The organism is Mesorhizobium sp. CNPSo 4684, from assembly GCF_057784315.1.
The window spans coordinates 1-115,343 of the sequence record NZ_JBWLUX010000019.1 but is presented as its reverse complement, the minus strand read 5'-3'; the positions used below and the strand labels follow the sequence as shown (position 1 = coordinate 115,343).

Sequence of the window (115,343 nt, the reverse complement as noted above, 5' to 3'; positions counted from 1 at the left end):
TTCAACGCGCGCAAGTCGCCTGGAACTGCAACCAGGACGCTGTCGAGGACCCCAACGGCGTCATCAAGGCGTTTCTGCGCCACCAAAACCTTCGTAAGACGGATTGCCATATCAACATTGCCTGGATGTTGCCTCAGCTCATCTCGCAAAGCTCGCTCTTGAGAATCCTGACCGACTTCGCGCAAAATGCGTTCGCGCATAGCCGGATCGATGTGATTGGCGCCGAGCAAGTCCGAGGGCGACGTCTCCTTTACTGAAAGAGCTGGCTTATTCCAACTAGCGCAACCGGCAAGAGGCAGGACGGCGAATGCTGCGAAGAGAACAGGTTTCAGATGAAACGAAAGTAACGGTGAAGCGACATGCTCATGTGAACTCATAGTTGGTTATCACCTATCTTAGATGGCAAAGCGGATATTGCGCGGTTCTCCTGGCGTCCCACTTTTGGTTCCAGGCGGATCCTGACCGATCCGGCGGGCTGAATCGTGAAGTCTGAGGCGAGGTCCTGATAGGACAGTACAGCAAGATCGATCCCATTTCGGGTGAGAAAGCCGCGGACGAAGCGTCGAACATCCATCGAAGTCAATACGACAGGACGGGCTTGATCCGGCGTTGCGCCGGAAATGATCTGACGCATCTGTGATAGCAGAGCTTCGCTTTGCTGATCCTCAAGCAAGAGGGAGGGACCAGCGGCCGAATCCCGAGCCGCGTTGCGTACCACATCCTCGGTCTCACGATCTATGATTAAGGCGGGCAGGACACCGTGTCCGTTGGCATAGCGATGGCAGATCTGCCGCTTCATGGCAGAACGGACGTACTCCGTGAGAAGGGCGACGTTTTGCTCACGTTCGCTCCATTCGGCCAATGCCTCCAAAATGAGGCGAGTATTGCGGATCGGGATACCTTCATTCAGCAGGCGGCGCAGCACATCTGCAATCCGTGGGATCGGTGTCGTGCGCAGCACCTCCTTCACCAGATCGGCATATTCTTGCTCCATCCGGCCCAGCAACTGGCTCGTCTCTTGGATGCCGACCAAGCGAGGTGCGTAGCGAGTCAACATAGCCTGGACACGCAACGCGAGGAGTTCGCTAGGCGAGTAATGCGCGATACCGGCAGCTTTGAGACCCGCCAAATGGCTTTTTTCGATCCAGATTGTGTCCGTTTCTGAATCATGCCGAAACGGGATGTTGCTCGATTCTATTTTCGCCACATCATCTTTGAGCTTCAGCTGTGTGGGATCAATCAAACCTTGTTCGACTGGGACGCCCTCGATATCTGTTCTGAATTGGGACTCGGGCAGCTGTTGATCGATCGAGGCAGGAATGCTGGGAACAACGATGCCGAGATCGACTGAAACCAGTTGCGACACACCTGCAATGTGCTGTTGCAATTCGGCTTGGTCGATCGCATGCATAAGGTTCGGCGAAAGGAATAAGGCGATCGGACCGGCTTGGGCAGGCGGGGTTTGGTTTGCGGACTCCCCTGACGCTGCCGTTGTACCATCGGCGCTGCTGGCGCCCAGCACATCACCCTTGACCATGCTTGCCGCGGCGAAGATTGCGGCCAAGGCGAGAAAGACCGGCAGGGGGAAGCCAGGAACGAACCCCATTGCAATCAAGACAGAGGCCGCCAACCGCAATGCTCGCCTACTGGCCGTGAGTTGATCGACGATGTCGGTCCCAAGGTTGAGGCTCTCAGCTCCGGTTACGCGAGTGACGATGGTGGCCGCGGTAATTGAGAGCAGCAGGGCCGGAATCTGCGAGATGAGCGCATCACCGATGGTCAGCAGAGTATAGTGACGCAACACCTCGGCGAAGGGCATTCCCTTCGAAAGCACGCCGATCGAAATCCCACCCAGCATGTTGATGAAGATAACGACCAACCCGGCGATGGCGTCGCCCTTCACGAACTTCATCGCACCATCCATCGCGCCGTAAAGTCGGCTCTCCTTCTCCAATGCGGCGCGACGCTTGCGAGATTCGTTGCCATCGATGTGGCCGTTCCGCAACTCCGCGTCGACCGCCATTTGCTTGCCCGGCAGCGCATCAAGCGTGAAGCGCGCCGCCACTTCTGCTACGCGTTCGGCGCCCTTCGCAAGGACCATGAATTGCACCATGGTCACGACCAGAAATATGACAATACCTACGACGATATTACCCGCGATCACGAAATCGCCGAACGTGTGGATGATGCTGCCTGCCTCCCCCTCGGCCAGGATCAGTCGGGTTGTTGCGATGGTGAGCGCCAGACGGAACACCGTGGAAATCAAAATGACGCCGGGCAAGGAGGAAAAATCAAGCGGCGTGCTGATATGCAGGGCGACCATCAGCAGCAGGATGGCTAAACCCATATTGAATCCGATCAGCGCGTCAATTACAGCGATCGGTACTGGCATGACCATCATAGCTATGGCCAGAAGCAGCATCAACGCGACCATTAAGTCCGGGTTGGCCGGCGCGCGCTCGATGAAGTTACGCAGGATGTTGGCCATGGAGGCCCCTTTGTGATGGTTTGAGAGTTGCTCTGCTGCTACGCAGATTTCGAAGACCCACCAGCGCATGGCTAAGTTTGAGGCCGGGAGACAGGCGCGAAAATGGATGGCGGCAGGGTGGATCCGGTCTGTTCAGGGCCGCCAGTGCTTGACCGAAAGCTTGCCAGTTAAGCGGATAAGCGCGGAGCCGCCGTAGGCAGATATCCCGAAAACTAGCGTGGTCAACGAGACACAGCAGGGGCAAGTCTCGTGCGCTCTGCTCGTATTCAAACTCCTTGTCGGACGGGGTGGGGAATTTGCGCTCTTGCTTGTGGCTCGGCACGACATCACCGGCTTTGGGAGACGCTCGTTGGTTGCAATGCAGCGTCGCGGTTGACGCAGGTTCGCCATGGGCAAGCCTTTGAGAAGGCTGGTTGCGGCTCTGCCGCAACATGACCATCCGCCGCAACTCGTTCCGCAGGACGCCACCTTCACGCAACTTATGAAATCGAGCGCAACAGGATAGGTGGGGCTGCTTGACCATGGGAGTTCTCGTGAACGTGGCCTGCCGCCGGGAGCCTTTAATACGGGAGAGAAGCAAGGCGGCCATTTCGGCTCAGCAGCACGCGGCCGTCCTCGATCCGATCGACCGTCCATCCATTGTCCAAAAGGGCGCCGACGAAATACTTCTCGCCACCAATGACAACATACGGCGAAGACCCACGCCAAACCGCTTCAACCGCGATTGCGGACGGCCCTTTGTCCTCGTTGATGACAACTCCATTGACCAGAGTCAGTGCGCCCTTCGTGCGATGATCAAACCACTGCTGAACCTTCTGCCAACTGGTGGCCGATGCAGACGTGACGGTACCTTCAGCAGTCACAACACCGTTTTCGGAGCCGATCTTGATGTTGAGCAGGCCCGCTCTGGCAACTTCGTTTTGCAAATCTTTGGCCGCGGCCTCGGTGTTCTGATTATCAGCACGGTCGTTGGTCAGCTTGGATTCAAGTTTGGCACTAGACAAATTGGTGCCCGATCCACCGGCGCTGTCGTAGTAGGAGAAAATGGCTGAGAGCGCGCCAATCCCGACGGAACCGAGTAGCACGAAGGCTAGCACTGGGATCGATAGCCGTGGTGGAGCGTTCGACACAGCTGGCGCTGCACCCTTTGCCGACCAGAGAATGGACATGGCGCCTATTTGAACAACGACAGGAAGAGCAACCACAACACGCTGGCCTGCGGCCACATTCCCGTTGCCCTCCACGCTAACTCCGTCTGCCAGGGCATCGAGCTCGATCGAATCTTCAACAACATTGATACGAAGATGATGCGGCGCGAGTCCTTGCTCGACGAAGATTATATCGGCATCGAGGCCGCTGCCGATTAAGCTGGCTTCTGGAGCCAGCTCGCCGGTCAGTCCGCAATAGAGACCTGACAGAACTTCGAAATGAAGGGAAACGGCGTCATTCAATGATGATCTTCCCAAAAAGGAGAGAAGCCGCACGGCAATTGCCGTGCGGCTCATTTCGATTCCACATCGCGCCACCTGGACGCGATCGAGGCTACCTGAGCCGCGCTTCAGACATTAGTTAACGCGTTCGTCGGCCGCCTTCTTGACTGTCTGGAGCTGCATCGAAACAGTGCGCAGCTCCATACTCCTAGCCGTAGCCTCTGCGCTAACCGCCGCTAGATCCGCAATCTGGGCCTGGAAGGCAACAGCTCCAGCGCCTCTGGCAGCAGTCGTTCCAAGCGTCGCAGCGGCTGTACCAAAGGTGTTGGTAAAGGCTTGAATAGGATTAGCCATATAGTTTCCCTTTCAGTTCGAATTGTGCCTTCATTGACGGCACACCACATCCTGACGAGGACCATCCAACGTCAGGCATCCTCTTCTTCCGTTTCTGCCATAGCGTCCTCGGAATCAGCCATGACATCCATCATGATGGTTTGCGCAACGGCACAGAGAACCTGCTCGAAGGCTTCTTGTTCAGCCACAGATTGCAAGCCGCCGCTAGAATTGTTCGGGATATCCGCCCGATCGCGACCGTTAACAGGCCTGTTGTACGCAGGCGGCCTGCTTTGATCCGGCCTGCTATGATCAGAAGGTCCGCCGGGCGCGTGGGGCGTTTGTCCACTCGAATGTCCATGCCCCCCCGTACGGGCCAAGGAAAAACCCATGCTGCCAGATCCACTTCCAATTGCTGCGACCATCAGGTACTCCGGCTTTAATCATCAATTTCGTTGGCGGACGGCGAGGGCCGCGTTGCTATCCATGTCCTCAACCTATAGCCGCCACCTTTCGACAAGCTGACGAGCTTCCGTAAAAACGGCGCTGCCGCAAATCACGGTTGCGGCGATCTGACCTCTGCTATTGTGGCAGATTTCTTCCAGCACGATTTGGCCGCGAGGTATGGGTCAACTGCTTTGCGGTGCCGTCTACTACTTCCCCGGTTTCCACTTAATGTCAGCTGTGCTGTTGTACTGACGGTACTTTTCTGGGAGCAATGGGTATGCTGACGGACGCCGCCCTTTGAAAACCAAAAGAGAAAATCTACAAAGTCGTGGACCGTGACGGTATGTATGTCACAGCGCGATGCCGTCTCGGCTGGACTACAGGCTCAATGGGCACCGGGAGACGGTGCATCTGGGCAGATATGGACGTGACGGAATCTCGCTAGCGCTTTTGGCGAATTCGGCGAGAATTGGCTCACGGCCGCGCCAATGGCCGACAGCACGCGGGCCACGCGGCGCGCCATCTTTGAGCGAGAGCTTCTTCCGGTCTGGCGCAATCGGCTCCTGCCGGAAATTACGCCGGACGACCTAAGGGCCCTATGCGCCAGCATCGTTAAACGTGGTGCTCCGGTGACAGCAATTCACGTACGAGATATCGTGAAGCAGATTTACGGCTTCATCACGGAAATTCACGAAAAAGCAGCCCGGTTCCCTCGGTTCTATTTCACCCATCCGCGAATGCGGCGCACAATCTCGGACGTCGAGATCCCGTAGCGATCATGAAGTGTCGGCAACGCGCCGGCATCGAGGAATTTGTCGGGCAGCGCGATCTGGCGAAACGTGGGAGTCACACCGTCTCGCAAAAGGAGGGTGGCAACGCCTTCACCCAGCCCGCCTATGATCGTGTGGTTCTCGGCCACGACCACCAACCTGCCGGGCTGGCGCGCAGCGGCAAGTATTGCCTCTGTGTCGAGCGGCTTGATCGTCGGCACGTGCAGCACCGCGCAGCCGATACGGTCAGCTTCGAGAGCCTTTGCCGCCTCCAGCACACGCATGGTCATTAGGCCGCTGGAAATGAACAGCACGTCAGCCCCATCGCGCAACAGCCGCGCCTTGCCGATCTCGAACGTGTAGTCGTACTCGTCGAGCACTACGGGAACCTTGCCGCGCAGCAGCCGCATGTAGACCGGGCCCTTGTAGTCCGCGATCGCCTCGGTGGCCTGTTCGATGTCGAGCGCGTCGCAAGGATCGATGATCGTCAGGTTAGGCATGCCGCGGAAGATCGCGATGTCTTCCGTCGCCTGGTGGCTGGGGCCGTAGCCGGTGGTAAGCCCCGGCAGGGCGCAGACGATCTTGACGTCGAGCTTCTCCTCGGCAATCGCCATGCAGATGAAATCGTAGGCACGTCGGGAGGCAAATACGGCATAGGTCGTGGCGAAGGGCGTGAATCCCTCCCGCGCCAGGCCGGCGGCAGCGCTCATCAGCGCCTGCTCCGCCATGCCCATTTGATAGAAGCGGTCCGGATGCTCCTGCGCGAAGACATGAAGGTCGGTGTATTTGGCAAGATCCGCCGTCAGCCCGACGATCCCGGGCCGCTGATGGGCCAGCCTTGCAAGTGTGTGTCCGAACGGTGCGTTGCGCGTCGGAGCGCCATCGGGCGCGATCGAGGCGATCATCGCCGAGGTGGTCTTGCGTTCACCCGCGTTGACGGCGTGGCGCGGCGCGAATTTTGACAGCCTCACTGCGGACGTCCCTTTTCCAGAGCCTCGAGCGCCAGAGCCCACTCATAGGGCTCGACGCGGATGAAATGCGTGATGTCGCGAGCCTCCAGGAACGGCACACCCTTCGCCATGCGGGTGTCGCAGACGATGATACGCGGACGCGGATCCTTGAGACCCCGGGCGTTGTCGAACGCAACGCGGAGAGCCTCGATGTCGTTACCGTCAACGCGCTGCGCGTGCCAGCCGAAGGCCTCGAACTTGTCGGTCACCGGCTCGGAGGACAGCATGGCAGTGGACGGGCCATCGGCCTGCTGGTTGTTGAAGTCGACGATGGCGATGAGATTGTCGAGCTTGTGGTGGGCCGCCGACATCGCGGCTTCCCAGGTCGAGCCCTCACCGAGTTCGCCGTCGGACAAGAGATTGTAGACGAAACTGTCGCTCCGCTTACGCCTCAGCCCCATGCACATGCCAACGGCAATGCCAAGGCCGTGACCGAGCGAGCCGCCGGTGATCTCCATGCCGGGCGTATATGTCGCCATGCCGGACATCGGCATGCGGCTATCGTCGCTGCCATAGGTCTCGAGTTCTTCCTCCGGCAGCACGCCCGCTTCGATCAGCGCTGCGTAGAGTGCTATCGCATAGTGTCCGATCGACAGCAGGAAGCGGTCGCGTCCCTCCCACAACGTGTCCTCCGGGCGGTAACGAAGCGCATGGAAATAGGCGACGGCAAGCACGTCGGCGACACCCAGCGCCTGTCCGACGTAGCCTTGGCCCTGGACTTGACCCATTCGTACGGCATGTCGCCGGATACGAAAGGCTCGTTCGGCAAGGCTGACGTTGCTGCCGGCGCGAGGCATCTCGAGTTCCGTTGTCCCCTCAGCCATGGATCAGCATCCCACCATTGACGTCGATCACGGCGCCGGTGATGTAGCTGGCCAGATCCGACGCCAGGAAGAGATATGCGCCAGCGACGTCGCGCGCGTCGCCTAGCCGGCTGAGCGGGATGCCCTTGATGATGTCGGAGCGCATGGTGTCGGTCAGCCTATCGCCGGTGATGTCGGTTTGGATCAGGCCCGGTGTGACACAGTTGACGCGTATGCCTTCGGGACCGAATTCGCGCGCCATGGCTTTGGCAAGCCCGAGAACGCCCGCCTTGGCTGCTGAGTAATGCGGGCCACCGAAGATGCCGCCGCCGCGTTGCGCTGAAACCGACGACATGCAGATGATCGAGCCGCCGCCATTTTCACGCATATGCGGGATGAAGGCCTGGCTGAGATAGAGCACGCCGCGCAGATTGACATCGAGGATGCGGTCCCAGTCCGCCGGGCCGATGTCCAGTGTCTTTACGGACTGCGTGATCCCGGCAATGTTGCACAACACCTCGACCCTTCCGAACGCTTCGGTCACTTCTGCCGCCGCTCTCTTGCAGGCATCGAGGTCGGCGACATTGCAGGCGAGGCCGATATGCTCGGGTCCAAGCGACGCGGCGGCGTCTCGGGCTTGTTCCTTATCGAGGTCAAGAATAGCAATGCGCGCGCCTTGCTCCGCCATCAGCGTTGCCGTGGAGCGGCCAATTCCCCGGGGGCTCGCGGCACCCGAAATCACCACGGCCTTGCCCTTCAGCAACATGTCAAAGTCTCCTGCTGTTTCAATTGTCTCGGCGGATGGTCTAGAGCCGGTAGTAGCGAGCGGCGTTGTCATGGAACAATGCAAGCCGCTCCTCGTGTGTGTAGCCTTGCGTGATCTCCTTGAAGGCGTTCACGATGGCGTCGAAGCTCGAGAACAGCTTGTCGACGGGGAAGTTCGTCGCGAACATTGAGCGGCCGACACCAAAGGCCGCGATCGCCTCCTCGACATAGGGGCGGATCGACGCCGTGGTCCAGGACCAGTCGCCCATGCCGAGACCGGAGATTTTGCAGGCGACGTTCGGCGCTTGCGCCAATCGGTGCATGCCTTTTTTCCAGGCCTCGAAACGCTCAGGGCCATCGACCTGCATGCCGGTGTGATTGAGAATGATCTGGACGTCGGGAAAGTCGCGCGCGAGCTGGAGAAACTCTTCCATCTGCGGATAATAGAGCTGCAGGTCGAAGCTTAGCCGGCGCGTTGCCAGTTCCCGGAAGCCGCGCCGCCATTCAGGCGTCCGGCTGACCTCTGGCCGCGCCTGATAGGTCTTGGCGGGGTCTGCATGATAATTCATCGACTGCCGGATACCCCTGAAGTTCGGATACTCCATGTGCCGGTCGAGGAGGTCGCCGACATCGGGTTTGGACAGGTCGGCATAGCCGACGATGCCATGCGGAAAGCCTCGCTTGTTGGCGATCTCCTGCAGCCAGCGCGTCTCCCCGACCGGATCGCTGGGATCGAACCCAACGTCCAGGTGCACCGATTTCACGAGGTTCTGGTTCCTGGCGTCCTCAAGATAGTCGTCGAGACGATAGCTCTTGCGGATCGCTTCGTAGTCGCCGAAGGCCGACGGCTTAACCCCGTCGGTCAGCCACGGATAGTAGTTAACTTCCAGGTCCCAGAGATGATGGTGCGGATCGATGAACGGCAGCTCGGCCACGGTCAGGATTCCTCGCTCGGGATCTGGACCCGCCGGCCTCTCCCGGCGGGTCCATTGAGTGGCGGTCAGTTGCTCGGGGGAAAGACGCGGGCGATGACCTTCTTGGCCTCGGGACTGTCAACCTTGTCGGCCGTAACAAGAGGCATGACCAAGGCCAGGTCCTGGGTCACCGGCGCGCCCGTCAGTGCGTTGTAGACCTGTTGGGTTCCATCGATGCCTTGGCCCACCGCCTCCTGGAAGAAGATACCCTGGATCGCTCCCTTCTTGAGCAGCGCAATCGTGGTCGGCGAGCCGTCGGCCACGGTGATGCCGATCTTGCCGGTGAGGCCGCGGGTCTCGACCACCTTTGCGGCGCCGGTACCGGCTTCGTCATACATGCCGTAGATGGCCTTGATGTCAGGATGGGCGGTTAAGAGGTCGTTCGCCTGGGTGACGGCCTCGTTGATCGTCAGACCGCGCGTTTCCAGCATCTGGGCGAGCTCGCAGCCGTCGGCGGCAAACGCCTCCTTGGCGCCCTTGAGGTATTTCTGTGCATTCTCCCGGTCCTGCGGCAGCGACAGCATGCCAACCTTGTTGCCACCACGCTCCTTAGCGAGCTCGCAGGTGAATTTCCCCTGCGCCTTGCCCGTCTCATAGTTGTTCGCGGTGACCGAGGACGTATAGTTTGTGAGGCCCGGTTGCGGCCCGATGCCGGCGAACGCGATCGGCACTTTCTGCTTTGCCAGATAGTCGAGCAGCGGCGGTGTCGAGGTCGAGCTGACGGGGCCGATCACGATGGCCGCGACGCCTTTGGTCACGGCAGTCCGCGCATTGTCCATCTGCTTGGCGGGTGAGTTTTCCGAGGTGTACTCGACATAGTCCATGCCGAGCTCCTTGGCCTTCTCCTTTACGCCGTACCCGACCCATTGCCAGTAGGAGATGTCCAGCGACGGGGCGATGTAGGCGACGGTCTTCTTGTCTTCAGCGTATGACGCGCTGGACACGGCGGCCGCCGCCAACGCTGCAAGTAGTATGGTCTTCAACTTCATCTTGGTTCCTCCCGTTGATGATCTAGATGCGGTTCTTGTTGCTGAAGCGGTCGATCAGTACCGCGAGCAGGATTGCGGCGCCGGTGACCGAGCCTTGCCAGAAGCTGTTCACGCCAATCAGGTTCACGCCGTTCTGGATGCAGGTGATCATCAGCGCGCCAAGCACGGCGCCGATCGCGCTCCCGGTTCCGCCAAAGAGGCTGGCCCCGCCAATGACGACGGCGGCGATTGCCTGCAGCATCAGGCTGGCGCCGGCCGTGGCTTCGGCGTTGAGGATGTAGCTTACCGTCAACAGCCCGGCAAAAGAGGCAAGCAGGCCCGAAGCGACATAGGCCGCAAACTTGATGCGCAGAACCGGAATGCCGAGCAGCCGGGCAGCAATTGCCGACGAGCCGACGGCATAGAACCAGCGTCCGAGCACGACCTTGCGCAGTACGTATTCCAGCGCGACCATCAATATGATGCAGAACAGAAGATGGTTGGGTATGCCGGGAACGATCTCGCCCGAATTCAGGAGCCAGAAGTCCGGCGCGCCGATAGGCATCGAACGTCCGTTGGTGACGATGAAGGCCAGACTGCCCGCCACCGCGTAGGTGATGAGCGTGACGACGAAAGGCGCGAGCCCGACCACGGTGACCAGAAGACCATTGATCGAGCCGAAGACAAGGCCGACGGCCAAGCCGCCAGCGCTGGCGGTCAGTCCGTCAGCGCCACTGGCCATCGCCAGCGCGGTCACCATTCCGGTGAGGGAAAAGACTGAACCGACCGAAAGATCGATGCCGCCGGTGACCACGACCAGCAAAACACCGAGTGACATGATGATGAGAGGCGCGGCCGCCTGGATGATGTTTTGCAAATTGCCCATGCTGAGTGCAGCGGGCACGAACATGCCGACGGCCAGCAGCAGGACGACGATTGCGGCGGCAATCGCGGCTTCCGTGCGGTAGGACACAAGAACTGCTGGGACGCGCGAGTTTGCGGTCCGGAGTTTGTCTGTGGTCGTGGTGCCGTTGGTCGCGTCGGTCATGCCGCCATCCCCGTCAGTTCGGCGAGCCCGTCTTCGGTGTAGTGCTCTTCAGGCAGGAATCCCCTTGGTCGCCCATCAGTGTCGAAGGCAAAAATGGCGTCGCAAAGCTCAAGCAGTTCGACATTCTCGGTCGACCACCAGATGATGATCGCGCCGGCGTCGGCCATCTCCCGGATCAGGGCGTAGATGTCATGTTTGGTGCCGATGTCGACGCCTCGCGTCGGCTCTTCCATCACCACCATCTTGAGCGGCAGTCCAAGCCAGCGTGCGACGAGAAGCTTCTGCTGGTTGCCGCCGGACAGCGAAGCCGGCAGGTCCCAGATCGAGCCGGCTTTCAACTTCAGCGCCGAAACGAGATCACGACATTCCTGCCGCTCGGACGCGGAAACGATCCGCCGCCTCTCGCGAACCCTGCGTGCTGCAAGCACATTATCGACGATGGGAAGCTGCGAAAGGATGCCCTTGGTTGCGCGGTCCCCCGAGACGAAGCCAATGCCGGCGCGCGCCGCTGCCGCTGGAGACGAGGAGCGGTCCGCAAAACCCTCGCCGGAAAGGCGCCAGCCAGCTCCAGGCCCGGCGCCCACAAGGGGAGTTATGAGACCGGTCGGACCCGCGGGTGCGCCGGCTAGTCCCAGGATGGTGCCAGACGAAATCGCGATCCTGACGTCATCGGGGCCGAGGAGTTCGACTGCTGCACCCTGTCGGAGGTGCTTTTGCGGGTTGCGGTGCATTGCCGGACGCTGCGCGGGTTGTCCCATCTGCTGGACGATTTCGGCGTCGCTGAGCAATGCAAGCGGCGTGGCATTCGCGATCGTGACGCCATCGCGCAAGATCGTGCAGACATCGCAAAGCGCGCGGATTTCCCGCATACGGTGAGAAACAAAGACGATGCCGATGCCTTCCTCGTGCACCAACCGCTTCAGCACCGAAAAGAGTTTGGCCGTCTCGCCGGCGGTGAGGTTGGCTGTGGGCTCGTCGAGAAGCAGCACTTCGGCTCCGGTGGAAAGGGCACGAGCGATCTCGACGATCTGGCCTTCGTGAAGGGACAATTTGCGTGCCGGCAGATCGATGATCTCTTCGCCGATCGCTGGGTCGATCAGGCGGAGCGCACCGAGCGCGGTTTCGCGCATGCGGCGACGGCTGATTTGCGACCAGCCCGACCTTGCATGCACGATGCCGATGTTTTCCGCGACCGACAGCTCGGGCAGCAGTGCCAGCTCCTGATGCACCACCGCAATGATCGGGCTGGTGCGGTCGGCCTTGGACGAGGCGAAGCCAATGTCGCCGGCATCGCGTGAGGTCAGCCCCGTGATGATGCGGATGAGAGTGCTTTTGCCGGCACCGTTGCCGCCCAGGAGCGCGTGGATTTCGCCGGCCCGGACCTGAAAACTCACCCCGCGCAGGACCCGTGTTGCGCCGTAGCTCTTCTCGACATTGGAAGCTTCGATCAGAAGCTTTCTGGTCGGTGCCTGTCCAAATCCTGGCACATTGCCGTCACCACCCAAGCTTTGGGCTAAACCCGGTTCCATCCCTGTATCTCCTCCCGAGACCACAGGATCATGGGACCGATTGACATTCGGCTCAATTCTCGTTTCTTAACATTCTGTGTAGCTGAGCTTAACTGACTGACCTGAACGATGTCGGATTTCAAGTTCAATTCGATGACCCATTTCGAGGCGGTTGCGCGCCTCGGCGGCGTGGCAAAGGCTGCGCAGGAATTGCGGGTGACACCTTCGGCGGTCAGCCAGCAGCTGCGGCTTCTCGAACACCAGCTCGGGGTGCGGCTTTTTCAACGCGAAAAGCGCCATCTCTCGCTGACCATCGACGGCGAACGGCTTTTCCAGACCACCACACAGGCCTTCGAATCCATACGCGAGGTGCGAAACGCCATCGTGCGGCAGCGCGAAAGCTTTCAGCTCAGCATCCGCGTCAGTCCTTCTTTCGGCGAGAAGTGGCTGGCACCTCGATTGGCCGAATTCAGCAAGGACTATCCGAGCTGGAATTTGCGGGTCGACGCGACGCCCAATTTCTCGGATTTCGAAACGGAGGTCATCGATCTCGATCTTCGTTATGGCGATGGCGGCTGGGCCGGTCTCTACTCGGATTGTGTTGTCAACGACCTCATCCTGCCGATGTGCTCGCCTTCCTATCTTGCCGAACTGCGCGCGATCTCACCGGATCCTCGCGAGCAGCTTCGCCATGCGCGGTTGATCGACAGTGTGAAGGCCTACTTCCGGTGGGATTATTGGCTGCCGCGCAATGGTATCCAGGGCGCCCGCATGACGTATCCCTATCGTTTCGACCGTTCGTCGATGTCGGTTCAACTGGCGAAGGACGGAGCAGGCGTGGTCCTGGAAAGCACATCCATAGCGTTCGAGGACCTTGTGTCGGGCGCCTTGGTGCCTGTCTCGACCGAGTTCGAGGTCATCGAGTTTCCGGGATACTGGTTGGTCTGCCCATCACGGCACATGAACCGGCGCGCAGTTCGCCTGTTTTCGGAATGGGTATCACGGGTCGGCAAGCGCGATACCGATCTGGCTCGCCAATTTCTGGCGGATAAGGAACTTCGCATATCGTTCGAACGCCGGCCTCATTTCGGCACGCAGGATGACAGAACGGCGCCGATGGCGTGACCTGGAAATGTTGCTAGACGCCGCGCATCACTCGACCTTAAAGCTTGGCCGAGCCGACAGCACCTGGGTGCTAATAGCTTAAATACTGGCTGTTATGTTCAGGGCGCCCAGAAATAGCTTATATTCTAGCCGTTTTGTGTTGCCGGTTCGTCCGGAACCTCTATCAAGTGGATCGTCTTTCCTTCGCAAAGCGAGCCCACTCCGGCTTGCCATTCCCTGAGCATCCTTTCACCGACCCAAGGGAAGCGGGACTCTTCAAAATAGGCCTTCGCCCGTCTCGAAACGTCTGAGATCGTGTCGCAGGTCTGCTCTACGATCTCCGCTACGCGCCCCGGTCGCAGGTTCGCCCGGGTAACGCCAAGCCGATCGAGCCTCTTTCGGTCGGGCCAGGCAGTGGAGCCGTCGAGGGTAAGCGCCATGGCATCGTTCTTAATGTAGGCCCTGGTCGTGATGAGGTCATACACGGGAGCCAGCCTTACCGGACTTTCCGCGTCTTTGTAGACGATGCCAAAATTCTTCAGGTGGGCATCGCCATTGCGGATGGCGCAGTTAATCACAAACAGGCGGAAGGCCACTTCCAATGACCCGACGGCATTTTCGGGAGAGACGAACTCCTTGATCCGCTTGAAGAGCTTTGTTTCGTATCCTCCGTTGTACTTGTCCTTGCTGGTTACGCCGTTCAGCACGCAGAAGTCCTCATATCCGAGGTACAAGCCGTCGGTTAGGTCGAATCTCTCGACCACGAGGGCGAGACCATCCTCGGATAGCCGGAAGTCCGGCACGTCGAGACCGACTTCCTGGGCTGCCATAAGGCAGAAGAATTCGTTTGCCGCCAATTCGGGATACTCGTCGGGGTCCCACATTTTGACGATGTGGGTAGCTCCGCGGACGCTGAGGGACTCACGTCCGTCTGACTGCTCATCCTCCCTGGCTCGCACCAGCACCTTCGGCTGCACTCCGGCCACCCCTGAATGGACTGCGTATGTTTCCAGGAGCTCGTTATAGAGATCGCCCGCCCGACGGGCGCGCAGCAGGTCGTCAATGCTTCGGAAAGGGACATCCTCCACCAGTTCCTCTTCCATGCCAGTGAAGCGGATGCGGCCGATTTGCGACCGACCGACGACGGCCAGCAGGTCGATGTCGTCGAAGCGGCCCAATGCCTTGGCGAAGGCCGTCCGGATCTTCCCTTCAAGGGCTCCCTCCGGCAGGTTCATGTCGAAAATGGGAAGGAGGCCGAACTCCGAATTCCACGATTCGGTCCGTTTGGGCATCGTGAGCGACACGGCGTCACGGTCGTCGGCCTTTACGTCGTACACGAAAGTCGAACCACGCTTGCCGGACCTGTCCAACACGCCGACTGGCTTGCTACCTACCCATACGCGGAGCATCGTCTTCCTCCATGATGTCTTCGAGCGTGGGCCGCTTGTTGTTGAAGGTCGTCAGCCGGAAATCCAGCCCTACGATGTTCATGAGCGTGAGCACGCCTTTGAAACCCATGTCGGATACCCTGCCGTTCTCAAGCGCCTCGATCCTCGCCCGACTCACCCCAGAAAGTTCGGCGAGCTTTTCCCGTGTCAGCTTGCGCTGCTTTCTGGCATTCTTGATCTCGTTGCCAAGGTCGATCAGATCGATCATTTTCGCCTCACAAAATAGCTGTTTTGCGGATTTTGCGAGAGAATAGCTTACATACTGGCTGTTTTCAAGATTGCATCAGCCTAAAACTCGGGCTGCGGCATCACACCGATCATGATCAGCATGTCGAACATTCTCATCCCATCATCGGCATGCCGCTCAAGGATGCGTGGCTCGATGGTAAGGACGTTCCAGTGCAGGTCGTGCCATCTATGCCGTTCGTATGCAGCGCTATCCAAGGTCTTTGACGGGACGGGGTCGGCGCTACTTCACGTCAGGATTTGGTGCGCGAAGCATGGGTTTCGAGCGGTTGCCAACAGCCATGCCTGAACCTTCGATGTCGCAAACCACACATCTTGGGGTCAAGGCGAAGCGCGGCGGAAATTCGCCCCGTCGAGCACCGGTCGCACAAGGGGCTTAACAACCGGGCGGAAAACTCCCACGTGCCGCTGCGAAAATGTGAGCGGACGATGCAGGCTTCCGATCACCGGGAAGCCTTCAACGCTTCGTCTCGATGTTCTCCACCATCCGCAATCTCTTCGTCCCACCCCGTTCAAAGCGCTGCGCTCTCGCCACACATATTCATCGTCTGCTTGCCATGGCGGAATGGAATGCCGTGACCGCCGGCGTCTGAGGTCGACGGCATTGGCATCATCGCGGCCGTTATCAGACAACGTGACATCGCCCCAGCAGCATTTCCTCGACCAAGCGCAGGCTCAGGGGGAACCGATAGTAGAGCCAGACCGCATGAGCGAGGATCTGGGATGGGAAACGGTGGCGCTTGTAGCTGATGACGGGCGTATTCATGCCAGCGCGCTTATGCCACAAATCGCTCACAGCGAGTTAAGTTGATAAGGCCCGTCGAGGTCCTCTTCGACCACCCCCGCCGCATACAACTGGTCCAGCAGATCGGCGACTGCAAGGGCGCTCGCTCCGTCCGTTGCGACCCGCATAATAAGCTCCGAGGCTGTGCAGTTGCCGTACGCGATCAGATCGCCAACGGAAATCGGAACGATCTCGTCGAGCACCCGGTGTTCCATGTTGCGTGAGCGGAGATGGAAGTACCCGTTCCCTGCCTCGTATTGCAGATCTCCGCGGAAGCGGATCGGCCGGTTGGGAGGTGGGCTTTCGAACATATGCTCGTCGATGATGCACTGCAGCCCTTCCCGGAACTCGTCGGGCGTGCTGAAGAAACGTTCGTCCACGATACGGTACCCGAGAGGCCAGCGTTCACTACCCGGTACCGGCGTTACCAGTTGTATACGTCCTTGCCGCATATTTACGAGGAAGCCGGAGACGCAGGCGATCGTCGTGGGATAGTCCCCCGACAAGGCGAGTGCATCATCTCTGTTGGCTGCCTGGAGTTTCTCCTGCCGCTTGCGTGCGCGCCCGGCAAAAGCCTTTGTGGTCGGCCCCTCTTTGCCCTGCAGGACGAGTTCGACCCCCATCAGGTCCTCGGGCGAAAACGCCGCGTGAATCTGATTGAGATGGTTCGTGCTCAGCACTGAGAAACGATTCGTTACGCTACCGTAACGTTTGAACAGTTCAAGCACGCGCGTGGTGAGCGCCTGATCCTTAAGCGGGGCGGCCGTCGTCGTTTGTGGCAATGCGCCCGTGATTTGATAGTGGTCGAACAGAAAGCGGTCGTAGTCCGGGTTATCGATCGGATCTGTGGCCCAGTAGCAGAAGCCAGTGCGGGCTGCCGAACCAAACATCTCGCTCGCGACTCCGACCACACCGCGCCAAACCTCGGCATGCTCCTCGCTGTACTCATAATAGCCCTTGAAGCGGTCGGCCGACAAGCCGCAGAACCAGCAACCGACGGAACAGCCTTCACTCAGCTCGAAAGCGATGATGGGGTGCGTGATCGACGGCGCCAATTCGCCCAGTTCGTCGTTACAGCGCCGGATTTGGCGCTCGCGCCAAGCGTGGAAGCGAGGGTTGACTGTCAACATTTCGCCCTCGGCGCGCAGGAGGTGGCGATGGCGCAACATCTCGCCCATGTACTCGTCCCACATCATAACCAGCGGCCACCTGGCAGCCTCCGGCTCGAAGCGGTGCTCCACGTAGTCCCCGCACCAGAGCGGCAGCATCTCCATTGGGTCAACTTCGATGCCGTAGCGCTCTGTTACCGATCGAGGGGCCTCGATGTTCTCCGAAAGGGCCGTGCGGAACTTCCTGTCGCCGGCCAGCCGCTCCATGAAGCGCTTGACGTGTGGCAACATTCGGCGGTCCTCCAGCGTTCGCTGGGCAAAGATTTGTTGCCAGTCTTCGCGGGGCTTCGGGTCAACCCTTGAAGTGGCCTGTTGTACGCCCGATGGCATGATCGCATCCCTCGACGCGGGTTGCTTTGATGTTACTTTAGGCCGGCTCGACCGAGCCAATGCGGTTAGGTTGCGACCAAAACAGCAATTACGACAACTAATACGACCGCAGCGACTCCAGCTCTTCCGTCGATTTGCGCAGGGCTAGCGGAATTAGCCAACGCAGTGGTCTGTACAAAGCTGGTCAAGGCCGGAACGCTCGAACCACACTTGCGGCCTGCAATCGCGCTGAGCTTCTTCGTACTGGACTTGTGCCGGCTGTTCGATCGGATGTAACTTTTAACCTCGTCAAGCGTGATGTTGTAGTTGAGGCTCTTTCCAATCGCTACGATCGATGCAAGCCCTCCAGCGCGTCGTTTGAGATTTTCAAGCGGACTGCCTTTTTTTCCTAAATCGTTGACGAATCGCTCTAAGTCAGTTTTCCGCATGACGAATTCGTGCCTTTGCTCGATGTTGCCTAACTATCCATCTCGCTCTCACAAGCGGATGATGATCCCGTGAACGTGCAAGCGCCGTACCAACCTCAAAATCCTGACTTTGCGCGTTGTCTGACAGTATGCATTGTCAACTTGCCGACTTTTTGGGTTGCGAATCGACAATTGGCCCGCTCCGCGCGGATGCGGGTGAGGAGCTCGCCCCAAACCTAGCCCGCCGTCATTGGGGGGCGAGATCAAGACGCAAGATCCGCCTGCACCTGTCGACATCCTGCCCCGATCAAGGCATCCTGCGCATCGTTCTCGATCGCATCCCCAACTCGTGACATAGCCGACGGGGCGCCGGACGCCCCGCAAACGAACCCGCTGACCTCTCCGCAAACCCCGCCTTCCATCACAACGGATTATCGCCGGCGCCCGTGAGGCTTGTGAAAAAGCACCGCAAGGGGAAACCACATCGCCGCTTCAGGCCCCCAAAAACTCATCGCCGTGCATCAAGGCGGCTAGGCGATCCTGCGCTCCATCCACGAGGGTGCGCGCGACATGGCCCGTGATATCGCCGCGGTGGGGCCAGATGATCCGTGAGGGCAACGCAACGCCAGCATGGCTGGCCAACGATTTCAATACGAGTCGTGACACGCTTTGCTCGTGGCGCAGGTCATCAAGCTCGGCTCGAGGCCGTGGCGGGATCCCCCCCGCCAATTGTCGAGATCGCGCCCAATCCGCCGATCGCCGTCGATGAGAGTGACCGAATAGCCCCGATGCAGCGCGACGGATGCGAGGGTGCGCAGCATCGTCGATTTGCCAGTGCCGCCCTTTGGGATCGCAGCGGAGATGATCATGGGGGCCTCCTTCCGCGTAAGCTCCTTGTGTTCATGTTACCATGGAAACAAGTCATCATGGACACATGAAACAAAATCACGGTCGAAACATGGTGACATTGTCGACGGGGAAGACTGGTTTGGCAACCCAGGCGCGCATCGATAGAGGCTCGCTCAAGGGGCAGTTTTTGCGCGGCTGCTGTCTTCAGGAAGGAAGGGGTCCGGTGGCCCCGTCGACTGCGCATTTCCGACAAGCTTTCCGGCTGCCCATCGTCCAACGCGCGCATCATAGGGCCTTATCAACTTAACTCGCTGTGAGCGATTTGTGGCATAAGCGCGCTTCGAGCTGCCCATCACCACGACCCCGATCGGCGCCATCGCCCGACTTGAGCATGCCCTCGACAATTTCGAAAGCGAGCAGGAGAACTATCGCCGACGGCTCGCCGGTGCGCAAAAGCGCCTCGCCTCGTACAGGCCGCGGGTTGGCGAAGCCTTCACCTTCGAAGCCGAATTGACGCTGAAGCGCGAGCAACTGGCCGAGGTCGAGGCTGGTCTCGCCAGCGACAAGGACGACGCCGACAACGGAAGCGGCGGTGCGGCTGATCGGAAAGCAGCATAGGCTTTCTATCTCGACAGGCGGTTCTCGTCGTCGATCAGGATCACGCGGGCCGGGGCTGCATCGCCCCATTTCCAAAGCACCAGGTTAAGATCGTCGGCGGCAGCACCGGAGGCGAAGCTCCTTACCAGCAAGCCATGATAGCCGCCGGCGATCAGCCGTCGGGCGAAGGCCTGCGTTCGTGCTCCCCCGCTCGCCTTCATCTGGTCGCGCCATGTTTTGTCGGCGAGTGCGGCAGCATCCATGCCCTCTGCCTTGAGCGCGAGATCATCCCGACAATCGAACACACCATTGATCTCAGCGTCGTAGGAGACCAGCGTCGTCGGCTGGAGATTGCCGACCTGGTTGGCTTCGCGTAGGGCCGTCATCACCGACAGCGACGCATAGAGCGCGGGGAGGCCCTTCGGATTGAATCGTCCACCGTAGAGTTCCGCGCCCCGCCCCGACAGCGGCTCGCGCGCATAGATCGGATTCAGCGCCCGATAGAGCTTTCCACGATACAGCACCCGTTTCAGGCGTGCACGCCGGCGTCGACCGCGTCGACATAGTCCAGCACATCGTCGGCGCGGCCGCTGCGCACGAGCTGCATGGCCGTCTGACCCGAGAAGCCAGGCAGTGGCTCGGAGCGATACCAGGCATAAGCCATTAACTGCGAACCGAAACGCGGCTCGACCTTGTTGATCACCTCAACCATCTCGCGCAGCCGGCGCTGGGTCTTGTCCGACCGGATGCGATCCTTGCGCTGGACCGCGTCCTTGCCAAGCCCCGCGGTTCGGGCGACTTCCTCGCTGGTCGTGCGGAATGCTTCCGCGATTTTGCGCGGCGCGAAGAGGCCGTTGTCGGAATACTGGACGAGACCCATAGCCATCTCCTGCGGTTGTCGATGCCAATTTCTGTGACGCAATATAGCGTCTGTCGGTGCGGCATTCAATGGAAATAGTGAGACTTGGAGGGAGGGAGGGAGGGAGAAAATCTGGTTCGCCGATCGGCCGACCCGGTGGCGCTGAAGCTCAACCGCGCCTCTCGCGAACCCGGCCGCGGCGTCCGCGCAGGGCTGTGAGCCCCGCTTGGCCGGCCGGGCAGGGATGCTCGCCCGCAGTTGCACCGGCTCGTCCGCTCCGCGTGCCGGGGGGTGTCTTCGAGATGAAGACGAGGAGATCGCCAGGTCGCAGGACAGACGAACCAGCCCTGGTCGAAGGGCGATGATCGACTGGACGAAGCGCCGGCATCCGTCCCGGCTGCCGTAGCGGATCGACTTCCCCTGGCGGGTCTGGCCGAACCGTAGTGCTGATCCCCGGGCTCGTCTCGGCGGCGATGACCTCAAGGCAATCCTTCGCGCGTGCTATGAGGAAATTGACGAGGCGTGGGATCGCTTCGATGCGGGTCGGCCATCCTCGCCACGAGCGGCCCGGTCGATGGCGTCGATCCCGAACTTTGTGGGCTGGTCCGGGCGCTTGCTCGAGTGGATGACGGCGTCCTGCCGTCCCGCACGCTTGCGCTCCGCAGCCAGGTCAGCATGTCGGCGGTCAACTGCCATGGCGGGCTTCGTCATCTTGGCGGCTATCTTCACCTGACCGGCGAAACGGTCGTCGCATTCTTCATCGCGCTTTCAAAGCACTCCGCGCGTCAAAGGGCGACTATCGCTTCCGTCGAGAAAGCCATCGTGATTGACACCAGAGGGCTGCGCCTCCGCGCCAAAGATACACCCAAAATGCAAGGCGCAACCAAAAAGATTGAAGAATCAGCGGCATCCGGCCAACAGGACACTTGACGCATAACCTAAATTAACCGCCGCACCCTGCCGATCAGTTGGAGGCGTTCCGTGAGCTTCACGAGGAACGCGGATGGGGTGCGGAGGAAATCGCCGCCCGATTCGGCATTACCGCGCATGTCGTGAGGCAGCGCCTGCGGCTCGGCGCGGTCAGCCCCAAGCTGATGCAGGGTCTACCGAGACGGAGAGCTGACCCTTGACCAGCTGATGGCCTTCGCCATCACCGACGATCTCGCCCGGCAGGAGCAGGTTTTCGAAAGCCTCACCTACAATAGAGCCCTACATCATCCGCCGCGAACTGACGCGGACGCATTTTGCAGCGAACGACCGGCGAGCCGTCTTCATCGGCGCGGAAGCCTACATGGACGCGGGTGGCGCCATCCTGCGCGACCTGTTCACCGAGGATCGTGGCGGCTTCTACGAGGATGCCGCGTTGCTCCACCACTTGGTGATCGAGAAGCTGCAAGGCATCGCCGAAACCGTCAGGCACGCTGAAGCCTGGAATGGGCAGACGTCCATATCGACCACCCGCACGCAAACGGCGGGGCGCGCCAGGATCAAATCCACCTGACCGGTCACATAAAGTCATCCTCGTACGAGTATCTGGGTGAACTTGGTTTGCTGTTGGTATCACTGCTCCCGTTATCCTCAGTTCTGCAGAGATAGAGCGGAGATTTGCCTGCTCGCTGCCATTCACCGGCACTGTTCTTCGTCCACTTTTCAGGATGCTGGCTAGGATCAAGCACCATGTCGCCCTCATCCACCTCAACGAACCCCATCGCGGCCGCGCGGGCTTGTGCTTCTGGATTAGCAGCGCGCCAATTCAGTAACGGTCGGTCGCCGTCTTGCCGAAGTTGATGCTCCAGTAGGATGTCGCCTGCATTCTCCACTAGTGGATGAGTGACCTGTAGATCCACAATCGAGGTGACTTCGGTTCGGCCAGGAAATTGTCGCCTCCAACTTTCGGATTCGAAGTCAGTCATTCTGAAGCCGCCTTCCGTTCTCATCAGTCCGGCACTTTCACTTCCCAATTGGTAGCTAAAATATCGTGCGTGCTCAGTATCTCGACGAAAACCGTATTGGCTAGCAACGTCCGCAGTGCGAGAGGCTCGGGTCGATACGAAGTCGGAATACACTTGTGGATTACCAGCAATGTGCTTGATTTCATCGCCATGAAATTTCCTCACTTTCTCCCTGAAAGCAGACCTGTCGATCTCCACCACTGGAGGTCTGGGTTGCAGGGAATAGGCCTGTGTTGCCGCCGAAGACGAGCTACCGATGGGATCCGATCCGGTTAAGTGCATCCGGTCAAACATGTCCTCGAATTCTTGGCTTGCGGCGTCCGTTTGCCTGGAGGCACTCCGCGCGTAGCGGATATCGGACGAGACACCGATTCGATTATACATGCCGATTTCGCTCCTTTTGCAATGAGTTAAGGCTGGCCAGACTGCAGCAGGCCTCAATAGATCGCTTGTTGAGGATTAAGTGACGATGGATTGTCCGGCTTCAGAAAAACGAACCGGACTGACTTTGACGGTAACTTCAATCAACTACAGATGACGACGGTCGAGTGATGCACCAAACCTATACTAGGCCGGCGGCGATAAGTGTTTTTGCGACAGGCGCGAAGAATTGTTTAGGGACGGCGTCGCTGAGCTTCATTGTGCTGATGAGCTGATGGGCAAGCACATGATCATCGACAATGTGGACACGTAGTGACCGCGCCTCATTTAACATGTCTGAAGCAGCATCGCCCTCTGCGCGGCAAACCAAGATCGGTATCCCGATCTCGTCGCGAACGTAACGCAGACCGACCAATATTCCATTCCCTTTGAAGACCAAGTTGGCCCGGTGCACCCCAAGCGGAGGTTCGCCAGCAGACTCGTCGCGGACGCGACGCCGCTCACTCTTCAACTCGGGCGCGCCTTGTTGTTCCTTCACCTCGCGCATCACCTCGGTCTTGGTCATGCGCATTTCGCGCATAAACAACGCACGCTGGACCAGAAGATCGATGAGTCCGCCGATAAGAAGTGCGCCGGCGCCAATCTCGCTCAGCAGCTTCGCCTGTGTAAACACGAGGCCGACGCAGCCCATGCCACAGACCGGCAAATAGACCATCGTCTTCCACGTGCCGAGAAGGAAGACGAGGAAGATTGCGCTGAGAACCACGAATTTGAAAAATGTCTTGCCAACCTCCACTGCAGAGCGCGCAGACGCCATGCGCTTCAGCCCTTGAAACGGGTTAATCTTGTCGAAGTTGAACGTCATAGACTCTAGTGAGAAGACAAAGCCACCATTGGCTACCAATCCTGCCAGAACTACGGCGGCGACCAGGCTTCCAAGCAGCGGCCCTACAGTATTCAGTATAAGTTCTGCCAGCAGGACCAATGCTTGCCCCACCGCGAGATCGAAAGGCAGATTCTGCAGATTGTCGGCTAACAGTAGCGCTTCCTGACATTTGTCTTGGATCACATGCCCCCTTAGCCAGATGTAGCCGAACCCAACGCAAGTGGCGGCCGCGCGGGCGAAATCGGCGCTACGTGGAATCTGCCCCTTTTTTCGCGCTTCGCTCAGCTTCTTCGGGGTTGCGGGGTATGTCTTCTCTTCACTCTCATCGCTCATTTTAGCAGCCCGTCGAACCACTCAAGCGTGCCATTCGCTTGTGTAATCTCCAGTTTCATCCCCTCGATGAGAAAGGCGGTATACGTAACCATGATGATCGGAAAACCGATATTCTTGATCGTTGGGGATAGTTGGCTCGACTTGAACTGCGGCGCAAAACGCCGCAGTATCATCATTGATATGTCAACAAGCAGCAGAAAGGACACCACAGGCCCGGAGACCAACAATGTCGTGCGCATGATGTGGTCGAGGAGACTTAGCACCTGCATTGCTCCTTGCGCGCTCATTGTAGGGTGGAACCGATACACGGGCCAGATCTGGAAGCTGCCGTAAAGCGCGCTGATTACGGCCTCCAGGCCTCCTGATGCGACGAAGATGGTAATTGCAGTGATTCCGAGGAACACACCCATAGCGGAAGCCTGGCTGTTCGTCGCCGGGTCGGACGGAGCGGACGGGCTGGTAATGCCACGCTGGTTGTCGATAAACTCGCCGGCCGCCTGAAGGCTCCATAACGGGATGCCGAGAAAAGTGCCAAGCAGCAGGCCGACAAATACCTCCTTCAATCCGAGCAGAGCCACCTGGATCATGCGTGTTTCAGGATCGAGTGCCTGCAGCCCGTCACTGACGTGTACGATGCATGGTAGTGCGAAGGAAACAGCCAGGCAGCTGCGGACCAGTCCGCCGATCTGAGCCCGTGCAAACAACGGAAGAACCATCATAATGCTTATCGTGCGGGCCGTGCCGAGGCCGCCTGCAACGACAAGTTCGATCGCCGCATGGATCAGGACTTGAATCTCTGCCGATGACGGATACATGTGGGGCTAGTAGCCAGGTGTCATTGTGGGAAAGTCGGTAAAGATCTGGTCGGCCAGCCCAATGAGCGGGGCGCTTAGCACAGGGGCAGACAGGCTAATCACCGCGATCACGACCAAAAGCTTCACGGTGAGCGGCAAGCTCTCGTCCTGGATCTGCGTTGCCGCCTGGATGATGCCAATGATGAGGCCAACAATCACGGATGCAATGAGCGGTGGCAGAATCCAGATCATGAAAACCACCAAGGACTGGCTCATAAAAGTGACAATACTGGATTGAGTGATAATCAACCTCCCGGTGTGGCGTAACTCAACACAAGTCCGTGCATCAATCTCGACCAACCATCAATGGCAACAAACAAGAAGAGTTTGAACGGGACAGATATGACTGTCGGCGATACCATCGACATGCCCATCGCCATCAAAATCGTCGTTACGACAAGGTCGATGACGATAAAAGGAAGATAAAGAAGGAAGCCTATTTCAAACGCACGCTTGAGTTCTGATATTAGAAAAGATGGTATGAGAATGGCAAAATCATCAGGTGTGGTTTTGGCACGCATTTCGTCGGGCCAGAGCTTCTCGGTCGAGGAGAGGAAAAAACGGCGCTGCTCATCATTTGTGAACTTCTTGAGATATTCGTGCATGGGCTCGCTCCCCGTTTTAGCGGCGTTTACCCAGTCATCCAACGTTTGATAGCGGAGCTTCGGATCGGTCATCCGTTCATAGGTCTGTTCAATAACAGGCGCGCTGACGAAAATGGTGAGGATGAATGCCGCAGCATACAACACTATGTTCGGCGGTATCGTCTGAGTACCGAGCGCATTGCGGACGAGAAACAGAACAACCGAGACCTTTACAAACGCCGTGGTTGTTACCACTACTAAAACAAGCAGGCCAAGGCCCGCTGTCACCGCAAGAAGCGATAGAATTGCCGGCTGGACCTCAGTCATGGGATGCCAACCTGCCACGGAGCCTGACGCCGAGCTGATCTCCGATCCGCACGATGTCGCCACGCCCGATACGCCGACCATTGGCAAGTATGTCGACTGGACCTTCGATCGGTCGACCAAGTTCGAAAATATGGCCTTCGCCGGCGCTCCGCAATTCGCCAAGAGGCATCGGCCAGCGGCCGCATTCGAAGACAAGCACGAGCTCCACATCGTCCAGATCAGCTTCCGACGGTTCTTGCTGCAATTCGAATTGTGTCGTCATATGCGTATTCTCCAAGGGCCAAGACTGGGGGAAAAAGGGCCCCCGCAGGATCAGGTGGTCGCCCTCAATATCTGCCCCGGCCAATAACCGGCCCACGGATAGAGCAATCTGGCCGTGGCCGAACGGCGACACGTCTGGCAACAAAGCATCACCGACGCTTGCCTTGCGAAGAAGCGCGGCCGGAATGCAAAGCGTGCCGATGCGCCCTGCAACCATGACCGGCAGCTCTGGGGGTAGCTCGCGTGGCTGTCTCGATAACAGGCCAACCAATTTGCCGAACGTGCGGAAAACAGACGGCACCAAGCCATCTAAAGGCGAGAACAAGAACAGATGGCCCTTGCCATTGACCGGCCCGAAGGTGATATCAAGTCCTAGATAAGGAGCCACTGTCATCGCTTCGCGAACATGCAACAGCTGCACGTTTGCTTGCGTCTGCTCCTCCAGTCGGGCGACGAGCGGCTCGAGTGCAAATTCGAGAATGAGCGAAGCAGTAGGCTCCGAAGGGAAAGCAAGGCCGCTTTGCACGGTCGTGACGAGCGCCTCTACAAGCCGTCGCGACAACGACAAGACGATCGTTTCAGCTCCCACGCGCCACACGCAGTCAAGCATTGGAATGGCGGAGGCTGGTTCCTGCCGCCAGACAATCCCATCCATGCGAACCGACAGCGGCTGATCGCTGATGCGGCTCTGAAAGGGCTTACGGGTGGCCGCTATATCATTGACCCACGAGACAACCTCGTGGGACAGCGTTAGCGCCGGTTCAAATAAAGTAGGTGTGACCACTGTGGCTAGCTCTATCGGATTTCGTTGTCCGACATTCGGGCCAGCGAATCCCTGCCATATCGAAGTGACATCTCATCATCAGCCTCTATTTCGCCTGCGGCCTCCGAATGAATATCAACGGCGCGCCGGACGTCATCGTCGATTTGTTGCCACTTGCGCCTTGCCGCCGAACGTCTGACCCATAAGGCCCTCGTCTCGGACGCCGCTGTCTCGGCCTTTGTTTGGGTGGCGCGCGCATCATCAAGCGTTTGGCGTCTGGTGTTGACCACAGTCGCAAGCCGCTCAATGTGAAGGTGGTGATGGTCGAGTGCTGCGCTCGACAAGGTGTCGATCGACATCAGCTCCTGGTAGTGATCCGCTTCGGCCCTTGCGCAATGCTGCTGTGCGATTGCGAGCCCGTGGGAGGCATCCTGTACGGCTAAGGCGGCCATACGGCACTCGGCTTCCTTCTCGGACAGCTCCCTAAGGGCACTACGCTCTTGCATATCCTTCAGAAGCCGTAACCTCGAAGCGTGAATACGATTCACGCGGTCAGACGCGACATCCATGCCACCGTTTCCTCAAAATCCGACGCCTCGCCTTCGCTCTGCTGCAAAAACTCCCTCAGTTCGCCAATCGAGGCGACAGCCCTGTCCGTTAGCGGATCGCCGCCTTGCTTATATTCGCCGACGTTGATCAAAAACTCCGTCTCGGCATAGCGCGAGAGGAGATCACGGAAGACGGATGCAGCCTTGCGATGCGCCCCGGACACGACCGCGTCCATCACGCGGCTGCGGCTCTGCAGTACATCAATAGCGGGAAAATGCGATCGCGCCGCGATAGCGCGTGACAGCACGACATGGCCGTCGAGAATGCCGCGCGATTCCTCCGCGATGGGATCGCCTGTGCCATCACCTTCGACAAGTACGGTATAGAAGGCCGTGATTGAGCCGTGCTCACCCATGCCGGCACGTTCCAGTAGGCCCGGCAACATGGCAAAAACGGAAGGCGGAAAGCCTCGCCGGGTCGGCGGCTCGCCCGCGGCAAGGCCTATTTCGCGCATGGCGCGGCAGAAGCGCGTCAGTGAGTCCAACATGAGCGCAACGCGTAGCCCTTGTTCGCGAAAGTATTCCGCGAGTGCGGTTGCCATAGGGGCACATTGCGCCCGCTCCACAGCGGAGCGGTCGGAGGTTTCAACGACAACAACCGCGCGGCGCAGACCCTCCTCCCCAAGATGCCGCTCGATGAATTCACGAACCTCACGTCCACGCTCTCCTATGAGCGCCACAATGATAACGTCGGCGGCAGCGCCTTTTACGATCTGCGACAACAAGGTCGACTTGCCACAGCCAGGCTCGCCATAAATGCCGATCCGCTGGCCTTCGCCGCATGTGAGCAGACCATCCAGTGCACGGACCCCGAGCGGGAACGGCAACTCGACAATACGCCTTGTCATCGGATTGGGCGCCCTGCCGTGCAGCGGCCGCGTTTCGGCGGTCTTGATTTCGCCTTTGCCATCAAGCGGGCGGCAACGGCTATCAACCACACGGCCAAGCAAATCCTGGCCTACTGGTACTTCACGCATACGTCCAGTGGATATGACCTCTGCGCGGCTGGACAGGCCCATCAAGTCACCGATTGGCGTGAGCAACACCTCGTTGTCCAACAAGCCGATCACCTCGGCTTCGAGCGACAGGCCAGTCCGCGTATCCTGCAGTAAACAGAGTTCGCCAATCCGCGTGTCTGGCAGGACAGCATGGACGAGTGTCCCGACAGCCCGCGTGACCCGCCCGCGTACGACACGCGTGTCGATTTGCTTTGCTGTAGACCTCAAAGACGCGATCGCCGGATCGTGAACCCGGCTGCCGGCGAGATTATTATGCTGCGGCACCGGCGTGATCACGCTTCGCCGTCTTCGTGTTGCAACCCGAAGCCAAGGCGCAGTGCGCGCAACTGTGCATCAAGTCCAAGATCGACATTGCCATACTCGCTCCACAGCACGCACTGTTGCGGCGACAAGGCCGGATCCGGATCGATGCGAACCCTCGGCCGGCCCTCCCGCCCGTCGCATTCAGCAAACGCACGCGCGAGCAAATCGACTTGTGTGGGACACACATGAAGGCAAACTTCCGCGCCGCTATATTTGCGCTCGATCGCGTGGCGAACCGCTTTCACCAACAGCTCGCCCGGATCGAAAGCACCCAGTAGATCGGTTAGGATTTCTATTACCAGCTGTGGCAATTCCTGCTCCAGAGCCGCCTTTCGTCGCCCGACATCGGAGGCTGCCCGCGCAACCAATCCTGTCATTTCCTCCGCGCCTGCTTGCAAGCCCTCAGCATGGCCGCGCGCCCGCTCACGCTCATAAGCTGCGCGTATATGGCTGCGAACCCGCTCTTGATACCGTTTTGCTGCGTCAAGTGCTTCTGTGGCGTTGTGCCAGATATCGAGCTCACGCCCCGGTATCAGTGGTCCGACTGGGCGCATCTGCGGCGCGCCGCGTGCTGCGGAAACATCGGCTGTCATATCACCGGAACTCCGTCTCAAGATGGGCCAGGACAAGCGAAAACAACTGGCCCGAAGCATTCCTATGTTCGGGCGCAGGGTTCTCGGTGGCGGTCCCGACGGGCAACCGCAGAAGCACGCGTTTACGCTCAAGCGCCGAACTGTCATCGAGCCAAGCGCCAAGGCAGGCATGTCCATCGTGCTCAATTTGCTGCGCGAGTTTTTCCGGATCAGCAATCAAGCTGGTTTCAATCGCATGCGCCAGGTGTCGGATGCCAAACGCGTGAGCATCCTCGCCGATATGTCCAATAAGCGCGGTGAGGTGAGGCTTTGAAACGAGCTTCAGCAGCGAACGGGCATGCCAGATACTCCCGGCAAGGAGAGCAGCCCGACGCGGATCATATCCGCGCAGAAGATCCGGCCCCCAGCCGCTTCCGTTCGAATCCATTTGATTGTCAAGCAGCAATTCTGCCAGTCTTGGTTGCAGCCTGAGACACTTCTGCAACTGCACCAATGTGGGAGCCGACAACGCCGGATCAAGACATGCGGCAAGACGAGTTGGATGAGCCGAAGCAGCAAGATCGCTCAGGCGTACGGAACGCAAATGAATCTCATGATCACGCTCGGCGGTCTCAACTGTCGGCATCTGGGTATATTACCTATGCCCTATAGCCGATGAGCTTTTTGCGAATAGCCTCGACGGCTGACCCACCGGGGCGGCCCTCGACCTTGGCTAGTTCGCCCGATGGCTGCCTGCGCCGACGCCTTAGAACACTGGCCAGAAGACAGCACGCCACTGCGAACACAGCCGCGGCAACACCCGTCACGATTGCCAGAAGTGGCGCTGGATCGGATCTCGGTGCTTGGGCCGAAACAGTCGCCTGTAGAGGCTGTTGCTCATATGTGGACGGTTCCACCGGCACCAAAACCACTTCGACCTTTTCGTAGGACAGGCCTTCGATGCTGTCAGCGACGAGCATCTTTATCTTGGGCAGCAGAGCTGAGATGTTTGCTTTCGCGTCATGCCGGATGAAAACCGAGGCCGAGGATGGCGTGCCGCCCGATCGTAACAGGTCGTTGTTCGGCAGAACGACATGAACACGCACCGAGAAGACGCCATCGATATCGCTGATCGTTCGCGACAACTCTTCGCTCAGGGCATAGACGTAGCGGGCATGCTCCTCGGTCGGCGAGGCAATCAGGCCTGATCCGCTGAAAATCTCCCCGAGGTTCTTGAAAGATTGGCGGGGCAAGCCCTTGGCATTCAGCAGGTTGATTGACCGCGCAAGCAGCTTCTCGTCGACCTGGATCGTGCTGGTCCCATCTTTAGCGGCAACTCGGACCGCATCAACTCCATTGTCAATCAGAAGAGCGACCATCTCATTCGCCTCGCGCTCCTGTAATTGCGTATAGAGGTCGACCTTGCACCCACTCAGGGCGAAGAGAAGTGGCAGCACGACAAAATGAAGCGATCGCCAACCAGGCGGGCGACTACGCATGATCTCGCCATGGGCCAAGCCAGTCATGCGGGCCGTTCATCCCTCTTTCAAGAGCTTGTTCACAGATGAGGTGATGCCGCTGACCCCTTTGGATATAAGGGAAACTTGGGTGACGCCATTGTAGACATCACGCAGATCAGTAATCATCGATTCGAAATCATGTCCTGTCTGCGTTCCGGGTGCCCCACTTTCGACTGGGAGCTTCTGTGTCGGCTGAGCGAGAGCGTCCTTCTGCAGGGCTAGATGATGGTCAAACGCTGCAGACGTAACTGCGCTGTTACGGTACATTGAAGAAATCGTCTCGAGCACGCGGTCGCCCAGTGGGCTTGTCGGTGCAGCTGCGCGTTGAACATCCAACTGTGCGGCAACTGGCGCCGCTCCCGCATGCGCAGAAGCGGTATCGTTTTTCATCGTGGCTGCCGCCTGCGCTAGCGCGCGATCGAACTGGGCCTGTTCGCCCAATGACGGTGAGGCGACCCGGGGAAGAGAATCCGTCAGACTGGCAGCGATCGAAGTGACAGGCGTCATCATGCAATACCCGATTGTTTTCTCTCTCACGCAGGATGAGCCGAGCCGGTTGTTACCCGCTGTTGTGTCGATGCCTACAGAGGCAAGCTGACAACAAGCTGACAAAGGTCACGGTTAATCATTTAAAAAGTCACATAGCGGCCTTTAGTGACTTGTGAGAGTTTCAGCCTTTGGTTTATCAGGACGACATGTCAAGAACGCTCATCCGATCCACGATCCTGCACAGCTTGAAGAGACTCCTGTGCCTGGGGTTTTTTTTCTCCATCGGAATTCACACAACTCTCGCCGTCCCTCTGTCGCTGCCCTCCACACCCTATAGGTATACAGTTCTGGATCAGGATCTCTCTGCCGCGTTGCAGGACTTCGGGGACAACCTGAACATCACGATCAACATCAGCCCCGAGGTGAAGGGGCGGATTCGCGGGCGCATGCCAGATTTGCCACCGCGCGAGTTCCTCGACCGGTTGACCAAGGTGTACGATCTCCAATGGTACTATGATGGGCTTGTGCTCTATGTAACTGCCGCACATGAGGCGCAAACGCGGATGCTTGTGTTGACTTCGATTCGCTTCGAAGCGTTCAAGGCGGCTCTCGATAAATTTGGCATCTCGGATAACCGCTATGTCGTGAGACCCGCGCCGGGAAATGGCCTCGTCTTGGTTTCCGGTCCGCCGCGCTTCATCGCTCTCGTGGAACAGACGTTCAATGGCCTCGTGGCGGAGGCGCAGGCGCATCCTCACGTCGCGCCGCCGCCGACGAGGGGATCTGTGATGATATTGTTTCGCGGCTCCTCCACCATGGTCGTCCGCGATGGGCAACCAGAAGCCTCGTATTCTTCTGTCGTGCCACAGCAAGATGGCGCGAAGCCCGAGCTGAGTCAGAAATGATATCTATGGATCGCCGCAGTTGGCCGGAGAAGGCATCAACAGCAACCGCATCCTAATTGAGAATTTCTTTCCAATTCGTCAGGTTCTCGAAAGCTAAACCGCTCATCGTGGGATTCATGATCTCAAACGATCACTGGCCGTTGTGCAGAGTTGAACCTACGAGCCATCAAGGAGCGGAGCAATCAAAGTGGGCAAGGGGCGAGTTGGCATCCCGGCCAATGCTTGGATTTGTTAAAGTTCATGAACGCGTTGGCGTCGCCCTCTTAGGGGATTGCAGTCACGTCTAAGGAGCCAAAAATGTCGATCAATAGCGCCACTAACGTTTACAGCAGCACGAATCTCTCGCTGGACAACAGCCTGAATCCTTCGCAGTTCGCACAGGTTTGGTCGAGCTCGGCATCTGCATTAGACAGGACTCAGCAAAGAGCGCCGTCCTTTGACGGGATGCTGTCTAGTTACCTGCTCGAAGCAAAGGATAGTCCCTTCGCGCTTCGGGATGCGCTGTCGCGGAATATTGACTTGCCTGAAGGATTGTACCGGCCCTCATCGGAACCGCTGTCGGATGCCGCGTCTTCCCTGGAAGAGTTGTCCCGGCACCCACTGGACCTTCTGCCGCCACATATGAGGGCAGCAATCGAAGCAATGGATCAGCAGCCCCAGCCCACTGCGACTGATCCCCAGGCCACTGCGACCGATCCCCAGCCCGTGGCGCCCGCGCCTATAAGAAGCGACAGAATCACGTGGAACGGAGGCTCGCTGACCGATCGGGAGTTGCAGATCGTGGCGGTGCTGAACCGTCACAAGGACCTAATGCCCCTCGATTGGAAATCGTTGGGGGAGAAAGCCAATGATCCCTCCACGCCACCGGACTTGAAAGCGGCGATCGAGGCCTTGCAGCAGGATCCAGAGCTCTTTTACGCGATCGGCTCGCAGGGCGATGGCCGCTGCGGCGGCAAGATCAAGGCGAAGGATCTGGCCGGATTCTCCAACGGTCACCCACAAGTTGCGGCGTTTCAGGAGCAGCAAGCGCAAAACTACACAAAGAACTACATTCCATCCGACACCACTGAAAATACGCAGCCGTCGGTCATGACGGCGAGCGATGCGATGCGCGAGCTTTACCGATACTCCGAAAACCTGCCGAAGAATCTCAGTGTGGCTGATTTCAAGCAAATCGTTTCAGGCGAAGCCAAAACCGGCAAATGTCCGCCCCAGGTCATTGCTGCGGCTCAGTACTTCGTCGACCACCCATCTGAGTGGAAGCAGTTGTACGGTGGTACGATAGACAAGGTTCATAAAGAAGATTTCCTGCAGGTCGCTTCATCAGCGATGAGCCTCACTCGAACCGAGCTGGATACTATCGAAACGATCAAGAGCAACCAGGACGCCTTCTTTGGGAGCGGTGTCCTGACTCGTGATAAGCTCGCGAAGATGGCAGGGGACAAGAGCCTGGATCCGAAAGTGCAGCAAGCGGCCTCACAGCTACTCGCGGATCCTCTACTGTTCAGCCTGCTGAACAATTCGATCACAGGCTACAAGACCCACCATCGTTTCTTCGACTTCGGCGGCGGGCATACGGTCGATTCCGGAGACATCAGCAAAAACGATTTCGCCCACTTCTGCGACGGTATGTCGTCTGCGAATCGCGCCGTTCAGCAGCCCAAGACCCATGTGCCTGAAACCGCTGCGGAGCAGGAAGCCACTTCGGACATGATGGCGGGCCTGACGGACCAGCCTGATACCAAGTCAGCCAAAAAGAACGGCGGAGCTTTCATGCATGCGGTATCCGGAGTGCTCAAAATTCACTCTCAAATTCTTGACTGGGCTGCAACGGCGGTGGGCTTGCTTAGCTTCGTCCCCGGCCTCGGACAAATAGCCGATGTTGCATCGATGGCGCTTTCAGCAGAGGCGCAAGCTGAAAATCTTGTCCGTACAGCCATTACCGGAGGCAATATGAAGCATGCCCTGGAAGAAGCTGGCATCGCTATCGGAGCACAGGCGCTCGGCCTTATTGCGGGGCCTGAGGTCAAGCTGGCAATTCGCAACGGACTCGTGAAGAAGGCGCTCGAAGAGGCCGCCACGGCCGGGATCAATCTGCCGATTACCGTGGCTCAAAGCTATGCAGAAGGTTATTTGAATAACCTGCACGCACGCCTTAACTCCGCGCCTGCATAAGCCGGTGGTGTTCCCAACCGGGTCGGCACAACGGCTTTGTCTCACCATTGCCTGACGTGCGCTTTCCTGCGCGTGCCTTGTCCATGCGGTCGATCGGGCGCCGCGCAGGCTTTGCCTCCAGCTCGCCGATCTAATCGGCGGCTGGAAAATCGGAAGTTCGAGATCCGGTCCAGAGCAGGTCCAGCTTGATCCGGTGGATCTATTTTTGCACTTGGCCGATGAGAAGGTGAGTACAGCTCGAAAAGGCAACCCCACAGGAATTCTGCGCGCCAAGCAGAGAGCCACACCAAGGCCTCATAGGAGGTGGATTTTCAAAAGGATTGCCGCACAAAGTGGAACCTAGCTCCGGTCAGCCCGGCCGCAACCCGAACATCGGTCGCGACCCTGGCCAAGTGTCAATGATGACGATGCTATCCGTCTTGTCTAGCTGGATATAGCAAGGAAACCGCGCCGATCCGCATCATCAGCTGCGGACGGCGAACATGCTGATAGGTGCGGCGCCCGCGAAGATGGGACCTCCGATAGCCCGGGGCCCATGGTTGCGTAACAGCCGCCGCGTGGCTCACGGCCACGCAGCCGCGCTGACTTGCTCGAGACGGCCCGGCCTCGGTGGTGGCGCCTCGCCATTGAACCAAGTCGTTCGCCGGCGATAAAGGCGGCGCGGAGCTTTTCAGATCCCAACAACGATCGCCGCTCAGTGCTGTTGCCGTCGTCCCGTGGCCATGGGTGCTTGGGGAATTGTCGGCCCCTGTCGCGGTGATAGTCACCGCTGCATTCCAAGCAAATGATCAGCGCTGCCCGTCGACGTGAGGTGGGGGGGCAGCGTGTACCCATCCGGGTTGTCCAACGATCTCGATTGGGCGACGATCGGGCATTTAAACAAGTTTGCGCCAGCCATTGCGAATTCGAAGAATCAGCGATCGTGCCTCCTGGGAGCAGGTGCCGACTCTATCGGGCGAAGAAGAAGAACACGAAATCACTCACCATTTTTGTCCGCGGTGAATGTCCTGTATTTGGCAACCGGGATGGCCGCACGATCACCCTTGCTTGGTGTGACAGCATTGTTGTCGAACAAGTCGCGCGGATCGTTGATCATTGCCGCGAGATTGTGGCGCGTCGAACAGCCAAATGTCTGGTCGAAGAATTCATCGTTGAGCACCGTACTGGAAAACGACGGACACACAGGAGGGCGGGCCTGATAGACAATCGCCTCTATTCGCGCTGCGCGGCCGTCGTGTTGGTCCAGCAAGTGGATGTTGGAAGCGGCGATACCCATCAGCTTCGCCTGATGGACTGCCTCTGCGCTGAGCAGGGGCGACCCGCTGATAAGAAGACGAAGCGCATCGCGCCGACCCCTGCTGGCCCTGTCGAGGAAAACGCGCAGACGCTGCAGTTCTGAAGCGCGAAGGCTTTGCAATATGAGGACGGTGGTCTCTTGCCGGATGAGAATCGGTGTCGATGGCTCTACATAAATGGGCGCGCTTACGCAGCCACTTAGGCTTGTTGTCAGGGCAACCAAGAGAAGTTTGATCCGCAACGTCACTCTACCTGCTATTCGATAATAAAGCCGTCACTGCTCTTGGCATCTGGCGCGGAGCTGCGCACAGCAGCGCGACCTCGCGGAGCTGTTGCCGACGAATTCGTCACAGTGACACCCCTGGCCGAGTGCAAAGCCATACGGCCCGTTGGCGCGCTCATCTGGTCGGGGCTCGATCCCGGTCTTACGATGTAAGGCGTAACCAGAATAACCAATTCCGACTCATCCTTTTGAAATGAGGACGAACGGAACAGCGCGCCAAGGACCGGCACTTCGGCGAGCCCTGGGAAGGCACTGATGCTATTGCTGACGTTACGCCGGATCAGCCCACCAATCGCAAAGCTTTGCCCGCTGGCGAGTTCGACGACCGTGTCGGCACGGCGAGTGGAAATTGCCGGCACTGAGATGCCGTTGATTTGAACGGCACCTTGTGACGTGAGTTCACTGACTTCCGGCTTTACGCGAATATTGATCTGGTCGTTGCTGAGAACTGTGGGTAAGAACTCGAGGCTGACACCGAAGTGACGGAATTCAATCGAAACTTGCCCATTTTGCTGAGGGACAGGGACAGGAAATTCGCCTCCTGCGAGGAAGCTAGCGGTCTGACCGGACATCGCAGTGAGATTCGGCTCAGCCAAGACGGAAGCAATGTGCTCCTTGGCGAGCGCGTCGAGCACCGCTCCGATGCTGACATTGCCATCGTCGTATCCGATTTCCGCTGTACCACCACCACCAGCGGCACCAGAGGCGGCACCTCTGTCGCCGCTTATCAAACCAACTTTGAAGTTGCCGAATTGTCCGAAGGCCGACAGGTTAATACCCAGTTGCTTCATGGCGCCACGGGAGACCTCGGCAACGCGCACACTCAGATTGACCTGCAAGGAACCAGCGACCTTGATGTTGTTGACGACCTGCGCACCGTCACCGAGAAATTGCTCAGTTACGCTTTTCGCGGTGTCGACGGTTGCTGCGTCGGGCGCTGTACCGCTAAGGATTGCGCCGCGCGGCGTATACTTGACGCGGATCGGATAGTCGCCGACCTGCTCCCTTAACATGGCCCGCAGATCGCCGATCGGTTGCGTGACGACAATATGCAGCTCGGCCAGAGCCTCGCCCTTATCATCCAAGGCGAACAGGCTGGTCCGCCCGGTTTTCTTGCCGAAGACGAAGACGGTTTTGTTCGAGGCTGCCTGATAGTCGGCGATCGTAGGGTCGGCAACAAAGATGGTAGCGGCTGGGCCGGGCAGATGGATTGTCTTGCCGAGCGAAGAGGAAAGGTTCAGCGTGGCATGGATGCTATTGGAAGCGGCATCCGGCTTCACGTCATCCCCGTTTTCTTGAGCCGCGGCAGAAAGTGGCGATAACAGCATGAGTGCGCACAGGAGAGGGCCCAAGTAAGGACAACCGGTAGCTCTCCAATCGTCGATGAGGGTTGGCCGCCGATTGGTGCCACGAGAACGAGTTCGAACCATTTTCAAGAGATTCTTTCTTTCACATGACCAACTATGCGGATGCCGCATCAGGCAATTCAAGAATGTAACCAATGCCCCGCACGGTCTTGATCAGTGGCGTTGCACCTGACCTCCTTAGATGTCCACGTAGGCGATAGATTCCGACTTCGAGCGCGTTGGTAGATACTTCTTCGTTGAACGAATAGAGATGGCCTTCCAACTGCTCACGCGGCACAATGCGGCCTGCACGATTAAGCAGATGCTCAAGAATACATAGTTCGCGTCGTGCGATCGTCAGAGGACGACCTGCCACGCAAATCTCTCGGCTGATCGGGTCGAAGTTGAGGTTACCAAATACAAGGATAGGGTCGGTCATCCATGTCGACCGGCGCTGAATGGCTCTCATTCTGGCGATGAGCTCTTCAGGACTGACCGGTTTGAGTAGAAAATCGTCCGCGCCACCATTGAAAATGGCGATTCGCTTCTCGGGGTCGCCAAGACCGCTCATAATGACGGCAGGGACCGAATGGCCCTCGCTTCTTAGCTGCTTCAGCCAGCCCAAGCCATCGCCATCGGGCAAACCCAACTCTAGCAGGAGAATTTCATAGCTCGCGCAATGAAATGCACTCGAGGCCTGTTCCAGAGTGCAAGCTACGTCAACGGCAAAACCGCTACTCACGAGCGCAGCGCGCACAGCGCGCACGAAAGCCGTATGATGATCAACGAGCAACGTTCGCATGTCACCTCACATCGATGCAGGAAATCAATTAAGCGTCACCGTCAGCCAGGCCCGGGGTAACAGCAGAAGTCGCGCGCAGCGCATTCGTTGCCACTCTTTCGCATGAGTAATTGCTGAAGCATGCAAGCCGCATGCCGGCAGCCGCGTAAGATCATGTGAAGACCTGTCTGCGGACCGAAACCGACGGTCGGCCGGCTCAAAATGCCGCCAACCTCGCCTGCGATTTCTCTGCGCATCGAACCTCCTGCGTGTAGCGCCCTGCTTTCATCAGCCAGCGTTGCCCGAAGCCAATGATTCGATGACTAAAGGCGTTAGCTTTGAAGAACCAATCGATTGTTCTGGTCGGAGGCATCCACGCGGTGGATCGGTTCAGGGTTATCCCGATGCGGTCCAAGGAACCGACATTCGAAATGACCTCGATCGGTGTGCAGGCTGATGAAGCCTTCGACATGGGTGTACCCAAGCGCAGATGCGCATAGCGATTTGACGAAGCTGTCACGACATAGGTGCCGCAGCCGGTGCGTGGGAGTGAGACCAACTGTCTGAAGCAAGTGCAGCGCTTCGCCGACGATCGATGCTCACCTATCGGGCTTCCCTTGCCAATGCCGACAGAACGTCGCGACGTGATGCCCGGAGCGGACGCCGCTGCGTTTTGTCGACTGATTGGAGTTAAAGCCGAAAGCCAATCAGTCAAATCACCTGTGCACCCAGATTTCCCCCAACGCTTCGATTGCCAATCTGCTCGCAAAACACGGCCATCTCCATGGTGCATGCATTCCTGGTGTGCTAGCTGCCGTGCTATCCTAAGCCCAGTTCGAAATAGGCCAGGCGTTCCTGGGTCAACCCTCAGATGGGCGTGACGCCGCGGGGGCAGGAGACCCTGCGCATGCTCGCCGCCTGTTGAGGTATCGCGCGCTGGCTTGCGCCATAGGAGGATCATAAGGTCAGGGTAAATGTCGACGGGCTTGAGAGCGCTCGCCGATCCTCGGCGTTCTCGGTGACAGAATCCGATCCTCGTCGACGGCACGCGCGCAGTGCAGTCCTCCCTGTTGAGATGCTGGTTTCGTGTCAGCGAGATGCACCCGTCGATAAAGGAGCTCACGCAACCGGTCCGGGGCACTGCACGGAGCGGCCGACCTGCGGATGAGTTTGCGCAAAGCAGGGATGCCTCGGAAGTCCGACACGGACTATCGGGGCGTCCTCCAGGAGCGTCTCGATCGTGTCGCCGGTGGAGAGGCGCCATAGATCGCGCTGACGGCGAGCCGCGTACCTTCCTTTATCGCTAGACGACCCTTTGACCGCTTGCCGCCCGCGTTGCGCACCGTCCGCAGTCTCAATTGAAGTATCGTGGTCGGGGCATAGCGGTCGGCGCTCGACCGTGTCCCGAGCCAAGGCCACGTGGCCAACTCGTGGTTCAATGTCCTAGCAGGCGAGGGGCACAGGAGTTACGGGGACGGAGCGGCCTCTTACAAATGGCGAGACCCGCCGCCACAGGCCTGAATGGCACAAAGCTCAAGCCAGCGCGCGCGAAGCGGACAATGATGACCAGCCCGGCGGAATCCGACGGCGCCGGTGAGCGCGTGATGCATGTCCGAAACCTGACAACGACAGAAAATATGTCGGGTTCAATACAAAAAGTACCTTGGGATGATGGCGGCTTTCAAGCGAAGTCATCCCGCACTTGGCGCTGAGCACGTTGGCACGACCTTTGCTGGTTGAATTCCGGCAACAATGAATGTGGCAACACAAAGTTAAACGGGCCGCACCAGGCGGGCGAGGCGAGCGATGCTCTCCTTTCCTTGAACCTGAGTGCCCCTCGCTAAGATGCAAGCGAGCTCGACCATAAGTCGCTGCCTCGTGGCATGGCCTTGGAGACCAATATGGCATTGCAGATTGACTCACCGGCTCCTTCAATCAAGGCGGAGACTTGGCTGCGTGGTAAGCCCCTCACCAGCTTCCACCCCGGCAAAGTGTACGTCGTCGAGTTTTGGGCAACTTGGTGCCGACCATCTGCCGCGGCGACGTCCCAATTGGTGCAACTGCAGGAGAAATATAAGGACGACGGACTTGAGGTCGTCGCAGCCGCTGCCGATGACTACGCCGTCTCGCCTGTTGAGGCCCGAGCCAAGCTGGAATCATGGCTGACCGAAAAGTTCTCGGATCTGAACTATCGGGTCGCATTCGATTCCTCAGGGGAAATGAACAGGCTTTGGAGGGAGCGCAGCTTTTCTGTCGGGCTGCCCACCTCGTTCGTGGTCGACCGGGATGGCCACGTCGCTTTTATCGGTCACCCGTGGCAACTCGAAGCGGTGTTGCCGAAAGTGATTAACGGCAGCTGGCGCACCAGCGACGATGCGAAAGCGACCAATCTGGAAAGGGTCGCCAGAAACCACAACGAAATAGCGCGCGAAGAGGCTTTGAAGAAGCCGATCTACGACAGGTTCTGTGCGGCGATACGGAAAGAGGATTGGAGGACGGCGCTCTCGGCAATCGAACAGGGAGTAGCCCTGATGCCGGATGATATCCATTTCCGCTTGGCTCATGTGCATTTGGTGGTTCACAAAATGCATGACATGTGGACCGGCGTACCCCTCATGCGCGAATTGGTTCGGGATGCGATCGACAGAAACTCCGAGAACTGGATGCTTGCAGCCCTGGACCAACTCTTCGGTCCCGCGCATGACCATTCGCGCTTCCCGTCCGCCGAGCGCTTCGCGTTCGGCAAAGAGTTGTCCCAACACATTCTCGCACTTAATCCCGCGCAAGGCCCAAAGTTCCAGTCCTATCCTGCAGTAGCCAGGTACGTTTACGAGAGCGGCAACAAGGATTGCGCGATCGAGTTGCTGAAGCTGGCACTGAAGTCGCTCGATGACCCGGAGCCTGTTCCGGACGGCCTGAGACGACATCACCTGCCAGATCTGCTGCAGGCCTTGGCCAGCTACAAGGCTGGGAGGACTGTGACAGCGCTCTATGCGCGGCTCTGCAGAACTTTTCCCGAAAATACCAACGTGCGGCCAGCCGGGGAAAATATGTAAAAAGGCACGTCAATTTGCATGTTTACTGGTCAATTCGTCCATTTCCTTGGCGTGGCCGCAGCAAATAGGCCCGATGCAGTGCCACGTAAGTCGTTTGCGGCAGGTTCAAGGCTCCAATCTTGCGACCTGCGGTCACATCGCGACGCAATCGATGTCGCACGCGTAACCGCGAAGGCCGCGCAGTCGAAGACGCCCCCGAGGCCGGCCACCAGGCCATCGATTTCTTGGAATTGCGCGCCCCGAACCGGGCGCCGACAGCGCAAGTGTGCCCGAAGTAGGCGTTGCCGAGCAAAGAAATCGTCCTTCGAGGAAGAGGAATGGGAAAGTATGAAATGTGGGACGCGGCGATTAGCCCCTGCGGTCGACGAGGACGAAGCGGCCCTTGCCACCCCATTCGTCAGATGTCTCGTGCGGGTGATCCGGGCCCAGGAAGCCTACTGCTTATGGGAAGGCAGATCGGACGCCGCGCTGCTGGCGGACTTCATCGTCACCAAAAAAAAGTTCCGTGCGATTGCTGGCATGGGCTATCCCGATCCGTACGTGCTGTGGAGGCTCGACATGTTTTACACCGCCGTCGGGCTTGCGATCGCGGAGCGTTTCCGCCCGGTGACATCGCCAATCATGGAGATGAGAACCGTAAGGCCTCCGGGCGCGTGCCTTGCGGGACCAGGTGTTTGTTCGTTCTCTCCTGACGTCGATCGGTTCGGCTTTGCGACGGTCCGGCAACTCGCGGAAGCCGGTACCAAACTGGTCGACGATGCGACCGCAGAGATTGAACCCTGACCGGCGTGGCGATGGCGTGATGAAAACCGGAGACGGGTTAATGTCAGATCTCGAGGAGTTGCGGAAGAAAGTCCGCAGGCTGCAGTCGCGTGCGGGAACTGCGAAGATGGAGTTGCACGATCTTGCCGAGGACCTGCCGGTCAACTGGACTGAGATCAACACTGTTGCCGCAGAAACGTTCGCCGTTTTTGCCGAGTGGGACGCTGCCAAGAGGGACCTCGCTGCGCGGGAGAATTCGCGATGACGAACGCTTTCGTCACCCGCGACGGATCCACCTGGATGCCGCAGTATCTCACCGCTATCGACGGCACGACCTGCATCGGCTGCGGCCGCTGCTTCAAGGTCTGCTCGCGCGAGGTCATGCACCTTTACGGCGTCGATGACGCGGGTGAAATCCTCGGCCGCTGCGACGGCGAAGACGACGATTTCGATGGCGAGCTCAATCGCATGATCATGGTCGTCGACCATGCTGGCCGCTGTGTCGGCTGCGGAGCCTGCGCGCGCGTCTGCCCGAAGAACTGCGAGACACATGTTGCGGCCGACAAGATGACTGCGTGACATGGCCGACAAACCAGGAGAACTGCGTTGCCCTATAGAACCTTCTGTCTCGTCCTGTGGCTGGTGCTGTGTGCCGTCGCTTCGACTGTCTACGTCGCTTCGCATTCCATCCGCGCAGTGGTGGTCACGACACTTGCTTGTTCGTTGCTCCTTCAGCTGACCTATTTCGCAAGCGTGCTCTTTCTGGTCTGGCGATCCGGCTGCGCTAGCAGGGCCTGCAAGAACGGAGCATTTCGGTCGTTGGAAGAAAATCGGATGGCGCCGAACGATTAATGAGGTGGCCGATGGATCCTCAGACATGCCTGAGCGTCTTGCAATTGGCCGCATGTTGCGGCTTCGTTGAGGCGTGGTGGCAAGACCAACATTTCAGTCATTCCAGTCCCCGCAGAATGCAGCTTTTCAGTTCGATTTGCAGCGGGACTCGATCGAAGCAGGTCGCATGCCGACCACTTGATTCATTGGCTTATGAGAAGCTCGGGCTTTTCTTGAACATTGGACAACGCTGCTTGCCGCAAAAGCGACACGCCTCTTAGCCGACCCTGCAAACTAGGCTTTTGCCGGAGAGAACATGCTTCAAAAGTTCGAGCGCTACCCGCTCACCTTTGGACCGACGCCCATCGAGAAACTCGACCGCCTTGGCATGCATCTGGGCGGAAAGGTGGAAATCTACGCTAAACGGGAGGACTGCAACTCCGGACTCGCATTTGGCGGAAACAAGCTGCGCAAGCTCGAATACATAATCCCCGACGCCATCGCCTCAGATGCCGATACGCTTGTTTCCATCGGCGGCGTGCAGTCCAACCACACGCGCATCGTGGCCGCGGTCGCGGCCAGGATTGGCATGAAATGCCTCCTGGTTCAGGAGAGCTGGGTCCCACATGAGGATGCCGTTTATGACCGTGTCGGCAACATTCTTCTGAGCCGCATCATGGGAGCAGAGGTGCACCTGGTCGACGAGGGCTTTGACATCGGGATCCGCCGCAGTTGGGAAAAGGCGCTCTATGAGGTCAAGGCAAGGGGCGGCAGACCCTATGCAATACCAGCTGGCGCGTCCGTTCACCCATATGGTGGTCTCGGCTACGTGGGGTTCGCGGAGGAGGTGCGCGCTCAGGAGAAACAGCTTGGGTTCGCATTTGACTTTATCGTGGTTTGCACCGTCACGGGCTCGACACATGCCGGCATGCTCGTCGGATTTGCCAATGATGGTCGACATCGCAACGTCATCGGTATCGATGCCTCTGCCACTCCAGCGCAAACCAAGGCGCAAGTGCTGGCAATTGCAACATACAGCGGAGCTCGTCGATCTCAAAATGGGACTGACTGGTCGAGGAAGATGTGGTGCTGCTCGAGGAGTACGCTCACCCCTGTTACGGCATTCCCTCCCAGCAAACCAAGGATGCTATGCGTCTGTGCGCGCGGCTCGAGGGTATAATTACCGATCCCGTTTACGAGGGCAAATCGATGCAAGGGATGATCGACCTCGTCCAGAAAGGCTTTTTTGCCGAAGGTTCGAGGGTCCTTTTCGCGCATCTCGGTGGTGCGCCGGCGATCAACGGATACAGCTACAGCTTTCGCAACGGCTGACCCATACGGGCCGCGTCAGAAATGACCCGGCTGGGCGTTAGACAAGGCCCGGTTGGTGTTGACCGCACCTTCCGGGCCGTTCTTTTTCTGCGATGGATCATGTCATGGCAGGGATGCTGGGAAATATAGGCTTGAGCAGCCGTTTATCCAAGGAATGCGTGCAAGATTTTGCGCTGACGCCCGGCGCGGCGAAATGATCGACTCAAAAAAATCAGAGGTATGCAAACAATGTTGCGTAGCTAACCGCCTGCCATGAACGCTTCGACGTGTTAGCCTTTTTTTGTTGTAGTCTGACCCGCGAAGCGGCCTTCATACCCACGAACCGGCGTGCCCAGAGTTTGCTCAAAAATCAGCTGGCAAATTTTCATCCCAGTCCGCAGTTTGACCGGTACTTTATTGTGATTGACCATTTCGAGCCGGATCTGGCCGGCGAAGCCTGCATGGATGGTCGGGGCGGTTAGATGAATTCCGATCCCTAATCTTGCAAGAGAGCTTTTCCCCTCAACGCGAGCAGCTATCCGAGACTGGAACTTCAATTCCACGAACTCGCGCGTCCAAGCCAGGATCATGTGGTGGGGCGGGAATTCAAACCCGTGCTCTTCATCGATATCGACGGGCGTAGTGATTTCCGCCATTACCTCTTCGTGATTGTATCCCTTCTGCGAAGGATCAATAGAGAGGTTAATGCCTGTCTTCTGGTCTTTGAAAAGGGTCAGACGTCGATCAAGGGTTAGATCGAGGCTGGTCGAGCTGTAGAAGGAGATGTCAGGGGCGGGATCGATAATGATCGCTTCGTTTTGCAAAGCGATCTGGATTTCCCTGTCAGTCAGTATCATCCCGCCCCTCCATGTCTATTCTACCGATGCTTGTGGCACCCATACTCTCCATGATCCGTTGATGGTTTCACGCGGAAGCTCAACAAGCAGGTTCGAATCATGACTATTTATCGGATAGCCAATCTCTAATTTATTGTCCTTAAGTGAACGTTGATTCACAACCAAATGTTCAGCGCCGGTAGTGGTGTCCACAGAAACCACTACCTCACTAGGGTGCGTCGCAGGACCTACGTGCCTAACCCGAACCTTCATTGATTTAACCTCCTCAGCCAGGCTGCATATGATTTTTGAACCCAAGTTGAGCTAGGGCGGCTGATTTGCCTATCCATCGCACTTGTTTTCAACAGTTTCCTTGCACCAGGCTTGCGCCCGAACAAAGCGAGAACAAAATGCCAGTTTTTGGCCAACTGGTCGAATCACATTTTGTTCTGAGTGTCGAAGGTCGGGCGTTAACATCCCGTTAACCCAATGCGAACGGCCCACCTTGTGGAGGGGCGGGCCGCTCTTGGGTTCTGTGTTTTCAGCTTGTTTTCTTTGGGGTGCCAATGTCTCTACGGGACTACATGTTGACCCGATATCGGTGTCAGGCACAAGCGCTACGCCCGTTCGTCGGGGTTGTCAAATATAGTCGCCCCCGGCTGGGAGCCGTCGCGACGGCTGCGGCCGGAAATTAACGCGCAAGTATTCCGCACTGTTTTTCCCACTCGTTAAGGCCTGCTACGAGGGCGCCAAGATTCTCACTTCAAAATCGCGGCTTTCCCTGGGGCGAGGTCTTCGGCGCCCTTATCGTCGCAACCCCACTTCTCGATCTGCTGCTTCACCACGTGGTTGTCGTCCAGATCGAAGGATCGAGCTATCGCTCCGCCATCGAGCCGAGTTCATGACCCAACACCTGCGATAAAAAGCTTCCATCAGCTGCCGACAATAAATCCACGATCGCGGCCGTGCAGGTTCTAGGTCAGGCTTACGTCAGGTGCAGGGGGTATTTTTGGTGTCGAAGCGCGCAATGCTGTGGTTACGGCGGACTGGTTCCTCGCCGGCGCAGCGTGAGGAGTTCCGCCCTGCTGTGTCGAAACAAAGCGGTTTCGGCCGTCGCGGCGGGACCGTGTGTGCCAAGCGTTGTAACCGGCATTGTCGCCTACAGAGGAGACGGATTTGACGGGAGTTGGCCGACGTTTGAATGCGCCCAGCGGATCAGGCACGCACTGGTCCCCCGCTGAATCAGATCGGGGCAGTGGAAAGGATGGCTCGGCGTTCGGTTCTGTCGTGCAGGGCTTGCGCCCCCACGATAGAGAGTCAGGATCGTCCTCCGCTCAACGGCCGCCTTCGGCCACCGATGTCGGGCGCCGCACGTCAGCCGATTCCTCCGTTAACGCGCGTGATGGCCGGCCAGTCGACTTGCCGCAACGGGACGCGACAAGTCGGGAAGAAAGTTCGGCGCGTTGGAGTGCCGAGGGCCGCAGTGCCGACCCGTCTAGGAGTTCGCAACTACGTGTTCCTTCGTCGCGCAGGCAACCCGTATCCGGCCTGGAGCGCAGACCTAAACGGCGGCGCCTGGATGATGTCGCCATGCAGGGCGAGCAAACTGCAATCTCAGAGGCACAATCTAACGAAGCTCTACACGCGATCTATTACGCCCATGACATCGTGGGATTCTCATGCGCAGTGGTGGAGCATGACAGACGGCTGCAGGACGCGGGCGACGAGATCCATGCAGCCTTCCTGCAAAAGGCCGCCGCACAGTTCAGAAATCAATTCGTCCCTCGCTTCGACGACGATATCCGCCGCGGGAAATCGTGGGGCTACGCCACCGCATGCAACGCGGTCAGTCGCGAGACCGGAGGTCAGGAAGGTATCGAAGCTTGCAAGGCGATGGCAGCTCGGGTGTCGCAGCTTCGTAATGCATCATTACGTGAAGTCGACCCCAAGGCCCTTTCGCTCTTGGCGGCATCATTTAGTCGGAATCCGCAGTCGAGAACATGCCGCAACGGAACAATCAGAATCGCCGAATTTTGCCGCGATGATGGCAGGGCACTAGGGGCGCTGAATAGTCAAAGTCTATCGTTGCTGGTGAACGGTTTCAGCAAGTGGCCGGAATGTCCGGAAACTCGTGCCGGCACTGAAGCCGTGGCCGGTGAGGTCCGTCGCCGCACCGACCGGCGTTTCCGGCTCGCTGATTTTAAGCAGCAGCATCTTGCGAACCTCGTAAACGGTTTTAGCAAGTGGCCGGAAGAGGAGTGGTCTCGCCAGGCCTCCGGAGCGATTGCCGGTGAGGTTGTTCGCCGCACTCGCGATGACTTCGGGCTCTCTGCTTTTAATCACCAGGACTTGGCGAACCTCGTGAACGGTTTCGGCAAGTGCCCTGAACAGGAGGTCTTTTGTAAAGCCACAGTTGACATCGCGGGCGAGGTTCTTCGCCGCGACCGCCGTGCCGGGCTCTCTGAATTCACTAACCAGGAACTGGCGAACCTGGTGCAGGGTTTCAGCAAGTGGCCAGAAGAGGCGGCTTCTCGCCAAGCCGCAGGCGCGATAGCCGGCGATGTCCTGCGTCGTGACCACCGTGCCCGGCTGTCTGATTTTACTCCGCAGCATCTTGCGCTCTTTGTGAACGGTTTCAGCAAGTGGCCGGAAGAGCAGTGGTCTCGCCAAGCCATCGGAGCGATCGCCGGTGAGGTGGGCCGCGGCGCCGCCCATGGCGGGTCCGGGCTCTCTGCTTTTAATCACCAGGACCTGGCGAACCTGGTGAACGGTTTTAGCAAATGGCCGGAAGGGGATGTCTATCGCCAAGCCACAGTCGCAATCTCTACAGAACTCTCTCGCCGCGCCGGCGAGCAAGGGCTCTCGCATTTTACCCCACAGGAGCTGGCCAACCTGGTGAACGGGTTCAGCAAAATCCCGCACGATGCGGACTATCGCCAAGCCACAGCCGCGATCGCCAGTGAGGTTATTCGCCGCGGCGTCCAAATTTCTGATTTTAATCACCACGACTTGACCAACCTGGTGAACGGTTTCAGCAAGTGGCCACAACAGGCGGAATGTCGCGATGCAACACGCGCGATCGCAAGTGACGTGTTTCGCCGCGCCGACCAGTTGCCTCATCTTACTCAGCAGGCGCTGGCGACATTCGTGAACGGGTTCAGCAAGTGGCCGGAAGAGGCGGCGTCTCGCCAAGCCGCAGTCGCGATCGCCGGCGAGGTCAGTCGCCGTGCCGCGCGCGGCGAGTTCGAGCTCTCTGAGTCTGATCCCCAGGACCTGGTGCACCTGGTGAACGGCTTCAGCAAATGGCCGCACGAGGCGGGCTGTGGCAGCGCCACTGCGGCAATCGCCGGTGAGGTCCGTCGCCGCCCCGACCGGCTCTCTGCTTTTGATCATCAGGGTCTGGCAAATCTTGTGAACGGCTTCAGCAAGTGGCCGCAAGAGGCGGCATCTCGCCGAGCCACCAGCGCGATCGCCAGCGAGGTCCTTCGCCGCGGCGCCCGACTCCGTGACTTTGCAAACCAGCACCTGGCTAATCTGGTCAATGGTTTCAGCAAATGGCCGGAGCGGGCGGACTGTCGCGATGCAATGCGCGCGATCGCCGGTGAGGTCTTTCGCCGCGCCGACCAGTTCCCTCATCTTGCTCAGCAGGCGCTGGCGACATTGGTGAATGGTTTCAGCAAGTGGCCGGAAGAGGCCGCCTCTCGCCATGCCACAGTCGCGATCGCCGGCGAGGTTAGTCGTCGCACCGCGCGCGGCGACGTCGGACTCGCTGATTTTAATCGCCAGGACTTGGTGCACCTGGCGAACGGTTTCAGCAAATGGCCGCAAGAGGCGGGCAATCAGCAAGCAACGGACGCGATAGCGCATGAGGTCCTTGCCCGCCGCGCCCGACTGTCTGATTTTACGCGCTCGCACCTGGCTAGTCTGGCGAACGCTTTTAGCAAGTGGCCGAACGGGGCGTATTGTCGCGAGGCGACAGCCACAATCGCGGAGGAAATCCGCCAACGCCAGCTCTCCGATTTTGCTCCGCACGAGCTGGCCAACCTGGTCAACGGTTTCAGCAAGTTGCCGGAAGTGGCGGCATCTCGCCAAGCCACTGCCGCGATCGCAAGCGAGATCCTTCGCAGTCCCCGGCTCAGGGACTTTAATCAACAAGATCTGGCTAATTTGGTGAACGGTTTCAGCAAATGGCGGGAAGAGCCGAACTGTCGCGACGCCACGGTTGCGGTCGCCAACGAGGTCCGCCGCCGCCAGCTCTTTGACTTTGCTCCGCAGGGGCTAGCGAACCTGGTGAACGGTTTCAGCAAATGGCCGGAGGCGCCGGACTGTCGCGACGCCACGGTCGCGGTCGCCGATGAGCTCGTTCGCCGCGGCGTCCAGCTCTCTGATTTTACCCACCAGCACTTGGCTAATCTGGCGAATGGATTCAGCAAATGGCCGGAGGCACCCGACTGTCGCGATGCCACCGTCGCAATCGGACGAGAAGTTGTTGACCGTGATATCCGGCTTTCTCCTTCGCAGGAGCTAGCGAACCTGGTGAACGCGTTCAGCAAGTGGCCAGATCAGGCGGAGTGCCAGCAAGCCACGATCGCGATCGCGCATGAGGTCTTTCTCCGCGCCTCTTTGCTCTCTGGGGTTGATCCGCTGGAGTTGGCAAATCTGGTGAATGGCTTCAGCAAATGGCCTGAAGCGCCGGAATGCCGCGATGCGACGTTTGCGATTGCGGGTGAACTCCTTCGCCGCGGCGCCCAACTTTCCAATTTTGCCCACCAGCACTTGGCTAATCTGGTGAATGGTTTCAGCAAGTGGCCGGAAGGGGCGGGCTGTCGCGATGCAACACGCGCGATTGCCGGTGAGGTCTCTCGCCGAGCCGAACTCTCTGATTTTTCCCCCCTGGGTCTAGCGAACCTGTTGAACGGCTTCAGCAAGTGGCCGGATGAAGAGGACTGTCGCAAAGCCGCGACCGTGATCGCCGGGGAAGCGCGTAAGCGCCAGTTCGCCGATTTCGCTCCTCAGGTCGTGGCGACCTTGATGAACGGATTCACCAAGTGGCCGGAAGAGGAGGCGTGCCGGCAGTCCACGATGGACATTGCGCGCGCATTGGGCACGCGAGGGCAACGATTCGGTGTGTTCACCACCCCCCAGCTGACTATTCTCGCCAATGCTCTATCACGAATGATCATGAGGGCAGAGGACAGCGGGGACATTCCGGACGCTGCTCTGCCGAAGGATCGGTTGCATAAGCTCGCCCACCACCTGCACTACGATAGTGATCGCCTGGCACAGGCTGGCGTTCTGCACATCACAACCATTTTCAAGGCGCTGGGCAAGGCTCGCCTGTCTGATGATTTCGGTTTGCTCGCACCGACAGGCTTGAACCGGCTCGCGGAATTGCGTCAAGCCCCTGAATTTACGGCCCAGAACGATCTGGAAACCATGGGTAATCTGTGTGCTGCTCTGCTGCCGCTGGCGCGCAGCCCGCAAAAGGCCCTGCGCTGGCACCGCACGCAGGCCCTCAACCTGCTCAACGACCTCCAACCCGTGGTCGAGCAGAAGATCGAGGCGCATCTGAACGCAAGCGATGCGGAACGGACCCGCGGTCCGCTCGCCAGCCGCTGCCCCGCCTTGTCGATCTATCAGACGCTCAAGGCCCGGGCGGTCCTGGAGAGATTGTTCAGGCCACCGTATGTCGAGGGCAAGAAGTCCGATTTGCGGGTGAGGCAGCAAGAGCTTGAGTTCAAGACCAAGGAGATCCTGGACAGTACGCGCGGCCTCATAGAAGGCGACCTTTCCAGCATGAGCTGGAACCTGATCGCGCAGATCGAGGCGGAAAGTCCAGTTGATGCCCTCGACTTATTCATGGAGCAGGATGCGGCGGCGATCCAGGCCCAACATCCTGCGTCGGTGTTCGACGTGCATCAGGTCTTGCGAAGCATGGATCACGAGCCCAGACCGCCGCAGGGTGAGGCGGGACTGATGCAGCTGCCGGTGGTGGACATGCAGGGCCGGCCGCTGGCCACGGAACCGGAGAAACGGTATTCGATTTTTCATCGGCTGACCTCGGGAGCTTTGCCGGTCGTTGCGGTGCAGCTGCCAGGAACCCCGAGCGCTTTCATGCTGGCGCGCACGGTGAACGTCAACGGGGTGCCATACCGCATGGACCTGTTCGGCGGCAGCAAGTTGAAGCCACCGCGATTGACCGTGTCTCAGATCGCAGCCCGTGCTCCAGGCGACGCAGCAAAGCCTTCCGGGGGAAAGCTGCTGGCCATTCCCTATGCCGATACCGCACCGGGCACCGCCTTCGAGCAGCTGTCGCGTGCCTGGGCTCCTTTCAAGGAGGCATATTATTACACTCAGCGCAGGGGTTTTGCCGCGCCGCCGGCAATCAAGGGCCTGGGGGTTCACGACTACGCGCTGGAAGGCGCCTTCAAACTGTCGCTGCTGCCGGATCGTCCCGCCAACCAGGAGCATCCCTTCAGGCTGACTGGGCCGGCGGGCCCGATCGCCTTGCGACCGCATGACGGCTGCGGCTTCATCAGGGCCTCGCTGGCCGAACGTATGCCGGCTGTTCGTCGCGCCGGCGAGCAGGAAGGTCCTGATCGCGTGCCTGCCTATGGTGAGGGAAGGAAATCATGCCTGCCAGTCTCGGCGCTGCAACATTATCCGCGCGGCGAGCAGGTGGCGGACGAGGCACGCGAGAAAGCCATGACCTGGCTCGAGAGCCGACATGGCCAAGAGCTGTCGGCCGAAGATCTGTTTCGCACCGTGACCGCCGGACATATCGACGGTCCCGGCGCCGTTGCCGTACCCTCCAGTGATGAGAGTCTCCATGTGCCAACGCTCAAGAGCGAGATGTTGGCGGGGACGAGCGGCGTGCTGATCGGGCGCTCGCCCTATGACAAGCCGAACCTGCGCCCGTTTGCGGCCGAAGGAGTCAAGTCGGCCGTCGAGGGGGATCCGACCGCTGTGTTTCTCGACAACTGCACGGCCATCCAATACAGCTTCAACGTCGCCCAGAAGCAGGGGAACGAACTGTCGGCCGACGATCCGACCTTTTTTGCCAAAGGCATCCTGATCGTTGTGCCGGATAAGATGTGGCCGGCAGCCTACGCCGACCGTGGCCTGATCCTGTCTGCCGAGGACGTCAAGTGCCATTCGAGCTGGACCTCGGGCAAGGACCGCGTCAAGGAGGACACGCCGCTTGAGTGCCTCGGCATCCTGCAGGCGACCGAGGTATTTGCCCCGGGCTCGCTCATTGCCGTGCCGACCCGTGAACAGAAAAAACTTGACGGTGACTTCGACGGAGACAGCCTCATCATCGTCGGCGACCGGCCGCAGCTTTACGAGCATGTCAGGCAATTCGACGAAGAGGAGCAGGCTCGCGGACTGCGCTCTCTCAAGCCGCCAAAGTCGCATACCCCGGCGATTGAGGACGGTCGCTACAAGTTCGGCCGCGCCAGCCAGATCCTGGCCGCCACGCGCAATGTTCTGGAGATCTATACCGGCCTGCAGCGAAACTTCCTGGCTCAATCGCATCAAGGCCGACGCTGGTTTGCCGAGCGTGCCATATTCGGCACCTACGAAGGTCTTCACCAAGAACTCAAGCGCGACATCCGAGGCCTGTTGGAGCAGGAACAGGTCAGTGCTGAGGATCTCCAGGACAAGCTCGAGAGGGCGCAGCACGAGATAGAGCTGGCAGACCATCCAGTCGCACGCGAGATGGCCGAGTTGCTCCTCGGCGAGCTCGAGGTGTGGGCCGCGAGGCTGGATGAGCAAGTCGGCCCCGCAACAGCCGCCAGCGTGAGCGAACCACAGCTCGAAATGAGCCAATCGCTCTGCGAGCTGTTCCCGGAGCTGGCGGAGACCTATTCTGCAACACCTCGGCTACGAGACCGCATCCAGCTCCTCGTCGACCGTTACCCTGCGCGCATCGACCCGCGGCCCGATGGTTACAATCCGCGTGACCTCGTGCAAAGCGCAAACAATCTCATGAGCCTGGGTATCAAGGTGGGAACTGACGCCTATAAGTCCGACACTGGCGCGCACATCTTTATGTTCAAGAGCAGGTACCTTGGGCGCCTGCTGCAACAGATACCAGGGTTGAAACCAGTGCCTTACACCAAGAGCATTGCGGCTGCCCTCAACCAGGGCCGGTTCGATGTCGACGCGACATTGCACGATCTGAAGGACAATCCGACGCTGGCGGCTTCCGTCATGCAAGCCTCGATCCAACTTGTTTCCCAGCGAGGGATACTGCCTGAACCCTCGCGCCGGGGACTTGTTGCCGACGATTCCGTCATGACAATGACCTTGACTCGCGAGCAGGCCGTACTGCGCGCCCAAATGGAGGCTTCCCGCGCTCAAGCCGAAGAGAAAGACATCACCCCGGCGGCAATCGCGGTTGCCGAGGCACTCAGAAGCGCCGATATCCAGGTGGAGATGCCCCACCTTGCTCAGCGTTTGAGATCGGAAAGCTCGATGACCGACCACCTTGTCGGCATGGAGGCCTCGTTCGAGACTGGCGCCCAGCTGATCAGCAACGCTGTACGCCACGTCTTCGAATTCCCTGATAAGGATTTTACACGTGCCTTCAAGAAAGCCATTCTGGCCTTCGACGAGAGCGGCTATGCCGAAGTCAGCACGACCAACTGGTTCAGGTCGCGATCGCCCACCTTCGTCGGCATCAAGACTGTTTTCGCCACGCCGGGCGGCTACCGGTTCGAGGTGGAGTTCCATACGGCGGACAGCTACAAGGCCAAAATCGACAATCACGACACCTACAAGGAGCTGCAGAAGCTGCAGGAGTTGCAGCGAGAAAGCCATGAACCCCTGGATCAGTCCATAGCCGAGCAACTCTTGGAGCGCGTGCGACAGGCCTGCAACAAGGTCGTCATCCCCGACGGAGCCCTAGCGATCCCTCACTGGGACGCCGACGCGGATAGCACAGTTGGTGCAAGCCTGGCTCGTCGATTGCACGTAGCGCCGCAACGACGCGCGGAGCACTCCCCGCTGGCAACAGAGATTCTTGGCGCCCTCGATGCGCGATCGATCGTGCTCGTCGGCATGAAGGGCGCCGGGAAGTCCAGTGTGGGCCGTGCCCTCGCCAAACGACTAGGGCTGAGGTTTGTCGATTCCGATAGAGAAATCGAAGCGAAGACCGGCAAGTCCATAGCCAAGATTGTCGCTGAGGATGGCGAGGCGCATTTCAGGGATCTTGAGGTGAACCAGATCAGGCAGTCGCTCGAACAAGGACCGGCTGTGCTCGCAACCGGTGGTGAAGCATTCATGATCGACGAAGTCCGACATCATGTTGGCGAGAAGGCGGTCTCGATCTGGCTCAATACCAGCGAGGACGTGATCAAGCGGAACTTGAGACGCAAGGGTCCGAAGGTGCAAACCGCCGACCACGACCAGGCCATCACTAACCTGATGCACGCGAGCAATCCCGCCTATAAGCTCGCTGACCTCACCATTGCCCCGCAGCACCAGCGGGATCTCAAGAGCGCGAATGCTTGCCTGACCGCGCTCCACGCCCATCTTTGCGGTGAGGGGAGGCAGGCCCAAGCTCGTTCCGGCTTGGAGGAAGCGGCACCATGATGGCCAGCCGCTCGGTTGCCGTTCAGCTTCTCCACCTCCTGCATCCGGCCGACGACCGGATGCAATAAGGCGGTCCTGTCAGTGCGTCGCCTCGACGTCCTCTTGCAACGCCTCCCGCGAACTGATGTCGGTGCGCGAGCGGCCCGGAATCCCGTCGCTCGGCTTTGATACCATCGTCGAGAATGATGGGACGAAGCAACGGCGTTCGAGAACTGCATGCAGATCCATTGACGAGTGGACAGGCTTGAGCGAATGCCGCTCCGCTCCGTTTCAAGGGCTCCCTTTACAGCAAGCTGTTCGTCAGCGTCTCGACAGCTAGCCAGAGTAGCAGGAAGGCGCCGTGCATACCTGATTGTAAACGTAGGCGCTAAACGTGGACCCGAGCCACTTCAATCCATTCAGTCCGATTGCTCCGCGACTTTGCTCGGAAGTTGTTCCCGGGCAACAAGGGGCCGAAGGGTTGAGCATGCTTGAGCGCTGCCGTCAGAGCCAGGCGCAGGGTACTTCGCGAGCCACAGAGACCAACTCTGGCCAGCCAGTGTATCAGCCGGCTGCGTCGCCAAAATCGAGTTTCGATCAAGACGAGATTTGGCGATTGCATGACGCGGAACAACCCGCCGCTGCGCCACACAATGCCAATTCGACGGACTTTTGGGTGGAGGTGGATCAAAGGGGCCAGTTGTCGGCCGATAGTTGGATACGGCAAATCTTTGGCCGGACCTGGGTTCACCAGCTCATTCGCCAGCGTCAAGCGTCAATCAAGCAAGCCGCATTCCCCTTTAAGCAAGCGCCTTGGGGATCGTTGTTGGGCCAGCCGGATCCAGCAGCATACGCCCCGGAACTGGAACACGGCGAGCGACGGACGTGCGTGGAGCTCATGCGCGGAATGCACTCGCAGAACGTACTGCCCAGCGTCCCGGCCGCAGACAAATCTCACCGTCATGGCGTTCCCTACATGGCGGTGTTTGGCGCGAAGGGGCAGGCAACATGGCATTCGAGCCTACCGAGCCTGACCAGGTGGTTGCCGCCCGACATCAGGATACATCGAACGATCTGCGGTCGCGCACACGATGCGTTTCGTTGTCGCGGCTGGCGCCATGTTTTTCAATCCGCGGGCTGCGTTCCTGCAGCCGCCCCTCGTGACGCAACGCAAAGGATTTCCTAGCATGGGTACTCGAAATTTCATCGCAGCAGCGGCCTCCCTCGCCCTGATGGTGACGGTTTCGTCACCCTCCGGGGCCCGCGGCCCCTTCACCAACGATACGGCCTCGCGCACCCAGGCGCTGGCCCTGCTGGAAACCCTCAACGCTGATCTGCTCAGCCACCCCAGCGCCACGCTCACGTTGGAACGATGGTGTGGTGACCACGGGCTGGCGCCGGAAGCGAAAATCGTCGCCCATCGCGTGAAGGGCGACGACAAACTGCTGCCGGAAAATGGCCGTGAGGCATTGGGCATCAGCGCTGACGAACCCGTGCGGTACCGCCATGTGCAGCTCGCCTGTGGCGCGGTAGTGCTCTCCGAAGCCGATAACTGGTACGTCCCGTCGCGGCTCACACCGCAGATGAACCAGATACTCGACACCACCGACCAGCCCTTCGGCAAGGTGGTCCAGCCACTGCACTTTCGCCGCCAGACCATTAGCGCCGAGCTGCTGTGGTCGCCGCTGCCCAAAGGATGGGAGATGGACGCGCCGCTGCCGGCGGAGGGCAAGGGGGTGCTGGCCATTCCCCACCAGGTGCTTCGGCAGCGGGCCGTCCTCTATAGTGGAGGGAACCAGCCCTTCAGCCTGGTGGTGGAGACCTACACAGCTGAGGTCCTCGCCTTCGGCCGCCGCTGAAAGATCACGAATTTTCACTTGCGGGCTGGTTGCCACTTATCCGAATCAGAACAGCAAGACGGCAGGGTGCGGTGGCTGCATCGCAAGGAGTGTTTGTGATGGGAATATCCGGGGCGGTCTAAGTGCCGAAGCGCGCCATGGTGATCACCGCCAATCTTTCACCTGCCTTTGCCGCCGCGAGCGCGATCTGCGGCAAGACCGCCAACCAAAGTATATCACGACAGCCCCACCAAACTCACGGGGTGGCCTATGTCACCCAGGAGAACCGCGCGCAGGACTTCATGTATCTGAACTTGCCCATGCCGGCGATGCCCTGCGCCTCCCTGTGTAGGACTTCACCTTCCTGAACCGGAAAACCCGTACAGACCGACACCCCGCCGCTGGCGGGCAACTCTCCTATTCCGCCAGTTAATGGGGTGCGTCAAACTCGTGCCGTTAGCCAAGCCGGACTCGGCGATTTTTCGCTTTTGTATGGTCTAACACCGAAGTATTGGTAAGAAGTCGGCCTGACCTAATGGCCTGTCAATGTTGCAATTGTTACAAAGGAATACGCATATGGCGACTGGAACAGTGAAGTGGTTCAACAGCACCAAGGGGTTTGGATTTATCCAGCCCGACAATGGCGGTCAGGATGTTTTCGTCCACATTTCCGCTGTCGAACGCGCGGGCCTTTCGACCCTCACCGACGGCCAGAAGATCAATTATGAGATCGAACAGGACCGTCGCACCGGCAAGTCCTCCGCTGGCAACCTTAGCAAAGTTGGCTGAATCTTCTCCAGCGGCCGGCAGGAGCCTGCCGGACGCGCCACGCCCCGGATGCGAACGAGACACGGGCTCGACCGCAGACCGGGGTAGCAGATTGTTGCCAGCCGCCGCGAATTATTGTGAGCCAAGGACGTTTGCGAGTGAAGCCGAGCTGGTCCCAGGCTGAACGAAACCGCGAACTACATGTTGCCCGATCCCTCTCAAAGCCAGCCCTCGGAGAAGACGGAAGTGTGATCGCGGCCGCGCCGTCCTCACCCGACGTTGACGAAATGGGCCGTTTCGCTCGCTGTCGAGAGGGGCAAAGTCCAGACAAAGGATCTACCGATACCGGTGTTTCTCTCAGTGCCTCGCCCGGCTTGGGGGGGAAGGATTGTTACCCGCGGAAACCGACAGCTCAAGCTTGCCCACTTGGGCGACAAGGGAGCAGCCGTAATAGCCTGAGTTAGCCGAGCCGCTTAGGTGAGGGTCCTGTCTTCGAAGTGCACGCCTCGCGGCCTCGAGCACCTCCTGAATCGCCGCACGATCATCGGGCGGCCGAAAGCAGAATGTCTTTGACGGCAGCGCTGGCGGTCTAGCTTTCGTCTTGGTCGTGGCGGCGAACTTTCTCGTGCCGCTGCAAAAGGCAGGCCAGATTCCTGTGGCCATTCGCGCAACCTGGCACGGCGGCTCCAAAGCGATTTGGGCGGTGAACGCCGCCCGGACGTCATTGCGTTCTTGACCGAGGTGCTTGAGGTCGACGCCTGGCAACTGCTGGCGCAAGTACGTCGCCACCGCGACCGTCATCAGGCACCGCTATTGATCAGCCGCGTCCTGTCGGCGTACGGGCCGAGGCCGGAGCCATGGAACTTGGCCTCGTTCAAAGCTCAAGCCTATAAGCGAAACGATCCGTCGGGCCGGCAATCAAGGAAATGGACATGCCACGCTGCGGCACGAGCTCACGAACAAAGCGGCTGGCTTGCGCTGGCACTCCGAGCGCGAGCGCTCCCATTTCCCCGCATCTTCGGTTCTGCTCATGGTGCTTAGCTGCCAATGCCGCTTCCAAACGCGCGCCAGCAACCCGGGTGGTGTAGTGTCCCGAGGTTGGGCCTCGACGAGCGGCCGGGCGGTCGTCTCAGTCTAGCCTGCCTCTACAGGCTGCATGGAAGACGCAAACCAGCCTCTCGCTCATATCGAAGTGGATGTGGCGGACATCATGATCGCATGCGAGTCTTCTGATTCGACTGTGGCGACGGTGTTGTCTTGCGTAGGCTCGGCGCAAGAGCTTGGCTCGCCTCCATGTTGACGCTCGGTGCGAAACTCGGCGCAGGTAAGTCTGCCACGCTGGCTTAGGCTTGTGTCCAGCTGTTGCAAAGGCATGTTTGGATCTAGTGCGACTGCCGGCGCCAGGCCCTGTTTCCAGACGAGATAAAGCACTGCCAAGGAATATGCGACCTGCATGAGCAAAAAGCACAGACCGGCTTGCACAAACATGGCGATGAACGAGCCGGTCAGGCAATACGTCGCGACCGCAAATACGGCCAACGTGCCGACCATGCCGCTAACAAATCGGGCTGCGGCCATTTCCTCAATTCCACCTTTCGCTTGTAGAACCCTCGGCTGGTTGAGCCGCGTGTTTAAAGAGTACGAACAAATAATCCCGCTGGGGGCATTGCCCTGACATCGCAGGCGCAGCAGCTGAGACAGCTTCGGGTTCAACGTGGCTGTCGCGGGCTCGGCATTGGCGAAACGGCCCCGGAGTGGGCGATGTCGCGCCTCGATACGGAAACCAGATGACCGTCCGGAGCAAACACGCGAACCAGATTTTCGATCGCTGTTCACAGTTCCGCTATGCACGGGAGATGACAAAGCACGTCGCCCAGGACGATGAGGTCGAACACTCCCTGCCTGAGCTGCGTTGTTCTTCGTAGACCACCCAATCGATGTGCGAAAAATCCGCATGCGCAGGCGCGTCAGGGAAAGCATTTGCGGCTCGACGTCCATGACCGTGACCATTCGCACAGCGCCGCCAACTGCTCCGTGAAAGCCTTGGTCCCCACCCGGCCTGAAGCCGCGGGCGAGGGAACCCTCGCAAGATGCGACCCGCACAACTACCTGGGCCTGCGAGCTGGGATTTTGTCTGGCAGTGCGAACCGGCGTGCGCATTGTCCAATTGCGAGTGGAAGAGGAGCGAGATCTGTCCCGCCACGCAGACGTCCTAATCCATCGCGCCTCAGGGGGCACGAACAGATCTCCTGCGGCGACTTCCTGAAGCACCGGGTACGCTCTTTCGCTTTGCCATCGATTGATCAGTAGATAATTGTAGCCGTTCCTAATTTATAACTGTCGATCGGAACAATGGATTGTTTGGATGCAAGACATCGAAGCGGTAGATGTCTGAGCGGACTTGAATGACCAGCTCGCGATCCCTTTGTGGGCTCTCATTTGAGCGAGCATTTCGGGGAGTTCACGCAGGGCCACATAGCCATCGAATTCGGAACCATAAGATTTCGGCTTCCGTGGCCCAACGGTCGCTAAAGCCGCGCTATGCCAGGAAGCCCGCGTCACTATGCGGCCAAGCACGACGGTCGCGGCATCGTGCAGCCCCCCTGACCCGCAAACTTGCGGAGCGCTGCGATGCGCGGCTCCTGCAAACCTTGTGCCGCCATTTCCCTCACGTGCTCCAGATTGAACCTTCTGGGCAAATTCGCGACAAAGCCTGGTCTGAGTCATGGGCGCCTAGACATCTTCTTAGCGGACCGCGTCCGTCGACGAACGAGTACGGCTCGGGACATCACCGCAGCAGTATCACGAGCGACGTCTTGTTCAGCTCTTGCCCGCGGCTTTATCGGCCTCAGTTCTGCGGCCATCATTCCTGGTGGTCGAATCGCGCAGGGCCTCGGGCCGGCAAGTCAGCGCTTTACAGCGCCATCTCATCACTTGCCGCGCGTGATCCTTACGCCTGTGCTCCAGCAGATGCAGGCGATGCTGAGGAGCGCCGCCACTCCACGGGGACAACGGCGACAGCACCGGCACCACGCTCGCAGACGACCGGTTCGATGCCGCTCAAGTCTCTGCCCTTTAGCAGTGACCAAGCATCACGCATGCTCTCCGGTGCGGCGGCCGGCCATGTCGACAGCCAGAGTTTCGCCCGCAAGGCAACCCATTGCACCCATCCTCTGGCGAAATAGGGCAGGGATAGTTCTCGCGCTCGCGGTCGTTAGTCAGATTTGTGGGCAACACGACAGTATCCGCTCGAAACACGACAGTATCAGCTCCGCTACGAGCTCGTCGGAAGCGAATGGGTGCTGTTTTTCAATCTCCTTGCCTTTGGCACGACAAATGCAACGCTGCTCGCGAAGCTTCCGGGGAGCGGCTGATGTGCAATCGTCGAGCGCGCAAACGGTGGAGCAACCGGCGGTGTCAGATATCAGGAGAGAACATTGATGACAAAAGTGCGGATGGCTTCGGCGCAGGTCGCTACAGCGTTCACCGTCCTTATCGCAATTAGCCAGCAAGCCTTGGCGGCAGACCCTGTGCAACCTTACGTCGCACAGGACCAGGGGCCGGTTGAGACGCCAAGTCCATGGCAGATCCGCGTCCGCGCGTTGGGAGTGAAGACCAACGATTCAGGTTACGTCGGCGGGATTGCCGGTTCCAATCTCTCCTATTCAGACACCATAACCCCGGAATTCGACATCTCCTATTTCTTCACAGAAAACATCGCTGCCGAACTCATACTTGCCACCACCTCCGCCAAGGTCGACGGCGCCGGAGCGATCGGCGCGCTGGGGAACGTCGGCAAAGTCTGGGCGCTGCCACCCACCCTCACGCTGCAGTATCATATTATCCAGTTCGGGGCCTTCCGACCCTATGTTGGGGCCGGCCTGAACTACACCGTCTTCTACAATCAGAGTGTCGGCAGCGCGGATGCTCTTCATGTGAAGAACACATTTGGCGCCGCCCTGCAGGTCGGCTTCGATTACATGCTGGACCAGCACTGGGGGGTCAACTTCGACGTCAAGAAGCTTTTCCTGGAACCAGATTTTACCGTCAAAGTGGCTGGCACAGATCTGAAGGGCAAGGCCAAGCTTGACCCCTGGCTAATTGGTGCAGGCCTCACATACCGCTTCTAATGGGTCGGCGTGTGAACCTACGGCACCGATTTCGGACAGGCGAAAACGCCCGATGAGGGAGCTGCGACGCTGACATTCTGGCTCTGTCTTGTGGGGATATGTCGCCAGCAAAACGAGCCTATGTGCAACCTGTTCAATGAGGCGCCACGTGCAGAGTCCTATGATGAATACCGACGTTTTCGCGGCTTATGAATCTAACGTCCGTCGCTACAGCCGGTCCTTTCCTACAGTCTTCAAAAGGGCCCTTGGAGCGACAATCTGGGACGAGGCCGGTAAGCCATATATCGATTTCCTCGTAGGGTCGGGCGCCCTCAATTACGGTCACAACAACCCGAATATTATTGCGCCGGCGATTGAGTATCTCGTCGGCGAGAACATTCTTCTGTCCCTCGACATGTATACGTCCGCAAAGCGCGAATTCATTGAAACGTTTGTGGATTCGATCCTTAAGCCCAGGGGGCTTTCGTATAAGATACAGTTTCCTGGGCCGACCGGCACAAACGCTAACGAAGCAGCGCTTGCGCTGGCGCGAAAATATACCGGGCGCTCGAGCGTCATGGCGTTCACGAATGCGTTCCATGGCATGTCGCTGGGTTCTTTGGCGGTGTCGGGTTCGGCATCGACCAGGGAATTGGGCGGTGTTGCTCGCCACGATGTGATCCGTGTTCCCTATGACGGATATCCGAACCAAGATTTCGATTCCGCCGGCTACATAGACTTCGTCTTGGGCGATCCAGGCAGCGGCATTGAAAAGCCAGCCGCTATCATTCTGGAGACCATTCAGGCGGAAGGCGGCATGAACACGGCATCTGCTGCTTGGCTCACGGAAATTCAGCGCATTTGCCGCAGGCACGGCGTTGTTTTGATCGTCGACGACATTCAGGCGGGTGCGGGACGAACGGGCGAGTTCTTCTCATTCGAGTTCGCGAGTATTGATCCCGATATCGTATGCCTTTCAAAGTCCCTCAGCGCGTCAGGTAGCCCGTTCTCCATTGTTCTGATTCGCCCCGATCTGGACATTTGGAATCCCGGAGAACACAGCGGTACGTTCAGAGGCAACAATCTCGCCTTCGTGACTGCAGGGGCGATGTGCAGACTGTGGTCCGACACGCAGTTCACTGCAGGCGTTGAGCAAACAGCCGCCAAACTGCAAAACCACCTCGATAGCCTGATTGCGAAATTTCCCACGTGCATCGAACAAAGCCGCGGCCGCGGTCTGATGGCCGGTCTCAAATGCCGCTCACAGGCCGTTGTTGGCCGTGTGCATGATGTCGCATTCGAAAATGGCCTGCTGATCGAATCGTCAGGACCAAATCGCGAAGTCATCAAAGTCCTACCACCGATAACCATCACCGACGACGAACTTGATCATGGCATCGCCATCCTAGATCACGCATTAAAGGAGCAAGCCAATGGGCACTAACCAAGCATCTCAGGCGCCTGCCATCTCGCCTCCTACGATCATGGAACGAACCGGCTCAATCAGCACTGCGGAAATCATCTCAGTCCTGAAGGGTGAGATCACCGCTCTGCACATCAAGCAAGCTTTCAGTACGGAAATAGCAGAAGAAATCACCACGAACTTTGTTAGCAGCCCCGGCCTCGGGGAACGCAAAGACGGCGTCCCCGGCCAATATGTCGGCGCATCACACTACAGGAAGGATGCAGCCACGTATTTCGCAGATTCAGAAACTGCGCGACCCCACGTCGATGCCCTTTTCGGCAATTTGGTTGATCCGGTCCGATCAGTATTCGACGCGTTAAAGCGCGAGCTTCACAACCAGGGCATTGAATTTCGGTTAGCTCGCTCGGAGCAGGGGCAGGCCAATGTCTGTCGCGCTCTCAGCTGGTCTGGCAGTGGCGCGTATTCATTGGAGCCGCACGACGATGTCGCTCAAGTGCTAAGCGCCGGGAACGATTACGAGCTTTCTGCGGTGGCGCAAAACACCGTCGCGGCACTCAACTTCTACCCTAGCATGGCCGAGCAGGGTGGAAATCTGCGGCTTTGGAGCCACAAGCCCACGGTTGTCGACCGCAAGTCGCAAGGTGTTGAGACCACGGGATATCCCTATTCGACAGCCTATCTTGAAGACGTTCCTCATCGCGAATTCCAGCTCAAAGCCGGGGACATCGCCCTGATCGACGGTGGTTTCGTTCACGGGGTCACCGGCCAATCCGGCAACGGAAAGCGGCGGTTGGTGCTCAACAGCTTTTTCGGGTTTGCGCGGTCGGATCTTGTTCTTTGGTGGACTTAAACTTGGACGTGCCAGCCAGTGATCCCGCTCGGTCATAAGAAAACGCATCAGCCTCATGTTAAGTCCCGGCTTTGCTCGCCCGATCAACCAAGCGTCGGGCTGTGCGGCCGAAACCTGCCGACGACTCATAGGGCGAGAGCCCTTTGAGGGTCCTGAGCCTACCGGCCGAAGTTGTAGCGTGAGATAAGTCGGCGGGGTGCTGGCGGGGTGATCGTGGCGCTCGTAGTTGAAGCGCCTGACGTTCGCATCCTTGATGGTCGGGCTCATCCTCTGGTGACTGTCCGGTATGTCCCTGCTGGTCCTGTTTCGGAACGGGCCTCGTGGTGAGCCCATCCGGGACGTGGGTGAACTACCCTCCTGTGGAGACCGCCATGGCGTTGAAGCCAACGACGCAGCGACGAGCGCGTCAGCTGCGGGATCGTCGGCTCTAAGGCATTGAGGCAGTCGTCGCGCAGCAACAGAGTAGCGCCGCAAAGCGACAATGACGGCCTCTTCCTCGGTGAGAGCACCGAAACGCGGAGGTTCAAGAAGCGATCATCTGGAAGTGTAACTTGATACGCATTTGTGGGGGGGCGCCGAGTTCATAGATGTTATTCTGGAAACGCCAATGACGCTAACTTGAAGCGGCGGAATGCATTACCCCGAGTTCGGCTTCTTTATTGCGCTGCCGTCACAGTAACAACGCAAAAATTTAAACACAAATAACTTCCTCAGCCGCGATGAGATGCTAGAGCTCTGATTTTGTTGGCCAGCCTAGGCGTAATTACGTGGCCCGAATAGACGGAAAGTGGTCCGACCGCGGCACATCCAACGCAAAATGGCTACGGAGTAGAGAGTGTGAAACGCCCACTGATAACCGATGTGTCTCAACTTCGAGGTCTCCCAACCAGAGTGCCCGACAAGTTTCGCTCGGTCCCGGCAAAGCTTTTCCCTGATCCTGCCAGCGAGGCTTTTGCGGTAGAGTTCGGCCGATTTCTCGACCAGACCGATGGGGTTGGCAGATCCGATCGTCTGTTCGAGGTGTTATCCACTTTTGCTCTGAACTTTGATTGCCATTGGATCGCCTATGGCCATCTTGCGCCAGACCAAAAGTCCTTAGAGCCGGTCCGAGGCCTGCCAGTCGTCATGCTGAAGTACCCTGATGAATGGCAGGAGCGCTATTTTGAAATGCGTTACGAAAGGATAGACCCGATCATCAAGACCAGTCGAAAGCGGTCAAGCGCTTTTCAATGGAGCGAGGTGTACAACGACGCCAGCACGACTGACGACGAGCGGCGCTTTTTTGATGAGGCTGCAACGTTCGGCTTGAAGTCAGGCGTCAGTGTTCCATTGCACGACCCCGACGGCGGCTTGGGGATCATGAACTTTGCTCAAGCCCGGGACGGTGAGTTCGAGAATAGAACAATCACGTACTTGCAACTTGCGGCGGTACATTTTCATCAGAAGCTTACTAACCCTGACAATTTGAGCAACATCGAGGATATGACTAATCTTTCTACACGAGAAAAAGAGTGTATCCTGTGGACAGCCAAAGGTAAATCGTCATGGGAAATAGGCGTAATACTAGGGATATCCGTAAATACTGTCAACTTTCACATAAAAAATGTAATGCGAAAAACGGAATCCGCCAGGAGGACAACCGCAGCTATAAAAGCGATAAAAGCGAGAATTATAGAGTTGTGAACTTACGCGATTCGTGAATGGCCGTTATGACTAAGTATGCATTCGTTACAACGTGGCTCTGCCTCAGTCTCGGGTGCTCGGGATTGCTTCCGACGGCCAAGGCACTTGCGGCAGGACGAGGGCATACTATGCCGGCCCGCGCCAAACGAAAACACATACGTCGCGCACAACGATGCAGGCTACTGAATTTTCCAACCTCACAATACCAAACCACCTAAGGGTTGAACAATTATGGCTACTCTACCAAAAGTTGCGAAACTGGCAGCCGACGCACGCCAGGCTGAATTCTGCCGTCACTAAAATCCAGGATCCGAGGATCGCACTGGATGATCTTGCAGGCGAAGTTCTCGAGGTTACGCGCATTCTTGCGGATGAGAGGAGGGCAATGTGCTCATCGTCGCGGAGGAAATGGCATTCGCGCGGGAAGTGTCCGATAGCGCGATTTTTCTCTGTGGCGCCAGTGTGCGAGGCAGAAGTGCGACCGCGCAAGTGTTCGTCGATCCCACATCAGATCGGTAATGCGTTTTGTAAACGGCTTTCCGAAGTAGGTATTGGCCCTTTGGGCCGAGAACATGGTCAACTCGAGAGCTAGAGCGCGTCCGCGTTGCCGCCAGGGCAGAGGACTTTGAAGAGGACAAGGGTGGGAGCAAAAAGAATGCTGAACGATCGACGTTCGCACGGGCTTTGGGAGCTGACAGCTCCGCCGGCGCCTGCGACGGAGAAGCTGGCAGGCGACCTCGTAGCCGATGTCGCGATTGTTGGAGCCGGCTACACCGGGTTGTCCACTGCGCTGCACCTAGCCGAGCGGGGCCTGGACGCTGTTGTGATCGAGGCAGCCGAAATTGGTTTTGGCGCCGCCGGGCGAAGCACCGGATTGGTGAATGCAGGCCTCTGGGTGATGCCCTCGGCGCTCAAGGAGACGCTCGGTCGGGTTTATGGCAGTCGCCTGCTTAATTTACTGCGCGATTCTCCACGCACCGTGTTCGAGATCGTCGACAAGCACAACTTGCAGTGCGAGCTGAAGAGGGCCGGCACGATCCATTGTGGAGCCGATAAGAAGGGCGTTGCTGAGATCGCGGAGCGGGCTCGGCAGTGGCAGGCGCTCGGCGCCCCGGTGTACATCCTCGATTCGGGGGATACGCGTGCCAAGACAGGCACCGCGGCCTTCCCCGCAGGCCTTCTCGACCTCCGGGCCGGGACGATCCAGCCGCTCGCCTATGTGCGCGGCCTCGCCGGCGCGGCGATTGCCGCCGGCGCGACCGTCCTCACGAGGAGCCCGGTCGAACACATCGCGCGCGAAGGCGGCGTCTGGCGGCTCGCCGGGCAAGATGGAAGCGTCCGGGCCAAGTGGGCGGTTCTTTCGACCGACACCTACACGTCTCGCATCTTCCCAGAGCTGCGGGGCGAGCAGGTAGTGCTGCCCGTCTTCCACGTCGCGACTGCGCCGCTGAGCCACACAATTCGCCGCACGATCCTGCCCGAGGGGCACGGTGCGTGGGACACCCGGAACGTGCTGACCGCCTTTCGTACAGATAATGCCGGCCGCCTCATCGTCGGCAGCGTCGGCGCACTCCGCGGCACCGGAATCGCGATCCATCGAAACTGGGCGAGGCGGCGTGTCCGGGCGCTCTTCCCGCAGATAGGTGAGATCGAGCTGGAGCATGAGTGGTATGGTCGGATCGGCATCACGACCAACCATCTGCCCCGCCTTCATATCCCAGCGGAAAACATGATCGCGCTGACGGGTTTCAATGGACGAGGTATCGCGCCGGGTACGGTGTTCGGCTGCGAGCTCGCCCGCTGCATCAGCGGCGAGCTGCCGCTCGATCGAATGTTTCTGCCCGTATCCCCAGCGCAGAGCGCCCGCTTCCGGGCAATCAGAGAGGGCTACTATGAGCTCGGCGCGCAGATCGCGCATCTGCCGCCAACGCGCTGATCGCCGTCGCGGGCGCCATCTGGCATGTTTAAGTAAGTAACCGTGTCATTTTTCTAGCCGTCACCCCAAACCCGCGCGCTTGCTCCATCGCAGAAGACATTTCATATCTGCGTTGCAACAACTGGGAGATGCTTCAGCTTGGAAGTGCGTGACGAGCCTGTGGCGACGTCCCGTGGGACGACGGTCAATGCGATCTCGTTGGCAGGCCCGATGCCGGGCGAACTTCCCCAAGTCCGTTTAGCAGATTGAGACGCCTCGCTCCCCTGACTCCATCATGCGGCGGCCCTGCGCCGACCGCGAAGAGAAGCGACTGACCCGCGGGGACGCCGATCCGAAAAAAACGCAAGAGGAACTAACCTCGACAACCCCAATCAGAGAAGCCTGCTAATCGTTTCTGACGCCCTTTTCCGGCAGCGATGCAGATCCAACGTTCAAGCACGCTTGAACCGGCCCCGACGACCAAACCGGCAGTCGTGTACTCCCGTGATACGGCATCTAGGAGATGAAACGGTAAGGGCAGGGTTGGCAGCTAACGTTTACCCACTCGTATTGGTAGGTATGACGAGCTTGAGAACCAGCTATGTTCGCTTTCATCTAAAATGGAACGTCCTTTAGAAGACGCACCTTGCCGAGCGCAAGGAGGTTTCCGTTCTCTCGAGCAAAGGGACACGTAGTGGCAAAAGTATCATTAGATATGGGCGAGGCCTTAATAGCTGCTCCGCGGACGAGCAGGTTTGCGGCGAGAACTTGAGAATCATAGGTGAGCCTGCGGTCAACACCAGGTGTCGACTTCTTTATAGTCAGCATTGCAGTCGAATCACGGTCGAAAACTTAATGCCGCCCCCTCATCAGAAATGTAATCTCAGCATTAAGAAGGTAGACACCATGGTCAACAGGGTCTTTGATCGTAGCAATGCTTTGTATGTCAAGAAGGTTCCCGTAAAAGGTCGTGGTTTATTCGCGAATACCCCGTTCAGAGCTGGGGATCTAATCGAGCGCGCTCCAACGTGGGTATTCGGCGACATAGAAGCAAACCTTATAGATCGTACTGGAATACTTGAGTATTATTTCGTCCGATTTGACAAAAAAAATAAGAATGAGCCAATAGCTCGGTACGTTGTTTTTGGTCTTGCTTCGCTGGTGAATCACTCTTTGCGTCCTAACGCACAAACGGTTTGGACCGATGAAGACTCCGGCGCATGGGCCAGCATTGTGGCAGTTAAGGACATAAAGGTGGATGAAGAAATAACACAAACGTATAACAACCTCACAGATTACCCCGAAGCTATAAAGTTCATCGAATGAAACCGAACCATTGCCTACGATGACCGAATTGATCTTGGGTGCAATGGCCATAATAAAGAGCAATACCTGCTGATGCAATTAAACAATTGACGCAGAAACAAAGATATAGGACAACGAGTATGCATGATGCTTTTCCATATGACGAGAGTGTGGCTTCCACATATGAACAATTCACCAGCTTATTAGGTAAAGCCGCGGAGGCATGCGAAACTGCTGACTTTCTCGAGCGATTTTCCAAAGGAGGGTGTGCTCTTGAGCTCGGAATTGGCAATGGGCGCGTGGCGGTGCCGTTGAGCGAGCGCGGTGTCAAAGTCGAAGGCATCGACAATTCGGACAGTATGTTAAAACTTCTCGCCAAGCGTACCGATCTGATCAAAGCTTGGAAGGGGAACATTGCCGATTTCGGCTCAGAGCGGCGCTACGATTTGGTCTATTGCGTCTATGGCACATTCACGCTCCTCTCCAGGCGCGAAGAGCAAATAGCTTGCCTTCGTTCGGCTGCTGAGGCGCTAAAGGAGAACGGAGCTGTAGTAATCGAAGTACGCGTTCCATGTTTAGATGGTTTTGTCGGCGGCCAGAATATTACCACTACGTTCGTTGATCAGGAGAATACATTTGTCAATGCGATGCTCCACGACCCGATACACCAGCATTTGACCTCAACAATACTGTGGTTTTCTGGCGCGTCGGTCAAACGTTTACCGCAGCGCGTTCGGTACATTTATCACCAAGAGCTCGACACCATGGCCGAGTGCGTTGGGCTGAGACTGGCGGAGCGTTGCGGAGATTGGGCAAGGGGCGCGTTCACCAAAGAGTCCAAAGGCCATATCTCAGTTTACCGCCGAACCACCTTGTAGCCTGCCTCTGAGCGTTCATTCCTAGCGATAGTAGAGCCTCGGCGGTTTGTGATCCGATCGCGATCTTTAGGCATCGGTTGGCCGAACGTTGCATGACCCCCGCCACGTCGATGTTTGGTCGCAACCGGGCAAGTCGCAGCGGCAGCCAGCTACTCACGCGAGCAGGCACGCGCAGATCCATGGCAAATCATACGCCTTGCGAATCCGATCGAGGCGCTGACCTTCAAGCTTTCGCCGTAAAACCAATGACGACAAGCGGCCGCACGCACAAGATTCATGACAGTGCCGCCCCGTCTGGGTTCGCATAAGGTCAGTCCCCGCGTTCGTTCGCGGAACATTGCCCTCGGCATACGCAGCTTGAGATCCAGTTCCTTGCTCGACCAACTGCACGCGCACCCTCAGCAACGAGGGTGATCGATGCGCCACGACGAAGGTGGCGCACAACCCCACGGATCATGTAGTCGAGTCGGACGTGGGATAGGGGAGATGACCGCGAGCGGTGATCATGTTGCGTACATCGTGCGCGCGCAGCCATTTGACATCAACCTCGTTGTAAAAGCCGCTTGTTGCCAGTTGGGCGAGCCCTGCAGCGTCAGTGGGAATCGGTTAGACGCGGCCTGCAGCAAAGATACTCAGGATACGTTCATGGATGCCCACTCCCCCAACTCTAAGTCAAACCCGCATCCGCTGGCCCTTGGGATCATACATCGGTTTGAGCGAGACTTCTGCGGGAAAACGCTGGCCAGCGATCTCAACCTCATAAGAAGAGGAGAGCAGAGCTGTCTCGCATTCATACTTGCACGGTACATAGCCAAGGCCAAGGGCTCCGCCGAGTGTGTGCCCGTAGTCTCCGGAAGTGATTGTTCCGGCGATCCGACCGTCTCGGAAAATGACTTCGTTCCTATGAAGCAGAGGCGCGGGGTCTTTAAGGCGGAACTGAACCAGCCGACGGTCGAGTCCCGTCTCAAGTTTTCTCAGCACCGCATCGCGGCCAATAAATCCAGGCTTTGCCGTCTTGACAGCGAAGCCCAGTCCCGCTTCGAGCACATGATCCCCGCTGCCCACATCATCGGGGATGTGCCGATATGCCTTCTCGATGCGGCACGAGCCGATGGCATGAAGCCCACACAGCTTCAGTCCCAGATCTGCGCCCGCCGCCTCGATTACTTCGAAGACATGCGCGGCTTGGTCAGTCGGTATGTAGATCTCCCACCCCAGCTCGCCGACGTAGCTAACTCTATGGGCCCGCGCCAGACCCATGCCGATTTCAATCTCCTGGCAGGTGCCATAAGGATTGTTTTCGTTGGAGAAGTTATTCGGACTTACTCTGCCGAGCAGTTCGCGCGAATGCGGTCCCATCACGGCCAGGACGCTTTCCGCCGCCGACATATCGGTGATAACGACGAACTCATCGCCTAGATGCCGGCTCAGCCAAGAGAGATTGGGTCGCACTGCGAAGGCCGAAACGACCAGCAGGAAAGCAGTCTTTGTAAGACGACACACGGTGAGATCGCTCTCGATTCCGCCCCGCTCGTTTAGCATTGGCGTATAAACGATCCGGCCAACCGGTACGTCAACATCGTTGCAGCAAAGCCGCTGGAGAAAGCTGGTAGCGTCTCGGCCTTCCACTCGGATTTTTCCGAACGAAGTCAAGTCGAAAACAGCTACTCGTTCACGAACCGCCGTATGCTCGTCTCGCTGATTATCAAACCAGTTTTGGCGGTGCCAGGAGTATCGGTATTCGCGCTCCTGACCCTCCCTGGCAAACCAGTTGGCTCTCTCCCAGCCCACCATCTCACCGAAGACCGCCCGGCGTGCTTTGAGATGTTCATGAATTGGCGAGCGTCGAATGCCGCGCGCTGTTGTCATCTGACGAGCGGGGAAGTGGTCGGCAAAGGAAAGTCCCACTACCTCCGAAACCCGTTCCTTCAAGCGCGAACAGTTTTTCTGAAACGGCTCCATCCTACGGATGTCTACGCCTGACAAATTGAAGGGCGGTTCGTCATCATTCATCCACTGCGCCAGCGCCAAGCCCGCACCTCCTGAGGCAGCTATCCCTGTACTGTTATAACCACATGCTACCCAATAGCCCCTAACATCAGGAGCTTCACCTAAGTGATATTGGTCGTCCGGAGTGAAGCTTTCTGGTCCATTAAAGAAGGTGCGAATACCGGCCGTGGCCAGCATCGGAATTCGCTTTAGAGCCTTCTCCATAATAGGTTCGAAATGGGCAAAGTCCTCGGGCAACTGATCGAAGCAGAAATCTTCCGGGATGCCGTCCATGCCCCACGGTTTCGCCTTCGGTTCCACCGCCCCGAAAAGAATTTTTCCCGCATCTTCCTTGTAGTAGGTATGTTCGTCAAGGACCCGTAGGACCGGCAGCCGAGTTAGTCCACCAATTGGCTCTGTGATCAAGTAGAAGTGCTCGCACGCATGCAATGGAACCACGACGTCGCTTCTAGCTCCGAATTCCCGTGACCACATGCCCGCACAGTTTACGACGTTCTCCGCTTCGATCAACCCTCGCTGGCCATCCTTTTCCCATGTTACACTTGATACGCGGCCGTTTCTCACCTGAACACCGGCTGCCTTTACTCCTTCAAAGATTGCGGCGCCGCGCTGACGTGCCCCTTTGGCCAGCGCTATCGCGATATTGGCTGGATCACATTGTCCATCATTAGGAAAATGAAGCGCAGCAGTGACATCAGATACATTGACATGGGGATACATTTCAACCAGCTCTCGCACAGAGACTTTTCGAGCCTCGACACCGTGAGCGGCTGCGAGAGAGAGTTGCCTGTATAACTCATGCTTCCGCTCCTCGGTAATTGCGATAGACAACGAGCCGACGCGGCGAAGCCCGGTTGCAACCCCTGTCTCGTCTTCAAGTTTAGAGTAGAGCTCCATTGAATACTTTATTAACTTTGTCATGTCACTAGAATCGCGAATCTCGCTAAGCAATCCGGCAGCATGCCAGGTCGTGCCGCATGTAAGTTGCTTACGTTCGAGCAGGACCACGTCCGTCCATCCGAGCTTCACTAAGTGATATGCAACGGAGCACCCCGAAATCCCTCCTCCGATTATCACCGCTCGCGCTTTAGAGGGCAGAGGCTTTACTTCGGATACCTCAGTAACCTTGTTAAATTCTGGTATGACTCTCATCGTAACCTTCCGTTCCTTTTCTCGACATCCTTTCGGCAGAGTCCGCGGAGCGCGCCCCCCCCCACAGACGACTGCATCTCCACGGCGAGACTTCGAGGCCACCGTAGACCACGATTCGCGCCTACCTTAGGAAGAGCGCCGGGCACGGCTCCAGTGAAGCGCGTCAGGGTCGACCGCATCGCTGCCGGCGCTCGACAGGCTAGAACGGCTTTCCTGTCTCGCTCAAGCGGCGCGCTGCCCCAGATTCAGTCATCTCCGTCGCTGGTAGCGAAGGCGTCCAGATCGAGTAGTGGCTCCCACCGGGGGATCCGCCATCAGGGAGGCGGCAATGGGGTCCAGCGCCCCAAAGTCCGCGGGTGTCGCGGATCTTGCCAGAAATTGTAGAAGTGCTGACCGCAGCAGGTCATCATGTTGTCGAGAGGGTCCAAAATCGCTGAGAGGGCGTCATGGTCGCGCTCGACCAGCGCTCCATCGAAGTGCTCCAACGTGCTGGTCGAGTGGCTGGCCCCCCAGGCAGGCCCCGGTTCGCCTTCCACAAACTTCAAGCCCAAAGACAGAGATCATCATCACGAGCATTCAAGGGGGGGCAATCGAACGCTGTTCGGCATCCTGAAGAATGAAAGCGCAAAGACTTCCGTTTGTTCGGGAAAGCTAAGTGTTTGCGGCGCGACCACATATTCGGCGGGCGTGATCATGGCATGATTTCTCCTCTATTCCTCCCTCTACCGCGTTTGTGGGTAGCGCAGCAGGTGTCGTGCCAAATCAGAAAATCATGCGAAAACAATGGGTGGCTGTGATAGCGCTCTCTCTCATGTCCAACTTTGTCGAAGACCCGACACAACCGAAAACTCAAGCAGTGAAGTCCAGGTAATTTGCGATTCGTCCTCACAAGCCAACGCGGGAAAGCCGCACTAGGCCAGTAGATCGGGGAGTAGTGCAGACGCTCGGCAGGGACATGGCATCTGTCTCCGCCAAGGAGATGTGTCATGCGGAGCCCCCGCGATGGGCAATCTTCGGAAAAAAGTAAGCTAGTCTCTGGGACATCCCTCATAAGCTAGTTTTTTGCATCCCCTGACCCATGTACGTTCGCACCGCGGTGCGAAGTAAACTACGGAAAACGCTACCGACCCGGCCTTCGCGACGCCACATCCTTGGCCGAGTCGGCGGTGAACTCACTCGTCGGGAAACGCATAGTAAACAGCAGATGCGCAGGTCCCTCCACGACGAGTCATATGCTCATGCAGGTCCGGACGGCTGCGATCAATGGCGAACTCCACGACAGATTGCGGGCACCGTTTCGACAGCCACGTCAAACATCCTTCTCTTTTCAAGCCTAAACCTCGCCTTCTGCGCCGCCAGACCCCAGAGAAGTACCGGCCTTGACCCAAGAGCGGCCCGACCGCAAGAAATTGGACCGCGGGAACCCGGGTGCTGGAGGCATCTCGAAGTGAGATAGGGTCGATACACACAATGCATTTGACTGCGAGGCGACAACGCTCGAAGCTTTTGTCCAAATAAGGCACGCAAGGCCGCTGCGCCTACCTTACGGTTCCAACGAACCATTGCGCAGATAGCATCGCGGCAACTGGGGCGTGTCCTTAGATTGGAACAGGAGACTCGAATGCGCAGCGTGAATGATTTCCGGGATATTCATCAAGAGGCTATAGCCTGGCGCCATCACCTGCACCAAAATCCGGAACTTGATTATCGCGTCCACAACACGGCCAACTTTGTCGCTGAAAAGCTGGCGTCTTTTGGCATCAACCACATTGAGACCGGTATAGCCGAGACGGGTGTTGTTGCCGTGATCCAAGGCACCGGCGGCGACGGCCCGACCATCGGTCTGCGGGCAGATATGGATGCCTTGCCGATTGTTGAGCAGAGTGGGAAGCCCTGGACGTCATTGGTCGAAGGCAAGATGCATGCCTGCGGCCACGACGGTCATACTGCCATGCTCCTCGGCGCGGCGAAGCATCTCGCGGCAACGCGGAATTTCAAAGGCTCCGTGGCGCTCATTTTCCAACCCGCCGAGGAAGACGGGCAGGGTGCAAACCGCATGGTTCAGCAAGGCCTGATGGACCGCTTCAACATCTCCCAGGTCTATGGCATGCATAACATGCCCGGGATTGAGGTCGGCAAATTTGGCATCAGGGACGGTTCTATCATGGCGGCTCTCGATGAGTTCGACATCGTGATAACCGGACGAGGCGGCCATGCCGCCACGCCACACCACACGATCGATCCGGTTGTCGTTGGGGCGCAGATCGTCATGGCCCTCCAGACCCTGGTGTCGCGCAACCTCGATCCCACGGAGGCTTTGGTGGTGTCCGTTCCGAAGTTCACGGGAAGTGAATCCTACCATATCATTCCCGACACCGTGACGCTCGGCGGGACCGTGAGAAGCCTATCTCCCGCATTGCGGGATTTTGCGGAAAAACAGATTAAGACCTGCGCCGAGAACATCGCGGCCGCTTTCGGAGCTACAATCGAATTTCGCCATCGGCGCCTTGAGCCCCTGACGTTTAACCACACCGAGGCTTACGAACGGGCAGCAGCTGCGGCGCGCAGCTTGGTCGGGCGGGACGCGGTCAATGACCAGGTCAAGCCGGTTATGGTCTCCGAAGACTTCTCCTACATGCTCCAGGCACGGCCCGGCGCGTTCCTATTCCTCGGCAACGGGCCTACGGCTGGGCTGCACAATCCGACCTATGACTTCGACGACAATGCGATTCCTTACGGAATTGGATATTGGGTGAATCTGGTCGAAGGCACTCTGGCCGCCTAGTGCAGGAAAAAGACTGCCGACATCATGAGCACTGACGACAGCGATGGAAAGTCCACGGCTTTGCTCGTTTCGCGCTGAATTTCAACGCGAAAGCCCTATTTTGCGTCAAACCCGGCGCAGACTTGCTGCTAATTTTGAACAGCTGACCGACATACGGCCGGTCGCCTGTCATTCGAAAAGAGAGAAAAAATGGCTCTAAGCAACTTGGGTACTGCGCAAATTCAGGAGAAGGATCGGAATTACGTTTTCCATCCCTCGACCCATTTGGCCAAGCATAGCCGAGGTGAAACCCCGAACCGTGTTATGGCGGGAGCTGAGGGGGTCTACATCTGGGACACCGAGGGGCGCAAAAGTCTTGACGGATTCGGCGGCCTTTACTGCGTCAACATCGGGTACGGCTGCAAGGAAATCGCCGATGCGATTTCCAAACAGGCCCATGAGCTCCCATTTGCACACGTGTATGCAAGCCAGAGCACGAAAACGGTGACCCTCCTCGCGGAAGCCGTCGTCGAGTATTTTGGCGAGAACATGCGGCGTGTCTATTTCGGCCTTTCGGGGTCGGACGCCAACGAAACCAATATCAAGCTGGTGTGGTACTACAACAACGTTCTCGGTCGCCCGGCAAAAAAGAAGATCATTTCGCGGCAGCGTGGCTACCACGGCTCGGGGCTGGTGACCGGAAGCCTGACAGGCTTGGCATTCTTTCACAACCACTTCGATCTTCCGCTCGACATCGTCCGCCATACGACCACCCCGCATTGGTATCGCCAGGCGCAGGACGGCGAGACCGAGGAAGCATTTTCGAAACGCTGCGCTAAGGAGCTCGAAGCGCTCATCATTGCGGAAGGCCCAGATACCGTGGGCGCCTTCATCGGTGAGCCCGTCCTCGGCACGGGCGGTATTGTGCCTCCACCGAAGGGCTACTGGGCTGAGATTCAAGCGGTGCTGGACAAGTATGACATTCTCCTGATCGCCGACGAGGTCGTGACCGGTTTCGGTCGCACAGGCGAGAAATTCGGTTCGCATCTTTATGGAATGCGCCCGGACCTGGTCACGATCGCCAAGGGCCTCAGTTCAGCTTACCTCCCGATTTCAGGCTCAATCATTGGAGAGCGGGTTTGGTCGGTGTTGGAGCAAGGCAGCGAGAAGTTTGGGCCGATCGGTCACGGCTGGACGTACTCAGGTCACACGCTTTGTGCCGCCGCGGCGTTGGCGAACATCCAGGTCCTGAAGGAGCGCAATATCCTCGACCATGTGCGCGATGTGGGGCCCTACTGGCATGGACAGATGAAGTCCAAGCTTGAAGGTCATCCCATAGTCGGCGAGGTTCGCGGTGTGGGTATTCTCTCGGCGGTTGAGTTTATGCGTGACCCGAAAAAGCGGGTGCCCTTTGACACCAGCCTGCAAGTGGGTGTGCGCGCAGCGGCAGCCTTGCTTGAAAACGGTGTGATCGCGCGGGCCATGCCGCACGCTGATACCTTGGGTTATGCACCGCCGCTCATCATCAAAAGAGAAGAAATCGATATCATCGTCGACGCCACGGTGCGTGCGGTCGAAACAACCTATAAAGCGCTCCAGGCTGAAGGCGCGGTATAGTCTCCCAAGACTTGGCGGCCGGGTCGTTCCGCCTGGCCGTCACCCTGGAGAGCGCGAAAGGCCGGGATGTTCAATGAACAGCCCGGCCTTTTTTTCGTTGAATGAAATATTGCGGAGTGCCGCCGTTCAGCCAGAGAAAACCACAGTCTTATTGCCGTTGAGGATAACCCGGTCTTCAAGGTGAAGACGAACGGCGTGAGCCAAGACCTGCCGTTCGATGTCCCGACCTTTGCGGACCAAATCGTCGGGCGTATCCTGGTGGGAGATACGCTCGACGTTCTGTTCAATAATCGGTCCTTCATCAAGATCCGACGTGACGTAGTGGGCCGTTGCGCCGATCAGCTTTACACCTCGAAGGTGTGCCTGATGATAAGGCTTCGCGCCCTTGAAGCCCGGCAGAAACGAGTGATGGATGTTAATGCAGCGGCCTGCCAGCTTGGCTGCGAAGCCATCCGACAAAATCTGCATATAACGGGCAAGCACAATAAGATCTGGGTTGGTGCGCTCAATCAGGGCCTCAAGCTTCCCTTCCTGTTGCGTCTTGCTGTCGCGGCTGACGGGCAGATGATGGAAGGGCAAATCCTTGAGGTCAGTTGAAGCCAGGTATTCTTTGCCATGGTTGGAGACCACAGCGACCACATCCATCGGGAACTCGCCAATCCGCCACCGATTGAGGAGATCGGCAAGGCAATGATCGAACTTTGATACAAGCAGCATGACCCGCTTGGGCCGCGACGGTGGGCGCAGCGTGTACGTCATTGCGAGTCGCCCGGCGAGCTCATCAAGCCCAGCCGCCGGTTGGTCGCTGGGGGGTGCATCGCCGGGGCGTGCAAAGACAACCCTCATGAAAAATAGCCCAGTCTCGGGGTCACTGTATTGCTGAGCCTCAAGGATGTTGCAGCCGGCAGCGTATAACAGCCCTGAAACAGCCGACACGATGCCTGGTCGGTCCGCGCAAGAAAGCGAGAGGACCGTTGAGGGGTCTGAAGACATTTGGCGGGTTCCGTTTTTGTGAGAGAGGCAGGTTGAAGGCTCAGGCCTTGAGAAGCTCGGGCGCGATCAACTCTCCGGAAGCACGCCACTCGCCCTTCACGCGGCTGCGTCCGGCATCAAAGAACGGACGCAGGGAAGCTATTGCGGCATAGCGCTCACCCGCGATCTCGATCTCGAATGCCCCTGACGATAGCCACTCCGCGGTCACCCCGGTATCTGAGTTGAGGTAACCCATACCAATGCCGCATCCGACTGTGTGGCCGAAACCAGCTGAGCGCAGGTACCCCACGAGCTTCCCATCCCGCCAAACAGGCTCGGTGCCGAACATCAGAGCCTTGGCATCGGGCGACGCGAGCTGGACCAATCTGCGGCGCAATGGCTTGCCACGTTGGGCTTCAAGGGCCGCACGGCCAATGAAATCTTCGGACTTGTCCCAGGCAACTGTAAAGGCAAGCCCGGATTCCAATGGGGTGTCCTCATCACCGACGTCAGAGCCCCAATCGCGATAGCCCGCCTCAAGACGCAATGTGTTTAGCGCGACATACCCGGCATGGCCAACACCAAGATCTGCGCCTGCGGCCACCAAAGCGTCGTACACGCCCAATGTCTGTTCCGTCGGGATGTGCAATTCCCAGCCAAGCTCACCGACAAACGTCATACGGAAAGCAAGTGCCAAGCTGTAGCCGACTTCGATTTCACAGGCCGTTGCAAAGGGGAATGCCTCATTGGAGAAGTCGGCAGGGCTGACCCGCTCCAGCAATTCCCGCGATCGCGGACCCATGACCGAAAGAGTTGTATATCCGGATGACACGTCGACCACCGAGACGTGGCCGGCGCCCTTCGCGTGCAAGCGCAACCAGGCGAGGTCCCGCGTGCGTTGGACTGCTGCTGTGACGACGAGGAATTCCTCATCGCCGTTACGCGCGATCGTTACGTCAGACTCCATACCCCCCCGCTCGTTGAGCCACGGGGTGTACACAACCCGGCCAACCGGCACATTCACATCGTTCGTGGAGAGGCGTTGTAGCAGGACAAGGGCGTCGGGCCCCTGGACCAGGATATGGGCAAAGGAGGTCTGATCGAAAAGGGTCACGGCAGAGCGAGTGGCTGTGTGTTCGGCGCCACTGCGGTGAAACCATTCGTCACGGCCGAAGGTGGCGTGATTTTCATTTGGAGATCCAGAGCCGAACCATTGGACCCGTTCCCAGCCGGCACTTTCACCAAAATTGGCGCCCGCAGCGGCCAACCTGTCATGGAGCGGAGACACCCGCACGTTGCGCGCCGTCTTTGGCGATTTGTGCGGCAGGTGAAGTGTCCAGAGGTTGCCCACCGCCTCCACTGTACGGTCGTAGAGATACCGCTTGTTGCGTTGGAAGGGCATCGACCGGCGGACGTCCATTTCCCAGCAGTCGCCCGCGGGCAGGCCTGTCGACATCCATTCTGCCATGACCTTGCCTGCACCGCCCGATGACTCGATACCGCAGGAATTGAAACCGGAGGCGACATATAGTCCCTGAATCTCGGGTGCCGGACCAAGGTGGAAGCGATTGTCCGGAGTGAAGCTTTCCGGACCATTGAAATTCAGTTGCAGCCCGACGTTCGCCAAAACAGGCATGCGCTCGATCGCGGCGGAGAGATAGGGTTCGATGTGATCGAAGTCCTCTGGCAGCGAGTCGAAACTGAAATCATGGGGAATGCCGTTCATGCCCCAAGGCTTTCCGTCCGCCTCGAAGAAGCCGACGAGGAGTTTCCCCGCGTCAGCCTTGGCATATACGCGCGCGTCCATATCCCGGATGGTCGGCAAGTCGTGAGGGAGGTCGGGGATGGCTTCGGTCACCACATAGAAATGCTCTGCAGCCTGTAAGGGCACCGACCAAGTCAGATCTGCTGCCACATTCCGGGTCCAGAGCCCGGTGCTGATGACTGCCTTTTCAGCTCGGACGGTGCCTTGGCTGGTCTCTACGCCGGTAAAGCGCCCGTTCTCGACCAGGATCCGGCTGACTGGGGTTCGCTCGAGGATCGTCGCTCCGCCCTGGCGAGCGCCGATTGCGAAGGCACGCGCGGTATCGATCGGGTTGGTCATCCCGTCGGATGCAATCCAAGCGGCCCCGAGAACGTCGCTGACGTCAAGGAGAGGAACGCGGCGTTGCGCTTCCGCAGCGCTGATCATCTCCACATCCAGCCCAAACGAGCGTCCCATCGATGAGCCGCGCTTGAGCTCTTCAAGGCGGTCCCGGGTCGCAGCGACGGTGATGGATCCCGTTTGACGAAAGCCTGTGGCCTGCCCCGTCAGGTTTTCGAGATCCCGAAACAGCTCGGCGGAGTACTGAGCGAGCTTGGCCATGGTTTCATTCGCACGGAGCTGTGTCACAAGGCCTGCAGCATGCCACGTAGTCCCGCAAGTTAGCTGATCGCGCTCAAGCAGCAACACATCCCTGTGGCCCAGGCGGGTCAGGTGATAGGCTATGGAGAGGCCGATAATGCCACCTCCGATGATGACATATTCGGCGTGTGAAGGGAGTTTGCTTGCCATTTGAAACCCTGTTGTAGCCTCCTGCGACAGTGCGACGGAGGCGGGTTGGTTGTGGCCGATAAAGTACCGTTAGACGGATACTGGTTTTCGCCGATCTAAGGGGAGGGGCCGCAGTCTTCCTGCGCGTACCGTCATCATGATGCAGCGTTTCTCAAAGCGGGGACAATGCCGTGATTCTGCATCGCAACGGATACAGGCACCGGTACCGCGTTGCATTGCCGGCAACATAGCCTCTATAAACGCTGAAGATCTGCCGGCGGCTGTTAGTGTCGCACGGGAGGTTGGAGAGCCAGCCGTAGCCGAGATCAAAGTAGATGAAATATGATCGGATTGATGCCCGCATCCTGGAATTGGTTCAACGGAACAACCGCTTAACCTCCGATGTCATCGCCGATAAGGTCGGCCTTTCCGCTACAGCATGCCAGCGCCGCCTCAAAAGGCTCCGGGCAGAAGGCATTATCGAAGCAGACGTCTCAATTATATCTGCAAAGGCTGTTGGTCGACCGATCCAGATGATCGTCATGGTCACCCTTGAGAGGGAGCGTGCGGATATCATCGACAAGTTTAAGCGCGATATAAAATCCTCTCCAGAGATCGCGACAGGATTCTACATCACCGGCGAGGCCGACTTCGTGCTTTATATTACTGCTCGAAGCATGGAAGACTATGAGCAATTCACCCGGAAATTTTTCTATCAAAACACGCACATAAAGAGCCTGAAGACCATGGTGGTAGTCGATCGGGTCAAGGCAACGTTTGGGGTGCCTATCGAGGATCCGGAAGACGATGATTAAGCACCGATGTCGCTAAATACCAATGCTTTTGGCTATGCTGTCAGCTGCCATGCGCTTCCGCCACTCAGCCGGACCAGATGTATGGATGGATGCGCCGGCGGCGTCGACCGCCACGATTACCGGCATATCTTGAACTTCGAATTCGTGAATGGCCTCCATGCCGAGGTCTTCGAAAGCTACAACACGGGCAGATTTTATTGATTTCGATATGAGGTAGGCAGCCCCGCCGACCGCTACCATATAGGGCGCCTGATGCTTGACGATAGCTTCCACGGCGGCAGGCCCTCTTTCGGCTTTGCCGACCATGCCGAGGAGCCCAGTGGCTGCAAGCACTTTTTCGGTAAAGCCATCCATCCGGTTTGAAGTGGTTGGTCCTGCAGGACCGACGACTTCGCTTCCAACCGCTCGCACGGGACCCACATAGTAAATTACCCGGCCAGCGAAGTTCACCGGAAGCGGCTTGCCGGCATCGATCAGTTCGGCCATCCGCTTGTGGGCTGCGTCCCGACCCGTCAAGAGTTTGCCTGAGAGTAGCAGCGTTTCACCACATTGCCACTCCCGGGCCTCTTCCTTGGTCAGGGTGTCGAGATTGACACGCAGGACGCCCGTAGGACGCAAGTCGTCAGACCCGATGTCTGGCCATTGGGAGAGGTCCGGTGGATCAAAAATTGCTCGTCCAGATCCATCCAAGACGAACGATACATGCCGGTTCGCTGCGCATTGAGGGATCAGCGCCACAGGTTTGGAAGCGGCATGAGTCGGATAGGTCGCCACTTTAACGTCGACCACCGTGGTGAGCCCACCCAAACCTTGGGCACCTATTCCCAATGCGTTGATCCGCTCATAAAGCTCCAGTCGCAAAGCCTCTTCGGGCGAGGACGCTCCGCGCTCGACGAGGTCAGCCATATCTATCGGCTCATTCATCGCCTCCTTGGCCAACAACATCGCTTTTTCCGCGCTGCCGCCGATACCGACCGAGATCATTCCCGGCGGGCACCATCCACTCCCCAGCGTTGCAACAGTGTCGACAACCCAGTCGGCCACGGAAGCCGCAGGGTTGAGGGTCGTAAACCGGGCCTTGTTTTCGGAACCCCCGCCCTTCGCCGAAACTGTAAATGTGATGTCGTTGCCTGACACCAATTCAACATGAACGATCGCGGGCGTATTATCCTTGGTGTTGGCTCGGCCAGCTAAAGGGTCGGACACGACCGACGGACGCAAGGGATTGTCGGGATCAAGATAGGCGCGACGAACACCCTCGTTGATGAGCTCCGTGAAGGGTACATGGGCGTCGATCAGGACCGACATGCCCACTTTGGCGAAGACGACCACCAGGCCTGTGTCCTGACATATCGGTCGCCGGCCGAAGGCTGCCATGCGGGAGTTGACCAAAATCTGGCCGATCGCATTCTTCGCCGGGACACTTTTTTCGCGCTGATACGCTCCCGCCAAGTATTGGATGTAATCAGGCGGATGATAGTAAGAGACATATTGCAGTGCATCGGCGATGCTCTGCGTGATGTCTTCCCCGTGAATCGAGGTGTGCGTGCTCTTATCGCTCAAGCGCGTCCAGCCCATTGATCAGTTTCAGGTTCTGGAAGCTTCGAACGCCCTGCTCGCCCCCTTCATAACCATACCCGCTCTGTTTCACACCTGAATGCGGAGCATCGGGGGCAACACCTTTCAGGAAGTTGATACTAACAGCGCCCGCTGCCAGATTGGCAGCCAACAGGCGTTTCGTCTCGTCGGAGGACGTGAAACAATAAGACGCCAAGCCATACTCGGTGTCGTTTGCTTCAGCAATCGCGTCGTCGAGCGTGTCGAAGGGAGCGATGGTCAAAATCGGCCCGAAAGGTTCCTCACGGAGAATGTCCGACTCGGAGTGCACCCGGGTCAGGATCGTCGGGGGCCAATAAAAACCGGTTTGGTCCAGCCTGCTACCGCCAGCTTCAATCCGTGCGCCTCTTCCAACAGCGTCTTCGGTCAGACGCTGCAACACTTCGATCCTGCGACCGTTCGCCATTGGGCCCATTTCGGTGCTTGGCGCATCAGGAGGGCCGACCTGGATCGATTTCGCGACATCTACCAGTTTCGAGAGGAACTTCCGGTAAATCGGCTGTGCAACCAGGATACGGCTTGGCGCATTGCAGCTCTGACCGGCGCATTCAAATTTGTATTCCGAAATTGCCGTGGCTGCGGCTTCAAGATCAGCATCGTCGCATACGATCACAGGGCAATGCCCGCCCAGCTCGAGCACGCAACGCTGGAGGTTATCGGCAGCTAGCCTGGCGAGATGTTTCCCGACGGCCGTGGATCCTGTGAAGCTGAGGACCTTGATTATGGGGGAACGGAGCAGATGCTCCGAAATAACGGCAGGCACTCCGAATACAAGATTGACGACACCGACCGGAACGCCCGCCTCATGCAAAGCCTGGACAATAAACACGCTTGCGCTTGGCGTCTCTTCAGCGCCCTTTAGGATTACGGGGCATCCCGAAGCCAAGGCGGCGCCGAGCTTGCGAGCGTTGAGAACCGCCGGGTAGTTCCAAGGTGTAAAGGCCGTAACCACGCCGAGGGGCTCAGGTACGAGGGTGCGGCCAAGTCCCATCGGAATTGACGCGCAAAGCTCTTCCGCGTGAGCCCCGTTCCATTCCAGCATTTCGAGCGCGCGGCGATATTCACCTGCTGCCTCCGCCAAGGTCTTGCCTTGTTCGGTTGACAGTGACTTCGCAGCCTCGCCGACCCTTTCGGCAAGGATACGAGCAGCTGAAACCAGCAGAGCACCCCGTTCGTGCGCAGGTCGTGCAGCCCATCCCCGGCGGCTACGCTCAGCGGCGGCCAGGGCATCCTCGAGGTCCTGTATTGATGCTGAAGCGACCGAGGCAAACACCTGCTCGGTAGCAGGGTTTATGACCGGAATGTCGCCTTTACCGCCGGCCCGCCATACGCCGTCTATGAAGAGCTCATAACGCTTGGCTTCGGACATGTGTAGCTCCGGTTGAAAGGGGCTCTACTACGGTGAGCCAGCCGGACCGGTTCAGTCACACGCACTTACATCCCGCCCAATGCTTTGGGTCAAATATTGAATTTTGCCGACTGGTATCTTGATACGAGATTGATGCCAGATTCAGAAATTCACGCGGCCCGCGTCTGTTGGGACCTTCGCCAGCCAGTGCCCGCCATCAATCAACTTCCGGACGATTCCGGGGATCAGTTTGCGAACCGCAGACACTGGAGGGGAGTTCTCGTCTTTAGGGTTCACGGCCAGAACCACCGAGCGGGTAATAACAGGGTCGACGATCCTGACCATATGCACAAGCCCCTGTTGGACCTCTCTATGAATGGCAGAGGGAGTGAGGATGGAATAGGCTTTGCCCTCCGAGACCATGTTAATGATCGTCGACAACGAATCCACTTCAAATCTCACGTCAAGGCGGCAACCATGCTGCGCTACCACATCTGCGACCGAACGCCGAACGTTGTTGTTGCGCATGGGTACCGCAAGTGGAAACGCATGAAGGTCCGATAGCGCAACCACGTCGGGGAAGGGAGGTAGGTTCGGCGGAGCGACCAGACAGAAGTCTTCTCGCGCCAGGACAGGGAGGCCTGCGATGGCATCGGCGGTACGGTAGAGAATCGCCAGGTTGAACCGTCCCGCAGCCATCCATTCCTCAAGGGGGCCCGTCATTCCTTCGACCATCTTCAGGATCACAAGAGGGAGTTCATTGCGCACGGCTTCCAACAAGGGCCCAGAAAGCACGCGAGCGGCTCCGGACGGGATGCCTATCGTTACTTCTCCCGAAGCGGCCCTAGTGCTCATCTCGGCCTTGGTGATCCTGATTTCATTCAAGATGGTGCGTGCCCGTTCGAGCAGCTTTGCACCGGACGGCGTCACGCTGATGCCGCTCCGGTCGCGAATGAGCAGCTGTGATCCGAACTCTTCCTCCAATTGACGTACATGAAGGCTCAGTGCACTTTGCGCGACATTGAGCATGACTGCTGCCTTCGTAAAGCTGCCAGCCTCGACCACTCCGACAAAATATTTGAGCTGTCTAAATTCCACCGAAGAGCGACCTACCCGCAGTGCCTATAGCCGCTGCCATACAGAAACCTATCTTCTAATCAGATGGAGCGGAAGGGGGCACTTCGGTAGTGGGCGAGGGGGTGGAAGCTGTTGCGTTCATTGACCCCAGGCGAGAAGCGCCCTCGCACGACGAATGACTGGAGCGTCAATCATTTTTCCATCGACGGTAAAGGCGCCAAGATGCTGGGCCTTGGCTTCCTGTTCAGCGGCAATGACACGTCTTGCCCACTCCAACTCGGTCGCCAGTGGAGCAAACTCTTCGTTCAGAACGAGAACCTGGGCGGGATGAATAGCGAACGCACCCGCGAACCCCAATGTCTTGGAACGGCGGACGGTTTCGCGGAACTTCGGGAGATCTGCGAAGTCGCCGATACTGCCGACGAATCCAAGGGGGACAAGGCCGGCCGCACGCGCGGCAAAGAGGACCGCGAGATTTGGTCCATGCAGAAGATCGGCTATCGGCTGGCCGCCTACGGCCTCGCTAAAATCCTCTGGACCGAGCGCCATGGCAACCAACCTGGGATGCGCTGTCGCGATGGCTGTGAGCCTCGGGAGCGCAGCCGGCGTTTCGATTTGGGCTACCAGGCGTATACCTCCGGAGGCCAGACCCCGCTCGCTCTCCAGCGCCTGAATCTCCCGTTCGATCTCGACAACCCACTCTGCCGATTCGACCTTCGGCAAGACGATAGCCGCGACGCCTGCCACGACTGCGGCATCAAGATCGGCGCAAAGCGCTCGCATGCCTTGGTTGACCCTCACCAGGACTGCCGCTCCATCCCGGCCGACCTTTGCGATACTTTCGCCAAGTCGTTGGCGGGCCTCTGCCTTAGACAGCAAGGGAACAGCGTCCTCAAGATCCAGAACTATTGCATCAGCCCCCCGCTCGTGGGCCTTCTCCACGAATTTGGGCAAGTGAGCGGGTACAAACAGCAAAGATCGCCAGCGAGGTTCAAAGGACGCCGTTAATGCCGTACGCTTGATGACGCCGCTCACGTTATTTGACTCCGACCTTGGAAGGCTGCCCCTCGAATTCATGTCGAACGGACGTCGTGTGGGCTCCTAAGGCCGGCACCGGGCGCAACGCCACGGGCTGACGGTCGAAGATCGCGGCCGGAGCAATCACCTCGATCGTCCCGCCTGGAGTTTCAACGTCGGCCCTCCGAATATGCGGATGCTCCGAAACCGCGGCGATATCGTTCAACCTGCCATAAGCCAAGCCTGCGGCTTCAAGCTCGCTCATCGCTTGGTCGCTCGTCAGTTGCGAAAAACGTGCCTGGACGATGTCGTCAAGGGCAGGCCGGTTACCAAGCCGATCCATATTCGACGCATAACCTTGGGCCCGGGTAAGCTCCGGACGTTTCAGGAAATCTGCGCAGAAATTCACCCATTCACGGTCGTTTTGGACGGAGAATATTACAACCTTGCCATCCGCACATGGATACGCACCGTAGGGCGCCAAGGACGGGTGGTTAACTCCCGCGCGTTGGGTGCGATAGCTTCCATAATCGTGCTGGAGTACCGGCACATTCATCCAGTCTGCAACAGCATCAAAGAGCGAGACCTGGATAGAGCTCCCCTTTCCTGTGGTGGTCCTCGCGTAGAGAGCCTGCAGGATGGCGCTGTGTGCGGTCATCCCCGCCGAGATATCACACACAGACACGCCGACCCTCGCTGCGCCGTCTGCCGTTCCCGTTATATCGGCCAAGCCGCTTTCCGCCTGAACGATGAGATCGTATGCTTTGAGATGGGAGTAGTCGCCGCCTTCTCCGAACCCTGAGATGTCGCAGGTGATCAATCTAGGATACCGCTCACGAAGGCTCGCCGAGCCGAAACCGAGCTTGTCGATACTGCCAGGCTTAAGATTCTGAATGAACACATCGGCAGAAGAAACGAGGAGATCAAGAAGCTCACGATCAGGGTCTGTTCGGAGATCGAGGCAGACTGACTCTTTGCCGCGGTTCAGCCAGACGAAATAAGCGCTTTGACCCTGAACCAGACTGTCATAGTTGCGGGCAAAATCGCCTTCCGGGCGCTCGATCTTGATAACCCGGGCGCCGGCATCAGCGAGACGAGACGACGCGTATGGCGCAGCGACTGCCTGCTCGACCGCGACGACGGTGATCCCTGACAAAGCTTCCATCACCGTAGCACCACCCTTGGTATCGCCGCGCCTTGCTGCTCCTGAGACTTGCCGCCAACGGCGCGGCGCCTTTCGAGAAGAGCGAGCAGGCGGCTCTGCTCGTTGCCGACGATTGAAATGCCTTCGTCGACCCCCATACCGGGTTTCGCGAGCATCATGTCAGCCTGGGTTGCTACTGACACATGGACGGTTGCACGGGCTGACAGGTCGGTTTCGGTACAACTGCCGCCGACATAGGCACCCACCTGCTTTTGTTTGCAGATCAGTACGGCTTTCGCGGTGTCTGCAAGCGAGCCCACGTCCGGCGTTTTGATTTGCACCAGGTGTGTGGCGCGCGCCTCAGCAAACTGCCGGACGTCATCAAGGGTATTGCAACGCTCGTCGACCACGATCCGGGCATTGGAACCCCGTCCATCCAAGATCGAAACAATGCGGGCGTAGTTTTCGACCTGTGCTTCGGTCGATCCGAAGTCGCCGGGAGACTCGATGTTCACTGTAAAGTCAGGGACCGTATCTGCGACCCGGCAAATGAAGTCAGCAATGACCTGCGGATCGAGGCCGAACTCGAGGCCGATCCACCCATAAACGTCAAAATGAAGAGTGGGCCGGTAACCCGCTCGACCAATTTTTTGGGTTCGCGCCGCTACCCACTCGACGAAAGCGAGGAAGGTTTCGCCTCCGACACCGAACTTTTGTCTTGAGTTGATGAGGCCATGCGGGAGAACGTCGACGTTCTTCAGGATCATTTTGTCGACATTGATCTCTCGGGCATCGCCGCTTTGCGCATAGATCGGCACACCACTGGAGGGCAGGGGAAGGTCGAAAGCGTCGCAAACCGCTTCGGCCATTGTCTTTCGGCCGGCATGGGCCGCTGCGCGCAGCAGCGCTTGGCTGACGCCGTATTCCAGCGCAAGAGGAAGACGTTTGGCCTCAACTGGCGCAAGCACTTGGGAGCAAGCATCGAGAAAAGACGATATGTTGGCGGCTCCAACTCTAGGGGCGATTACTTCCTTGGCAATCTTGGACATTGCATCAGCGTTGAAGAGAGGATCCCGGCCGCTAGCGCCCGAGTATTGGACGCTCATCATGTCCCCCCAAGCGACCGTGTCGTCAGAGAGGACCAACCCGATGCTGAGCGATGAAGCGGGAGTCCTGATGGCAGCGAGGCCAGGCGTCACGGGTTCGCCCACATACAGGAAACCATCTTGTGCCGCGCCCGCCCTGATAGCGGCCTGATCGTCGTAAAAGAATGCACCGGTACCCGGCGCCAGCACGATGTCTACGATTTTCATATGTTGCTCGCCCCGACGGTGTTCGTCGCAATGCCAATGCCGACGTAAGCCCGATTAAGGCCCCAGCGCGCAGCCTAAGCCCAATATTAATTTCATACGCGAACCATCGCGTTTTCAGATGGGGGGTGGACCCTGATGCCAGAAAACGAACTGTGGACCTTTTCGCTGACCGTCAGCGCGGAGCCGTGGGCTGCCGTTTTTCCGGCATCTCGAAGCGAGATGACGCCGATATAAACACTGCATTTGACTGCGCACCTTTCGCAACAAATGCTCCTCAGGCCTCCCGCCCAATAAAAACACGAGGGAATTGCGGGGTGGCAGCGAGCGTGGGTATCAACATTTCAGGGGTCACCACGCTGCTGTTGCGGCGGTGGCCGTACGCAATTAGGGCTGAACGCTAGCACACACCTAGTCAATTCCGAAAAGGATCACACGTATGCACTACCAGAAACCCTTTTTGCCTGAGGAGTTCGACCGCCGGGTCCGAGACGTCAAAAGGCGGATGGAGAAGGCCGGTTTCGATCTGCTCATTTGCCAGGACCCCGCGAATCTCGGTTGGCTCACTGGCTACGACAGCTGGTCATTCTACACGCCTCAGGCGGTGCTGGTTCACGTCAATGAGGATAGGCCGTTCTGGTTCGGACGTCCGATTGACGCGAAGTCCGCAAGCGTCACCACGAACCTGCCTGAGAAGAACATTATCTCCTTCAGGGAAGCCCTGGTTCACCATCCCGATGACCATCCTTTCGATGACCTTGCCGCGTTCATCGGCTCAAAGGGTTGGAGTTCTGCGCGCATCGGCGTGGAACTTGACGCGCATTACTATACCGCGCGGGCGCACCAGCACCTGGTGAAGGGCCTTCCGAACGCAAAGTTTTCGGACAGCCGCGAACTCGTGAACTGGGCAAGGCTGGTCAAGTCCGAAGCCGAGCTCGTCTACATGAGGGAAGCCGGCCAGATCATTAGCCATACCATGCGTGAGGCGATTGCCAGGCTTAAACCGGGCGTCCGAGACTACGAGGTGGTCGCCGACGTCTACCGGAATCAAATACTAGGCGCGGACGGAAAATTCGGTGACTACACCGGCCTGTGTCCGTTGCTTCAGATTGGCGAGGGCACGAGTACGTGCCATCTGACGTGGAGTGACCAGGTTGTACCGGAGTCCGGCCTGATCATGATGGAACTGGGAGCTGCTCGGCGCCACTACAATGCACCGCTCACGCGGACTATTCATGTCGGCAAGCCTCCTCAGGAAGTGTCGAGGCTGGCGTCGGTAATCGTCGAGGGAGGTGATCTTGCGCTCGAGGCGGCCAAGCCGGGAGCGGCCGTGGAAGAAGTGGCTGCAGTGTTTCAGACTATTCTGAAGCGCAACGGCTACAGCAAGGATAGCCGCGTCGGTTACTCCATCGGTATCGCTTATCCGCCGGATTGGGGCGAACGGACCGTTAGCATCCGCGCCGGGGAAAAGACGCCTCTGCAAGAAGGAATGTGCTTTCACTTCCAGTCGGGGGTGTGGCTTGACGACTTTGGCGCCGCGATCTCAGAGCCTTTCGTGGTTACGGCGAAAGGCGGTCAACGCTTTTGCGATGTCGAGCGCCGCCTGATCGTCATCGACTAACCGCTCGCAACAATTTGGCTAAACGCCCGCGGCGGAGCTCGGAGGTCCGGCAGCAGATCTGTCGGGCCTCACTATAGGAGGCAAGCCTCCCCAAAACACGCCGTACAAGGCGGGAAAAGCAAGTTCAGGCGCAATTTTCAAGACTCAAGAGACACAACAAAGGGAACTCGAAATGACAACGAAACTTGCAAAGATCGCTACTGCTTTGGGAGTGGCTCTCGCTTGCATCGCGAGTGTACAGACCCACGCGGGAGAGCTGATGGACCGTGTGGCGAGCGGGAAAACCATTCGTATTGGATATGCAAACGAACCGCCATTTGCCTATCCGGATGCCGACAACAAACCGGCGGGCTACGTCAATGCCTACGTGCTCGGCGTCCTCAAAGAGATGGGCTACAACAACGTCGAGACAGTGGTGACCGACTGGGGTGGGTTGATCCCAGCCCTGCAGTCGGACCGCCTCGATATGATCACCGGAGGCCTCTATATCCTCCATTCGCGCTGTGAAAACGTTGCCTTTTCTGAGCCTCTCGCAAAGGTCTCGGATGCCTTCATCGTGTTGCCTGGAAATCCGAAAGGCATCAAAACCTACAAGGATCTGACTAGAACCGGTGAAACCATGGTTACCGGCATCGGCTACAGTCTGATCGAGAATGCCAAGAAGGATGGCGTTCCGGAATCGCAGATCATGGAGGTTCCAGGTCCCTCCGAGATGCTAGCCGCGGTTGTCGGCGGCCGCGCTGCTGCGGCAGCTCATAACTATCTGACTCTTAAGGATATGGCTTCAAAGGCACCAAGGAAGGTCGAGGTTACCGATCCCAACGCGCTCCCCGATTGGACAAAGAATTGGGTCAGCGTCGGCTTTCGCAAGGGCGACAAGGATTTCGTCGACAAGTTCAACGAGACCCAGAAGAAATACATCGGCACCCCTGCTATGATGGAGGCCGTGAAGCCTTTTGGATACGACAAGAACATGCTGCCCGGCAGCGAAACGGCAGATTGGATTTGCACCAATCGCTAATCGTACACTAACGTCAGTGCCAGCGGCAGCCATCTGTCGCTGGCACTGAAACCTAGAGGACAGCGGATGCCAATCTGGCAATTCCTTGAAAAATATGGTTCTGTCATCACACAGGGAACCGCCATTACCATTGCGCAATTCCTTCTCGCGACCTTTGTCGCAATCGCTGCTGCAACCATCGCTGGTCTAGGCAAACTTTCTCGCAATTGGGTCATTCGGAGCGCCTCTGTCGCCTTTATTGAGCTGTTCCGCGGCACATCGCTTCTCGTGCAGCTCTATTGGATATTTTTCGTCTTACCGCTGTTCGGTCTATCGCTGGACAAGTTTACGGCCGGGTTTCTGTCCGTAGGGCTTAACTACGGCGCCTACGGTGCGGAAATCGTGCGAGGCGCAATCCAGTCCGTTGCCCGAGGCCAGTGGGAAGCGGCAATCGCTATCAATATGACCCCAATGACCCGAATGAGGCGGATCATAGCGCCCCAGGCCCTCGCGATCATGCTGCCGCCTTGGGGCAATCTGATGATTGAGCTTCTGAAAGGGACCGCATTAGTGTCGCTCATATCAGTGACCGATCTCATGTTTCAGGCCAAACAAATCAACGCGTCGACCTATCTTTCGGTCCAGGCGTTCGGCACCGCCTTGATCATCTATTATGTCCTGGCCCGCTTGCTGATTACTCCCTTGGTGGGACAGATGGAACGAGTCGTCGGCCGGAGGCTCGGCAGAGCATGATGCTTGATTGGCGCTGGGATTTCGTTTGGGCGATTCTGCCGCGACTCTTGTCGGCCACCCTTACTACGCTGCTCGCTGCGGCGATCGGCTATGCGATTGCACTGGTGGTCGGTTTGATTTTCGCACTGGCTCAGCGCACAAAGGTCCCGGGGGTGCGGTGGATCGTTCGCGAACTGATCGAGTTCATCCGCTCCACGCCGCTCGTGCTGCAAATTTTCTTCGTGTTTTATGTCGGCCCCCAATTCGGGATAAATTTGGCTCCCTGGGTCGCAGGCCTTTTGGCCATCGGCCTGCATTACTCCGCGTATCTGTCGGAAGTCTACAGATCTGGCATTGAAGCGGTGCCCCGGGGTCAATGGGAGGCCTGCCGCGCTCTGAACCTCTCCGCGTCGAGAACGTACTTTCGCATCATCTTTCCGCAGGCTCTGGTTACAGCGGTTCCTGGGATGGGTAACTATCTTGTTGGCATCCTCAAGGACACGCCAATGCTATCGGTCATTGGCGTTGCCGAATTGATGCACGCAGCGAGCGCGATCGGGTCGGAAAATTACCGCTACTTAGAACCGTTTACGCTGGTCGGCCTGATCTTTCTGTTAATTTCGCTTCCAACAGCCGGCCTCGTCCGGTTGTTTGAACGCCGGCTGCGGCTTGGATTAGGACTGCAATGATGACTGATATCGGTTATCCCATAGAACTGACGGAAAATGATCGGCCGATGGTCCGGTTCATGAATGTAAGCAAGAGCTACGGGGAGCTCAAAGTCATCAAGCAGCTCGACTTTGACATTGCCCAAGGCGAGATGGTCACCATTATCGGTCCGTCGGGATCTGGCAAAACGACGGTTCTGCGAACGCTCATGACTCTCGAGACTGTGAATGAGGGTGTGATCTATGTAGACGGCAAGCCCTTAACGCACATGCCGCGCAATGGCGTTCTGGTCCCGGCCGACGAGCGATACCAACGAAAGATTCGTTCCTCGATTGGCATGTGCTTCCAGCAGTTCAACCTGTTCCCTCACATGACTGCCATCCAGAACTGCATGGAAGGTCCGATCCAGGTGCTAAAGCTGTCGAGAAAAGAGGCCCAGGAGCGGTCCGAGGAGCTCCTCAAGATGGTAGGCATGATTGACAAGCGCGACCAGCATCCTTCGCGCTTGTCTGGCGGACAGCAACAGCGCGTTGCCATAGCCCGGGCCTTGGCGATGCGCCCAAAGGTTATGCTGTTTGATGAGGTTACATCCGCTCTCGATCCCGAGGTGATCGGCGAGGTGACAGAGGTTATTCGCAAATTGGTCGCCGAGCACAACCTGACTATGATCATGGTTACCCACCAGATGGGATTTGCGCGCGACATCTCCGACCGCGTCTGCTTTTTTTATGGCGGGTCTATCGAGGAACAAGCTCCGCCTCAGAGTCTGTTCGGCAATCCGCAGCGTGACCGCACCAGGCAGTTTCTGTCTGCGATCAAAGAAGCCATCTGAAGTCCTTGCCTTGAGCATGCAGCCTACGGCGCTGTGCGCGCTCCGTCAGAGATGCATGAAGCCGCTGTGTCAGCGCCGGTCGAGCGCAGGATCGCTGCGTTAGGCGGTGCTGACGCGCCCTAGTGCTGCGTCGCGCCCTCGATGTCTGCTGCAAACGAACCGGCCGGTCGCGCTAGTATCGAGCGGGCAGCGGTCCTGCTTAGACGTTGGAGGTCTGCAGCCTGATCGACAGCGCTCACAGGAAAGCAATTGATGAACTCCGCCGGACCGCAAAACCGCGACAATGACGAGGACGGCGCTCAGATGCAGCCAGAGGCCAGTTTGGAACGCGGTATTTACGCCATTTGCGGATCGCTCGCGTTGTGTATCCTGCTGTTAGGGCTCATCCAGGTCATATTCTATTAGACCGATCCGGATTGCTCCTGCGTCGGCCCCTTCACGGAGCATCATGAGACGCCAGTACCAGCGACATGCGCTGCCATCCTTGGCTAAGCGCCTCAGTGTTCGCCACGCAGGATTCATGCACAACGATAGTGTTCGATAGCCAACGTTTTCACCGTCTGGACCAATCGTTTTCCACTTCATTGATTTCCTGCGGCAACGCCGCCCAAAAAGCATAATTTCCGCAGGAAACGGGAAAGGGCGCGGTTTTTCGCACCTTTTGGCGGGGTATCGTTTAGCGGTGGCCGGTCGATGCCGACGGCGTTAGCAAAAACAAAGGGGAAATCGTATGACTCTGAAATCAAACGGATACTCTAGGAGAAGCCGCGCGATTGGCCTTGGGATCATGGTCGCCTCCGCCATTCTCGCAGCGCCTTTCTCCTATGCCCAGACATTGGATGACGCCCGCAAGAATGGCGTGACCATCGCCATCGCGAATGAGCCACCCCTGGCACAACTCGACAAGGATGGTGCCCCCACTGGCGCCGGACCTGACCTGGACAGGGCGATCCTGAAAGAATCCGGCATTACCGGCCTGTCTGGGGATGTCATGGACTACGGCGCAATGATACCGGCCGTCCAGTCACAGCGGGCTACTTTCGCTTCCGGCGGCAGTCTTTACATCAAGCCGGAACGTTGCGAGGCGGTCGCGTTCTCAAATCCGGTGATGTGCGGCGGCGTCTCGTTTATTCTTCCGAACGCTCTCGCGGACAAGGTTCATTCCTACAAGGACATTGCCGCGCTAGGCCTGCGGGTCGGCGCCTGCGGGGGCTGTGTCATGCAGAAACTGGCAATCGAAGCCGGGGTCAGCGAAGACAAAATCATAATCTTTCCGGACGGCACCAGCGGCGTTAAACTGCTGGCGGACAACCGGATTGACGTCTTCTCGCATGATACCACGGCCGGCTACGACCTCTACCGCCGGCTCGCAGATCCAGCGAAATTTAAATATGTTAGGCTTACCGATGGTCCGATGGATTGCTACGGTGCTGCGTTCAACAAGGACAACACCGAATTGCGCGACGCCTACAATGACGGATTGAAGAAAATCCGCGTAAGCGGCCAGTACACTGAGATTCTGAAGAAATATGGTCTCGAGGAGGCTGCGTTCGGTACTGACACGATGACCACGGATAAGCTCTGTACTCCCCACTAAGTGAGAAAGTATTATAGGCATTTGAATTTCTAACTTCTGGTGCCATGTCGGGCAATGACATGGCACCCAATAAACCTGTTGGGAACAATCTATGACACAGCCGATGGTGGCATTCGAAAAGGTCGGTAAACTGTACGGCTCACACCGCGTACTGGATGATCTCTCGTTCTGTGTCTCTGCCGGCGAAAAGCTGGCACTGATCGGCGCATCCGGATCCGGCAAAACCACAATACTCCGGATCCTGATGACGCTTGAATCTATACAGGAGGGGGGCATTACCATCAATGGCCGACCTCTCGCCAATAGCTCAATTGCTGCTTTGACCCATCGAAAACAGGCCATTCACCTACATGAGATGCGTCGAGACATCGGCATGGTATTTCAGCATTTCAATCTGTTTCCGCATATGACGGTTCTCCGGAATATCATGCTGGCGCCTATCCTGACACAGAAGGTCGTCGAGCCGGAAGCGAAGACGACCGCGATGGCGTTGCTGGAAATGGTCGGTTTACAGAACAAGGCAGCTTCCTACCCGGCAGAGCTGTCGGGTGGGCAAAAGCAGCGCGTAGCGATCGCCCGCGCACTGGCCTTGAAGCCAAAGATCATGCTGTTTGATGAAGTCACATCCGCGCTCGACCCGGAACTGGTCGAGGAGGTGTTGAACGTCCTGCGGAAGTTGGCAGTGGAGACCGACATGACGATGATGCTCGTGACCCATGAGATGAGCTTTGCTCGTGATTTTGCCGATCGTGTCCTTTTCCTGGACGGCGGTCGTATAATTGAAGAAGGGCCGCCTGAGCAAATCTTTAAGAACCCCACGCAAGACCGAACAAAGGTCTTCCTCAAAAAGATCGTCGCGGCGGGGCTGAGCATCTGATGCCGACTTCAGTTGATTTCCTGCCGTTTATCCTGAAAGGGGCCGTGGTTACCGTGCAGCTCACCGTAATCGGGAGTTTGCTGGCCATTATCATAGCCTTTATAGCCGGAATTTCACGGCTCAGCCGATCCCGCGTCATAAGCGGTGCGGCCCTTGTGTTCGTCGAGTTCTTTCGGGGAACCTCGATTTACGTGCAGCTTTTCTGGGTTTATTTCGTACTGCCGATCTTCGGCATTTCGGTGACGTCGTTTTTGGGTGGCGTTCTTATCCTGGGGCTGAACTCGGGCGCCTATATGTCGGAAATTGTGAGAGGCTCTCTGCTGGCCATACCCCGCGAACAGATGGAAGCATGCGTCGCGCTCAACCTCGGCCGTTGGCAGCGCCTGTGGTACATCCTTCTGCCCCAGGCTCTTCAAACCATGATCCCGCCGATGTCGAACAGTCTCGTCGAACTGCTTAAGGCGACCTCGATTCTCTCGCTAATCTCTGTGTCGGACATGACCTTCCGGGCGCAATCTGTGCGTGCTCAAACAGGGGAGTCGGCCATCCCGTTTCTGGTGATCATCGTCCTTTACTATGTGCTCGCCCATGGCATCTGGATTTTGATCCGCTTCATGGGACGCCGCTTTATCCCACAATCCATCAGGAGCACGTGAGATGGATTGGAGTTGGCCTTTCGCCGATAAAATTCTCCCGCACCTCATTGAGGGCGTGAAAATCACGCTTCTCGCTAGCTTGCTCGGTTCTGCCTTGGCCATGGTTCTCGGCCTGGCTGTGGCTATTGGCGCACGGGTTGGAGGCACCCATGTCAAGGGAGTGTTGCGCCTTAGCGTGGATTTCATCCGCGGCACGCCCCTCCTGGTGCAGCTGTACTTCATGTTTTTCGTCCTGCCAGACATTGGCATCTATTTGTCGCCCCTGACGGCCGGCGTGATTACGCTGGGGATCCATTATTCAAGCTACACGTCGGAGGTTTATCGAGCCGGCATCGACAATGTTGAACGGGGTTTGTGGGAGGCGGCAAAGGCCCTCAATCTTTCGACGTTCCAGACATGGAAATACGTCATCATTCCGCAGGCTGTGCCTCCCATGTTGCCGGCGCTGGGAAACTATGTTGTAGCCATGTTCAAGGAAACCCCGCTGCTGTCTACGATCACTGTAGTCGAACTTATGAACCAAGCCAAAATTATCGCCAATATTAATTACCGTTACCTTGAGCCGATGACGATGGTTGGTATTTTCTTTTTGGTGATCAGTGTGCCTTCGTCAATTGCTCTGCACTACGTCAACCGTAAGTATGGCATTGCTCGGCGTGGACCCAGCGACATATCGATCTTCTGATGGAGCTGAGACAGAGGCGGCGCGTTCATAATCGCGGCGATCGAGCGGCCGGTCGAGCTCTAATGCAGCTTTCCGGCTCCGCAACACCGTTTTCGCTGATTTTCATCCCGGTGCTCGGTGTAGAATTTCACTAGCCCAGACGCGACACTCCGGACCACCTATCGAAGAGGCATATGAATGTTCGATACCAGGACTTTAGACCGCCGGCGGCAATTCGTGTCCAAGCCAAGACAGGCTTACTTTGGAGCACCGGTGGGCATTTTGCTGCTTCAGACCGATAACCTCAAGTTCATTCCCGGAAGTGTTGGAAATGCAGGGACCTGGAGTGTTCCCGTTCGTTACAAAGTGGTCCCTGGACTTGAGACCGACCTTGTTCTTGGACCCAATGGTGGACATCTTGCAGCCGCCGTCGCCCAGGCTGCGGTAGAACTGGTGGAGGAAGGCGCCCAGCTCATCACCTCTGCGTGCGGGTTCATGGTCCGCTTCCAGGGGGCCGTTCGGGCGGCAGTTGATGTCCCTGTTTTGCTTTCTCCCATGCTACTCGCTCCCATGCTCGAGATGATGCTACCGAAAGGTCAATCCCTTGGTGTTATCACGGCGAGTGCATCGTTACTGAGCCCCGATGTGCTGGCGGCCGCTGGGATCTCGACGAACGAAGCCCGCTTAGCGGTGGCTGGACTTGAGGCTGCCCCTGCATTCTGCAGAGCGTTTCTGGAGGACGGCGAACTGGACGTGCCTGCCATTCAAACCGAGGTCATAGACACGGCACTCGCCTTGATCAAAGAGCGGCCGGATGTTGGAATGCTGCTTCTCGAGTGCTCTGAGTTACCCCCCTACGCTGCCGCTATTCAAGAAGCTACCGGGCTGCCGGTGTTCGATTTCACATCGATGGTCGAGTTCATCGTGGGCGGTATGGTGCGACGGCCCTTCTAACCTCGGCACCTGCGTCCGCATCCCATCCATTCGATGGTTCATAACAGCCCAGCGAGGATGAACTTCTCCAAGGGCACCAAGTGAGCACGCCTTTCAGGGGTGAGCCGGCATAGACCGTTAGGGACAAGACGTATGCTTGATTCAACGGCCAACTGTCGCAATTTTTGTTTTTACCTGCTGCCGGGCTTCTCACTAAGGGCTTTTTCATCCGGGATCGAAGCCCTCAAGCTCGCAAATGAGGTACTCGGTTGGGACTGCTACCGCTGGAGGCTCATTTCTGGAGACGGACGCCCTGTGGCTTCCAGCAGCGACGTGACAGTTTCAGTCGACTTCGATTTAGAAACAGAGCGTAGCAGGATCGGCTTTTCGACAGCGATGCCGATCGTCGTTGTGGTGGGCGGTCACAAGCCCCCGAGTGCGAACAAACAACTTGATGCGTGGTTGAGAGAGTGCCGTAACCGCCGCTCCCGCCTTATCGGAATCGCCGGCGGCACAATCGTGCTGGCTCGGGCCGGACTCGCGGACGGGCGTCAGTGCGCGGTGCATTGGGAGCAACTCCCCGCATTTTGTGAGATGTTTCGAGATGTGAGGGCGGTTCAGACCTCGTTTGAGCAGGACGGAACACTGTACACCTGCGCCGGAGGAGACGCGGCCTTCGACATGTTTTTGGGCATGATTGGGGATGATCACGAAGCCGAGGTCTTAGGTCGCATTTCTGAAAAGGCCATCACTATGACTGTCCGCACACGTGGCGACCGTCAACGACTGCCAGTTTATACCCAAGCGCCTTTGAAGAATGAGGCCGTGCTTAAAATAATCGACCAAATGGAGTCCAACATCAGTGAACCATTGCTTATGGACGACCTAGCAGAATCCGTGAGATTATCTCGCCGGCAGATTGAAAGAATTTTTCAACAGGAATTAAGCTGTACACCCAGCCGTTATTACATGAAGCTCCGCATCGAGCGTGCACATTCATTGCTGATAAACTCGCACATGCCAATTGTTGAAGTGGCCGTAGCGTGCGGATTCGCGTCCGCCTCTCATTTCTCCAGAACCTATCGCGATAGCCACAAATGCTCGCCCCACCAGTCACGGGCGGAGGCCCACTGTGAGAAGAGAGCCCAGCCTAGTCACGCAATCAAAGCTAGATCGAATACAGCGGTTGCCATCCATCGATAATATTGAAGCGATGACTGGTTAGGCATATTACGCGAGTTGAGCCAGCTTCTGCTCAGGTCGCAGCAGAAGCATGGCAGGGCAAATCAATTTAAAGGCGGCAGATGAGCGACTTGAGCACCTAACTCATAATACCCTTCCTTGAAGGCGCGTAAGGATGCTGCTTCGGCCGGCGAGAACGGGAGGAACAAATCAGCCGCAGCCGTATCGCCCACGATGTAGCGAGCAAGCTCCCGGCCAAACAGGGTACCCGGCGCGATTCCACGGCCGTTGAAACCCGTCAATGCAATCATGTTCTCACCCAACGAATAAAGCCGTGGCAGATGATCGGACGTGGTCCCAATACGCCCGTACCATTCGTGCTCGAGCTCTACGTTTCCCAGTTGAGGGAAAAGCGCGCGAATACGACGTCGCGCCCAAGAACGGTGGATGAAAGTGCCGGTACCTCTTAGAGCTCCCACGCTGCCGATGATGAGCCGGCCGGCATCATCCGTGCGGAAGGCCGTCATTGGCGTGCGGGTATCCCAAGCCCCATGGCCCTCGGGCAATATGCTATGCCTAAGATCGGGGCTTAACGGCGCTGTGGCCACGTGGAAGAATGGAAGAACCACTTGCCCTGCACGAAGTTCGGGCGCGATCCCGGCGGTGTAAACGTCTGTTGAAAGAACGACCCATTTGGCCAGGATGCTGCCCCATTGGGTGTTGAGCCGCCAGTTGTCGCCTTCGCGGGAGATCGTCTTCACGGGGCTGTAAGTAAAAATCTTCACCCCGCAGGCAATTGCCACCTGCGCAAGCCCTCGCACATACGAAAGAGGCTGGATTGTGCCAGCTCGAAGGTCTAGGAGGCTCAGCGCAAACGCTTGAGTTCCCGTTTTGACTGCGGTTTCATCGCGACTAAGAATATGGATCGGCGCCCCGAGTGCCTGCCACTGCCTGGCGCGCTCTTCTATCTCAGCCACGCCTTTTCGACCGGCTGCACAATGAATCGTACCAACACGCTTTGCCTCGCATTGAATGTCATACTTTTCAATGATATCGAAAACGATGCGGGGCGAGTGCCGCAGCAAGTTTAGCATGCGTCGGCCATATACCGGGCCTAAGGTTTCCCTAAGAGCAGCAGGCATAACCCAGAGGCCTGCATTGACCATCCCAGAGGCACGGCCGGCTGCGCCGGATCCGATCTCGTTCGCTTCGACCACGACAGTGTTCACACCCCGCTGGCCTAAATGTAAGGCCGTCGACAAACCAGTATAACCAGCACCAACTATGGCGACATCAACGATGGATTGACCGGCAAGCCTCGGTGTAGGGGGCGGAAGTGACGCCGTTGTACCCCAAAGCCCATGAGATTGGCCCGCTATCATTTTCGTGATCCCGTAACAGATAGTGTCGATCTTTGTCCACTAACCGCGCAATGGGCTAGTTGCCCACAGGCATAAGTCGCGGGCGTGTTAAACCGTGGGGGGCATCTAAAATTTTGTAAGTCTACGGCTCCCTAATGAGCCTTCTAGGGACAGGCATTTCGCCGGCTTTGATTTTGTCCTTAAATCATCGACCAACCGGCCCGAACCGTCCAATGCATTGTCGATATCGACGACATCTGGCTTCGAGATCGCATCTCGGCAGAAGCCTTCACGTTGACACGTGATCGCCGGAGACCCGGTAATTTCCCTGGAGTGAGGCGCGGTTTCGGCTTGAACAGATGAGGCACGCTCGGTTTTGGCTGACGGAAAGATGCACGATCGATCGCGAAGCAGTTCGTTCAGATCAGTCGTGCCCACCTGCATTAGTATGTGAGAGCCATGGAGCAACGAGCTTCCGAAGGGGATGCAGCGATTTGCCGTCCTTGCTCGGGGACGATGGATGGCAAGTCGGATCAGAGCAACACGGCGAAACTGGACGAAGCGATTGTCGAGCGTTATCGATCGAGCTGCCGGACCGACAAGCAGTGGATTCTGGATGAGTTTATCGCGGTCACTGGCTATCACCGCAAGCACGCGATCCGTGTGCTTTGTCGTCGTGAGACGAAACCGCCTGCCGATAGGCAGCATGCCGCCCGTTATGGCGCTCAGGTTCGAGAGGCTCTGGTGGCGGCGTCCGACCGTCTCTGCTCGAAACGTGTGAATCAGCTGATCCCTGTCTTGCTGCCGGCCATTGAGCGGCATAGCGGCTTAATCTGAATGGCGAGCTTCGCGACATGCTGCTTCATGAACGAACTTGTGGTCTGCTGGTGTGCCGAAGCCCGGGATTGGAGGTGACCCGTTCGCGAGCGTATTGAAAGACGGCTTGGATCGAGCAGAAGAACGGCGCCATCGTACGGCGGCTGGTCTGTTACGGAAGGTTCCTCGGCGCGGAGGCAACGGTTGCCATCGGGCGACTCTACGCCGTGGTGCGTCTCTACGGCAATCTGTTCCAGCCTTCGTTCAAGCTGCAAGAGAAGACAAGAATCGGCGTCCGCGTCAAACGCTACCATTCGCCCGTGCCGCCCATTGCGTGGGTTCTGGCCCACTCCGGTGTGGCAGAAACGGACAAGGAACGGCCACGGGCCATACTGGAAGCTGCGGATCCGGTGATGCTGTTTGCCGGGATTCGTGCGGCACACAGGAAGACCTTGGAAGGCGGGTCGATCGTCGTGGCCTGAATGCGAGGCCCGAGGAACCTGTCGCTATTGATCTCCGGCGTTTCACCTTGAGCCTGAAGATAGCCTGGCAGGCGGGAGAGAAACGGCCGACACATCGTCGGCCATATCGACGGACCAAGTCTTACCCGAAAAGGCCGAGCATGCTGTCGCCTTTCGAGCTCCAGATTCGAGCGTGGCTTGAGGCAGATTCTGCTCTCGGCGGCCTCGGTCCTGCAGCGTGTAAAGGGCGCCGATCGGTCACACTTCATGGAGAAACGCCTGCGGACAGTGCAAACGCCCGTCAAGGCTTGGCGGATGGAAATAGCCGGGCAGATCATATTCAATGGCGACTGGATGAAGTGCGCGCCACCATCTCCTCCCGCCGCGGCGGGAGGAGATGCGGGGCATCTTAGTACCCCCAACCTCAGTAACATTCGTGGGTGAGGCAATAGGGAGGGCAATTCCTCAGTTCGCCCGACACCGCCAAGCCATTCTGGCCGCGGGCTATGGGAGCGTGGAATATCTCGAACCACGTGCAGACGAGGGGGTCTCAAGCCCGTGACAGTTGTGGACCGTCCGGCACGGTTGCTCGCGGCCGCTTGGCTCGGAACAGACCCGCCTGATCGACAATGTGAGCGTTCCTCCCCGGCAAGATGGGATTGGAGCGTTCAATCCGGCGACCGCCGTGGCATAGGAGTCGGTGGTCACCCGTCAAGGTTGTCCTTTCGGCGACACCCACCTACGAGAGCTGCCACCGGCCCAGTCATGCACCAGGTGACGTCCCCGGACGTGGTGTAGCTGGTAGCGCGGTGGTCATCGGCGCTTTCCGGTAGGGTCTGGTTGTCGACACCAACCCGTTCCTGGAAGGACCACCGATGACCGACGACATGATGAACCTGCGCACGCTCGCGGAGAAGAGCGCGGATGCCGATCTTTTGCGTGAGATGATCGGCTTCGCGGCCGAGCGGCTCATGGGAGATGGAGGTGGGTGCCGCGACCGGCGCTGCCTATGGCGAGAAGAACCCGCTCCGGACCACGCAGCGCAACGGCTACCGCGACCGGACTGGGAGACACGGGCGGGGACCGTCGAGCTGCGCATCCCGAAGCTCAGGAAAGGCTCTTACTTCCCCGGCTTTCTCGAGCCGCGCCGCATGGCCAAGAAGGCGCTGACGGCCGTCATCCAGGAGGCCTATGTCCAGGGGATATCGACACCCTCGGTCAACGACCTGGTCAAGGCGGTGAGAGCAGCGAAAAAGCCAAGCGTGGTGAGCAGCGAACGTGGCGACAGGCCCAAAGGCGGCCACGATGATTCCGCCAGGGGCCGGGCCGACACTTCGCATCGTATTGAACTCGACGTTGAGGAGCGTCCCGGTCGACCGACATATGACCGCACTCTAGAATATCGCCGATTGACGCTCGCCGGGCTGGATCGCTGAGCGCGATGCCGCAACCGTCGAGAAAGCTGAGCGCGAGAAGCATCCATGGATTGGTGAGGCCGAATACCATGAGGATCGTCAGCATTGCGGAGGCGGCCATCATCACGCTTCGACCAACGATCATGACCATGCGGCGGCTGAACTCGTTGGCAATTGGACCGACGAAGATGGCCAGAAAGAATGCCGGCGAGGTCGACGAGGCCTGAACCAGGGCAACCATAACGTCTGAGCGGGACCCTTGGCCATGAGCAACAAGTGCCTCCGTCTGCATGAGCCAGCCCACTCGAAAGCTGCCAGCCAGAAAGATCGAACGAAAGGTTCGGTTCTCGAGCGGCGCCAGTAGCCCAGTGTATGCGGTATTTGCGTTTGAGAGCATGGCGATCAATGTTTGCGCGAGAAGCAGACAGGTGACCAACACGCAAAGGATGTCATTAATCTGGGCGAAGCTTATCGCCGATTCTGCCGGAGGCAATCTCCCATGCGGCCTAACACCACCCGAAAAGAGGCGTCAAAAGGAGATGTACAAACCAAGCTGAAATACCCCATCTAATTCCCAGATTGCTGTGATATTGATTCCATATTTGCCAATTCAGTGCTGCCACGAAACTCTAACCGCCACGTCATCAACTGAAAGATAGCGGAGCAGAACCAGACCGGCTCAATTGGATACCGTTGTCGAATCGGGCCAACAGGTGAGGGTCGGCGACCAACGTTGTGCGCAGCACTGCCGCGGCTGTGCGGCCTGCCTGGACCGCTCCATTTCCGTGCCGGGCCAGGCAGGCGTGTTTGTCTCATTCCGATCAACGCGACGTCGAAAGGGAGCCAGGGCGAGTTTTTGGAAATGCAGGAAGTTTTCGAGACATTCCTGGAGCGGCTGTCTGAAAGCGTCGATGAGACGGATTTGCGCGATGCCTTCGCGCGTGCAGTGGAGGAATACGATCTTCCTCAATTTGCCTACCTGTCGTTTCCACCAAAAAATTCTGGCAAGCCGAGGCTCATCTCAAACTATCCGCCCCGCTGGACTGGCCATTATGAGCTAAACCACTATCACACGATCGATCCGGTCATCGTGCAGGCGCAGTGTGGCGGATCCCCGTTTCTTTGGGGTATTGAACCCAGCCAAGCCGAACTTTCAAAGGTCGAGCGGAAGCTCTTCGCCGAGGCGGCAGAATTCGGCATAAGCTGCGGCTTGACGGTCCCGATCATCGATAAACGAGGCTGTTTCGCGGCGGTGACTTTTGCAGCGGACGAGCCCAGACCAGCGTTTGTGCACGTCACACAGCGATACCAGCAGATTTTGCTGTGCATGGCGAGCTGCTTTCACATTTATGCTCGCCGCAAGCTCTCGACCGATCGGATCGTAAATGGGGTGCGATTGACGCCTCGCGAATTCGAGTGCCTCCAGTGGGCTGTGAAGGGCAAGTGTGACTGGGCGACAGGCCGCATACTCGGGATCAAGCGACGCACCGTCTCCTTTCACCTCGACAATGTCCGCAAAAAGCTCGGAGTGGAAACAACCAGGCAAGCCATCGCGCTGCTGGGCGAGACGGATTCTTCGCGTCAGCGACACTTTCGCAGCTAGCAGTGCAGCCGCTAAGGCTGTCTTAGCGAGGCTATTCCCCTGGAGCGCTATTCTGGTAGGCGCCATTCTTCGGCGCAGGGGCCTGCTTTCATGTCCATGCCCTGACCGGCTCGGCGAGGACCGGGCCGAGACTAATTAGAAAACCTGCCTGCTATGGCGCGGAACATCCGCCTGACACTCGGGTGCATTGGGCATAGCTCTGGGCCGTCGTTCACGCGGACAACCTCGAGAACGTCCGCGCCGTTGCAGCTTCCGAAGGGCCGACCAAACCACTTTCTACCTGTACGATTGCACAGGCTGTTTCGACTTCAGTCCTGGTCTCCAATCGCAGGGTCATTCCTCTCGACGAGGCCCACATGATCCCGCTGCCTATTGCACCCGAACGGTTACGACGATTTCGACGATTACCTGCATGCCATGCACCGTCTGCGGCGTCGCGTCTTCAAGGAGCGGCTCGACCGGGACGTACCAACCGCGGGTATTAGACCGACCGTTTCGATGCGCTGAAGCCCACTACCTGTTGCTGCGCGGCGATGGCGTTGACGGCTGCGGTCGCCTGTTGCCGTGGACCGGACCGACCATGATTCGTGACATGTTTCCAGTTCTGCTGGACGGGCAGGCGGCGCCTCAAGATCCTCGCGTTTGGGAAAGCAGCCGCTTCGCGCTCGATTTGCCGCCGACCGTGCCAAAGCGGGTGAGGGGGATTGCAGTCGGCACGTACATGCTCTTCGCCGGCACGATCGAGTTCGAACTGTCGCGCTGCCTCAGCGGGATCGTCACCGTCTCGGATTGGCGCATGGAGCGCATCCTTCGGCGGGGAGATTGGCCTCTGCAACGCCTCAGTTATCGGCAACACGTGCGCCATCGCCGGATGACTCGATGTCTCCGCGGCGAGCCTGGACGCCGTGCGGCGCAATGGCAGCCTTACCGGCCCGGTTCTCTGGTCCCCGGTGCTGTACCAGGCTGCCGATGCTTGATGGCCAGCTTAATGCGTGGGAAGCGGGTCGCCAGTTTGGAAGAGCGCAACGCCACTTGGCCGTATTGGTGGAATGAAGCGCCATACGAACACACCGTTGAGCTTACCCGGCGCGGCTGGGCATGGGAATTCTTGAGACGCAATCCGGGATTCCAGCATGATTGCGCCCATGTTCTGGATCATGCCAGCTATATGCAAGCCCGGCCATCGCTCGCAGTAATCGAAGCGAAAGTCGATCGGTCGCCCGCAAGTTCCTGCCGGTCATCGCCGACACGGTTCCCGTGGGATCAGCGACGCTGCCATTTGATCTGATGCCGCCGCCATGTCATGCGACGCTGCTGATCCTGGCTGAAGGTGCTCAGCGCGTCCTGCTCGAACAGGCCGGCCGGCAGCTGCAACTCACCGTTTCCGGCGCGGGTGTGCTCAGCCCGTTCTTACCGATACCCACGCTATCCGGCCGGCCGTGTATTTACGATATCGCCTCCGGGCGCTCGAATGCCTCAACGTCAACGCGCATGGTCGGATGCCGAATGCACTGTTCCCGCCGAAGGCGCGCTGCGGTCGTCTGAGCTTTTTTCTTTGCGACCTGGACGGCTCACTCGGCTAAGTTAGAGCCCCCGATCGCGACATCGCCTCAGGTGGTGGTCGATCGGGCGCGCGTCCGGGGCCGACTGGACCATCCTTCGCGACCATCTGCGTGACCGCATCCGTCGCGCCGTTCGCGGCCGCCGGGCGCTCATGAATGGCGGCTACACGAGCTTGCCTGCACGTCAGCTGGCGAACAGTTCCTTGTAGCCGGTTGTAATGAACCAGTTCGCCCGATCGAGGTGGCTTCTAGCCGCGTTTCGGGCTCGTTCCGGTTCATGCTCGGGGTCGATGCCCAGGATCAGCTGTGCCATTTCCTCGTAGCTGTCGTTATCGGCGGCCGAGTCCAGAAACCGCATGTAGATGGTGAAATTCGCCTCGTCGTAAGCCGTGAGGCGGTCCGACCAGGGAACTTCGTCGGCTGTTTCATTCTTCATCGCAAATCCCTTGAACATCCTCATCGAGCGGGCATGGTGAACGGCCTTGTCAGGGGCATCGAACAAGGCACTCTGCTCGTCGCAATATAGCGAATAGGAACGATCATTCCTAGAACGATCATTCCGGTTCTGGTCCGTATCGCGCCATGGATCTCAAGGAGATCATGGCGACCAACTTGCGTCGTGTGCGCCATGATCAGGACCTGACGCAGGAAGAGCTGGCAGCCCGCGCCGAAATCAGCATGCGCTATGTCGGCTCGATCGAGCGCGCCCGGGTATCGGCGAGCGTGAGCGTGCTGGGTCGGATCGCAAAAGCGCTTGATGTCGATCCATGCGACCTCATTAGACCGCCAGCGCGCTCGGGTAACCAAACTCTGCGTTCCCATAAATCCGATTGACCTTTTGCGCAGCCGCTGACGATTGAGGGGCGCCTGCGCGCCTGAGGCGCGCACCGGGTGTTTGTTATAGCACGCCCGAGCGCGCCTTGTTTTGCGGCAGCCATCTGATCGAATGTGATTCTTCTGGCTTGACGCGGCGATAGCGTTATCTTGCGTTAGTTCGGTACAGGGGCTTGGCTCGCGTCCATATTGGCCATCGGCGCGAAGCTCAGCGTCGGCACGACTTTCGCGCCGGCGTAGGCTTGTATCCAGCTGTCGTATAGTGCATCCGCAGCCGTTTTGCGGCTCGACCCGGAGCACGCGGCGAATTCGAGGAAAAATTGCGAAGAACTACTATCCCGCTTCGATAAGGCTGCACGTTTCTTGTTGAGGCTGAAGGGCCTCTGCCGAGAGCTATGACGGATTTTAGGTGACGGGGTTGATCACGCGGCGCTTTGCGGCTTCATTTCGATGACCTCGATCCCGTCCTGGAACCTGGCACCTGCGAGCAGTTTCGGCAACTGATTTTGTCCCTTCAATCGACGCCAGGATTTGGCGGCGGCCATGACGAGCTTGAAGACCATCAGCCTGGCGGTCTTCGACGACAGGGAGCCCTTCGTGCGCACCGTTCGGTGGCGAACGGTGGCAAAGACGCTCTCGATCGGGTTCGACATTCGCAGATGATCCCAGTGTTTCGCGGGGAAATCGTAGAACGCCAGCAGCGTCTCGCGATCCTTCTTCAGGCAGTCGACCGCCTTGTGTTACTTCGCGCCGTATTTCTCGGCGAACACATCGATCGCCATTTCCGCTGCTGAGCGTGTCGGCGCGCCGTAAATCTCGCGCAAATCCGTCTTCATGTTAGCCTGCACCGAGAGCGGTACCTTGTTCAGTACGTTGGCTGTCTTGTGCACCCAGCAGCGTTGGTGCCTGGTGCCGGGAAAGACCTCGTCGAGCGCCTTCCAGAAGCCGAGCGCGCCATCGCCGACGGCAATATCGGGCGCAATCTTCAAGCCACGCCGCTTCACGTCAACCAGCAACTCGTGCCAGCTCTGCGCGCTCTCGCGAACGCCGGTCTGGAAACTGACGAGTTCTTTCCTGCCTCGGGCGTGGCGCCGATCAGGACCAGCATGCATTCGGCTTGGTCGTCCATCCGCGCCTGCAGGTAGACCCCGTCCGCCCACACATAGACATAGCGGCGCGCCGAAAGATCGCGCTTTTGCCAACGCTCATAATCGGCGTTCCACTGTGCCGTCAGCCGCGTGATCACCGAGGGTGAAAGGTTCGGCGCGTTTGCCCACAAGCGCGCTCAGCGCTTCCTGAAAAATCGCCCGTTGAAACACCGCGCAGTAGAGAACGGGAAGCAGCGCATCCAAACTTCGCGTCCGACGCGCCCATTTCGGCAGGATCGATGAGGCAAACCGGACCCGATCAACCTCGCCATTCGCGCCGCGACCCGGATCTTCACCCGGCTGACTGGCACCGGACCGATCCCCGTCTGGATGCTTCGCTCCGGGCCGTGACCATGGCGCACAATCCGGTCACGGCCATCGGCAAGCTTGAGATCCCGCATCTCGGCAAGAAACGTCTCGGCCTCGACCTCGATCGCCTGCGCCAGCAACTTGCGCGCCCCGCTGCGAAGCACATCCGTCAGTGGATTATCAAACTCGTCAGGCTGACGAAGACGCAAAACATTGGTAGTCTCGTTCATGGCGTATCGCTCTCCTTGAGAGGTTCTGGCAGGCTTCATCACCCGCCTCGATACGCCGCTCTCCTCAAACGTCATCACCCAGTTTCCGTCATAGCTCCTCTGCCGAAAGCTGAGGTCTCGCGCCGCGACAGGCCGTGTCCGGAGTACGACAACATTGCTAGACATCGCACCAAGAGTGTTGTCTCCAGTTCCACCCAAGGCGAAATACAATTGGTGTGCGGTTCGGCACGCTGGTTGCGTGTGCTGCGACTGAAGCACGTCCGCGCGGTGCGCAGGCGCTTGGACCGATGTGCATCGCTTTTAGCGCGCTATCCAGCAGCGACTCGCCTCTAGCTGTAGGAGCGTCAGGTGAGCACATGGCTCTCCGGCCCGCTGCCGCTTGGATGAGTGTCCAATGGATCATCCCTGTTCCGGTCTGCATTGATGGCGACATCGACGGCTGCTACCGCAATCAACGTCGCTCAGGACACCCGCAGGTTTTGCTCCACAGTTGAAAGGTTGCCTGCAAATTGATCACGGTGATAGTGCTAGTAGAGCTTGATCGAATATGTCTCGATCTAGTCGAAAGGTTCAAGCGCTCGATGCAAGCCGCAACGGAGGTAACTGAGTGCTACCTGACCACGAGCAACGTCGATTTCGTTCTAGTCCTGACAGTGGATGACGTCGAGGCCTTTAAGGCGTTTGTTAAGATGAGGCTAAACACCGATTCGAACGTGCGGAAATTTAAGAGCATGGTCGCATTTGACCGCGTCAAAATCGAGCCACGGTCCACGCTATAGCTTTTGCCTGACTGCGCTGACGTAACCGCTCCGGCAGAAGGCAGGCGAGGTCAACCATTACCAAATCGCCTCTGTGCGGCTCGGCGACGCGACTGAGCCTAAGCTGACGTCGGAGCAGCTTCTGGAGCCCTTCCACCGCCTGGCTCTGAATCCTGCCTCCTTCGGCGAAGCCGATCAAATCAAAACGGCGCAACAGACTTTACAAGTGATTTCACAGAAGCTTTGCGAACAAAATTCGCTGCCAATGCTACGTTCACCAAATGGGGCCATAGCGGGGTGCTCGACAGGTATCTGAACCGAACGCGAGCCAAGTCTGATGAGCCCGCCAGGCTACAAGCACGTCAATGCGTCTGACGAGAAAATAATATGGCAATCCAAAAATCGACATATCCCATCTCTTCAGCAAGCTACCCGAACATGTCGGCCAGAGATCTTCTCGAAGCGGCCGCAGATGAAGTTTGGAGCCCATACACATGCAACCAGACGTTTGATTGCGCGGACGCAGCCCAGATTATTGCCGAGAATACCCAGCAGCCGAGGGTTCATTCTGGCGAAGCTCTTTGCTGTGGCACATTCGGGGAGTTGCTACAAGGCCAGCTACCGGTGGGCTCTATTCCTCGGGATTCTCACTTCCTGGTCACGATGCCGATCGCGCTCTTTGCGAGGGCGCACTTCGTGCCGATTGCGGGCACACAATCAGTGACCGTTTATCCGTCACATAAAGTCAAAGCAAAACGACTGGCTGAGAATCTCTTGATTGCGCTCGAGGCCTCAGGAGGAATTCTGCTGTTGCAATCGGAACTCCCCGAAGGCAAAGGACTGGCGAGTTCGTCCGCGGATCTTGTTGCGGCTGCACGGTCAATCGCGCGCTGCTTCAAGCGCAGGATTCCTACGTCATTGATCGAGACACTGATGTCGGAGATAGAACCATCTGACGGAGTGATGTACCCTGGGGTGGTTGCATATCAGCAGCGAGCGTGTCGCCTTCTCTCCTTCCTAGGGCAAATGCCGCCGCTTGCAATCGTAGGTGTCGATGAAGGAGGGACGATTGAGACCGTGGACTATGATCGACGGCGAGGTGACATCTCTGCCAATCAACGGGCAGAATATCACGAATTACTCGACCGCGCACGAACAGCGATTCCGCAGGGTGACACGGCCACAATAGGCAAAATAGCTACGGCCAGCGCGCTCCTGCATCAGGAGCGCGCTCCAAAGAAGCGTCTGAACTCCGTGCTGAAAGCGTCCGAGGCGACCGGCGCTTTAGGGGTTATAGTCGCGCATAGCGGAACAATGGTCGGAATCTTGCTTGATCGAATGGCGGCTGATTTTCCCCTCAAGCTCCAGTCCGTGCTCGCTCATGTATCGGCCTTCGACGACTCGCCAAAAATATATCTGACTATGACAGGCAGTCAGTGAGGTGAGCGCGATGAACGCATTCCGCAAACGCCTGCCATTCTCCGGCTATTCTGATGCCTATGTTCTTCCCAGCATCATCAGGTGCGAAACAAACCTTTACGTAGCACAGTTCGCGTTTATGAAGCTTCTTCCCGCAAAGTACATCATTCAGCAAGCGCTGGCCCGCGGGATTTTGACGGACGGCATGAAGGTGCTCGAGACTTCCAGCGGAACCTTCGCACTGGGTTTAGCGGTAGTCTGCCGGGAACGTGGCTTCCAACTTGAGATCTTCACGGACCCAGTAATGGACAGGGGTCTGGAAAACAGGCTGAACTCATTAGGGGCTAAAGTCTTCATAATAACCGAAAAGGCGAAGCAGGGTGGCTATCAAAGAAGCCGTCTCGATGCGTTAGACGCTAGGATGAGACAGTTGGGTCACTGCTGTTTTTGGCCCCGGCAGTACGAAACGCAAGATAATCCAGCAGCCTATAAGCTCTTCGCCGACCAAATAGCGGAGGCGTTGGGCCCTGACGTGACGTTGGTCGGGTCCGTAGGGTCAGGCGGTTCTACTTGCGGGACGATAGAGCGACTCCGCCAAAAAGCACCCGGCGCACGCCTGATCGGAGTGGACACCTTCAATAGCGTGATCTTCGGCCAAGAGGATGGCGAACGCAAACTGCGGGGGCTGGGGAACAGCCTCGTCCCAAAGAACGTGAAGCATGAACTGTATGACGAGGTGCATCTCATCTCTGCTCCGCTCGCATTCGCTGCCACACGAACCCTTCACGAGCGGCACGCCGTCTTCGCAGGTCCGACATCCGGGGCAAGCTACATCGTTGGGCGGTGGCGCGCTAGACAGTATCCAGAAGAGACCATAGTCGTCATTTGCCCCGATGAAGGGCACCGCTACGTCGAAGCTATATACGATCGCGCGTGGCTTGCGCAGAACGGATGTCTAAACGAAGGTAATCTCCTGGATGCGCCGGCGACCGAAATTCATCCGTCGACGGCTCTCCCACCGTGGAACCGATATCCTTGGAATCGGAAAAGCCGAGAAGCTGTCTTAAATGTTCTGGAGCAAGCTTGATGAGCCGAGGTAGCTTCCTTTTCGTAGAAAGCAACACGACGGGCACCGGCGAGTTATTGCTGAAGCGGGCCGCAGCCTTGGGCTTTAAACCGTATCTCGTTGTACGCAATCGAGCGCGCTACCCGTTTCTGAAAGACTCCCCGGCGGATCAAGTGATCGAAGCTGAAACGCGCAATCCGGACGAGCTTATCGGAGTGGCCAGCAAAATAGGAAGGCTGAAGGGACTATACTCATCGTCCGATTACTTTGTGGAAGCAGCCTCAAATGCCGCGACCGCGATGGGGCTACCAACAGCGAATTCAGAGGCTATAGCCACATGCCGCAACAAATGGAAGCAGGCGGCGGAGTTACAGAGACATTCAATCATGATCCCTGAAACACGACTGGCGACCTCCCTCCGAGACGTCGAAAATATTCTCGTCCAAGCCACTCTGCCCGTGGTCGTCAAGCCGGTGTCCGGAAGTGGCAGCAGCGGCGTGAGGTTATGCGATAGTGCTGCAGCCACCATCAAGGCGTTTGAGAGTGCAAGGGGCGCACTACTCGATCAAGTTGGTCTGTCCAGTCCGGACATCCTTATCCAAGATTATGTCGAGGGTAAGGAATATTCTGCCGAGATAGTTGCGTACGATGGGACGCTGCACTGCCTTGGAATTCTTTCCAAGCACAAAGGCCCGGCTCCCAGCTTCGTCGAGGTTGGGCACGATTTCCCGGCCCCTCTACCGGAGCTATCGCAACGGGAATTGGAATCTTTTGCCGGGCACGCTGTGTCGGCTTTGGGCCTGAATTTTGGACCGGCTCACGTGGAGTTCGTGATAGCGCAGTCAGGCCCCGTCATCATCGAGGTCAACCCCAGGCTGGCTGGAGGGATGATTCCAGTCATGCTCTCGCACGCTCTGGGAACGTCAATTCTTGACTTGGTGATTAGACTCTACGCTGGAGAAGCGTTCACGCGTCCACAGAGCAGTGCAACGGCGGGAGCCATCCGTTTCCGACTCGCCGATAAACCCGGCAAGCTCAAACACCTGAGCTTTTCTCAAAGTCCAGACGCGACGGTGGTTGAGGCGGGCCCTTTAAAATCTGAAGGGGAAGAACTTCAAATAAATGGTGATTTCAGAGACCGGGTAGCCTACGCCATAGCAGTTGCTGATGACCTCAATCGCGCAGCCACTGCAGCGGCCGGAATGATCAATTCTGTTGTGATCGATACCGAGTCGGCTGCTAGCGACTCAGACGACAAGAAGGTCGCTGGATCAAGCGAGAGCAAGTGGAACCTGCATCCCGATGCGATGAAGTTGCTCGCCCCGCCAATTGACATCGCGCGTGACGGTCGACTTCTACGGTACCAGGCAAGCATAGACGAAGCGCATCTCGTGATGCTCGCGGACCAGGGTTTGGTCAGCCAGGCAACGGCTGCCGAACTCCTCACGCACATCTTGGCCCTCCAGCACGAGGGCTTTCAGTGTTTGGAGGGCCGCGATGCTCCGCGTGGGCTCTATCTGGCCTATGAGGCCGAACTCTCCGCAAGAACTGGCCCTGAAAAAGCCGGCTGGGTGCACCTAGCGAGGTCCCGCAACGACTTGAACGCGACCATTTCTCTCATGGTGCTTCGGGAAGCTGTGTATTCCATCTCTCAACAGATCGGAAATGCACAAGATGCCTTGCTTCAGCGAGTGGATGAAGCATCGGGAGTTGTCGCGCCGTTGTATAGTCAATATCAGGTTGCACTCCCCGGATCGCCAGGGCACTACCTGCTTGGCGTCTTCTTCGCTCTGGCGCGCGAGCGCCAGCGCCTTCACTGCCTGCTGGAAGCACTCCGGAACTGCCCTATGGGGGCAGGTGCCGGTGGAGGCACCAGCATACCTATCGATCCCTTGAAAACCGCCAATCTTCTGGGGTTCGAAGTGCCATCGTTCAACTCACTTGATGCTGTTGCTAGCCGTGACCATCACTTGCAAGCGCTTTCGTCCTTCGCTGGTGTTTCGATTTTGCTCAGCCGCTTTGCTCAGGACCTGCAGGTTTGGACGACGCGGGAGTACGCGTTTATCGACGTTCCTGACAATCTTGCTGGCGGCTCTTCCATGCTGCCCCAAAAAAAGAACCCTTTCCTGCTGGAACACATAAAGGGATCGACAAGCACCGTGATGGGCGCATACGTTTCTGCAGCAACGGCCGCTTGCAAGGCGCCGTTCAGTAACTCGATCGAGGTAAGCAACTACGGCTGCTCTTCACTGAGCGTTGCAGAAGAAGCACTAGAGCGCGCCCTGGCCCTTACATCGCTAATCGTGAAGTTCATGTCCTTCAATGCGCTATCGATGCGCGAAAATCTGGAGGATGGTCTATCGATGACGACAGTCGCCGCAGAACGTATGGCGACTCGAGGTATTCCTTTTAGAGAGGCGCACACAAAGGTTGGCGAGATCGTCAGGGGCTTGTCTCTGGATAGCAGCGCCGCTGAATGCCGAAGCGAGTTGATTAGACATCTCGGTGAGGTATTGCCATCGAGTCCTGAGGAGTGCAAGGACGCTCTGCAGTTCGGAGGCGGCCCTGGCAAAAGGTCAATAGATGAACAGATTTCTGTGGCGAAGACGTCCTTTAACGAAATGCATTTGAAATGCGAAGAGATGCGGGGACGCTGGGTGCGCGCAGAAATGCACCGTAAACAGAAGGTGAAAGGACTTATTGATAGGCACCGGACTGCCTAAAGCTTGCGTGTCGTGACATCCGTTGCTGGCGAATACAGCGACATCGTCGGAACGGAACTTCCGGCACACAACGACCGCGCCCACCGCCGCGCACCTGAAAGACATGCTTGGCGACATCCAGACTGATGGTGCTAGCGGTTCTCGCCTGGATATAAGAGTGCAGCTTGGGATTCCCTTTCGCGCGTTTGCATGCACAGGAATATCCCTATCGCAATGCACCACACAGAAGCACGCGCCGAGATCATTCTGTTGAGCAGCGAGGGCGTGGGGACCGTCGAGATCATGCGGCAAACCGGCAAGTCCAAGACCCTGCGTGTGGCGCTGGCAGGAGCGCTTCGCCGCGGAAGGCTTTGAAAGACTGTTGCGCGACAAGACGCGGC

The 115,343-nt window shown here is 58.1% G+C and carries 92 protein-coding genes and 11 pseudogenes (1 of these 103 running past the window's edge); 52 read left to right on the top strand and 51 right to left on the bottom strand.

Annotated features, from left to right (window positions below; all coding sequences use genetic code 11):
- The 3 genes from AC04SG_RS19350 to AC04SG_RS19340 form a co-directional block, all read right to left on the bottom strand.
- A protein-coding gene (locus AC04SG_RS19350) for a tetratricopeptide repeat protein (RefSeq protein ID WP_488552342.1) crosses the window boundary here: on the bottom strand, positions 1-377 show its 5' portion. The gene continues 169 nt to the left of window position 1, outside the view; the window shows 377 of its 546 coding nt (coding positions 1-377); it begins with the start codon at positions 375-377; the stop codon falls past the left edge of the window.
- Positions 374-2,488: a type III secretion system export apparatus subunit SctV gene (gene sctV / locus AC04SG_RS19345; RefSeq protein WP_488552341.1), complete on the bottom strand. Its 2,115-nt coding sequence runs from the start codon at positions 2,486-2,488 to the stop codon at positions 374-376. The genes AC04SG_RS19350 and sctV overlap by 4 nt, the downstream gene beginning before the upstream one ends.
- Before the next feature lie 560 nt (positions 2,489-3,048).
- The gene (locus AC04SG_RS19340; protein ID WP_488552356.1) at positions 3,049-3,939 is read right to left on the bottom strand and encodes a SctD/MshK family protein; all 891 of its coding nucleotides are present in this window, start codon (positions 3,937-3,939) and stop codon (positions 3,049-3,051) included.
- 1,075 nt (positions 3,940-5,014) lie between these two features.
- Here AC04SG_RS19340 and AC04SG_RS19335 point away from each other — a divergent pair.
- A pseudogene (locus AC04SG_RS19335) lies at positions 5,015-5,402 on the top strand (phage integrase central domain-containing protein); the annotation flags it as partial.
- Between the two features lie 14 nt (positions 5,403-5,416).
- Here AC04SG_RS19335 and AC04SG_RS19330 read toward each other — a convergent pair.
- The 7 genes from AC04SG_RS19330 to AC04SG_RS19300 form a co-directional block, all read right to left on the bottom strand.
- The gene (locus AC04SG_RS19330; protein WP_488552340.1) at positions 5,417-6,439 is read right to left on the bottom strand and encodes a transketolase family protein; all 1,023 of its coding nucleotides are present in this window, start codon (positions 6,437-6,439) and stop codon (positions 5,417-5,419) included.
- Complete coding sequence (locus AC04SG_RS19325) at positions 6,436-7,275, bottom strand: transketolase (protein WP_488552355.1); 840 nt, start codon at positions 7,273-7,275, stop codon at positions 6,436-6,438. Before AC04SG_RS19325 ends, AC04SG_RS19330 begins: the two co-directional genes overlap by 4 nt.
- Positions 7,276-7,294: 19 nt before the next feature.
- Complete coding sequence (locus AC04SG_RS19320) at positions 7,295-8,047, bottom strand: SDR family NAD(P)-dependent oxidoreductase (protein ID WP_488552339.1); 753 nt, start codon at positions 8,045-8,047, stop codon at positions 7,295-7,297.
- Positions 8,048-8,087: 40 nt separating this feature from the next.
- A complete protein-coding gene (locus tag AC04SG_RS19315) occupies positions 8,088-8,981 on the bottom strand; it encodes an amidohydrolase family protein (protein WP_488552338.1) in 894 nt (297 codons plus the stop codon).
- A 65-nt stretch (positions 8,982-9,046) separates the two neighbouring features.
- Positions 9,047-10,009, bottom strand: coding sequence for a substrate-binding domain-containing protein (locus tag AC04SG_RS19310; protein ID WP_488552337.1), 963 nt, complete (start codon positions 10,007-10,009; stop codon positions 9,047-9,049).
- Between the two features lie 22 nt (positions 10,010-10,031).
- Entirely contained in the window at positions 10,032-11,036 is a 1,005-nt protein-coding gene (locus AC04SG_RS19305) for an ABC transporter permease (protein WP_488552336.1), read from the bottom strand.
- Positions 11,033-12,565 carry an ATP-binding cassette domain-containing protein gene (locus AC04SG_RS19300; RefSeq protein ID WP_488552335.1) on the bottom strand — a complete coding sequence of 511 codons (1,533 nt, stop codon included), beginning with the start codon at positions 12,563-12,565 and terminating at the stop codon, positions 11,033-11,035. The genes AC04SG_RS19305 and AC04SG_RS19300 overlap by 4 nt, the downstream gene beginning before the upstream one ends.
- 108 nt (positions 12,566-12,673) lie before the next feature.
- On the opposite strand from AC04SG_RS19300, the gene AC04SG_RS19295 reads away from it, so the two are divergent.
- The gene (locus tag AC04SG_RS19295; protein ID WP_488552334.1) at positions 12,674-13,669 is read left to right on the top strand and encodes a LysR substrate-binding domain-containing protein; all 996 of its coding nucleotides are present in this window, start codon (positions 12,674-12,676) and stop codon (positions 13,667-13,669) included.
- 125 nt (positions 13,670-13,794) lie between these two features.
- Here the strand turns inward: AC04SG_RS19295 and AC04SG_RS19290 are convergent, their stop codons facing one another.
- Positions 13,795-15,057: a type II toxin-antitoxin system HipA family toxin gene (locus AC04SG_RS19290; RefSeq protein WP_488552333.1), complete on the bottom strand. Its 1,263-nt coding sequence runs from the start codon at positions 15,055-15,057 to the stop codon at positions 13,795-13,797.
- Positions 15,035-15,304, bottom strand: coding sequence for a helix-turn-helix domain-containing protein (locus AC04SG_RS19285; RefSeq protein ID WP_488552332.1), 270 nt, complete (start codon positions 15,302-15,304; stop codon positions 15,035-15,037). The genes AC04SG_RS19290 and AC04SG_RS19285 overlap by 23 nt, the downstream gene beginning before the upstream one ends.
- 377 nt (positions 15,305-15,681) lie before the next feature.
- Here AC04SG_RS19285 and AC04SG_RS19280 point away from each other — a divergent pair.
- Positions 15,682-15,935: pseudogene (locus tag AC04SG_RS19280) on the top strand (DDE-type integrase/transposase/recombinase); the annotation flags it as partial.
- A gap of 47 nt (positions 15,936-15,982) precedes the next feature.
- Here the strand turns inward: AC04SG_RS19280 and AC04SG_RS19275 are convergent.
- The 6 genes and pseudogenes from AC04SG_RS19275 to AC04SG_RS19250 all read right to left on the bottom strand — a co-directional run.
- Positions 15,983-16,108 (bottom strand): annotated as a pseudogene (locus AC04SG_RS19275) (IS6 family transposase); the annotation flags it as partial.
- A gap of 26 nt (positions 16,109-16,134) precedes the next feature.
- Entirely contained in the window at positions 16,135-17,625 is a 1,491-nt protein-coding gene (locus AC04SG_RS19270; protein ID WP_488552331.1) for a radical SAM family RiPP maturation amino acid epimerase, read from the bottom strand.
- Positions 17,626-17,690: 65 nt separating this feature from the next.
- On the bottom strand, positions 17,691-18,053 hold the full coding sequence (locus tag AC04SG_RS19265; RefSeq protein ID WP_488552330.1) for a hypothetical protein: 363 nt from the start codon (positions 18,051-18,053) through the stop codon (positions 17,691-17,693).
- A gap of 746 nt (positions 18,054-18,799) precedes the next feature.
- Positions 18,800-18,901, bottom strand: a pseudogene (locus AC04SG_RS19260) (hypothetical protein); the annotation flags it as partial.
- A 603-nt stretch (positions 18,902-19,504) separates the two neighbouring features.
- Entirely contained in the window at positions 19,505-20,002 is a 498-nt protein-coding gene (locus AC04SG_RS19255) for an RES family NAD+ phosphorylase (protein WP_488552329.1), read from the bottom strand.
- Between the two features lie 5 nt (positions 20,003-20,007).
- Positions 20,008-20,358, bottom strand: a complete 351-nt coding sequence (locus tag AC04SG_RS19250) for an MbcA/ParS/Xre antitoxin family protein (RefSeq protein ID WP_488499292.1) — start codon at positions 20,356-20,358, stop codon at positions 20,008-20,010.
- Between the two features lie 600 nt (positions 20,359-20,958).
- Here AC04SG_RS19250 and AC04SG_RS19245 point away from each other — a divergent pair.
- Both AC04SG_RS19245 and AC04SG_RS19240 read left to right on the top strand, forming a co-directional pair.
- Positions 20,959-21,267 (top strand): hypothetical protein, encoded by a 309-nt coding sequence (locus AC04SG_RS19245; RefSeq protein ID WP_488552328.1) that lies wholly within the window; start codon positions 20,959-20,961, stop codon positions 21,265-21,267.
- 23 nt (positions 21,268-21,290) lie between these two features.
- Positions 21,291-21,819 (top strand): annotated as a pseudogene (locus AC04SG_RS19240) (ParB/RepB/Spo0J family partition protein); the annotation flags it as partial.
- Between the two features lie 23 nt (positions 21,820-21,842).
- Here AC04SG_RS19240 and AC04SG_RS19235 read toward each other — a convergent pair.
- The 12 genes from AC04SG_RS19235 to AC04SG_RS19180 all read right to left on the bottom strand — a co-directional run bounded on the left by AC04SG_RS19235 (position 21,843) and on the right by AC04SG_RS19180 (position 31,210).
- Positions 21,843-22,673 (bottom strand): Effector protein NopP, encoded by an 831-nt coding sequence (locus AC04SG_RS19235; RefSeq protein ID WP_488552327.1) that lies wholly within the window; start codon positions 22,671-22,673, stop codon positions 21,843-21,845.
- A 178-nt stretch (positions 22,674-22,851) separates the two neighbouring features.
- Positions 22,852-23,889 carry an EscU/YscU/HrcU family type III secretion system export apparatus switch protein gene (locus AC04SG_RS19230; RefSeq protein WP_488552326.1) on the bottom strand — a complete coding sequence of 346 codons (1,038 nt, stop codon included), beginning with the start codon at positions 23,887-23,889 and terminating at the stop codon, positions 22,852-22,854.
- On the bottom strand, positions 23,886-24,704 hold the full coding sequence (sctT, locus tag AC04SG_RS19225; RefSeq protein WP_488552325.1) for a type III secretion system export apparatus subunit SctT: 819 nt from the start codon (positions 24,702-24,704) through the stop codon (positions 23,886-23,888). Before sctT ends, AC04SG_RS19230 begins: the two co-directional genes overlap by 4 nt.
- Before the next feature lie 6 nt (positions 24,705-24,710).
- A complete protein-coding gene (locus tag AC04SG_RS19220; RefSeq protein ID WP_488552324.1) occupies positions 24,711-24,959 on the bottom strand; it encodes an EscS/YscS/HrcS family type III secretion system export apparatus protein in 249 nt (82 codons plus the stop codon).
- 29 nt (positions 24,960-24,988) lie between these two features.
- Entirely contained in the window at positions 24,989-25,654 is a 666-nt protein-coding gene (sctR, locus tag AC04SG_RS19215) for a type III secretion system export apparatus subunit SctR (RefSeq protein WP_488552323.1), read from the bottom strand.
- Positions 25,647-26,699: a type III secretion system cytoplasmic ring protein SctQ gene (gene sctQ, locus AC04SG_RS19210; protein WP_488552322.1), complete on the bottom strand. Its 1,053-nt coding sequence runs from the start codon at positions 26,697-26,699 to the stop codon at positions 25,647-25,649. Before sctQ ends, sctR begins: the two co-directional genes overlap by 8 nt.
- Positions 26,700-26,710: 11 nt before the next feature.
- Positions 26,711-27,247: a hypothetical protein gene (locus tag AC04SG_RS19205; RefSeq protein ID WP_488552321.1), complete on the bottom strand. Its 537-nt coding sequence runs from the start codon at positions 27,245-27,247 to the stop codon at positions 26,711-26,713.
- Positions 27,223-28,581 carry a type III secretion system ATPase SctN gene (gene sctN / locus AC04SG_RS19200; protein ID WP_488499300.1) on the bottom strand — a complete coding sequence of 453 codons (1,359 nt, stop codon included), beginning with the start codon at positions 28,579-28,581 and terminating at the stop codon, positions 27,223-27,225. The genes AC04SG_RS19205 and sctN overlap by 25 nt, the downstream gene beginning before the upstream one ends.
- Complete coding sequence (gene sctL / locus AC04SG_RS19195) at positions 28,578-29,201, bottom strand: type III secretion system stator protein SctL (RefSeq protein WP_488552320.1); 624 nt, start codon at positions 29,199-29,201, stop codon at positions 28,578-28,580. The genes sctN and sctL overlap by 4 nt, the downstream gene beginning before the upstream one ends.
- Position 29,202: 1 nt before the next feature.
- Positions 29,203-29,826 carry a nodulation protein NolU gene (locus AC04SG_RS19190; RefSeq protein ID WP_488552319.1) on the bottom strand — a complete coding sequence of 208 codons (624 nt, stop codon included), beginning with the start codon at positions 29,824-29,826 and terminating at the stop codon, positions 29,203-29,205.
- 13 nt (positions 29,827-29,839) lie between these two features.
- Entirely contained in the window at positions 29,840-30,706 is an 867-nt protein-coding gene (gene sctJ / locus AC04SG_RS19185) for a type III secretion system inner membrane ring lipoprotein SctJ (RefSeq protein WP_488552318.1), read from the bottom strand.
- 9 nt (positions 30,707-30,715) lie between these two features.
- Positions 30,716-31,210, bottom strand: a complete 495-nt coding sequence (locus AC04SG_RS19180; protein WP_488552317.1) for a nodulation protein NolB — start codon at positions 31,208-31,210, stop codon at positions 30,716-30,718.
- 185 nt (positions 31,211-31,395) lie between these two features.
- On the opposite strand from AC04SG_RS19180, the gene AC04SG_RS19175 reads away from it, so the two are divergent.
- Positions 31,396-32,094 carry a secretin N-terminal domain-containing protein gene (locus tag AC04SG_RS19175; protein WP_488552316.1) on the top strand — a complete coding sequence of 233 codons (699 nt, stop codon included), beginning with the start codon at positions 31,396-31,398 and terminating at the stop codon, positions 32,092-32,094.
- 297 nt (positions 32,095-32,391) lie between these two features.
- On the top strand, positions 32,392-34,269 hold the full coding sequence (locus tag AC04SG_RS19170; protein WP_488552315.1) for an HrpF/NolX family T3SS translocon protein: 1,878 nt from the start codon (positions 32,392-32,394) through the stop codon (positions 34,267-34,269).
- A gap of 976 nt (positions 34,270-35,245) precedes the next feature.
- Here AC04SG_RS19170 and AC04SG_RS19165 read toward each other — a convergent pair.
- The 4 genes from AC04SG_RS19165 to AC04SG_RS19150 form a co-directional block, all read right to left on the bottom strand.
- The gene (locus AC04SG_RS19165; protein ID WP_488552314.1) at positions 35,246-35,812 is read right to left on the bottom strand and encodes a CpaD family pilus assembly lipoprotein; all 567 of its coding nucleotides are present in this window, start codon (positions 35,810-35,812) and stop codon (positions 35,246-35,248) included.
- An 8-nt stretch (positions 35,813-35,820) separates the two neighbouring features.
- Complete coding sequence (locus AC04SG_RS19160; protein WP_488552354.1) at positions 35,821-37,278, bottom strand: type II and III secretion system protein family protein; 1,458 nt, start codon at positions 37,276-37,278, stop codon at positions 35,821-35,823.
- A 31-nt stretch (positions 37,279-37,309) separates the two neighbouring features.
- Complete coding sequence (locus AC04SG_RS19155; RefSeq protein ID WP_488552313.1) at positions 37,310-37,996, bottom strand: response regulator; 687 nt, start codon at positions 37,994-37,996, stop codon at positions 37,310-37,312.
- A gap of 196 nt (positions 37,997-38,192) precedes the next feature.
- Positions 38,193-38,447 (bottom strand): hypothetical protein, encoded by a 255-nt coding sequence (locus tag AC04SG_RS19150; protein ID WP_488552312.1) that lies wholly within the window; start codon positions 38,445-38,447, stop codon positions 38,193-38,195.
- A gap of 1,429 nt (positions 38,448-39,876) precedes the next feature.
- On the opposite strand from AC04SG_RS19150, the gene AC04SG_RS19145 reads away from it, so the two are divergent.
- The 6 genes and pseudogenes from AC04SG_RS19145 to AC04SG_RS19120 all read left to right on the top strand — a co-directional run bounded on the left by AC04SG_RS19145 (position 39,877) and on the right by AC04SG_RS19120 (position 43,956).
- The gene (locus tag AC04SG_RS19145) at positions 39,877-41,031 is read left to right on the top strand and encodes a TlpA disulfide reductase family protein (protein ID WP_488552311.1); all 1,155 of its coding nucleotides are present in this window, start codon (positions 39,877-39,879) and stop codon (positions 41,029-41,031) included.
- Between the two features lie 327 nt (positions 41,032-41,358).
- Positions 41,359-41,814 carry a DUF269 domain-containing protein gene (locus tag AC04SG_RS19140; RefSeq protein WP_488552310.1) on the top strand — a complete coding sequence of 152 codons (456 nt, stop codon included), beginning with the start codon at positions 41,359-41,361 and terminating at the stop codon, positions 41,812-41,814.
- A gap of 40 nt (positions 41,815-41,854) precedes the next feature.
- Positions 41,855-42,058, top strand: coding sequence for a CCE_0567 family metalloprotein (locus AC04SG_RS19135; protein ID WP_488552309.1), 204 nt, complete (start codon positions 41,855-41,857; stop codon positions 42,056-42,058).
- Entirely contained in the window at positions 42,055-42,372 is a 318-nt protein-coding gene (gene fdxB, locus AC04SG_RS19130) for a ferredoxin III, nif-specific (protein WP_488552308.1), read from the top strand. The genes AC04SG_RS19135 and fdxB overlap by 4 nt, the downstream gene beginning before the upstream one ends.
- A gap of 63 nt (positions 42,373-42,435) precedes the next feature.
- Positions 42,436-42,645, top strand: coding sequence for an exopolysaccharide production repressor protein (locus AC04SG_RS19125; RefSeq protein ID WP_488552353.1), 210 nt, complete (start codon positions 42,436-42,438; stop codon positions 42,643-42,645).
- 295 nt (positions 42,646-42,940) lie between these two features.
- A pseudogene (locus AC04SG_RS19120) lies at positions 42,941-43,956 on the top strand (1-aminocyclopropane-1-carboxylate deaminase).
- A gap of 269 nt (positions 43,957-44,225) precedes the next feature.
- Here the strand turns inward: AC04SG_RS19120 and dcd are convergent.
- Positions 44,226-44,792 carry a dCTP deaminase gene (dcd, locus tag AC04SG_RS19115; protein WP_488499313.1) on the bottom strand — a complete coding sequence of 189 codons (567 nt, stop codon included), beginning with the start codon at positions 44,790-44,792 and terminating at the stop codon, positions 44,226-44,228.
- 691 nt (positions 44,793-45,483) lie between these two features.
- Here dcd and AC04SG_RS19110 point away from each other — a divergent pair.
- From AC04SG_RS19110 to AC04SG_RS19090, 5 genes and pseudogenes are all read left to right on the top strand, one after another.
- A pseudogene (locus AC04SG_RS19110) lies at positions 45,484-45,690 on the top strand (ATP-binding protein); the annotation flags it as partial.
- 671 nt (positions 45,691-46,361) lie between these two features.
- The gene (xopAD, locus tag AC04SG_RS19105; protein ID WP_488552307.1) at positions 46,362-54,368 is read left to right on the top strand and encodes a XopAD/skwp family type III secretion system effector; all 8,007 of its coding nucleotides are present in this window, start codon (positions 46,362-46,364) and stop codon (positions 54,366-54,368) included.
- 1,166 nt (positions 54,369-55,534) lie between these two features.
- Entirely contained in the window at positions 55,535-56,206 is a 672-nt protein-coding gene (locus AC04SG_RS19100) for a hypothetical protein (protein ID WP_488552306.1), read from the top strand.
- A 122-nt stretch (positions 56,207-56,328) separates the two neighbouring features.
- Entirely contained in the window at positions 56,329-56,553 is a 225-nt protein-coding gene (locus AC04SG_RS19095; protein WP_488552305.1) for a hypothetical protein, read from the top strand.
- Between the two features lie 208 nt (positions 56,554-56,761).
- On the top strand, positions 56,762-56,974 hold the full coding sequence (locus tag AC04SG_RS19090) for a cold-shock protein (RefSeq protein ID WP_488481525.1): 213 nt from the start codon (positions 56,762-56,764) through the stop codon (positions 56,972-56,974).
- Positions 56,975-58,135: 1,161 nt separating this feature from the next.
- Here the strand turns inward: AC04SG_RS19090 and AC04SG_RS19085 are convergent.
- Positions 58,136-58,666 carry an exopolysaccharide production repressor protein gene (locus AC04SG_RS19085; RefSeq protein ID WP_488552304.1) on the bottom strand — a complete coding sequence of 177 codons (531 nt, stop codon included), beginning with the start codon at positions 58,664-58,666 and terminating at the stop codon, positions 58,136-58,138.
- 1,727 nt (positions 58,667-60,393) lie between these two features.
- Here AC04SG_RS19085 and AC04SG_RS19080 point away from each other — a divergent pair.
- The 3 genes from AC04SG_RS19080 to AC04SG_RS19070 all read left to right on the top strand — a co-directional run bounded on the left by AC04SG_RS19080 (position 60,394) and on the right by AC04SG_RS19070 (position 63,338).
- Positions 60,394-61,083 (top strand): OmpW/AlkL family protein, encoded by a 690-nt coding sequence (locus AC04SG_RS19080; RefSeq protein WP_488552303.1) that lies wholly within the window; start codon positions 60,394-60,396, stop codon positions 61,081-61,083.
- A 163-nt stretch (positions 61,084-61,246) separates the two neighbouring features.
- The gene (ectB, locus tag AC04SG_RS19075) at positions 61,247-62,506 is read left to right on the top strand and encodes a diaminobutyrate--2-oxoglutarate transaminase (RefSeq protein ID WP_488552352.1); all 1,260 of its coding nucleotides are present in this window, start codon (positions 61,247-61,249) and stop codon (positions 62,504-62,506) included.
- Positions 62,496-63,338: a 2OG-Fe(II)-dependent halogenase WelO5 family protein gene (locus AC04SG_RS19070; RefSeq protein WP_488552302.1), complete on the top strand. Its 843-nt coding sequence runs from the start codon at positions 62,496-62,498 to the stop codon at positions 63,336-63,338. Before ectB ends, AC04SG_RS19070 begins: the two co-directional genes overlap by 11 nt.
- 368 nt (positions 63,339-63,706) lie before the next feature.
- Here the strand turns inward: AC04SG_RS19070 and AC04SG_RS19065 are convergent.
- Positions 63,707-63,836: pseudogene (locus AC04SG_RS19065) on the bottom strand (IS481 family transposase); the annotation flags it as partial.
- 393 nt (positions 63,837-64,229) lie between these two features.
- Between AC04SG_RS19065 and AC04SG_RS19060 the strand changes: the two are divergent.
- From AC04SG_RS19060 to AC04SG_RS19045, 4 genes are all read left to right on the top strand, one after another.
- Positions 64,230-65,021, top strand: coding sequence for a helix-turn-helix transcriptional regulator (locus AC04SG_RS19060; protein ID WP_488552301.1), 792 nt, complete (start codon positions 64,230-64,232; stop codon positions 65,019-65,021).
- A 655-nt stretch (positions 65,022-65,676) separates the two neighbouring features.
- The gene (locus tag AC04SG_RS19055) at positions 65,677-66,957 is read left to right on the top strand and encodes an NAD(P)/FAD-dependent oxidoreductase (RefSeq protein WP_488552300.1); all 1,281 of its coding nucleotides are present in this window, start codon (positions 65,677-65,679) and stop codon (positions 66,955-66,957) included.
- An 885-nt stretch (positions 66,958-67,842) separates the two neighbouring features.
- Positions 67,843-68,262 (top strand): SET domain-containing protein-lysine N-methyltransferase, encoded by a 420-nt coding sequence (locus AC04SG_RS19050; RefSeq protein ID WP_488552299.1) that lies wholly within the window; start codon positions 67,843-67,845, stop codon positions 68,260-68,262.
- Positions 68,263-68,381: 119 nt separating this feature from the next.
- Positions 68,382-69,119: a class I SAM-dependent methyltransferase gene (locus AC04SG_RS19045; protein ID WP_488552298.1), complete on the top strand. Its 738-nt coding sequence runs from the start codon at positions 68,382-68,384 to the stop codon at positions 69,117-69,119.
- A gap of 672 nt (positions 69,120-69,791) precedes the next feature.
- On the opposite strand, the gene AC04SG_RS19040 is transcribed toward AC04SG_RS19045, so the two are convergent.
- Complete coding sequence (locus AC04SG_RS19040) at positions 69,792-72,281, bottom strand: GcvT family protein (protein WP_488552297.1); 2,490 nt, start codon at positions 72,279-72,281, stop codon at positions 69,792-69,794.
- Positions 72,282-72,847: 566 nt separating this feature from the next.
- Complete coding sequence (locus tag AC04SG_RS19035) at positions 72,848-72,976, bottom strand: hypothetical protein (RefSeq protein WP_488552296.1); 129 nt, start codon at positions 72,974-72,976, stop codon at positions 72,848-72,850.
- Between the two features lie 926 nt (positions 72,977-73,902).
- On the opposite strand from AC04SG_RS19035, the gene AC04SG_RS19030 reads away from it, so the two are divergent.
- Both AC04SG_RS19030 and AC04SG_RS19025 read left to right on the top strand, forming a co-directional pair.
- Positions 73,903-75,066 carry a M20 aminoacylase family protein gene (locus AC04SG_RS19030; RefSeq protein WP_488552295.1) on the top strand — a complete coding sequence of 388 codons (1,164 nt, stop codon included), beginning with the start codon at positions 73,903-73,905 and terminating at the stop codon, positions 75,064-75,066.
- A 189-nt stretch (positions 75,067-75,255) separates the two neighbouring features.
- Positions 75,256-76,662 carry an aminotransferase gene (locus tag AC04SG_RS19025; RefSeq protein ID WP_488552294.1) on the top strand — a complete coding sequence of 469 codons (1,407 nt, stop codon included), beginning with the start codon at positions 75,256-75,258 and terminating at the stop codon, positions 76,660-76,662.
- 126 nt (positions 76,663-76,788) lie between these two features.
- On the opposite strand, the gene purU is transcribed toward AC04SG_RS19025, so the two are convergent.
- The gene (purU, locus tag AC04SG_RS19020; protein WP_488552293.1) at positions 76,789-77,655 is read right to left on the bottom strand and encodes a formyltetrahydrofolate deformylase; all 867 of its coding nucleotides are present in this window, start codon (positions 77,653-77,655) and stop codon (positions 76,789-76,791) included.
- 40 nt (positions 77,656-77,695) lie between these two features.
- Complete coding sequence (locus tag AC04SG_RS19015) at positions 77,696-80,188, bottom strand: GcvT family protein (RefSeq protein ID WP_488552292.1); 2,493 nt, start codon at positions 80,186-80,188, stop codon at positions 77,696-77,698.
- Between the two features lie 314 nt (positions 80,189-80,502).
- Between AC04SG_RS19015 and AC04SG_RS19010 the strand changes: the two genes are divergently transcribed.
- Positions 80,503-80,982: an Lrp/AsnC family transcriptional regulator gene (locus AC04SG_RS19010; RefSeq protein WP_488481646.1), complete on the top strand. Its 480-nt coding sequence runs from the start codon at positions 80,503-80,505 to the stop codon at positions 80,980-80,982.
- A 12-nt stretch (positions 80,983-80,994) separates the two neighbouring features.
- On the opposite strand, the gene AC04SG_RS19005 is transcribed toward AC04SG_RS19010, so the two are convergent.
- The 6 genes from AC04SG_RS19005 to AC04SG_RS18980 form a co-directional block, all read right to left on the bottom strand.
- Positions 80,995-82,560: a fumarate hydratase gene (locus AC04SG_RS19005; protein WP_488552291.1), complete on the bottom strand. Its 1,566-nt coding sequence runs from the start codon at positions 82,558-82,560 to the stop codon at positions 80,995-80,997.
- Positions 82,535-83,968, bottom strand: a complete 1,434-nt coding sequence (locus AC04SG_RS19000) for an aldehyde dehydrogenase family protein (protein ID WP_488552290.1) — start codon at positions 83,966-83,968, stop codon at positions 82,535-82,537. Before AC04SG_RS19000 ends, AC04SG_RS19005 begins: the two co-directional genes overlap by 26 nt.
- Before the next feature lie 141 nt (positions 83,969-84,109).
- Positions 84,110-85,045: a LysR family transcriptional regulator gene (locus AC04SG_RS18995; RefSeq protein WP_488552289.1), complete on the bottom strand. Its 936-nt coding sequence runs from the start codon at positions 85,043-85,045 to the stop codon at positions 84,110-84,112.
- 117 nt (positions 85,046-85,162) lie between these two features.
- On the bottom strand, positions 85,163-86,059 hold the full coding sequence (locus tag AC04SG_RS18990) for an HpcH/HpaI aldolase/citrate lyase family protein (RefSeq protein ID WP_488552288.1): 897 nt from the start codon (positions 86,057-86,059) through the stop codon (positions 85,163-85,165).
- Between the two features lies 1 nt (position 86,060).
- Entirely contained in the window at positions 86,061-87,206 is a 1,146-nt protein-coding gene (locus AC04SG_RS18985) for a CaiB/BaiF CoA transferase family protein (protein WP_488552287.1), read from the bottom strand.
- Entirely contained in the window at positions 87,206-88,498 is a 1,293-nt protein-coding gene (locus AC04SG_RS18980; RefSeq protein ID WP_488552286.1) for a methylaspartate ammonia-lyase, read from the bottom strand. Before AC04SG_RS18980 ends, AC04SG_RS18985 begins: the two co-directional genes overlap by 1 nt.
- Positions 88,499-88,934: 436 nt before the next feature.
- Between AC04SG_RS18980 and AC04SG_RS18975 the strand changes: the two genes are divergently transcribed.
- The 12 genes from AC04SG_RS18975 (at position 88,935) to AC04SG_RS18920 (ending at position 99,279) form a co-directional block, all read left to right on the top strand.
- The gene (locus AC04SG_RS18975; protein ID WP_488552285.1) at positions 88,935-90,116 is read left to right on the top strand and encodes a M24 family metallopeptidase; all 1,182 of its coding nucleotides are present in this window, start codon (positions 88,935-88,937) and stop codon (positions 90,114-90,116) included.
- A 172-nt stretch (positions 90,117-90,288) separates the two neighbouring features.
- On the top strand, positions 90,289-91,137 hold the full coding sequence (locus AC04SG_RS18970; protein WP_488552284.1) for a transporter substrate-binding domain-containing protein: 849 nt from the start codon (positions 90,289-90,291) through the stop codon (positions 91,135-91,137).
- A 66-nt stretch (positions 91,138-91,203) separates the two neighbouring features.
- A complete protein-coding gene (gene ehuC, locus AC04SG_RS18965; RefSeq protein ID WP_488552283.1) occupies positions 91,204-91,869 on the top strand; it encodes an ectoine/hydroxyectoine ABC transporter permease subunit EhuC in 666 nt (221 codons plus the stop codon).
- Positions 91,866-92,537 (top strand): ectoine/hydroxyectoine ABC transporter permease subunit EhuD, encoded by a 672-nt coding sequence (gene ehuD / locus AC04SG_RS18960; protein WP_488552282.1) that lies wholly within the window; start codon positions 91,866-91,868, stop codon positions 92,535-92,537. Before ehuC (AC04SG_RS18965) ends, ehuD (AC04SG_RS18960) begins: the two co-directional genes overlap by 4 nt.
- Positions 92,537-93,349: an ectoine/hydroxyectoine ABC transporter ATP-binding protein EhuA gene (gene ehuA, locus AC04SG_RS18955; RefSeq protein WP_488552281.1), complete on the top strand. Its 813-nt coding sequence runs from the start codon at positions 92,537-92,539 to the stop codon at positions 93,347-93,349. The genes ehuD (AC04SG_RS18960) and ehuA (AC04SG_RS18955) overlap by 1 nt, the downstream gene beginning before the upstream one ends.
- A 252-nt stretch (positions 93,350-93,601) precedes the next feature.
- Positions 93,602-93,754, top strand: a complete 153-nt coding sequence (locus tag AC04SG_RS18950; protein ID WP_488552280.1) for a hypothetical protein — start codon at positions 93,602-93,604, stop codon at positions 93,752-93,754.
- Between the two features lie 325 nt (positions 93,755-94,079).
- The gene (gene ehuB, locus AC04SG_RS18945; RefSeq protein ID WP_488552279.1) at positions 94,080-94,946 is read left to right on the top strand and encodes an ectoine/hydroxyectoine ABC transporter substrate-binding protein EhuB; all 867 of its coding nucleotides are present in this window, start codon (positions 94,080-94,082) and stop codon (positions 94,944-94,946) included.
- Positions 94,947-95,037: 91 nt separating this feature from the next.
- Positions 95,038-95,823, top strand: coding sequence for an ectoine/hydroxyectoine ABC transporter ATP-binding protein EhuA (gene ehuA, locus AC04SG_RS18940; protein WP_488552278.1), 786 nt, complete (start codon positions 95,038-95,040; stop codon positions 95,821-95,823).
- Positions 95,823-96,479 (top strand): ectoine/hydroxyectoine ABC transporter permease subunit EhuC, encoded by a 657-nt coding sequence (gene ehuC / locus AC04SG_RS18935; protein WP_488552277.1) that lies wholly within the window; start codon positions 95,823-95,825, stop codon positions 96,477-96,479. Before ehuA (AC04SG_RS18940) ends, ehuC (AC04SG_RS18935) begins: the two co-directional genes overlap by 1 nt.
- Position 96,480: 1 nt before the next feature.
- Entirely contained in the window at positions 96,481-97,164 is a 684-nt protein-coding gene (gene ehuD / locus AC04SG_RS18930) for an ectoine/hydroxyectoine ABC transporter permease subunit EhuD (protein WP_488552276.1), read from the top strand.
- Positions 97,165-97,341: 177 nt separating this feature from the next.
- Positions 97,342-98,097 carry an aspartate/glutamate racemase family protein gene (locus AC04SG_RS18925; protein WP_488552275.1) on the top strand — a complete coding sequence of 252 codons (756 nt, stop codon included), beginning with the start codon at positions 97,342-97,344 and terminating at the stop codon, positions 98,095-98,097.
- Between the two features lie 132 nt (positions 98,098-98,229).
- The gene (locus tag AC04SG_RS18920) at positions 98,230-99,279 is read left to right on the top strand and encodes a GlxA family transcriptional regulator (protein ID WP_488552274.1); all 1,050 of its coding nucleotides are present in this window, start codon (positions 98,230-98,232) and stop codon (positions 99,277-99,279) included.
- An 83-nt stretch (positions 99,280-99,362) separates the two neighbouring features.
- Here AC04SG_RS18920 and AC04SG_RS18915 read toward each other — a convergent pair whose 3' ends face one another.
- Positions 99,363-100,640, bottom strand: a complete 1,278-nt coding sequence (locus tag AC04SG_RS18915) for an NAD(P)/FAD-dependent oxidoreductase (RefSeq protein WP_488552273.1) — start codon at positions 100,638-100,640, stop codon at positions 99,363-99,365.
- 495 nt (positions 100,641-101,135) lie between these two features.
- Between AC04SG_RS18915 and AC04SG_RS18910 the strand changes: the two genes are divergently transcribed.
- The 4 genes from AC04SG_RS18910 (at position 101,136) to AC04SG_RS18895 (ending at position 103,332) form a co-directional block, all read left to right on the top strand.
- Positions 101,136-101,456, top strand: coding sequence for a hypothetical protein (locus tag AC04SG_RS18910; RefSeq protein ID WP_488552272.1), 321 nt, complete (start codon positions 101,136-101,138; stop codon positions 101,454-101,456).
- Positions 101,457-101,662: 206 nt separating this feature from the next.
- Positions 101,663-101,917 carry a hypothetical protein gene (locus AC04SG_RS18905; RefSeq protein ID WP_488552271.1) on the top strand — a complete coding sequence of 85 codons (255 nt, stop codon included), beginning with the start codon at positions 101,663-101,665 and terminating at the stop codon, positions 101,915-101,917.
- A gap of 246 nt (positions 101,918-102,163) precedes the next feature.
- Entirely contained in the window at positions 102,164-102,340 is a 177-nt protein-coding gene (locus AC04SG_RS18900; RefSeq protein WP_488552351.1) for a hypothetical protein, read from the top strand.
- Positions 102,341-102,771: 431 nt separating this feature from the next.
- The gene (locus AC04SG_RS18895; RefSeq protein ID WP_488552270.1) at positions 102,772-103,332 is read left to right on the top strand and encodes a transposase; all 561 of its coding nucleotides are present in this window, start codon (positions 102,772-102,774) and stop codon (positions 103,330-103,332) included.
- Between the two features lie 16 nt (positions 103,333-103,348).
- On the opposite strand, the pseudogene AC04SG_RS18890 reads toward AC04SG_RS18895, so the two are convergent.
- Positions 103,349-103,708 (bottom strand): annotated as a pseudogene (locus AC04SG_RS18890) (MFS transporter); the annotation flags it as partial.
- A 465-nt stretch (positions 103,709-104,173) separates the two neighbouring features.
- Here AC04SG_RS18890 and AC04SG_RS18885 point away from each other — a divergent pair.
- Together AC04SG_RS18885 and AC04SG_RS18880 are read left to right on the top strand one after the other, a co-directional pair.
- Positions 104,174-104,914, top strand: coding sequence for a helix-turn-helix transcriptional regulator (locus AC04SG_RS18885; RefSeq protein ID WP_488552350.1), 741 nt, complete (start codon positions 104,174-104,176; stop codon positions 104,912-104,914).
- Positions 104,915-105,326: 412 nt separating this feature from the next.
- Entirely contained in the window at positions 105,327-106,202 is an 876-nt protein-coding gene (locus AC04SG_RS18880; protein WP_488552269.1) for an acyl-homoserine-lactone synthase, read from the top strand.
- A 458-nt stretch (positions 106,203-106,660) separates the two neighbouring features.
- Here the strand turns inward: AC04SG_RS18880 and AC04SG_RS18875 are convergent, their stop codons facing one another.
- A complete protein-coding gene (locus AC04SG_RS18875; RefSeq protein ID WP_488552349.1) occupies positions 106,661-106,930 on the bottom strand; it encodes a hypothetical protein in 270 nt (89 codons plus the stop codon).
- A gap of 128 nt (positions 106,931-107,058) precedes the next feature.
- On the opposite strand from AC04SG_RS18875, the gene AC04SG_RS18870 reads away from it, so the two are divergent.
- Positions 107,059-107,310 carry a helix-turn-helix domain-containing protein gene (locus AC04SG_RS18870; protein ID WP_488552268.1) on the top strand — a complete coding sequence of 84 codons (252 nt, stop codon included), beginning with the start codon at positions 107,059-107,061 and terminating at the stop codon, positions 107,308-107,310.
- Positions 107,311-107,732: 422 nt separating this feature from the next.
- Here the strand turns inward: AC04SG_RS18870 and AC04SG_RS18865 are convergent.
- Positions 107,733-108,997, bottom strand: a pseudogene (locus AC04SG_RS18865) (IS256 family transposase).
- Positions 108,998-109,515: 518 nt separating this feature from the next.
- Here AC04SG_RS18865 and AC04SG_RS18860 point away from each other — a divergent pair.
- The 5 genes and pseudogenes from AC04SG_RS18860 to AC04SG_RS18840 all read left to right on the top strand — a co-directional run.
- Complete coding sequence (locus tag AC04SG_RS18860) at positions 109,516-109,776, top strand: Lrp/AsnC ligand binding domain-containing protein (protein ID WP_488552348.1); 261 nt, start codon at positions 109,516-109,518, stop codon at positions 109,774-109,776.
- Positions 109,777-110,142: 366 nt separating this feature from the next.
- The gene (locus AC04SG_RS18855; protein ID WP_488552267.1) at positions 110,143-111,195 is read left to right on the top strand and encodes a GHMP family kinase ATP-binding protein; all 1,053 of its coding nucleotides are present in this window, start codon (positions 110,143-110,145) and stop codon (positions 111,193-111,195) included.
- A gap of 10 nt (positions 111,196-111,205) precedes the next feature.
- The gene (locus tag AC04SG_RS18850; RefSeq protein ID WP_488552266.1) at positions 111,206-112,261 is read left to right on the top strand and encodes a cysteine synthase family protein; all 1,056 of its coding nucleotides are present in this window, start codon (positions 111,206-111,208) and stop codon (positions 112,259-112,261) included.
- A complete protein-coding gene (locus AC04SG_RS18845; protein ID WP_488552265.1) occupies positions 112,261-114,963 on the top strand; it encodes a lyase family protein in 2,703 nt (900 codons plus the stop codon). The genes AC04SG_RS18850 and AC04SG_RS18845 overlap by 1 nt, the downstream gene beginning before the upstream one ends.
- Positions 114,964-115,194: 231 nt before the next feature.
- Positions 115,195-115,343, top strand: a pseudogene (locus tag AC04SG_RS18840) (helix-turn-helix domain-containing protein); the annotation flags it as partial.

Coding starts and splice junctions, on each gene's coding strand:
- sctV (WP_488552341.1), bottom strand. CDS start 2,488: ATGGCCAACATCCTGCGTAACTTCATCGAGCGCGCGCCGGCCAACCCG.
- AC04SG_RS19325 (WP_488552355.1), bottom strand. CDS start 7,275: ATGCCTCGCGCCGGCAGCAACGTCAGCCTTGCCGAACGAGCCTTTCGT.
- AC04SG_RS19320 (WP_488552339.1), bottom strand. CDS start 8,047: ATGTTGCTGAAGGGCAAGGCCGTGGTGATTTCGGGTGCCGCGAGCCCC.
- AC04SG_RS19310 (WP_488552337.1), bottom strand. CDS start 10,009: ATGAAGTTGAAGACCATACTACTTGCAGCGTTGGCGGCGGCCGCCGTG.
- AC04SG_RS19305 (WP_488552336.1), bottom strand. CDS start 11,036: ATGACCGACGCGACCAACGGCACCACGACCACAGACAAACTCCGGACC.
- AC04SG_RS19300 (WP_488552335.1), bottom strand. CDS start 12,565: ATGGAACCGGGTTTAGCCCAAAGCTTGGGTGGTGACGGCAATGTGCCA.
- AC04SG_RS19295 (WP_488552334.1), top strand. CDS start 12,674: ATGTCGGATTTCAAGTTCAATTCGATGACCCATTTCGAGGCGGTTGCG.
- AC04SG_RS19290 (WP_488552333.1), bottom strand. CDS start 15,057: ATGCTCCGCGTATGGGTAGGTAGCAAGCCAGTCGGCGTGTTGGACAGG.
- AC04SG_RS19285 (WP_488552332.1), bottom strand. CDS start 15,304: ATGATCGATCTGATCGACCTTGGCAACGAGATCAAGAATGCCAGAAAG.
- AC04SG_RS19270 (WP_488552331.1), bottom strand. CDS start 17,625: ATGCCATCGGGCGTACAACAGGCCACTTCAAGGGTTGACCCGAAGCCC.
- AC04SG_RS19265 (WP_488552330.1), bottom strand. CDS start 18,053: ATGCGGAAAACTGACTTAGAGCGATTCGTCAACGATTTAGGAAAAAAA.
- AC04SG_RS19250 (WP_488499292.1), bottom strand. CDS start 20,358: ATGGGTCTCGTCCAGTATTCCGACAACGGCCTCTTCGCGCCGCGCAAA.
- AC04SG_RS19235 (WP_488552327.1), bottom strand. CDS start 22,673: ATGTATAATCGAATCGGTGTCTCGTCCGATATCCGCTACGCGCGGAGT.
- AC04SG_RS19230 (WP_488552326.1), bottom strand. CDS start 23,889: ATGAGCGATGAGAGTGAAGAGAAGACATACCCCGCAACCCCGAAGAAG.
- sctT (WP_488552325.1), bottom strand. CDS start 24,704: ATGTATCCGTCATCGGCAGAGATTCAAGTCCTGATCCATGCGGCGATC.
- AC04SG_RS19220 (WP_488552324.1), bottom strand. CDS start 24,959: ATGAGCCAGTCCTTGGTGGTTTTCATGATCTGGATTCTGCCACCGCTC.
- sctR (WP_488552323.1), bottom strand. CDS start 25,654: ATGACTGAGGTCCAGCCGGCAATTCTATCGCTTCTTGCGGTGACAGCG.
- AC04SG_RS19205 (WP_488552321.1), bottom strand. CDS start 27,247: ATGGATGTCGCGTCTGACCGCGTGAATCGTATTCACGCTTCGAGGTTA.
- sctL (WP_488552320.1), bottom strand. CDS start 29,201: ATGACAGCCGATGTTTCCGCAGCACGCGGCGCGCCGCAGATGCGCCCA.
- AC04SG_RS19190 (WP_488552319.1), bottom strand. CDS start 29,826: ATGCCGACAGTTGAGACCGCCGAGCGTGATCATGAGATTCATTTGCGT.
- sctJ (WP_488552318.1), bottom strand. CDS start 30,706: ATGACTGGCTTGGCCCATGGCGAGATCATGCGTAGTCGCCCGCCTGGT.
- AC04SG_RS19180 (WP_488552317.1), bottom strand. CDS start 31,210: ATGATGACGCCTGTCACTTCGATCGCTGCCAGTCTGACGGATTCTCTT.
- AC04SG_RS19175 (WP_488552316.1), top strand. CDS start 31,396: ATGTCAAGAACGCTCATCCGATCCACGATCCTGCACAGCTTGAAGAGA.
- AC04SG_RS19170 (WP_488552315.1), top strand. CDS start 32,392: ATGTCGATCAATAGCGCCACTAACGTTTACAGCAGCACGAATCTCTCG.
- AC04SG_RS19160 (WP_488552354.1), bottom strand. CDS start 37,278: ATGGTTCGAACTCGTTCTCGTGGCACCAATCGGCGGCCAACCCTCATC.
- AC04SG_RS19155 (WP_488552313.1), bottom strand. CDS start 37,996: ATGCGAACGTTGCTCGTTGATCATCATACGGCTTTCGTGCGCGCTGTG.
- AC04SG_RS19150 (WP_488552312.1), bottom strand. CDS start 38,447: ATGTCGAAGGCTTCATCAGCCTGCACACCGATCGAGGTCATTTCGAAT.
- AC04SG_RS19145 (WP_488552311.1), top strand. CDS start 39,877: ATGGCATTGCAGATTGACTCACCGGCTCCTTCAATCAAGGCGGAGACT.
- AC04SG_RS19140 (WP_488552310.1), top strand. CDS start 41,359: ATGAAATGTGGGACGCGGCGATTAGCCCCTGCGGTCGACGAGGACGAA.
- AC04SG_RS19135 (WP_488552309.1), top strand. CDS start 41,855: ATGTCAGATCTCGAGGAGTTGCGGAAGAAAGTCCGCAGGCTGCAGTCG.
- fdxB (WP_488552308.1), top strand. CDS start 42,055: ATGACGAACGCTTTCGTCACCCGCGACGGATCCACCTGGATGCCGCAG.
- dcd (WP_488499313.1), bottom strand. CDS start 44,792: ATGATACTGACTGACAGGGAAATCCAGATCGCTTTGCAAAACGAAGCG.
- xopAD (WP_488552307.1), top strand. CDS start 46,362: ATGCAGGGCGAGCAAACTGCAATCTCAGAGGCACAATCTAACGAAGCT.
- AC04SG_RS19100 (WP_488552306.1), top strand. CDS start 55,535: ATGGGTACTCGAAATTTCATCGCAGCAGCGGCCTCCCTCGCCCTGATG.
- AC04SG_RS19090 (WP_488481525.1), top strand. CDS start 56,762: ATGGCGACTGGAACAGTGAAGTGGTTCAACAGCACCAAGGGGTTTGGA.
- AC04SG_RS19080 (WP_488552303.1), top strand. CDS start 60,394: ATGACAAAAGTGCGGATGGCTTCGGCGCAGGTCGCTACAGCGTTCACC.
- ectB (WP_488552352.1), top strand. CDS start 61,247: ATGAATACCGACGTTTTCGCGGCTTATGAATCTAACGTCCGTCGCTAC.
- AC04SG_RS19070 (WP_488552302.1), top strand. CDS start 62,496: ATGGGCACTAACCAAGCATCTCAGGCGCCTGCCATCTCGCCTCCTACG.
- AC04SG_RS19055 (WP_488552300.1), top strand. CDS start 65,677: ATGCTGAACGATCGACGTTCGCACGGGCTTTGGGAGCTGACAGCTCCG.
- AC04SG_RS19050 (WP_488552299.1), top strand. CDS start 67,843: ATGGTCAACAGGGTCTTTGATCGTAGCAATGCTTTGTATGTCAAGAAG.
- AC04SG_RS19045 (WP_488552298.1), top strand. CDS start 68,382: ATGCATGATGCTTTTCCATATGACGAGAGTGTGGCTTCCACATATGAA.
- AC04SG_RS19040 (WP_488552297.1), bottom strand. CDS start 72,281: ATGAGAGTCATACCAGAATTTAACAAGGTTACTGAGGTATCCGAAGTA.
- AC04SG_RS19035 (WP_488552296.1), bottom strand. CDS start 72,976: ATGATCACGCCCGCCGAATATGTGGTCGCGCCGCAAACACTTAGCTTT.
- AC04SG_RS19030 (WP_488552295.1), top strand. CDS start 73,903: ATGCGCAGCGTGAATGATTTCCGGGATATTCATCAAGAGGCTATAGCC.
- AC04SG_RS19025 (WP_488552294.1), top strand. CDS start 75,256: ATGGCTCTAAGCAACTTGGGTACTGCGCAAATTCAGGAGAAGGATCGG.
- purU (WP_488552293.1), bottom strand. CDS start 77,655: ATGTCTTCAGACCCCTCAACGGTCCTCTCGCTTTCTTGCGCGGACCGA.
- AC04SG_RS19015 (WP_488552292.1), bottom strand. CDS start 80,188: ATGGCAAGCAAACTCCCTTCACACGCCGAATATGTCATCATCGGAGGT.
- AC04SG_RS19010 (WP_488481646.1), top strand. CDS start 80,503: ATGAAATATGATCGGATTGATGCCCGCATCCTGGAATTGGTTCAACGG.
- AC04SG_RS19005 (WP_488552291.1), bottom strand. CDS start 82,560: ATGGGCTGGACGCGCTTGAGCGATAAGAGCACGCACACCTCGATTCAC.
- AC04SG_RS19000 (WP_488552290.1), bottom strand. CDS start 83,968: ATGTCCGAAGCCAAGCGTTATGAGCTCTTCATAGACGGCGTATGGCGG.
- AC04SG_RS18985 (WP_488552287.1), bottom strand. CDS start 87,206: ATGGAAGCTTTGTCAGGGATCACCGTCGTCGCGGTCGAGCAGGCAGTC.
- AC04SG_RS18980 (WP_488552286.1), bottom strand. CDS start 88,498: ATGAAAATCGTAGACATCGTGCTGGCGCCGGGTACCGGTGCATTCTTT.
- AC04SG_RS18975 (WP_488552285.1), top strand. CDS start 88,935: ATGCACTACCAGAAACCCTTTTTGCCTGAGGAGTTCGACCGCCGGGTC.
- AC04SG_RS18970 (WP_488552284.1), top strand. CDS start 90,289: ATGACAACGAAACTTGCAAAGATCGCTACTGCTTTGGGAGTGGCTCTC.
- ehuC (WP_488552283.1), top strand. CDS start 91,204: ATGCCAATCTGGCAATTCCTTGAAAAATATGGTTCTGTCATCACACAG.
- ehuD (WP_488552282.1), top strand. CDS start 91,866: ATGATGCTTGATTGGCGCTGGGATTTCGTTTGGGCGATTCTGCCGCGA.
- ehuA (WP_488552281.1), top strand. CDS start 92,537: ATGACTGATATCGGTTATCCCATAGAACTGACGGAAAATGATCGGCCG.
- AC04SG_RS18950 (WP_488552280.1), top strand. CDS start 93,602: ATGAACTCCGCCGGACCGCAAAACCGCGACAATGACGAGGACGGCGCT.
- ehuB (WP_488552279.1), top strand. CDS start 94,080: ATGACTCTGAAATCAAACGGATACTCTAGGAGAAGCCGCGCGATTGGC.
- ehuA (WP_488552278.1), top strand. CDS start 95,038: ATGACACAGCCGATGGTGGCATTCGAAAAGGTCGGTAAACTGTACGGC.
- ehuC (WP_488552277.1), top strand. CDS start 95,823: ATGCCGACTTCAGTTGATTTCCTGCCGTTTATCCTGAAAGGGGCCGTG.
- ehuD (WP_488552276.1), top strand. CDS start 96,481: ATGGATTGGAGTTGGCCTTTCGCCGATAAAATTCTCCCGCACCTCATT.
- AC04SG_RS18925 (WP_488552275.1), top strand. CDS start 97,342: ATGTTCGATACCAGGACTTTAGACCGCCGGCGGCAATTCGTGTCCAAG.
- AC04SG_RS18920 (WP_488552274.1), top strand. CDS start 98,230: ATGCTTGATTCAACGGCCAACTGTCGCAATTTTTGTTTTTACCTGCTG.
- AC04SG_RS18915 (WP_488552273.1), bottom strand. CDS start 100,640: ATGATAGCGGGCCAATCTCATGGGCTTTGGGGTACAACGGCGTCACTT.
- AC04SG_RS18910 (WP_488552272.1), top strand. CDS start 101,136: ATGGATGGCAAGTCGGATCAGAGCAACACGGCGAAACTGGACGAAGCG.
- AC04SG_RS18900 (WP_488552351.1), top strand. CDS start 102,164: ATGGAGAAACGCCTGCGGACAGTGCAAACGCCCGTCAAGGCTTGGCGG.
- AC04SG_RS18895 (WP_488552270.1), top strand. CDS start 102,772: ATGACCGACGACATGATGAACCTGCGCACGCTCGCGGAGAAGAGCGCG.
- AC04SG_RS18885 (WP_488552350.1), top strand. CDS start 104,174: ATGCAGGAAGTTTTCGAGACATTCCTGGAGCGGCTGTCTGAAAGCGTC.
- AC04SG_RS18880 (WP_488552269.1), top strand. CDS start 105,327: ATGCCATGCACCGTCTGCGGCGTCGCGTCTTCAAGGAGCGGCTCGACC.
- AC04SG_RS18875 (WP_488552349.1), bottom strand. CDS start 106,930: ATGTTCAAGGGATTTGCGATGAAGAATGAAACAGCCGACGAAGTTCCC.
- AC04SG_RS18870 (WP_488552268.1), top strand. CDS start 107,059: ATGGATCTCAAGGAGATCATGGCGACCAACTTGCGTCGTGTGCGCCAT.
- AC04SG_RS18855 (WP_488552267.1), top strand. CDS start 110,143: ATGGCAATCCAAAAATCGACATATCCCATCTCTTCAGCAAGCTACCCG.
- AC04SG_RS18850 (WP_488552266.1), top strand. CDS start 111,206: ATGAACGCATTCCGCAAACGCCTGCCATTCTCCGGCTATTCTGATGCC.
- AC04SG_RS18845 (WP_488552265.1), top strand. CDS start 112,261: ATGAGCCGAGGTAGCTTCCTTTTCGTAGAAAGCAACACGACGGGCACC.